The 115343-nt window shown below is 35.3% G+C and carries 109 protein-coding genes, 5 tRNA genes and 14 pseudogenes (1 of these 128 only partly in view); 79 read left to right on the top strand and 49 right to left on the bottom strand.

Features of this window, described 5'->3' with window-relative positions; genetic code table 11:
- Positions 1–862, top strand: partial view of a COX15/CtaA family protein gene (locus tag NBW39_RS06315; RefSeq protein WP_250294930.1) — the 3' portion only. It extends 380 nt beyond the left edge of the window; only the last 862 of its 1242 coding nucleotides appear in the window; its start codon lies beyond the left edge, outside the window; its stop codon occupies positions 860–862.
- Here the strand turns inward: NBW39_RS06315 and NBW39_RS06310 are convergent.
- Both NBW39_RS06310 and NBW39_RS06305 read right to left on the bottom strand, forming a co-directional pair.
- A complete protein-coding gene (locus NBW39_RS06310) occupies positions 811–2787 on the bottom strand; it encodes an acetyl-CoA carboxylase biotin carboxylase subunit (RefSeq protein WP_250295776.1) in 1977 nt (658 codons plus the stop codon). The two genes, NBW39_RS06315 and NBW39_RS06310, sit on opposite strands and share 52 nt — an antisense overlap.
- 64 nt (positions 2788–2851) lie before the next feature.
- On the bottom strand, positions 2852–3613 hold the full coding sequence (locus tag NBW39_RS06305) for an ankyrin repeat domain-containing protein (protein ID WP_250294929.1): 762 nt from the start codon (positions 3611–3613) through the stop codon (positions 2852–2854).
- A gap of 147 nt (positions 3614–3760) precedes the next feature.
- Here NBW39_RS06305 and gltX point away from each other — a divergent pair, with 147 nt between their 5' ends.
- The 3 genes and pseudogenes from gltX (at position 3761) to NBW39_RS06290 (ending at position 8283) form a co-directional block, all read left to right on the top strand.
- Positions 3761–5191 carry a glutamate--tRNA ligase gene (gene gltX, locus NBW39_RS06300; RefSeq protein ID WP_250294928.1) on the top strand — a complete coding sequence of 477 codons (1431 nt, stop codon included), beginning with the start codon at positions 3761–3763 and terminating at the stop codon, positions 5189–5191.
- 1004 nt (positions 5192–6195) lie between these two features.
- Positions 6196–7418 (top strand): annotated as a pseudogene (locus NBW39_RS06295) (IS4 family transposase).
- 75 nt (positions 7419–7493) lie between these two features.
- Positions 7494–8283 (top strand): IS5 family transposase gene (locus NBW39_RS06290; RefSeq protein ID WP_250294658.1). Its coding sequence is split into 2 segments (ribosomal slippage): positions 7494–7754 and positions 7756–8283, totalling 789 coding nucleotides; the frame shifts between segments, so codons are not numbered across the junction.
- A 43-nt stretch (positions 8284–8326) separates the two neighbouring features.
- Here the strand turns inward: NBW39_RS06290 and tnpC are convergent.
- From tnpC to NBW39_RS06255, 6 genes and pseudogenes are all read right to left on the bottom strand, one after another.
- Positions 8327–9150, bottom strand: a pseudogene (tnpC, locus tag NBW39_RS09030) (IS66 family transposase); the annotation flags it as partial.
- A 9-nt stretch (positions 9151–9159) separates the two neighbouring features.
- Positions 9160–9850, bottom strand: a pseudogene (locus NBW39_RS06275) (IS5 family transposase); the annotation flags it as partial.
- 13 nt (positions 9851–9863) lie between these two features.
- Positions 9864–10736, bottom strand: a complete 873-nt coding sequence (locus tag NBW39_RS06270; protein ID WP_250294632.1) for an IS982 family transposase — start codon at positions 10734–10736, stop codon at positions 9864–9866.
- A gap of 94 nt (positions 10737–10830) precedes the next feature.
- Positions 10831–10938, bottom strand: a pseudogene (locus NBW39_RS06265) (IS5/IS1182 family transposase); the annotation flags it as partial.
- A gap of 58 nt (positions 10939–10996) precedes the next feature.
- Positions 10997–11393: pseudogene (locus tag NBW39_RS06260) on the bottom strand (IS66 family transposase); the annotation flags it as partial.
- Between the two features lie 303 nt (positions 11394–11696).
- The gene (locus tag NBW39_RS06255) at positions 11697–12161 is read right to left on the bottom strand and encodes a transposase (RefSeq protein ID WP_250294926.1); all 465 of its coding nucleotides are present in this window, start codon (positions 12159–12161) and stop codon (positions 11697–11699) included.
- Positions 12162–12278: 117 nt separating this feature from the next.
- Between NBW39_RS06255 and NBW39_RS06250 the strand changes: the two are divergent.
- From NBW39_RS06250 to NBW39_RS06240, 3 genes and pseudogenes are all read left to right on the top strand, one after another.
- Positions 12279–13039: pseudogene (locus NBW39_RS06250) on the top strand (IS982 family transposase); the annotation flags it as partial.
- 216 nt (positions 13040–13255) lie between these two features.
- Positions 13256–13594: an IS110 family transposase gene (locus NBW39_RS06245; RefSeq protein ID WP_250294925.1), complete on the top strand. Its 339-nt coding sequence runs from the start codon at positions 13256–13258 to the stop codon at positions 13592–13594.
- Positions 13595–13766: 172 nt separating this feature from the next.
- Complete coding sequence (locus NBW39_RS06240) at positions 13767–14117, top strand: IS110 family transposase (protein WP_250294924.1); 351 nt, start codon at positions 13767–13769, stop codon at positions 14115–14117.
- 390 nt (positions 14118–14507) lie between these two features.
- Here the strand turns inward: NBW39_RS06240 and NBW39_RS06235 are convergent, their stop codons facing one another.
- The 4 genes from NBW39_RS06235 to NBW39_RS06225 form a co-directional block, all read right to left on the bottom strand.
- The gene (locus tag NBW39_RS06235; RefSeq protein ID WP_250294750.1) at positions 14508–16301 is read right to left on the bottom strand and encodes a reverse transcriptase/maturase family protein; all 1794 of its coding nucleotides are present in this window, start codon (positions 16299–16301) and stop codon (positions 14508–14510) included.
- Positions 16302–16858: 557 nt separating this feature from the next.
- The gene (ltrA, locus tag NBW39_RS06230) at positions 16859–18106 is read right to left on the bottom strand and encodes a group II intron reverse transcriptase/maturase (RefSeq protein WP_250294718.1); all 1248 of its coding nucleotides are present in this window, start codon (positions 18104–18106) and stop codon (positions 16859–16861) included.
- A 43-nt stretch (positions 18107–18149) separates the two neighbouring features.
- Positions 18150–18272: a hypothetical protein gene (locus NBW39_RS08740; RefSeq protein ID WP_256466289.1), complete on the bottom strand. Its 123-nt coding sequence runs from the start codon at positions 18270–18272 to the stop codon at positions 18150–18152.
- 335 nt (positions 18273–18607) lie between these two features.
- A complete protein-coding gene (locus tag NBW39_RS06225; protein ID WP_250294923.1) occupies positions 18608–18820 on the bottom strand; it encodes a hypothetical protein in 213 nt (70 codons plus the stop codon).
- Between the two features lie 48 nt (positions 18821–18868).
- Between NBW39_RS06225 and NBW39_RS06220 the strand changes: the two genes are divergently transcribed.
- A protein-coding gene (locus NBW39_RS06220; RefSeq protein WP_250294642.1) for an IS630 family transposase occupies positions 18869–19728 on the top strand; the annotation gives its coding sequence in 2 pieces (ribosomal slippage) (positions 18869–19193 and positions 19193–19728; 861 coding nt in all).
- Between the two features lie 28 nt (positions 19729–19756).
- On the opposite strand, the pseudogene NBW39_RS06215 reads toward NBW39_RS06220, so the two are convergent.
- From NBW39_RS06215 to purE, 4 genes and pseudogenes are all read right to left on the bottom strand, one after another.
- Positions 19757–19960 (bottom strand): annotated as a pseudogene (locus NBW39_RS06215) (IS110 family transposase); the annotation flags it as partial.
- 11 nt (positions 19961–19971) lie between these two features.
- Positions 19972–20951: pseudogene (locus NBW39_RS06210) on the bottom strand (IS630 family transposase).
- A 759-nt stretch (positions 20952–21710) separates the two neighbouring features.
- Positions 21711–23552 (bottom strand): DNA mismatch repair endonuclease MutL, encoded by a 1842-nt coding sequence (gene mutL / locus NBW39_RS06205; RefSeq protein WP_250294922.1) that lies wholly within the window; start codon positions 23550–23552, stop codon positions 21711–21713.
- Positions 23553–23559: 7 nt separating this feature from the next.
- Positions 23560–24051 (bottom strand): 5-(carboxyamino)imidazole ribonucleotide mutase, encoded by a 492-nt coding sequence (purE, locus tag NBW39_RS06200; RefSeq protein WP_250294921.1) that lies wholly within the window; start codon positions 24049–24051, stop codon positions 23560–23562.
- Positions 24052–24479: 428 nt separating this feature from the next.
- Between purE and NBW39_RS06195 the strand changes: the two genes are divergently transcribed.
- The 9 genes from NBW39_RS06195 to NBW39_RS06155 all read left to right on the top strand — a co-directional run bounded on the left by NBW39_RS06195 (position 24480) and on the right by NBW39_RS06155 (position 30311).
- Positions 24480–24776 carry a helix-turn-helix domain-containing protein gene (locus tag NBW39_RS06195; RefSeq protein ID WP_250295775.1) on the top strand — a complete coding sequence of 99 codons (297 nt, stop codon included), beginning with the start codon at positions 24480–24482 and terminating at the stop codon, positions 24774–24776.
- A 60-nt stretch (positions 24777–24836) separates the two neighbouring features.
- Positions 24837–25232, top strand: a complete 396-nt coding sequence (gene rpoZ, locus NBW39_RS06190; RefSeq protein WP_250294920.1) for a DNA-directed RNA polymerase subunit omega — start codon at positions 24837–24839, stop codon at positions 25230–25232.
- A gap of 28 nt (positions 25233–25260) precedes the next feature.
- A complete protein-coding gene (locus NBW39_RS06185; protein WP_320109922.1) occupies positions 25261–25506 on the top strand; it encodes a monovalent cation/H+ antiporter complex subunit F in 246 nt (81 codons plus the stop codon).
- Between the two features lie 6 nt (positions 25507–25512).
- Positions 25513–25800 (top strand): monovalent cation/H(+) antiporter subunit G, encoded by a 288-nt coding sequence (mnhG, locus tag NBW39_RS06180; protein WP_250294919.1) that lies wholly within the window; start codon positions 25513–25515, stop codon positions 25798–25800.
- A gap of 1 nt (position 25801) precedes the next feature.
- On the top strand, positions 25802–26329 hold the full coding sequence (locus NBW39_RS06175) for a DUF4040 domain-containing protein (RefSeq protein ID WP_250294918.1): 528 nt from the start codon (positions 25802–25804) through the stop codon (positions 26327–26329).
- Entirely contained in the window at positions 26322–26741 is a 420-nt protein-coding gene (locus NBW39_RS06170; RefSeq protein ID WP_250294917.1) for a Na(+)/H(+) antiporter subunit B, read from the top strand. The genes NBW39_RS06175 and NBW39_RS06170 overlap by 8 nt, the downstream gene beginning before the upstream one ends.
- Complete coding sequence (locus tag NBW39_RS06165) at positions 26738–27064, top strand: cation:proton antiporter subunit C (protein ID WP_250294916.1); 327 nt, start codon at positions 26738–26740, stop codon at positions 27062–27064. Before NBW39_RS06170 ends, NBW39_RS06165 begins: the two co-directional genes overlap by 4 nt.
- A gap of 123 nt (positions 27065–27187) precedes the next feature.
- Positions 27188–29119: an RNA polymerase sigma factor RpoD gene (rpoD, locus tag NBW39_RS06160; protein WP_250294915.1), complete on the top strand. Its 1932-nt coding sequence runs from the start codon at positions 27188–27190 to the stop codon at positions 29117–29119.
- A gap of 211 nt (positions 29120–29330) precedes the next feature.
- Positions 29331–30311, top strand: a complete 981-nt coding sequence (locus NBW39_RS06155; protein ID WP_250294914.1) for an SGNH/GDSL hydrolase family protein — start codon at positions 29331–29333, stop codon at positions 30309–30311.
- A gap of 342 nt (positions 30312–30653) precedes the next feature.
- On the opposite strand, the gene NBW39_RS06150 is transcribed toward NBW39_RS06155, so the two are convergent.
- The 4 genes from NBW39_RS06150 to mnmE all read right to left on the bottom strand — a co-directional run bounded on the left by NBW39_RS06150 (position 30654) and on the right by mnmE (position 35336).
- Positions 30654–31940: a hypothetical protein gene (locus NBW39_RS06150; RefSeq protein ID WP_250294913.1), complete on the bottom strand. Its 1287-nt coding sequence runs from the start codon at positions 31938–31940 to the stop codon at positions 30654–30656.
- 762 nt (positions 31941–32702) lie between these two features.
- Positions 32703–33719 carry an NAD(P)/FAD-dependent oxidoreductase gene (locus NBW39_RS06145; RefSeq protein WP_250294912.1) on the bottom strand — a complete coding sequence of 339 codons (1017 nt, stop codon included), beginning with the start codon at positions 33717–33719 and terminating at the stop codon, positions 32703–32705.
- A gap of 152 nt (positions 33720–33871) precedes the next feature.
- Positions 33872–33959 (bottom strand) — tRNA-Ser (locus tag NBW39_RS06140).
- A gap of 48 nt (positions 33960–34007) precedes the next feature.
- Positions 34008–35336, bottom strand: a complete 1329-nt coding sequence (gene mnmE / locus NBW39_RS06135) for a tRNA uridine-5-carboxymethylaminomethyl(34) synthesis GTPase MnmE (protein ID WP_250294911.1) — start codon at positions 35334–35336, stop codon at positions 34008–34010.
- Between the two features lie 191 nt (positions 35337–35527).
- Here mnmE and nuoI point away from each other — a divergent pair, with 191 nt between their 5' ends.
- The 3 genes from nuoI (at position 35528) to infC (ending at position 38694) form a co-directional block, all read left to right on the top strand.
- The gene (nuoI, locus tag NBW39_RS06130) at positions 35528–36010 is read left to right on the top strand and encodes an NADH-quinone oxidoreductase subunit NuoI (protein ID WP_047759474.1); all 483 of its coding nucleotides are present in this window, start codon (positions 35528–35530) and stop codon (positions 36008–36010) included.
- Positions 36011–36261: 251 nt separating this feature from the next.
- On the top strand, positions 36262–38163 hold the full coding sequence (gene thrS / locus NBW39_RS06125) for a threonine--tRNA ligase (protein WP_250294910.1): 1902 nt from the start codon (positions 36262–36264) through the stop codon (positions 38161–38163).
- A gap of 12 nt (positions 38164–38175) precedes the next feature.
- On the top strand, positions 38176–38694 hold the full coding sequence (gene infC / locus NBW39_RS06120; protein WP_250294909.1) for a translation initiation factor IF-3: 519 nt from the start codon (positions 38176–38178) through the stop codon (positions 38692–38694).
- A 28-nt stretch (positions 38695–38722) separates the two neighbouring features.
- Here the strand turns inward: infC and nuoF are convergent, their stop codons facing one another.
- Positions 38723–39985 carry an NADH-quinone oxidoreductase subunit NuoF gene (gene nuoF, locus NBW39_RS06115; protein WP_250294908.1) on the bottom strand — a complete coding sequence of 421 codons (1263 nt, stop codon included), beginning with the start codon at positions 39983–39985 and terminating at the stop codon, positions 38723–38725.
- A 19-nt stretch (positions 39986–40004) separates the two neighbouring features.
- Positions 40005–40077: transfer RNA gene (locus NBW39_RS06110), tRNA-Lys, on the bottom strand.
- A 330-nt stretch (positions 40078–40407) separates the two neighbouring features.
- Here NBW39_RS06110 and NBW39_RS06105 point away from each other — a divergent pair.
- The 3 genes from NBW39_RS06105 (at position 40408) to NBW39_RS06095 (ending at position 42663) form a co-directional block, all read left to right on the top strand.
- Positions 40408–40483 (top strand) — tRNA-Ala (locus NBW39_RS06105).
- Positions 40484–40667: 184 nt separating this feature from the next.
- Positions 40668–42164: a magnesium transporter MgtE N-terminal domain-containing protein gene (locus NBW39_RS06100; RefSeq protein WP_250294907.1), complete on the top strand. Its 1497-nt coding sequence runs from the start codon at positions 40668–40670 to the stop codon at positions 42162–42164.
- A gap of 46 nt (positions 42165–42210) precedes the next feature.
- Complete coding sequence (locus NBW39_RS06095; protein WP_250294906.1) at positions 42211–42663, top strand: hypothetical protein; 453 nt, start codon at positions 42211–42213, stop codon at positions 42661–42663.
- Between the two features lie 74 nt (positions 42664–42737).
- Here NBW39_RS06095 and ccmE read toward each other — a convergent pair whose 3' ends face one another.
- The 9 genes from ccmE to NBW39_RS06050 all read right to left on the bottom strand — a co-directional run bounded on the left by ccmE (position 42738) and on the right by NBW39_RS06050 (position 50385).
- Complete coding sequence (gene ccmE, locus NBW39_RS06090; RefSeq protein ID WP_250294905.1) at positions 42738–43130, bottom strand: cytochrome c maturation protein CcmE; 393 nt, start codon at positions 43128–43130, stop codon at positions 42738–42740.
- Positions 43114–43251: a CcmD-like small membrane protein gene (locus NBW39_RS06085; RefSeq protein WP_250294904.1), complete on the bottom strand. Its 138-nt coding sequence runs from the start codon at positions 43249–43251 to the stop codon at positions 43114–43116. The genes ccmE and NBW39_RS06085 overlap by 17 nt, the downstream gene beginning before the upstream one ends.
- On the bottom strand, positions 43248–44120 hold the full coding sequence (locus NBW39_RS06080) for a biotin--[acetyl-CoA-carboxylase] ligase (protein WP_250294903.1): 873 nt from the start codon (positions 44118–44120) through the stop codon (positions 43248–43250). Before NBW39_RS06080 ends, NBW39_RS06085 begins: the two co-directional genes overlap by 4 nt.
- 4 nt (positions 44121–44124) lie before the next feature.
- Positions 44125–45510 (bottom strand): NADH-quinone oxidoreductase subunit N, encoded by a 1386-nt coding sequence (locus NBW39_RS06075; protein WP_250294902.1) that lies wholly within the window; start codon positions 45508–45510, stop codon positions 44125–44127.
- Positions 45507–46949: a complex I subunit 4 family protein gene (locus NBW39_RS06070; protein WP_250294901.1), complete on the bottom strand. Its 1443-nt coding sequence runs from the start codon at positions 46947–46949 to the stop codon at positions 45507–45509. Before NBW39_RS06070 ends, NBW39_RS06075 begins: the two co-directional genes overlap by 4 nt.
- A 3-nt stretch (positions 46950–46952) precedes the next feature.
- Entirely contained in the window at positions 46953–48809 is a 1857-nt protein-coding gene (gene nuoL / locus NBW39_RS06065; protein WP_250294900.1) for an NADH-quinone oxidoreductase subunit L, read from the bottom strand.
- A gap of 4 nt (positions 48810–48813) precedes the next feature.
- Positions 48814–49122, bottom strand: a complete 309-nt coding sequence (gene nuoK, locus NBW39_RS06060; RefSeq protein ID WP_250294899.1) for an NADH-quinone oxidoreductase subunit NuoK — start codon at positions 49120–49122, stop codon at positions 48814–48816.
- Complete coding sequence (locus NBW39_RS06055) at positions 49113–49700, bottom strand: NADH-quinone oxidoreductase subunit J (RefSeq protein ID WP_250294898.1); 588 nt, start codon at positions 49698–49700, stop codon at positions 49113–49115. The genes nuoK and NBW39_RS06055 overlap by 10 nt, the downstream gene beginning before the upstream one ends.
- Before the next feature lie 73 nt (positions 49701–49773).
- Entirely contained in the window at positions 49774–50385 is a 612-nt protein-coding gene (locus tag NBW39_RS06050) for a hypothetical protein (protein ID WP_250294897.1), read from the bottom strand.
- 295 nt (positions 50386–50680) lie between these two features.
- Between NBW39_RS06050 and NBW39_RS06045 the strand changes: the two genes are divergently transcribed.
- Both NBW39_RS06045 and NBW39_RS06040 read left to right on the top strand, forming a co-directional pair.
- A complete protein-coding gene (locus NBW39_RS06045; protein WP_250294896.1) occupies positions 50681–51094 on the top strand; it encodes a WD_0964 family protein in 414 nt (137 codons plus the stop codon).
- A 100-nt stretch (positions 51095–51194) separates the two neighbouring features.
- Positions 51195–53111, top strand: coding sequence for an ATP-dependent helicase (locus tag NBW39_RS06040; RefSeq protein ID WP_250294895.1), 1917 nt, complete (start codon positions 51195–51197; stop codon positions 53109–53111).
- Between the two features lie 699 nt (positions 53112–53810).
- Here NBW39_RS06040 and NBW39_RS06035 read toward each other — a convergent pair.
- On the bottom strand, positions 53811–54683 hold the full coding sequence (locus NBW39_RS06035) for an IS982 family transposase (protein WP_250294632.1): 873 nt from the start codon (positions 54681–54683) through the stop codon (positions 53811–53813).
- Between the two features lie 100 nt (positions 54684–54783).
- Between NBW39_RS06035 and NBW39_RS06030 the strand changes: the two are divergent.
- Positions 54784–55595 (top strand): annotated as a pseudogene (locus tag NBW39_RS06030) (transposase family protein).
- 60 nt (positions 55596–55655) lie between these two features.
- Positions 55656–56587 (top strand): annotated as a pseudogene (locus NBW39_RS06025) (IS630 family transposase); the annotation flags it as partial.
- Positions 56588–56919: 332 nt separating this feature from the next.
- Here NBW39_RS06025 and NBW39_RS06020 read toward each other — a convergent pair.
- Positions 56920–57709 (bottom strand): IS5 family transposase gene (locus tag NBW39_RS06020; protein WP_250294658.1). Its coding sequence is split into 2 segments (ribosomal slippage): positions 56920–57447 and positions 57449–57709, totalling 789 coding nucleotides; the frame shifts between segments, so codons are not numbered across the junction.
- A gap of 75 nt (positions 57710–57784) precedes the next feature.
- Positions 57785–58999, bottom strand: a pseudogene (locus NBW39_RS06015) (IS4 family transposase).
- 266 nt (positions 59000–59265) lie between these two features.
- On the opposite strand from NBW39_RS06015, the gene NBW39_RS06010 reads away from it, so the two are divergent.
- From NBW39_RS06010 to NBW39_RS06000, 3 genes and pseudogenes are all read left to right on the top strand, one after another.
- Positions 59266–60144, top strand: a complete 879-nt coding sequence (locus tag NBW39_RS06010; RefSeq protein WP_370273618.1) for an ankyrin repeat domain-containing protein — start codon at positions 59266–59268, stop codon at positions 60142–60144.
- A gap of 637 nt (positions 60145–60781) precedes the next feature.
- Positions 60782–61833 (top strand): annotated as a pseudogene (locus tag NBW39_RS06005) (IS481 family transposase).
- Between the two features lie 223 nt (positions 61834–62056).
- Positions 62057–62494: pseudogene (locus NBW39_RS06000) on the top strand (Rpn family recombination-promoting nuclease/putative transposase); the annotation flags it as partial.
- A gap of 108 nt (positions 62495–62602) precedes the next feature.
- Here NBW39_RS06000 and NBW39_RS05995 read toward each other — a convergent pair.
- Genes NBW39_RS05995 through NBW39_RS05985 form a run of 3 tightly spaced genes read right to left on the bottom strand, consistent with a single transcriptional unit; the run spans position 62603 to position 63975 of the window.
- Entirely contained in the window at positions 62603–62920 is a 318-nt protein-coding gene (locus NBW39_RS05995; RefSeq protein ID WP_250294893.1) for an FtsB family cell division protein, read from the bottom strand.
- A 46-nt stretch (positions 62921–62966) separates the two neighbouring features.
- The gene (gene ykgO / locus NBW39_RS05990; protein ID WP_006279631.1) at positions 62967–63095 is read right to left on the bottom strand and encodes a type B 50S ribosomal protein L36; all 129 of its coding nucleotides are present in this window, start codon (positions 63093–63095) and stop codon (positions 62967–62969) included.
- A gap of 49 nt (positions 63096–63144) precedes the next feature.
- Positions 63145–63975 (bottom strand): pyruvate, water dikinase regulatory protein, encoded by an 831-nt coding sequence (locus tag NBW39_RS05985; protein WP_250294892.1) that lies wholly within the window; start codon positions 63973–63975, stop codon positions 63145–63147.
- Between the two features lie 143 nt (positions 63976–64118).
- Here NBW39_RS05985 and ccmC point away from each other — a divergent pair, with 143 nt between their 5' ends.
- The 7 genes from ccmC to NBW39_RS05950 all read left to right on the top strand — a co-directional run bounded on the left by ccmC (position 64119) and on the right by NBW39_RS05950 (position 70345).
- Positions 64119–64829 (top strand): heme ABC transporter permease CcmC, encoded by a 711-nt coding sequence (ccmC, locus tag NBW39_RS05980; protein WP_250295774.1) that lies wholly within the window; start codon positions 64119–64121, stop codon positions 64827–64829.
- A 137-nt stretch (positions 64830–64966) separates the two neighbouring features.
- Entirely contained in the window at positions 64967–66244 is a 1278-nt protein-coding gene (locus tag NBW39_RS05975; protein WP_250295773.1) for an adenylosuccinate synthase, read from the top strand.
- A gap of 246 nt (positions 66245–66490) precedes the next feature.
- Positions 66491–66790 (top strand): hypothetical protein, encoded by a 300-nt coding sequence (locus NBW39_RS05970; protein ID WP_250294891.1) that lies wholly within the window; start codon positions 66491–66493, stop codon positions 66788–66790.
- Between the two features lie 125 nt (positions 66791–66915).
- The gene (locus NBW39_RS05965; protein WP_250294890.1) at positions 66916–68403 is read left to right on the top strand and encodes a hypothetical protein; all 1488 of its coding nucleotides are present in this window, start codon (positions 66916–66918) and stop codon (positions 68401–68403) included.
- A 34-nt stretch (positions 68404–68437) separates the two neighbouring features.
- Positions 68438–69230, top strand: a protein-coding gene (locus tag NBW39_RS05960) for an IS5 family transposase (protein WP_250294889.1) whose coding sequence is annotated in 2 segments (ribosomal slippage) — positions 68438–68701 and positions 68703–69230 — 792 coding nt in all. Because the reading frame shifts where the segments join, the coding sequence is not laid out codon by codon here.
- Positions 69231–69498: 268 nt separating this feature from the next.
- Positions 69499–69762, top strand: coding sequence for a translation initiation factor IF-1 (gene infA / locus NBW39_RS05955; RefSeq protein ID WP_007550159.1), 264 nt, complete (start codon positions 69499–69501; stop codon positions 69760–69762).
- Complete coding sequence (locus tag NBW39_RS05950) at positions 69740–70345, top strand: Maf family nucleotide pyrophosphatase (RefSeq protein WP_250294888.1); 606 nt, start codon at positions 69740–69742, stop codon at positions 70343–70345. Before infA ends, NBW39_RS05950 begins: the two co-directional genes overlap by 23 nt.
- Here NBW39_RS05950 and NBW39_RS05945 read toward each other — a convergent pair.
- The 5 genes from NBW39_RS05945 to NBW39_RS05925 form a co-directional block, all read right to left on the bottom strand.
- Positions 70317–72689 (bottom strand): hypothetical protein, encoded by a 2373-nt coding sequence (locus tag NBW39_RS05945; RefSeq protein ID WP_250294887.1) that lies wholly within the window; start codon positions 72687–72689, stop codon positions 70317–70319. The two genes, NBW39_RS05950 and NBW39_RS05945, sit on opposite strands and share 29 nt — an antisense overlap.
- Positions 72690–72817: 128 nt before the next feature.
- Positions 72818–74152, bottom strand: a complete 1335-nt coding sequence (locus NBW39_RS05940; protein ID WP_250294885.1) for an alanine:cation symporter family protein — start codon at positions 74150–74152, stop codon at positions 72818–72820.
- Between the two features lie 303 nt (positions 74153–74455).
- Positions 74456–74959 carry a protein-disulfide reductase DsbD domain-containing protein gene (locus NBW39_RS05935; RefSeq protein WP_250294884.1) on the bottom strand — a complete coding sequence of 168 codons (504 nt, stop codon included), beginning with the start codon at positions 74957–74959 and terminating at the stop codon, positions 74456–74458.
- 307 nt (positions 74960–75266) lie between these two features.
- Complete coding sequence (gene groL / locus NBW39_RS05930; protein ID WP_250294883.1) at positions 75267–76916, bottom strand: chaperonin GroEL; 1650 nt, start codon at positions 76914–76916, stop codon at positions 75267–75269.
- A 100-nt stretch (positions 76917–77016) separates the two neighbouring features.
- The gene (locus tag NBW39_RS05925) at positions 77017–77307 is read right to left on the bottom strand and encodes a co-chaperone GroES (protein ID WP_250294880.1); all 291 of its coding nucleotides are present in this window, start codon (positions 77305–77307) and stop codon (positions 77017–77019) included.
- A gap of 173 nt (positions 77308–77480) precedes the next feature.
- On the opposite strand from NBW39_RS05925, the gene ygfZ reads away from it, so the two are divergent.
- From ygfZ to NBW39_RS05905, 4 genes are all read left to right on the top strand, one after another.
- Positions 77481–78269, top strand: coding sequence for a CAF17-like 4Fe-4S cluster assembly/insertion protein YgfZ (ygfZ, locus tag NBW39_RS05920; RefSeq protein WP_250294877.1), 789 nt, complete (start codon positions 77481–77483; stop codon positions 78267–78269).
- 899 nt (positions 78270–79168) lie between these two features.
- Positions 79169–80896: an ankyrin repeat domain-containing protein gene (locus NBW39_RS05915; RefSeq protein ID WP_250294874.1), complete on the top strand. Its 1728-nt coding sequence runs from the start codon at positions 79169–79171 to the stop codon at positions 80894–80896.
- Between the two features lie 69 nt (positions 80897–80965).
- Positions 80966–81838, top strand: coding sequence for an IS982 family transposase (locus NBW39_RS05910; protein ID WP_250294632.1), 873 nt, complete (start codon positions 80966–80968; stop codon positions 81836–81838).
- A gap of 30 nt (positions 81839–81868) precedes the next feature.
- Positions 81869–82180: a PRANC domain-containing protein gene (locus NBW39_RS05905; RefSeq protein WP_256466292.1), complete on the top strand. Its 312-nt coding sequence runs from the start codon at positions 81869–81871 to the stop codon at positions 82178–82180.
- Between the two features lie 29 nt (positions 82181–82209).
- On the opposite strand, the gene secA is transcribed toward NBW39_RS05905, so the two are convergent.
- From secA to NBW39_RS05880, 5 genes are all read right to left on the bottom strand, one after another.
- Positions 82210–84870: a preprotein translocase subunit SecA gene (gene secA, locus NBW39_RS05900; protein WP_250294871.1), complete on the bottom strand. Its 2661-nt coding sequence runs from the start codon at positions 84868–84870 to the stop codon at positions 82210–82212.
- Positions 84871–85104: 234 nt separating this feature from the next.
- The gene (locus tag NBW39_RS05895; RefSeq protein ID WP_250294869.1) at positions 85105–85992 is read right to left on the bottom strand and encodes an aminoglycoside phosphotransferase family protein; all 888 of its coding nucleotides are present in this window, start codon (positions 85990–85992) and stop codon (positions 85105–85107) included.
- Between the two features lie 103 nt (positions 85993–86095).
- Entirely contained in the window at positions 86096–87268 is a 1173-nt protein-coding gene (odhB, locus tag NBW39_RS05890; RefSeq protein WP_250294866.1) for a 2-oxoglutarate dehydrogenase complex dihydrolipoyllysine-residue succinyltransferase, read from the bottom strand.
- Positions 87269–87979: 711 nt separating this feature from the next.
- Positions 87980–88806, bottom strand: a protein-coding gene (locus NBW39_RS05885; protein WP_250294694.1) for an IS5 family transposase whose coding sequence is annotated in 2 segments (ribosomal slippage) — positions 87980–88419 and positions 88419–88806 — 828 coding nt in all. Because the reading frame shifts where the segments join, the coding sequence is not laid out codon by codon here.
- Between the two features lie 115 nt (positions 88807–88921).
- Positions 88922–90859 carry a heme lyase CcmF/NrfE family subunit gene (locus NBW39_RS05880; protein WP_250294865.1) on the bottom strand — a complete coding sequence of 646 codons (1938 nt, stop codon included), beginning with the start codon at positions 90857–90859 and terminating at the stop codon, positions 88922–88924.
- Between the two features lie 171 nt (positions 90860–91030).
- Between NBW39_RS05880 and NBW39_RS05875 the strand changes: the two genes are divergently transcribed.
- Together NBW39_RS05875 and NBW39_RS05870 are read left to right on the top strand one after the other, a co-directional pair.
- On the top strand, positions 91031–92281 hold the full coding sequence (locus NBW39_RS05875) for a hypothetical protein (protein WP_250294863.1): 1251 nt from the start codon (positions 91031–91033) through the stop codon (positions 92279–92281).
- A gap of 112 nt (positions 92282–92393) precedes the next feature.
- Positions 92394–93719, top strand: coding sequence for a dihydroorotase (locus NBW39_RS05870; RefSeq protein ID WP_250294861.1), 1326 nt, complete (start codon positions 92394–92396; stop codon positions 93717–93719).
- Between the two features lie 30 nt (positions 93720–93749).
- Here NBW39_RS05870 and NBW39_RS05865 read toward each other — a convergent pair whose 3' ends face one another.
- Together NBW39_RS05865 and NBW39_RS05860 are read right to left on the bottom strand one after the other, a co-directional pair.
- Positions 93750–94217 carry a hypothetical protein gene (locus NBW39_RS05865; RefSeq protein WP_250294859.1) on the bottom strand — a complete coding sequence of 156 codons (468 nt, stop codon included), beginning with the start codon at positions 94215–94217 and terminating at the stop codon, positions 93750–93752.
- A gap of 181 nt (positions 94218–94398) precedes the next feature.
- The gene (locus tag NBW39_RS05860) at positions 94399–95115 is read right to left on the bottom strand and encodes an SDR family NAD(P)-dependent oxidoreductase (protein ID WP_250294858.1); all 717 of its coding nucleotides are present in this window, start codon (positions 95113–95115) and stop codon (positions 94399–94401) included.
- A gap of 213 nt (positions 95116–95328) precedes the next feature.
- Between NBW39_RS05860 and carA the strand changes: the two genes are divergently transcribed.
- From carA to NBW39_RS05680, 36 genes and pseudogenes are all read left to right on the top strand, one after another.
- On the top strand, positions 95329–96528 hold the full coding sequence (gene carA, locus NBW39_RS05855; RefSeq protein ID WP_250294857.1) for a glutamine-hydrolyzing carbamoyl-phosphate synthase small subunit: 1200 nt from the start codon (positions 95329–95331) through the stop codon (positions 96526–96528).
- A 114-nt stretch (positions 96529–96642) separates the two neighbouring features.
- Positions 96643–96725 (top strand) — tRNA-Tyr (locus NBW39_RS05850).
- 4 nt (positions 96726–96729) lie between these two features.
- Positions 96730–96800: transfer RNA gene (locus NBW39_RS05845), tRNA-Gly, on the top strand.
- A 77-nt stretch (positions 96801–96877) separates the two neighbouring features.
- Positions 96878–98050: an elongation factor Tu gene (tuf, locus tag NBW39_RS05840; RefSeq protein WP_250294856.1), complete on the top strand. Its 1173-nt coding sequence runs from the start codon at positions 96878–96880 to the stop codon at positions 98048–98050.
- Between the two features lie 14 nt (positions 98051–98064).
- Entirely contained in the window at positions 98065–98385 is a 321-nt protein-coding gene (gene rpsJ / locus NBW39_RS05835; protein WP_012673184.1) for a 30S ribosomal protein S10, read from the top strand.
- A gap of 9 nt (positions 98386–98394) precedes the next feature.
- A complete protein-coding gene (gene rplC, locus NBW39_RS05830) occupies positions 98395–99117 on the top strand; it encodes a 50S ribosomal protein L3 (RefSeq protein WP_250294854.1) in 723 nt (240 codons plus the stop codon).
- A gap of 2 nt (positions 99118–99119) precedes the next feature.
- Positions 99120–99734 carry a 50S ribosomal protein L4 gene (gene rplD, locus NBW39_RS05825; protein ID WP_250294852.1) on the top strand — a complete coding sequence of 205 codons (615 nt, stop codon included), beginning with the start codon at positions 99120–99122 and terminating at the stop codon, positions 99732–99734.
- Entirely contained in the window at positions 99731–100018 is a 288-nt protein-coding gene (locus tag NBW39_RS05820; protein ID WP_250294849.1) for a 50S ribosomal protein L23, read from the top strand. Before rplD ends, NBW39_RS05820 begins: the two co-directional genes overlap by 4 nt.
- Position 100019: 1 nt before the next feature.
- Complete coding sequence (gene rplB, locus NBW39_RS05815; RefSeq protein WP_250294848.1) at positions 100020–100844, top strand: 50S ribosomal protein L2; 825 nt, start codon at positions 100020–100022, stop codon at positions 100842–100844.
- Positions 100845–100847: 3 nt separating this feature from the next.
- Positions 100848–101132, top strand: a complete 285-nt coding sequence (gene rpsS / locus NBW39_RS05810) for a 30S ribosomal protein S19 (protein WP_250294847.1) — start codon at positions 100848–100850, stop codon at positions 101130–101132.
- 5 nt (positions 101133–101137) lie between these two features.
- On the top strand, positions 101138–101485 hold the full coding sequence (gene rplV / locus NBW39_RS05805) for a 50S ribosomal protein L22 (RefSeq protein ID WP_007549821.1): 348 nt from the start codon (positions 101138–101140) through the stop codon (positions 101483–101485).
- A gap of 39 nt (positions 101486–101524) precedes the next feature.
- The gene (gene rpsC / locus NBW39_RS05800) at positions 101525–102139 is read left to right on the top strand and encodes a 30S ribosomal protein S3 (protein WP_250294846.1); all 615 of its coding nucleotides are present in this window, start codon (positions 101525–101527) and stop codon (positions 102137–102139) included.
- Between the two features lie 14 nt (positions 102140–102153).
- Positions 102154–102567: a 50S ribosomal protein L16 gene (gene rplP, locus NBW39_RS05795; RefSeq protein WP_250294844.1), complete on the top strand. Its 414-nt coding sequence runs from the start codon at positions 102154–102156 to the stop codon at positions 102565–102567.
- Positions 102568–102578: 11 nt separating this feature from the next.
- Positions 102579–102782 carry a 50S ribosomal protein L29 gene (rpmC, locus tag NBW39_RS05790; RefSeq protein WP_250294842.1) on the top strand — a complete coding sequence of 68 codons (204 nt, stop codon included), beginning with the start codon at positions 102579–102581 and terminating at the stop codon, positions 102780–102782.
- Complete coding sequence (gene rpsQ / locus NBW39_RS05785) at positions 102775–103011, top strand: 30S ribosomal protein S17 (RefSeq protein ID WP_250294841.1); 237 nt, start codon at positions 102775–102777, stop codon at positions 103009–103011. The genes rpmC and rpsQ overlap by 8 nt, the downstream gene beginning before the upstream one ends.
- Before the next feature lie 13 nt (positions 103012–103024).
- Positions 103025–103384 carry a 50S ribosomal protein L14 gene (gene rplN, locus NBW39_RS05780; protein WP_006279348.1) on the top strand — a complete coding sequence of 120 codons (360 nt, stop codon included), beginning with the start codon at positions 103025–103027 and terminating at the stop codon, positions 103382–103384.
- Entirely contained in the window at positions 103384–103701 is a 318-nt protein-coding gene (gene rplX, locus NBW39_RS05775) for a 50S ribosomal protein L24 (RefSeq protein WP_370273615.1), read from the top strand. Before rplN ends, rplX begins: the two co-directional genes overlap by 1 nt.
- Positions 103702–103707: 6 nt before the next feature.
- Positions 103708–104241 (top strand): 50S ribosomal protein L5, encoded by a 534-nt coding sequence (gene rplE / locus NBW39_RS05770; protein WP_250294840.1) that lies wholly within the window; start codon positions 103708–103710, stop codon positions 104239–104241.
- A 16-nt stretch (positions 104242–104257) separates the two neighbouring features.
- Entirely contained in the window at positions 104258–104566 is a 309-nt protein-coding gene (gene rpsN / locus NBW39_RS05765) for a 30S ribosomal protein S14 (protein ID WP_250294839.1), read from the top strand.
- A gap of 21 nt (positions 104567–104587) precedes the next feature.
- A complete protein-coding gene (gene rpsH, locus NBW39_RS05760; RefSeq protein ID WP_250294838.1) occupies positions 104588–104983 on the top strand; it encodes a 30S ribosomal protein S8 in 396 nt (131 codons plus the stop codon).
- A 16-nt stretch (positions 104984–104999) separates the two neighbouring features.
- Positions 105000–105545, top strand: coding sequence for a 50S ribosomal protein L6 (gene rplF / locus NBW39_RS05755; protein ID WP_250294836.1), 546 nt, complete (start codon positions 105000–105002; stop codon positions 105543–105545).
- 5 nt (positions 105546–105550) lie between these two features.
- The gene (rplR, locus tag NBW39_RS05750; protein WP_250294835.1) at positions 105551–105922 is read left to right on the top strand and encodes a 50S ribosomal protein L18; all 372 of its coding nucleotides are present in this window, start codon (positions 105551–105553) and stop codon (positions 105920–105922) included.
- Between the two features lie 12 nt (positions 105923–105934).
- Complete coding sequence (rpsE, locus tag NBW39_RS05745) at positions 105935–106447, top strand: 30S ribosomal protein S5 (RefSeq protein ID WP_250294833.1); 513 nt, start codon at positions 105935–105937, stop codon at positions 106445–106447.
- Positions 106448–106450: 3 nt separating this feature from the next.
- A complete protein-coding gene (gene rplO / locus NBW39_RS05740; RefSeq protein ID WP_250294831.1) occupies positions 106451–106921 on the top strand; it encodes a 50S ribosomal protein L15 in 471 nt (156 codons plus the stop codon).
- A gap of 3 nt (positions 106922–106924) precedes the next feature.
- Positions 106925–108253 (top strand): preprotein translocase subunit SecY, encoded by a 1329-nt coding sequence (gene secY, locus NBW39_RS05735; protein ID WP_250294830.1) that lies wholly within the window; start codon positions 106925–106927, stop codon positions 108251–108253.
- Complete coding sequence (locus tag NBW39_RS05730) at positions 108250–108891, top strand: adenylate kinase family protein (protein WP_250294829.1); 642 nt, start codon at positions 108250–108252, stop codon at positions 108889–108891. Before secY ends, NBW39_RS05730 begins: the two co-directional genes overlap by 4 nt.
- A 59-nt stretch (positions 108892–108950) precedes the next feature.
- On the top strand, positions 108951–109319 hold the full coding sequence (gene rpsM, locus NBW39_RS05725; protein WP_250294828.1) for a 30S ribosomal protein S13: 369 nt from the start codon (positions 108951–108953) through the stop codon (positions 109317–109319).
- 24 nt (positions 109320–109343) lie between these two features.
- The gene (gene rpsK / locus NBW39_RS05720; protein ID WP_250294827.1) at positions 109344–109730 is read left to right on the top strand and encodes a 30S ribosomal protein S11; all 387 of its coding nucleotides are present in this window, start codon (positions 109344–109346) and stop codon (positions 109728–109730) included.
- A gap of 21 nt (positions 109731–109751) precedes the next feature.
- Positions 109752–110819, top strand: coding sequence for a DNA-directed RNA polymerase subunit alpha (locus NBW39_RS05715; protein ID WP_250294826.1), 1068 nt, complete (start codon positions 109752–109754; stop codon positions 110817–110819).
- Positions 110820–110826: 7 nt separating this feature from the next.
- Entirely contained in the window at positions 110827–111255 is a 429-nt protein-coding gene (gene rplQ / locus NBW39_RS05710) for a 50S ribosomal protein L17 (RefSeq protein WP_250294825.1), read from the top strand.
- Positions 111256–111271: 16 nt separating this feature from the next.
- On the top strand, positions 111272–111622 hold the full coding sequence (locus tag NBW39_RS05705; RefSeq protein WP_012673177.1) for a YraN family protein: 351 nt from the start codon (positions 111272–111274) through the stop codon (positions 111620–111622).
- Between the two features lie 41 nt (positions 111623–111663).
- A complete protein-coding gene (gene atpH, locus NBW39_RS05700; protein ID WP_250294823.1) occupies positions 111664–112224 on the top strand; it encodes an ATP synthase F1 subunit delta in 561 nt (186 codons plus the stop codon).
- Positions 112221–113762, top strand: coding sequence for a F0F1 ATP synthase subunit alpha (gene atpA / locus NBW39_RS05695; protein WP_250294822.1), 1542 nt, complete (start codon positions 112221–112223; stop codon positions 113760–113762). Before atpH ends, atpA begins: the two co-directional genes overlap by 4 nt.
- 9 nt (positions 113763–113771) lie before the next feature.
- Positions 113772–114266 (top strand): transcription elongation factor GreA, encoded by a 495-nt coding sequence (gene greA / locus NBW39_RS05690; RefSeq protein ID WP_250294820.1) that lies wholly within the window; start codon positions 113772–113774, stop codon positions 114264–114266.
- A 6-nt stretch (positions 114267–114272) separates the two neighbouring features.
- Positions 114273–114914 carry a 3,4-dihydroxy-2-butanone-4-phosphate synthase gene (ribB, locus tag NBW39_RS05685; protein WP_250294819.1) on the top strand — a complete coding sequence of 214 codons (642 nt, stop codon included), beginning with the start codon at positions 114273–114275 and terminating at the stop codon, positions 114912–114914.
- An 84-nt stretch (positions 114915–114998) separates the two neighbouring features.
- A pseudogene (locus NBW39_RS05680) lies at positions 114999–115343 on the top strand (M48 family metalloprotease); the annotation flags it as partial.

Here is a 115343-nt window from a genome sequence, read left to right as displayed (position 1 = left end):
TGGAGCTTTACAAGCTTTTGCTGGTTGGTATATGGTTAAAAGTGGCTTGGTAACCAAGCCTCATGTTAGCCACTATAGGCTCGCACTTCACTTATTATTAGCATTAATTATCTTTGCATTATTGTCATATCAATTTTTTGATTATCAGCCAGCGTCACGCACGCAACTGCACGAACATTGCAATATAAGAGTAATTTTCACCAAGGAAGATGTCATCCCAGTGCCCAGACACTGGGATCCAGAAAACTTAACTTTAAATAAGTGGCTGCATAGTAAAAGCTGGATTCCAGTGTCAGCTACTTTCATGACACCATTTGCTGTGCAATTTACCTTCAAAAGTAAGCGTTCGTACAGTTGTGCGTCTGCTACTTGGATGACAGGATTTCAATCTACTAACAGTAGTATATATTACACAATACTTATTCTGATTCTAGTTACTATACAAATAATTTTCGGTGCATTTGTTGCAGGATTAAATGCTGGTCTAATTTACAATACCTTTCCACTAATGGACGGACAAATCGTTCCAGAAGATTTATTTTTCTTACACCCTATATGGCTGAATATCTTTGAGAACAGAGCGACAGTGCAATTTATACATCGAGCACTGGCATTGCTAATACTAGCTTTGGTAGTAATACTCACAGTAAAAAATGCTAGCGTAAAACCGGTATATATTATGCTGCTCTCCGTTATCATTCAGATCATTTTAGGTGTAATTACTCTATTATTGCACATACCAATAGCCATTGCCATAGCTCATCAAGTGTTTTCATTTATCTTGTTTGGGTCAAGTTTATACTTCTTGTGTTATTTAAGAAAGCAGACTACATCACCTATCTGCACATTTTTTCCTTCTTGAACAGGAATATTTTTTATCACCATTGCTGCTTCAGCACATATAATATTTTCCATTTTCATTGCCTCCACCACAAATAAAGGTTGTCCTATTTCTACCTGATCTCCTACATTTACGTGTAATTTAACTAATAAACCAGATATTGGAGATTTTATGGCATCTGCTGAAATCCCTTCTGTTTCATTGTTTAGCATTAACTTACTTAATTCAGCTACATGAGGCTTAAATATACAACACTCAGCTTTCATGCCTGCATGTCTTATGAAGTATTTGCTGCCTTGTTTTTCTACTTTAAGTGTTATATCGGTATCATCGTTAATCGTGATGTTTAGCAACCTATAACTTGATTTCCATTTGCCTACTACAGAGTATGTATTGTGGTTATATACTGTTGTTAATATATTATCTTGGTACTTTGCGTCTACAGAGTACTTATTGTCATTTATTACAACTACAAGCGTTTCATTCACTGCTTTATGATGGTACTTTTCTTCGTTTTCTAAATAAACATATAACGAAACAAAAATAAATACTTTTATATATTCTTCTGTAACAAAATCTCCATGAAACCCACTGGGATAATGGTCTGGAATGAATCTTGTGTGAAGCTTTGCTGCAACAAAATTTGGATGATGAAAGATGGATTCTAGAAATTCTATATTATTTGTTACTCCTTCTATATAGCATTCAGATAACGCTTTTTGCATTCTGCTGATTGCTTCTGTTCTATCTTTTCCATATGTTATAACTTTTGCAATCATTGAGTCATAGAACGTGCTAATTTCTGAACCTGCAGCAACTCCATCGTCTATTCTTACATAATCATTTCCACCTGGTTTATCGTAATATTTTATTCTTCCGCTGGAAGGGAAAAATTTCTTCGATGGGTCTTCAGCGCAAATTCTACTTTCTATTGCAGAACCAGTAAGTTTAATATCATCCTGATTGAATCTCAATTTCTCTCCACAGGAAGTTCTAATCATTTCTTCTACTATGTCTATTCCAGTTATAAATTCTGTTACTGGATGCTCAACTTGCAATCTCGTATTTACCTCAAGAAAATAGAAGTTTTGGTCTTTATCTACAACAAACTCAACAGTGCCTGCTGAAAAATAACCAACTTGTTTTGCTAGGGAAACGCATTGGGCATACATTTTTTGTCTTATTTTTTCACTAATAAATGGACTTGGCGTTTCTTCCATTATTTTCTGGTTATTCCTTTGTATCGAGCATTCTCTTTCTCCAAGACACACTATATTACCATATTTATCTGCTATGATTTGTATTTCAATATGTCTTGGTAACTCTATATATTTCTCTATAAAGATACTGCCATCTTTAAAACTTTTCTCTGCTTCATTTGTTGCTGATGTGAACGCTAGTTCAATTTCTTTTTTGGAATTTACAATTCGCATTCCTTTGCCACCACCGCCTGATGCAGCTTTAAGCATAACCGGAAAGCCAATTTCTTCAGCAACTTGAGCTGCGTGGGCAGCATCGCTGATCTTACCCATATATCCTGGCACTACATTCACTCCAGCTTTTTTTGCAGCTTCTTTTGCTGTGATTTTATTAGCTGTAGCTTCTATTGTTTCTGCACTGGGACCGATGAAGTCTATATTGTGTTTTTGCAGAGCGCGTGGAAAATCTGGATTTTCTGCTAAAAAACCATAGCCAGGATGAACTGCCTCAGCACCTGTTTCAACTGCTACTTCACATATTTTTTCAATGTTTAAATAACTGAGACAAGAAGGCGAAGGGCCGATATGTCTTGACTCATCTGCTTGTCTTACATGCACAGAATTTATATCCGCATCCGAATATACGCATACACAAGATATACCCATCCTACGAGCAGTTCTGATAATCCTGCAGGCAATTTCTCCTCTGTTTGCTATTAAAATCTTACTGTACTTTTTTTCCGTCATCTTATCAGTATACTTTCTTAAGTTAAGAAAGTAAATTATTGCTTGCAAGTAATTTCTAGCTTCGTTAAACAGCCAAACCTTCTTCAAATTGTATAACCTTAACATTAACTTCCGCTAAAGTGCTTTCGTTATACAAGGCATGTATCTCGCTACATGCTTTAACTGACAGGTATGTGACTCCACCAGAAGCTATTGCAACCATCGAGCTTAGTGCAAAAGTCTGAGAAGATAGATACAGAAAATATAAAGATAAACACAAGGCAGCAATACACGCTATAGCTCCTACTATATACAAACACAGGTGAAACTTCTGATTACATATAAAGCTGTCTTTCATGCCTGCAATTTGCTTAATTTCTTTCTGTTGTGCAGCATCTAAGTAATAAAGAGGAGTTTCCCTTTTCTTATTAAAAGCATGGTCTTTACTGCAGAGCGCATCTTTAATATGTTTTTTATTACATTTGAGTTCCTCTTTCAATCTGCTTACTTCTTTCCGATCTCCAGCTTCTTCTGCTTTTTCAATTTTTTTATTGGCCTCTTCCTCTAAGCACTGCATAACCTCTTTTACTGCAGGCAGCAAAATCCCACTCCTTGCTGCTTCATGAAATGGATTATTTCCATATTCATTATGCGCAGTTACAGAAGCAATGTTCTTCTTGCAAATGTCTACAAATTTATCTTTGTTTGGTATTCTTGCAGCTAGATGCAAGAGATTATCTGCCTGTACTATTTGTCTTGTTTTATCAAATGGGCCGGTGTAACGCCAACTGACATTAGCTTCATTAGCTGAGAGCAATTTTTTTATCTCATCTGTAGATCCGATCATAACATACCTAACTATTAACCAACACTAAATTATACAACACGATTTATTAAAAATAAATAAAATTTAATCTCTCAGAGTAAGAAAATTCCACATTGTTGCAAGCATAAATTTTAGCTATCATCATTTACATTACTGTAATAGACAAATATGCCAGACGTAGTCACTAGATTCGCTCCATCACCAACAGGGTTTTTGCACATTGGAGGGGCTCGTACTGCTTTATTTAATTGGCTCTATGCAAAGCATCATGGTGGCAGGTTTTTGCTAAGGATTGAGGACACCGACAGAAAACGTTCAACACAGGAAGCAATTGATGCGATAATAGAAGGGCTAAAATGGCTCGGTGTGAGCTATGATGGGGAAATAGTGTATCAGTCAAAAAGAATAGAGCGGCATAAAGAAGTAGCAAACCTTTTAGTTGAGAAGGGTAGGGCGTATCACTGTTATTGCCCTGAGGATGAAGTTGCAGAAAAGAAAATAAAAGCAAGAGAAGAGGGCAAGATATATAAGCATAAATGTACTACAAAACCTCCTTCTTGTCATCCCAGTACTCGACACTGGGATCCAGAAAAAAATATGTGGTCACGCGCTGGAATGACATCGGGTGTGAGGTCAGTTGTCCGCTTTAAAGTGCCAGATTCGCAAGAGATCGTTATTGATGATAAAATATACGGCCAAATCAAAGTAAATAGCAACCAGCTTGATGATATAGTGATCTTACGCTCTGACAACACTCCAACATATATTTTTGCCGTAGTAGTTGACGATCATGATGCTGGAATAACTGATATAATACGTGGTTCTGACCATCTCACTAATACTTTTAAGCAATTGCTAATATACCAGGCTCTTGATTTTGATGTTCCACGTTTTGCGCATGTGCCGCTTATTCACGGGGAAGATGGGAATAAGCTATCCAAAAGGCATGGTGCCACAAGCGTTTGCGATTATGAAAAGATGGGAATATTACCCGAAGCGATGCGTAATTACTTGCTGAGGCTTGGTTGGAGCCACGGCAACGATGAGATTATTAGCGATGAGCAAGCGATAGAGTGGTTCAATTTAGAAAGCATTGGTCGTTCACCTGCGCGGCTCGATTTTAAAAAATTGGAGCATTTGAATAACCATTATATTAACAACATGAGCAATGAAGATATTCTGGCTCTAATACTTGGAGAAAATACTCTAACTGACAAAAAAAAGAACTATTTATTACAGGGGCTAACGGAACTAAAAAAAAGAGCAAACTACCTTACCGAACTGCTGGATTTAGCAAAGTTTTATATTCAAGATCCGCCACTTGATTTAAGTGAAGAGGCTGAGCAAATTGTCAAATCTAACCTCGATATAATCAAGTTACTTGCATCATTTTTCTCAAATATCGGTGATGAAAATTGGAACAAGGGTTTTTTATCTTCTCAGATCAAGGAATTTTCAAAGTTACATGATATGAAAATAAGCGATGTATACCACTCATTACGCGCCCCTATAACTGGAATAATGGATGCACCTGGAATCATTGATATAATGGTGATTCTTGGTAAAGATGAGTGTATAAAAAGGTTGCAAGCAATTTAAATGAAATAAGAAAATTCCTTGACAAACCCCGCCAGCCCCCTTATCATGGTACTGAAGGTATTCATTTATCTTCAATCTGTGCAGATTAAACGACAACAGTATTACGTGATTGGCGTTTTATTTTTAATTTTTTGCACTATGTCCACCTTATGTCTTCACAACATTTCTGGCCATACAAGCTGAAACGCGCTGTTTAAGACAGTATAGAACGCCGATTTGCAGGATTAGAGAGTGACAACTAGCTAACACGGGATATCTTTTGCCTTTTTTTCATTTAGTGAATTTCTTAATATTTATGGCTAAAGTAACTTAGGTTCACCGACAATCGTCATACCGCAGCGGGATCTAGAGATACCGCGGCGGTATGACGGTTAAGTAGGGTGTCATTCCAGTGCCCCCTATGGTGTCATCCCAGTCTGGGATCTAGTCTTTATTATGCAGCCACTTATTTAAAGTTAAGTTTCCTGGATCCAAGTAGTCAAGGCACTGGGATGACAGGAGAAGGAAGCACTGCCGTCTTGCCAGTGTCGGCTACTTGGATGACACCTTGACGATTAGTCATCCCGCTACTTGTTAGCGGCTAAGAGATACCGCGGCGGTATGACGGTTCTCGGCGGTATGACGGTTAAGTAGGGTGTCATCCCAGTGCTTGACACTGGGATCTAATTTTTTATGCAAAATTATTATATTTATATAATTGCAAATAGATACAATTTGAAATAATTTATACTATGAAGTTACGAAATGAGATCCCAGTGTCACGCACTGGGATGACAGGGGAGGGGCTACTTGGATGACAGAAGAGGGCACTGCCGTCATAAAGGAACCAGTGTCGTATCTGTTCAGGCAATGGCGTCAACTTAAGGAAAAATATCGGTGATAGTGTATAAAAATTCTCTCTAAAATTTTTACCATTAAATTACCCAAAAGCTGCAATAAATAGCACTTTTGTTGCTGTTTTATTTCAACAAAGAAGTCTAAAATGTGTCCTTTTTAGGTAAAACATGCAAAAAGGAAAAAATTTTATTCTACAAATTAAAAATATAATATACTCGAAAGCTTTTCAGAGAATCCATTGTGTTGGAAAGAACAGTTTCACGCGAACAAGAAAACTCCCTTTTACGACAGTATTTTCTATGATTTTAAAGTTAGTTAAAAAAAGTTTGGGAATAGAATGTGAACTTATGGAGCCATTGACATGTACCCTCAAAGCAAGCTTTTTCTAAAGCAAGGTATAAATACAGGTTTTAAAGAGTTATTGGAGCTAAGCATCCAAACAGCTTATCAAGATGAATCTGAGCTGGAGAGGCTATAGACTTATTGCAGCAGATGGTTCTGGTATGAGATTACCCAGCTCTGAGGAAATTGTATCCGAGTTTGGCCGCTTTAAACCAAATGGAACAACAGGCACAATGCCACCATTGGCAAGAGTTTCTTTGTTTGTTGATTTATGTACTTCACTGATTTGCAGTGCTCGCCTTGCGGCTTGGGAACAAACGTTGGCGGAAGAGCAATTACCCGAAGTTATCACTCAAATGCGTTCATTAAATCAAAAGAAATTATTATTTATCTATGATCGTGGTTATCCTTCAGTAAAATTCATTCAGCAGCATGATGATTTGGAAGTAGATTTTATTTTTCGCTTGCAAAAAAGAAATTATAGCAAGCTATGGGAACGAATTGCATCTGGCGAATCAGATTTTGATTTTATATTAGAAAATGAAAAGCTAAAAAATAAAATGAAAGGACAGAAAGTAAGAGCTGACATTAGCTAACGGAGAAACAGAGGTATTAGTTACTTCACTTTTTGATCGAGAAAAATTTACTTTGGAAGATATCAGTAAAGCTTATGTATTAAGGTGGCACATAGAAGAGTGCTACAAACGACTCAAAGTAGGAGCAGAGTTAGAGAATTTTTCTGGGGTAAATTTAGAGGCTGTATTACAAGAATTTTGGGCAAACTTGGTCATGTGCAATATATTATCGCTTCATATGTGTGATGCACAAGGGCCTTGGAACCCAGATCAAATTGCCGAGTACCGTTTAAATTTTTCAGTTTTATTTGGTGTGATGAGACAGAAACTTTATCAAGTGCTCGTTGCGCCAAAAGATTTTCAAGCCCTTTTTAAGTATACGCGCCAAAGTTAAGATCCGACCGGGAAGATTGTATAGCCGCAATAAAGTAGATAAGCCCAAACGCCATCATGTCTTTAGGAGAGTTTGCTAATGTATGCTCTTAGAACCTGTTAAGGATCTCGAAAATATGAGGTAAAGTAGGCATAGTTAAGAAAGAGGTATATCTATGCAAAAAAGCTATCCAAGCGATATAAGTCAAGAACAATTTGAAAAAATCAGACCAATACTGGAGAGTAGCAGAAAGAAAACAAAACCAAGGAAACTTGATTTGTATGATGTATTTTGTGCAGTGCTATATATCCTAAAAAGCGCCTGCCAGTGGAGAATGCTGCCAAAAGATTTTCCAAGGTGGGAGAACGTGTATTACTATTTTCAAATGTGGAATAAAAAGAATGGAGCAGAACCAAGCTTGCTGGAAGTAGTCTTAAAAAAAATTAGTTGGAGAGGTTCGTATCAGCAATGGTCGGAAAGAGAAAACCAGTTTCTGTATAATTGATGCACAAAGTGTTAAAAACACAGATACTGCTGAAAAAAAGGGCTATGATGCAGGTAAAAAGATTTCAGGCATAAAGCGTCATATTGCAGTTGATACGCAAGGCTTGCCACATGCAATTCATATAACAACGGCAGAAGTAACTGATCGTAGCAGTGCTGTGGAAATGGTGGAAAAGGCTGAAGAAAACCTCTCTGAAGTTAAAAATATACTGGTTGATGCTGGCTATACAGGAGAAAATTTTGCAACTCAAATAAAAGCTACTATTGGTGCAACTGTTGAGGTAATAAAGCGAAGTGAATTACACTCTTTCGTTGTATTGCCAAAGAGATGGGTTGTTGAGCGTTCTTTTGCTTGGTTGGAAAAATGTAGGCGTTTGTGGAAAAATTGCGAGCGGAAACTCAACACTAGCTTACAGATGGTTGTTCTCTCCTTCATTTCTCTCTTATTACGAAGATTTTAAACAGGTTCTTAAGTTGACGCCATTGTCCGTTCAGGGGTGTGGTTTAAGAAACAATAGATAGGAGATTGTGAAAGGGATTAAGGTTCTTTTGTTTCCAAGTCAGGTATAACGAGATTATCCGCTCAAGAAACATGTTTCCTCGTATTGACTGTGTAAAATACGAATTCTTACGATAGACAACATAATGCCGTATCTGTCGTTCAGCATGGTTATTCGTTAATGGAATATTCCCTGGGTCATCCAAAAATGTCCACATCATTGGCTCGGATTTTATAATACCCTTTACCGTTCGTGAAGCTCCTTTTGCTTCAAGTATATAAGATATTTTTATCATGCAGTACTGCTTCGTAATTCTTTAGCTTGTTTAGTGAACTTTGAAACACTAATTTCATTTTCTGACAAAGCGTTTTTTAATGCAAACAATCCATTAGCTGCATCTTTTAAACAATGGCCAAGTCTCATTACTTCACTATTCCAACTATTAGATAACTTCTCGAAATTTCTCAATAAGTGAGCCCAACAAATTTGTCGTTTTTCATCACTGAAGTGGTTGTAAACTGCATATCTGTCGGTAATTACCAGGTTTTTGTAATCACAAAATGCACTATTCTTTAAAAATTTCATTCCTCTTGAACTTCATAAGACTTGCTTTATTGTTGGCAAACACCATCCCAATTTGCCTTTGTTGTAGTGACTGGTTTCATCAATATGTAAAATTTCGCTTGCTTTCATTTCTTCCTCTATTTGTTCATAGGCTTCTTTACATTTTGACGAAACCCTTGCTTCACTATTGGACACACTACCAACACTTATACTCATGTTAAAGATGTCTTTCATAATATTCGCTATTTCTCGCTTTGAATTCTTAGAACCTGTTCATAATCTTTTAAGGAGTAAAGAAGTGAAAGCAAGAACGACCATTTGTAAGCTAGTGTTGAGTTTCCGCTCGCAATTTTTCCACAAACGCCTACATTTTTCCAACCAAGCAAAAGAGCGCTCAACAACCCATCTCTTTGGCAGTACAACAAAGGTGTGTAATTCACTTCGCTTTATTACTTCGACCGTCGAACCAATAGTTGCTTTTATTTGTGTTGCAAAATTTTCTCCAGTGTAGCCTGCATCAACAAGTATATTTTTAACTTCAGAGAGTTTTTCTTTAGCATTTTCGACCATTTTCATGGCACTGCTGCGGTCGGTTGCTTCTGCCGTTGTTACATAAATCGCGTGTGGTAAACCTTGTGTATCTACTGCAATATGGCGCTTTATTCCTGAAATTTTTTTACCTGCATCGTAGCCCTTATTTTCAGCAGTATCTGCATTTTTTACGCTCTGAGCATCAATTATACAAAAACTAGTTCTTTCTTTCCGACCATTGCTGATACGTGTCTCTCCAACTAATTTTTTTTAATACACGCTCCAAAGTACTTTCTGTATCTTCGCTTGGTTTTTCACTCCATTTTTTAAAATATTCGTAACAACTTCGCCATTTTGGAAAATCTTTTGGCAGCATTCTCCACTGACAGGCACTTTTTAGGACGTACAGCACTGCACAAAATACATCATACAACCCCAGTTATGGATTAACCAACGAAGTAAAGCTGAGAAATACAGGGCTTTTTCGATTGCATTGAATAAGAAATGAGGGTAGAAAAAATATGTACCAAGAAATTTACTGTGGATCTATGCCGAGTGTGCTCAAGTTCAAATTTGTTTTTTAGGCAGCCAAAAACCGTTTCAACAATCGATCTTTTCCCTAGTAAAATCTTCTCTTTCAGCGAAATCAGTGCATTTTTCATACCTTTTTTCACTTTAGTGACGAGTTTTAGACCTCTATCGAATAGTTTCTCAAAGAGCTCTTTCTTTATATAGCCCTTATCTCCAAACAAAAGTCCAGTTAGTTTTTTGGTTAGAGTTGGTACAGGTTTTCTGTCATCGACGTTACCTCTGGTTAGCGTAACACCTTGAATTTCACCTATTTCATTGATTACTACATGTAATTTAAAACCAAAAAACCAGCCGTAAGTATTCTTTCCTAACTCTGCTAATCCTTTGAAAACCTTATTTCTTGAGATTCTTTTTCGATGGCATACTGCTATTGAAGTAGAATCTATGTAGGAAATCCCGGTCATTTTTGCTTGTTCACAAAACCATTGCAAAAGTAATGCTAAATACCACAAAACTCGCGGCTTTAAGGCAATAAATCTGTGATATGAAGGCAGCTTTGAAAACTCTGATCTATAGAATAACTGAAGATAACAAAGATAAAAAGCCTTGAAGTTTTTACATGGTGATTTATGGTATAATAGGATTATGGTTAGAATTTCTGAGTGCGCTATTTCTGGTACTCTGGTTGGTTTTTTGCCGTTTGATAAGAACCTATTTGCAAAATTATCATCTACCGCACGACAAAAATCCTCGACGCAACAGTACAGTTCTGTAATATCTTTCTTCATGTGTAACCTCTTATTATTACTAAAATACTCGAGTTTACCCTGTTTCCCTCTTCTTAGTTATACTTTTATCTATTTTCTAATCCATAACTGAGGTATACAAATCAAGTTTTCTTGGTTTTGTTTTCTTCCTACTACTCTCCAGAATTGATCTGATTTTTTCAAATTGTTCTCGACTTATGTCACTTGGGTATAAATTTCTCATATATCCTTATTCATATACATCATCTCATAGTTTATCACTTTTTTGAGATTATGAACAGGTTCTTATAAAACCCACTTAGTGCTGCAACTACTGACTTAACTCTAGGACCAAAGGTATCAGCCTTCTGGTAATTTGCTACTCCTTCTTTTTCCGCATTTACGACAGCGCCCATGCTCTAATTGATACTCAACTACGTAAGCTGGTAAATCAACTTTTTGATAGACATATGGTTTTTCTGATATTGTGATTTCTTCACCACACTCGCATCTATTTGGTAACTCTACCTTCACTACCTCATCTGCTTCCATTTTAGCTCGGCAATTTCCCTTATGTCCAACTTGACCACCTATCTTTCTATTACTTTCTGACTTATCTTCGAATGTATCTTTTTTTATTTTATATAGCTCTTTAGAAGTTGGTATTGATGAATTCCTTGAATTTAGACCAAGTTCTCTAATTGCACATAAGTCAACAATAATTTTTACACAAATCAAAATAGCATATTTCCTCCATAATCTTTAATAATTTTACATAGATTAAGTAGCATGCTTCCATGGTTCTCTCCGCGGTCTGATATGACAACAAATTTGTCAAGCCGCATTATACTTGTTAGGCGGAAGTGGACGGCAACATGTGTTTTCCGAAGTCTAAAAGCTTCACCCAACGGTCTTGCTTATCCCTTCCATCGGCATTGCTATCTTTACTCTACATAAAATTATATACTTTCTTGCATTTATTGATAACAAAACTCTGTTTTGCTAACCAACATCCGATGCATGATTACAGACAACTTCCGCGCTACAGCAATAATTGCTTTCTTCATACCCTTCTTTTTTGCAACCCCAGCTTTTCAATTTAAATGTCCTTTTACATCTTGTTAGTAAGGATTGTGCAGCTTCGTACAACATACTTCTACATTCCATGGGACCCATTTTTGATATACTACCATGTCGGTCAACTTCTCCAGAAGCATATTGCCTAGGTGTCAACCCCATATATGCTCCAACTGCATCAGATTTCTCAAACCTATGTGGATCATCTATTGTAGCTTTGAATGTCATTGCCACTATAATACCAACACCTGGAGCAGTAGTTAACAATTTGCAATCTTCATCTTTTTCGCCTTGTTCTGAAAGTATTTTGTCAAGCTTCCTTATTGATTCTTCCATTGTTTCCAAACTGCAAACTAATGCTTCTATTGAACTCCTACTGATTTCATCCAAATTATTTATTGCCTCTTGTATTCTTAAAACCCCAGTTGCGGATTAGAAGTCAGTGAAAAAGATAGGAAAATAGGGTAAACTCCGGAAACATATTATCAAAAAATAGAGAGGTTACCCATGAATAAAAATGTAACAGAATTATTTTGCTTTGTAGACGATTTTTGCAAGGCTATAAACAAAAATTTCGCAGAAAAACTCCTGCCAAACAGTAAAAAACCTACCAGAACGGCAGAGATTACGCATTCTGAAATTCTTACTATAATTTTACTTTATCAACAATCTAGATGTGAGGACTTTAAATCTTTCTATACATATTATTTGAAAGCACTATATGGATCTGAGTTTCAAAATTTGCCAACATATAGTAGATTTATTAGGCTAAAACCGAGGGTTTTATGGTATTTAGTGCTCTTGTTAAAGTGAGCAGTCAAAAGTGACCGGAATTTCGTACATAGATGCAACGTCTATCGCTGTTTGCCATCCAAAAAGAATCTCAAGAAACAAAGTTTTCAAAGGATTGGCGGAGCTTGGAAAGACTACATACGGCTGGTTTTTTGGTTTCAAATTGCATATGGTAATCAATGAAACTGGCGAAATTCAAGGAGTTACACTGACTAAAGGTAACGTTGACGACAGAAAACCAGTACCAAAATTAACTGAAAAACTGACCGGTCTTTTGTTTGGTGATAAGGGCTATATAAAGAAAGAGCTCTTTGCAAAACTCTTCGATAGAGCTCGTTACCAAAGTAAAAAAAGGTATGAAAAACACATTAATGCTGCTTGAAGAAAAGATTTTTTTAGGAAAAAGGTCGATTATTGAAACAGTTTTTGGCTACCTAAAAGACAGACTTGAGCTTGAGCATTCGAGGCATAGATCTTATATGTTGAAATTAAGTCTTTATAAGTATTAAGAAGTAGTAATATAAAGATGTATAGAGAAGAGGAACCGCCATAGATCTTGGTCATAAGGACCGTATTGGAGCAAGGTTCTCTTCTCTTAGGTTTTATACTGAAAGTTCCGAACAACTGATTGAGCTTTTAGGCTCGTATATAAGACTGGAAAATGCAGTATATGTTATTATTACGGAGGAATTATGAATTCATCAAACATTATTGCTGGCATTGATGTTAGCAAAAGTAAATTAGATATCCACATTCACCCATTTGGACATTATAAAACGTTTGAAAACAGTATACAAGCCATCGATAAAACACTAGACTTTTTACGTTTGCATAATGTAACCAAAGTTGGTCTTGAGGCAACCGGCGGATACGAAAAATTATGCGCATATACTTTACTAAGCAATGGTTTTGAGGTGTACGTCATTCAACCTAGATGGGTTAGAGACTATGCTAAAAGCCTTGGTATTACTACAAAAACTAGACTGCAGCACGTTATATTAATAACACAGATATGCGTGCTACTCCCTTAACAGTTGGTAATAGTAATATTGATTGCTTGAAACAAAAATTATCTCGTAGAAACCAGCTAGTAGAAATAGCAAAAATACAAAAAACCAACAGGTAACTGATACATCTATAATCAAGCAGATAGAAGATCTTCTTGCAATTTTACACAATCAAATAAAAACTTTAGAAGATGAAATGATTACATTTATCGATCAAAACCAAGACCTTGCAAAAAAATACATATCAATAACCAGTATACCAGGTATAAGTAAAATCACAGCCCTAACTTTGATCTGCTATTTACCTGAATTTGGAACTCTTCAAGAAAAACAAATATCTAGCCTTGTCGGACTTGCGCCTTTTAATCGAGATAGTGGTTTTAGTAGAGGAAAAAGGTGCATTCAGGGAGGTAGATCACAAATCAGGAAAGTTTTACACATGTGTATTCTCAGTGCACAAAAAGTTAATTCTTATATCAAACCTTTCTTTACTAGATTATATAATCAATATAAAAAGCCATATAAATTGCTTCCACTGCTGCTATGAGGAAATTGCTTATTCTTGCTAACTCTTTAGTCAGAGATGACAGGGTTTTTACTGAGGAATATAGTCCTAAGACTGCTTCTATATAGTAATAGCGTAGCTGTGAATAAGTACGCCCACACAAATCTTAAGTACTTATTCACAGCTACATCAATTTTCCTATTGACTTTTAACACAACTGCTCCAATAAATTTTTTGGTGCACATCTTTTCTACATTAGTTTCATATTCCATGAAGCCTGGAGAGTAGACCGGCGGAACTTCCCCACCAGTCTCTCGCAGAACTGTACGTAAAGTAGAGTAGGCAGCCAGCGAGTTACTATTAAGCACTTTTCCAACAGCCTCTCTCCGAACCACGCATGACCGTTTCCGTATCACGTGGCTCTCCAATAATCTAACGTTTTAAGGAATCACCATCATATTTCCCATATTGGATTTTCTTATGGCATTCATGACAAACAACAAGAGTTTTTCTCTGTCGTTCAATCATTCTTTTCTTCCATTCAGGTAGTTCAACATTACTCTTACTTCGTAGATCAGCAAGTTTACGTACATGGTGTACCTCAATCTGCTCTTGTGATTTACATAATTCACAAGTTTGTGCCAATAGTCTTTGCTCTATTTCACTACGCTTATTCCATATTGGTATAAGGTTATCACTTATGCTTACCCATTTATTCCATTTTAGCGACACAGCACCAAAGTGTGTAATTAATGGTATCTTTGATGGTAAACGATCTACTCTGATTTGGATGACTTTTCGTTTTTCACCTTCATCGTTTTCAATCATCGCACCAAATTTTCTATAAATTTTCCTGCAAGTTGTTTTGTATTTAGATGCTAAAGTCTTTACTAATGATACTTCCATCACATACTTCAGATAACTTAGTGTGTGAAGGTTGTAGGCCATTTTGTAGTATTGTACAATTCCTCGATATTCAGTTTGATACTGAGCAACAATACTGTAAGCTGTATCAATTGTACGTTGAGGTAAATGTATAGGCTTTCCACAACGCATATATTCAGAACACTTTTTCTGCTTTATATGGTGTGGTACACGTAAGCCAACACTACCGTTAATACACCGCTGTGTCCGATGATCATGTTTATCATCTGCATGCAAGACGTGTATTTCATAACCCAAAAAATTGGCTTTGCTATCACATGCGTGTGTAATAAGCGTTTTATCTTCATTAAGCATAAGTTTGAGCTCCTCATTGAGGAATCTAGCAATCTCATTTTTAATTTGTTCAGCTTCATTTTTTGGTCCTGCAAACCCTACCAGAACATCATCAGCATACCTAACATACCAAAGACGTCGATAATTTTGATCACAAGAGTCCTTAGATGGCATACTCTGCACTAATTGGCGCAGTTGCCTTACTTGCTCCCAATTCCCTTGTTTTCTCATCATCGATACTTGCTTGGTTAACCTTAAATATTTTGGGTTTGTCCTTCTTCGCTTACCTCGGTTATTTGCTGGTATTAATGTATGTTCCACATGTTTATCTAACCGATCGAGTAATATGTTACTCAGAATTGGACCAATAATAGAGCCCTGTGGTACTCCACTGTGACTCTTATTGTACTTCCAATTTTCCATATATCCTGCTTTTAGCAGTCGATTGATTAGTTGGATAAAACGGTTGTCTTGAAAGCTTTCACTCAGTATTTTTAACAATATGGTATGATCAATTGAGTCATAACATGCTCTGAGATCCCCTTCTATAAACCATTTTGTACCTCTGCCTTTTTGCGTTACTGCTTTTAATGCAGTATGGCATCCACGCTTTGGCCGGAATCCATGTGAACACTCACTAAATTTAGACTCATAATAGGCTTCCAATATTAATCGGATTACTTCTTGAAGTAACTTGTTTGACCATGTTGGCAATCCTAACGGCCTTCGTTTACCGCTCTTCTTTAAAATGTAGATACGTTTTACTGGTATCCATCGATATCGTTCATAGCGTAAATCCTCTATGATTTTATCAATTTTCTCCAAAGACATACCATTAACTGTTTCAGCAGTTACACCTTCTGTCATAGCACCTTTATTACGACAAAGTTTACCATACGCTTGAAGGTAAAGATCACGCTGATAAAGTAGGCGATATACGTTTTTAACCGGCAGATTTCTTTGTCCGCGTTCACGTATAATGTTAAGTATTGTTTCAGCTTTCCGCATCTTGCGTACCTCCCAATTTCAACATTCAATTATCTGTCACCCTTTGCCCTGTATGTGGCTCTCCCACATTCCCCGGTGGTTCGTTACTTCCACGACTACTACGATGACTCCGTAACCATAGAACTCGCGTTCCTTAGGTCATCCCATGTTCCGTCACTAAGAACTGTTCTAGATCAACTTAGGTTTTCCATTCATCCTCTTAAATAAGTTCACTACTTATCGTTCTACAGCCAGAATGTCGCACAAACGAAAGTTTAATCTGTGCTTACTGTAGACATGGGGTTTTAAATGTGATACCCATGGATGTGAAGTCCCACCCCTGAAGATTAGAATTCAAGCAGTTTAGCTTTAACCATATTGATCAGGTGTTGCAAGCCGTTATCTTACACATCTTCAGACAACTCTCGCTTTACATACATGCTCTTGTCCTCCTCCCCTTTCGGGTTAAAGTTAGTTGTTCACCTCGAGGCCATTTATTCTGAACCCCGCTTAGCTCTGCTAAGTATTTCTTAATGCGTGCCACGGCGCACCCTCTCGATTTATACAGCTCCCGTTATTCAGCCTTTTGATCCCAATCCTAGTGTCCAGTGATAGAAAATATTTGGAGACCTCTTTCTCACTTTTGCTAGAAATTGCTTTGCTAGTCTTCCATGATTTCGAAGTTTCTTATATTTGGCTCTGACCCATCCTACTAGGTGCCACTCTACATTTCTGAGAGATGGATACATCTCTGATTTATAAAACCTGCCATAGTACTGATACCAGCCTCGGACTATAGGATTTATTTTCTTTGATATTTTCTCTAGTGTTGTATATGTTTGCCTACGTATTTTCCATGACCTTATGGTTTGGTTGATCTTCTTCTTGGCTTTGTTGCTAATTGCAGGTAGAAATGAGACAAAATAGTTTCCTATTTTATTGTTCTTTGCCAGTCTAGGTCTGAACGTGTAACCCAGAAAGTCAAAGCTCTGTATTGGAAACTCATCTCTCCTATTGTCATCCTTACAGTACACTATTTGTGTCTTTTCAGGATGTAATTTTAGCTTAAACTCAGCCAATCTTTCTTCGATCTTGTCTTTTATGAATTTTGCCTGTCTCTGGGTTTTACAGTGCACCATTGCATCATCTACATATCTCTCAAATGGTATTGTTGGGTAGTTTTGCCTCATCCACATATCAAATGCATGATGCATAAATATGTTAGAAATGATTGGGCTTACAGAACCTCCTTGTGGAACTCCCTTATTCCTAACTACCTTACTGCCATCTGCTAGTTGAATCGGGGCTTTCATCCACCTTTCCACGTACAGTATGACCCACTTGCAATCTGTATGCTTCTTGATAGTTTGCAGTGCTAACACATGATCCAGATTGTCGAAAAATCCAGAAATATCAAGATCTATCGTCCAATCACTTCTCCAACATCTCTTACACGCTGTACTTACCGCATCCAGTGCAGACTTGTTTGGTCTATAACCATACGAATCTTCGTGAAATTCCTGCTCTACTAACGGTTCGAGATACATAGTAGCTGCTGTTTGCCCTATCCTGTCGAATACTGAAGGAACACATAAAGTTCTTTGTCCTCCTGTATCTTTTGGTATCGCAACAGCTTTTACTGGTTCTGGAAAATAACTTCCGGATGACATCCGATTCCACAGTTTGTATAGATTATCTTTTAGATTTTCTTCAAACTTTGTTATCGAGACCTCATCTACACCTGCCGCACCTCTGTTTTTGGATACTTGTTTATAAGCTTTCCAAATCAGTTGCTTTGGTATGTCAAAAGATTTTGTTTTATTCATTAACTCTTCCCTTTCGGTTGATAAATAATTAAAACTAAATAACTCAGCCCCTTCGCTCCATTTCCATTACAAAAACTTCTTCACTACTACGAGCTAATCCGCCCCTGTTTTTCGCATCAGTACTCTCTTCCTTAGAGTTCAGCTCCTTGGACTTCTCCCTTATCATCGAAACGACAGGTTCCCATAGTTCCACACAATAGCCTGAAATAGGTTCATGCCACCTATATGCCGGATGCCACCTACCCAGTAGACAAGTTCCCGATAGGCTTATCCCAAGTTACTTTTTCTCCCCTGGTTTTGACATCATCGCATTACCTTTCGACGTGTAATCAGTGGTTCACTTGCGTTCATCTCTCTATTTCACACATGACGCATAATTACGCCTTTTCCATAACGCTCACTACCTTGGCTCTTTACCAAAGCAGCTTATGGTTGTTTGAAGCCTGCTCTTGTAAACCGGCTCCGAGGGGCCCACCCTCATCTATTGTGCAGCTTTCGCACTTAGTTTGCTCTTTCCTGAACATTCCTTGTGTCTCTACGGCACACAAAAAGCCCTGTATTTCTAGATTTTACTATATTGATTAATCCGCAACTGGGGTTTAAAGCAAAAGTTTCAAATTTTGATCCTTTACCAAGCTTTATTCCATGTATCTTCAATAACCCTCTTATTGTTCCGACAATTTGCTGTTTGCTGCATATTATAGTACTTTTCATAATAGTCCAAATAAGGTAAAATAAGGATTTGTAGTAGTGAAGGTAGGTATGCCAGCAGCATATAGTTATGACTTAAGGAAAAAAGCAATGGAAGCTCTAGACGAGGGAGAAAGCAGAGAAACAGTGGCAGCAAGATTTAAAATTGGACGAACTACTTTGTGGGAGTGGCAGCAAAGAAGAAAAGAAACAGGTGACTTTCAATCAAAAAAACTTGGAAATGGAGGTTACAATCACAAAATTACCGACTGGGATGCCTTTGCTAAATTTGCCAGAGAAAACGGAGGAAAGACTCTATTGGAAATGGCTAAACTTTGGAGCAACGTTAGTATCCAAACTATCCACCGAGCCCTGAAAAAAATTGGATTTACACGCAAAAAAAGACCTATGGGTACAAGGAAAGAAGCGAAGAAAAACGTGCTAAATTCTTGAAAATTATAGCAACAAAAGAACCTAAAAACTTAGTGTATATAGATGAGTCTGGCATTGACAACACTGAAGACTACCCCTATGGATATTGTCAGAAGGGACAGCGGTTTTATGCCCTAAAATCTGGGAAGAAAACTCAACGAATCAGTATGATTGCAGCTTTAAGTGAAAGAAAAATAGTTGCTCCATTAACCTTTGAAGGCCACTGTAATATGGATATTTTTAATGGATGGTTTGAGCAATTTTTGATACCGACCTTGGAACCTGGACAAACTGTCATTCTTGACAATGCTACTTTTCATAAGTCTGATAAGATCATTAAGCTTGCTAAAGGGATTGGTGCAGAAATTTTGTATCTGCCACCGTATTCTCCAGATTTTAACAAAATTGAACATCATTGGTTTGCTATAAAAAACAGAGTCAGGAAAAACATTCCTCTATTCAAGTCTTTTCGTCATGCTGTTGATTCTGCCTTTCTATGATCTGTTCGGATTATTATGAGAAGTGCTATAACTGCCTTCTACTTCCAAGTACTACTTTCATTTGACAAGATTCATCTGATTTTACTAACACTTCTTTGTATAGCCCAACTCTCATCATTTGAGCTATACCTCTTGCGTCATTTTTATCATTCTTATTGATTCTTGCAGACAACGCTGCTGCCATATGCCTTGCATCCACACAAATTACTGGCAATCCAAAACTCCTTATACCAACTCCCCTTACTAAGTGAACAAATAAGAGACATTGCAAACTTGTTTAATTGTAGCAGGGGAAAGATCGACAATAAATTTGCACAAAACATCCTCAAGTAGGCCGATAGTATCGTAGATTTTATTGCGCAAAATATTGTGTTTTATGTATAACCAAAACCTCTCAACGGGATTGAGCTCTGGTGAGTATGGTGGCAAATAAATTATGGTGATATTTTGTGGTACTTTTAAGCTTTTTCCAACTAGCACAATCCATAATTAAAAAGGCCTCTTGAGACTCCAAATCTTTCGACATTTGCTCCAAAAATATGTTCATACAATCAGTGTTTACGTTTGGTGCAAATAGGCTGAAATCTTCTCCACTTCTGGGTTTACAGCACTATAAAGATAGAAATTTTCTCTACCTATTTTCACCTTTACCTGCGTTCTCATACCTTTTTTAAACCATCCATGTCCAACTTTTGAATGCGTTCCAAATCGAGATTCATCGAAGAAAAATACCTCTTTTTGAGGATATGAATTTACTTTCTCATTGAGATTTTTTTTTGAATTCTTCCTGTTTTTTTGGATCTTGTTTATGGTGCATTGGTCGTGGTGTTATGTAGATCTTTTGCATCTCGCTGTGAACTGTAGATTTGCTGATATTTAAGCCAAATTCTTCTAATATCTTCACTTTTACTTCTTTAATAGTAATGTTCGGATTTTCTTCTATCCACATCTCAATTTGCCCGCGTTGACTCTGATTTAGTATACTTTTTCTACGGCGCTCAGGCGGCGCAAACAGTTTTTCTATCCTTCCAAATTTTAGGTCATTCAGTCAATGCGGTTCTCGAGATTTTACACACTCTTGCTACCTCCGATATACTGTGCTTTTTGGCTGCTATTACGGCTTGTAATTTCTTTGAAACATATGCATTATTCCTTACTTTTTTCAACATTTCCTTTGCTAAATCCACAACTTTTTCGTCTAATAATTTTGATACCAATGCCATTCCAAAACTCCATCATTATACTGCCTTAGTATAACCTTCTCACTTCTATTGTCTATTTGTTTGTTATGTAATAGGAATTGGTATGACTTTCATTTTGACTGGCATATTTATCCTTAATCAGTTAAATCGTCATTTTATAATGAATTTAGTCAGTAGCCACCAGATTTTTTCAGTTGCTATGCAACAAAGCCCACTGGGATCCAGGATTTTGACTGTAAACAAGCATACTATACAACATTTTCAATGAAACTGCCAAAAACTGGATTCCAGCGTCACGCGCTGGAATGACACCTTCCGTATAAATATTTAAAAAATTTACCAAATAAAAAAAAGGCAAAAGAAACCCCATGGTTGGCTAATTATCTATATTAACTTTATAAATTGGCGTTTTTTACTCTCAACGCTCCAATTTAGCTACTTTTATAACAAAATTGTAAACATTAAGAAATTTACTAAGCAGAAAAAAGGCAAAAGAAACCCTGTTAGCCAGTTATTCACTATCTATTTTTTAAATTGGCGTTTTTTATTGTCTTAAATGCTTTAATAAGCGCATTTTAGCTTATGTGGGTAAAAACCCGAAAGTTTTATAAAGACATTGAGTTTTTTGTCGTTTTATCTGCACAGACTGAAGATAAATAAATAGCTTCAGTTTTATGATAAGAGGACTGGCAGAGTTTGTCAAGTAGTTTTGCATTTAATCCGTTTCTATGAGCTACTTGGATGACGAGGAAGGAGCACTTACATATTTGTGACAATCTCTTACCTCCTCTCAAACAGTTTTTCAATATCACTGAGTTTCATTTCTATATAAGTTGGTCTTCCATGGTTGCATTGCCCGGAATATGGTGTTTTTTCCATTTGCCTTAGCAGCTCATTCATTTCTTCTAACTTCATTTTCCTGCCTGCTCTAATTGATCCATGACAAGCAACAGTGGCCAATATTTTGTTCACTTTATCTTCTACTGGCAATGTATCTTCTATTTCGGTTAGTCTGTCAATTATGTTAATTAGCATCTCTTTTACATCTATTGCTCCCAAAATTGCAGGGATTTCTTTTACTATCACTTTATTCTCTGATTTGATTTCAATATCAAAACCCATTTCAAATAATTTATCTTGATAGATTTCAATCATCTCCATTCCGGCTTGATTTTTGATTTCAACCGTTTCAGGAAAAAGCAGTTTTTGTCTTTTTATACTTGATTTTTGTTTTAGGCATTCATATACTAGTCTTTCGTGGGCTGCATGCTGATCGACTATAATCAATTTGTCTCTTACCTCGGCAATAATGTAAGTATTATAGATCTGACAGCGTGCAAACCCGAGCGGGTGGCTCTCTATCAAATCAACTTGCTCTAACACCTTTTTTTCTAGAACCATAGTCTCCGCTTGTGATGGAAATTTCTGTATGCCGGTATAATTAAACGATTTTGACTGTTCTGATAAGCCTTTTGCTTTTTCATTTGGAGAGGCAAATTCTTTTATTAGTTGATTTTCAAAAGGACTTGGCCTTCTTTCATTTTGAACATTAGACTTATCAAAAGGATCTGATAATAAACCTTTCAAAAAACCCTCTATCGTATTAGTAGTTTTCTGGTCACTAGCTGGAAAGGTGCCTATCCTTCTTGACAATGCTTTGATTAATCCTCTTGTCACTATCTCATATATGAGCTTCTTATTCTGAAACCTTACTTCTGATTTATTTGGATGCACATTTACATCTACTTGATCATAAGGTATCTCTAAATGTAACGTCGCAAAAGGATACCTATCGCTTGGAATAAAATCATGGTATGCGTACCTAACTGCACCAATAAGTAGATTATCTTTGATTGGCCTTCCATTAACAAACGTATAGATCTGAGTTGACTTACCACGATTGACGGTCGGTTTACAGATGTGTCCTGTAAGTTTAATGCTGTCTTCTTCTTCATTGACCTCCAAAGAACTGCCCTGAAATTCTTCTTCTACTTCACACAATCTATGAAATAACGAAGTCTGCTTAGCGTATTTTAAGAGCTTTTTATTACCTGAAGTGAGAGTAAACCCTATATGATAGTTAATCATTGCTAGGTTATTTACAATATCAACAATGCTTTGAGTTTCTGCTCTTTCGGTTTTTAGAAATTTTAGTCTATTTGGGGTAGCGAAAAACAAATCTCGTACTTCAATATGTGTCCCTTGTGATAAAGGGTAAGGAGTTAGCTCCCCTATTTTCTCTCCACCCTCATAACTTATAGACCACGCCTCACTTGCTCCGTGTGCCTTAGACGATAGCTTTATTCTACTTACTGCAGCAATTGAAGGCAGAGCTTCTCCTCTAAAACCAAGATGCTTGATTTCTATCAACTCACTATCGCTCAATTTTGAAGTAGCATGGCGCATAAATGCGAGCTCTAAATCGTTTTTTTCTACTCCGTTACCATCATCTGTCACAATAATAAGGTTACGCCCACCACTTTCTATTTTGATCTCTATTTCTAAACTTCCAGCATCTATTGCATTTTCCACTAATTCCTTTACTACACTTGCAGGCCTCTCAATTACTTCTCCCGCTGCTATACGGTTTATGGTTTTTGTGTCTAAAAGAATTATTGCCATAGATTTATTATGAAACTGGTTTTTCTTTTACTTCTTTGGTCTGTTTCTCTCTCCACTTTTTTAACCTACCTGCAATTTCACTGTTGGAAATTGACAATATAGATGCGGCGGTAATGGCAGCATTATATGCTCCACTTTCTCCTATAGACATGGTTGCAACTGGAACACCCTTTGGCATTTGAACTATAGAGAGTAGACTGTCCAGCCCATTTAATTGTTTACTATGCACAGGAACACCTATAACAGGTAGACAAGTTAGTGATGCAACCATACCAGGTAAATGAGCTGCACCTCCTGCACCAGCTATAATAATCTTAAAACCTTCTTCTTGTGCAGATTTAGCAAAATTGAAGAGCCTTTCTGGTGTTCTATGTGCAGATATTATGAATATGTCATGTGAAACTTCTAATGCTTTTAACATATCGACGGTATGGACCATAGTGGTGTAATCTGACTCGCTTCCCATAATAACAGCAACATCTTTTTTTATTTTTGTCATATTCAACACGACTTTACTTACTAACTAAATAATATTCCAACTAAAAAGCAACAAATATTTAAATTATATTATAAATATAATATATAGCATTCTCGTTAAAATAGAAATTTTAAAAATTTAAATAAATGTCTATATTTAAGGTATAGGAATATAAATTTCTTATATAAAATGAATTTATAAAATAGTTGTTTTAAGCTTTATAATTTTAGCTTGTTTTTTCTGTAAATGATTTTTTCAGATAGGCTGATAGTAAAATGATAATTTAAAATTACTAGAAATTTGATTAAAATATTGATATATAATCAACTAAAGTTTTAAATATTGATATCATATAATTATTGACAAGTCATATGATATTAATATCTTGGTGTATTAAACATTATAACATAATATTTAATAAAGTTAATTGATATGTGAGTGTAAAAATTATGGAAATAATATCGTTAAATAACTTAGACAGTGTAGGAACAAAAACAAAGTTGCTTTATATAATAAATAAAATTATAGAAAAAAATGCTTGGACTCAGGCTTTTGCAGCTGAGAAACTTGGTATTGATCAGCCAAAAGTATCACAAATTAAAAATGGTAAAATAGATGGTTTTTCTTTAGAGCGATTGTTAGGATTTCTAAAAAAACTTGATCATGAAATAACAATCACGATGACAGAAAGCCAAGAAATAAAATCTGAGGCAGAAAAAGTAAAATATGAAGTTGAATCGCAATAGATACAAAGTTGACAACTTGTTTTTTGTGGTATAGTATAAAACTTATTAAGGTAGTATTTTATGGTTGAGTCTGTTGTAGAAAAATGTACAGAACAGGTAAGTAACCGCTTCAAATTGGTTCTGTTGGCAAGTCAAAGAACACATGATTTAAATACAGGGGCGAGTAATCCAGTTCAAACAGCTCAGTTTAAAGACCATAAAAATACCATAGTTTCCTTGCATGAAATAGCAGAAAAACAGGCAGATACTCATGAGCTGTTTAACCTTTTGGTAGGTAGATGCAAGGAGTACATGAAAGGAAATATGAATAATGTTTACAGCAGTAATACAAGTAAGCTAGCGAATTTATTAGATTTTTCTGATAACACAGGTCTTAATGTAAGTCAAGAAAGCCAAGATTACGAAGTGGATGATGAAATAAATGATCAAAATGGCGATGAAGAAATATCCGTTTAAAAATCTACTGAAGTTATATAGTTTTTAAATGATTCACATTGCTATCTATACACTGTTATTCTGTATGAGTGTAATGTTGTGCCGCATAGTGTCTAAGTCAAGTGATGTGTACAATAAGGTTTTAGCGTTCAATAATTTCTCAACGCAAGTAGTTGTACTCATAACAGCAATATCAATCATTCTGAATAATTTTTTTTTAATTGATATAGCATTGTTGTATGCTAGCGTTAGCTTTATATCAACTATAGCACTAATGAGATTAATGTTGTTTTAATAATTTATGATAGGATCCGTTCTTATATTTTTAGGCATTTGTTTAGTAATCATTTCAAGTGTGGGAGTAATTAGATTTCCTGATTTCTATACTAGGTTACATGCAGCAGGTATTACAGATTCTAGCGGTGCAACGTTATTGTTAATTGGTTTTGCTTTGCAGAATGGATTTTCAATCAATACTGTTAAAATAATATTATTAATTCTTATAATATGGGTAACTAGCTCAACTAATAGCTATATTTTAGCGCGCACTTATTATAAAATTAAAAGAAAAGCTGTTAAAGAAGGTTAAGGTGTTAGAAATATTAAATGTGGTGTTACTTTTGTTGTTACTAACAGTTACGGTTTTTATAGTTTTCTCGCGACATTTAGTCGTAAGTGCTGTTCTAATGTGTGTATTTAGTTCACTTATTGCGCTTATATACTTAATTATGAATGCACCTGATGTTGCAATTACTGAAGCTTCTGTTGGTGCGGGGCTCAGTACGGTTTTTACGTTTGCAGCACTCTCCTTGATAAAGAATCATAAAGTAAATCTATCTCATAACCCTATAACGCTTTTTTTTATGTTATTTCTGGCTGTATGTTTGTCATATTTTATGATTCAATTGCCAGATTTTGGCAGCCACAATGCTCCGATCCACTTGCATGTTGCTCCTTATTATGTGGAAAATACCGAAAAAGCTACCGGTATTCCTAATATAGTGACAGCTGTTTTGGCAAGCTTTCGTGGTTATGACACGTTTGGAGAAACTATAGTAGTTTTTACTGCTGCGCTTTGTATAACGTTGATATTAAAAGAAGAAAAAGAAAATGATTAAAGATCCGATATTAAATGCAGTAACATTTTTGATGATACCTTTTATCATTTTATTTGGTTTATACATACAATTTCACGGTGATTACACTCCGGGTGGAGGTTTTCAAGCAGGAATAATTATTGCCTCCGGAATAATATTATATTCAATGCTATTTGGTGTATCTACAACTCTAAAAGCAATACCTTATTCTGTGATTAGATTGACTAACGTGCTCGGTATTTTAATTTATGGAGGAACGGGCGTTGCAACAACTTTACTTGGCCAAAATTTTTTATCTTACGATATCTTGTCAGCCAATAATAGAACCGGTCAAAAATTAGGTATTTTTTTTGTGGAATTAGGTGTATCATTTACTGTTTGCTCCTCTATGTTAATTATATATATAAATTTTGCTCGTAGGAAAAAACAATGACTTTATATAATTATACAATTATTATTATATTAATGGTGCTAGGTTTATATATTATTATAAACGATAAAAATTTAATCAAGAAAATGATAGGGGTAAGCGTCTTCCAAGCATCTGTTTTGTTATTTTATATATCTCTAGGATATATAAAAAATTCCTTGCCTCCTATATTGGTTTCAAATTTTTATTCATATAGCAATCCTATACCCCATGTTTTAATGCTTACTGCTATAGTGGTTGGAATTGCAACATTTTCAGTTGGATTGTCCATAGCAGTAAAAATGGAAGAAAAGTATGGAACAATTGATCAAGACAAGTGTACATAAATTAACAGTATCTTAAACTATATGAAGTAACAAATAGCCACAAGTTAAAAGTAAAATTATAAACTTGCTTGTTGTAAGTTTGTTTGTTAACAAGGAATGAAATTATAAACTATAAAGGTAATGATGTCAATTATTAATGATGCAGAAGATAAGAAAAAAATTATCAGAGATCTTGTAACTAAAAGTATAAAAAAGGGTGGTTTTATCACCTTTGATGATATAAATGATAAATTATCAGATGAAAATTTTTCGTCTGACTTTGTAGATGATGCTATATCTTTATTGCAGGATTCCGGAATTAATGTGCTTGAAAGTAGCGAAGATGAAGAAGATATTCCTTCCAATAGTGATGATAGTAAACTTGATGATGATACATCGCCAAATGTTACTGCAACTTTAGTACAAAATGATGATCCAGTGAGGATTTATTTACAAGACATGAGCTCTGTAAAGCTTTTATCAAGGGCAGATGAAATCGAGATAGCAAAAAAAATTGAATCTGAAAAGCATAACATGTTACGTGCAATAATTGAAACATCAGTAACATTAAAGGTGATAAAAGTATGGCGTGATGATTTAAGTAGTGGAGCTCTCTTACTGAGAGAAATTATAGATCTGGATGCAATTTATAACTCTGATTTTAATGTGGTACCCAAAGAAGAGAGTGCTGAAAATGTTGAGGATTCTGAGGATGTTTCTGAAGATGCTGAGTACTGTAGTGATGATGAGAAAGATAGTAAAAAAAGTGATGATGAGAAAGACGGTGATAATGAAGATGTAAGTTCAGTCAATTTAAATGTTTCTATTCTTGAAATGGAAAGTGACTTATTGCCAAAGGTCATAGTTGCATTGGATGAGATGATTACTTTAACAAATGAAGCGTTGATATTAAGAAAAAATTCTAAAAATTTCTCTAATGAGCTAGAAAATTTGCATAATCAAATATGGTCTATAGCATTACAAATTAAGTTAAGTGATGCTGCTGTTACCAGAATTACACAAGAACTTTATAAGATAAATAGATCCATCACGCTTGAAGAGGCTAATCTTATTGCTGAGGCTAGAAAATACGATATCGATAGAGAAAGTTTCTATAAAGTTTATGATGACGTGCTTTTAAAGCACGAGTTGAAAGAGATAAGTCTTTTAAAGATCAATGAAAATCAGTCCTCTTTTACAGGTGAATTAAAAAACAAATTTTTAAGGTTTATAGACGATAACTCTGAACATATAGCTAGTACCTTAAGCGGTATTAAGCAGCATGTACAGGAAGATAACGTACAAGAATTTAAGGAGCTAATCAAGAGAATACAAAAACACGAACGAGAAGTCTCTGAAGCAAAGCAAGAAATGATTAAGGCTAACTTAAGGCTAGTAGTTTCCATTGCTAAGAAGTATTCAAAAAGAGGCCTTGATCTGCTTGATTTGATACAAGAAGGCAATATTGGTCTTATGAAGGCCGTGGATAAGTTTGATTACAAACGTGGATATAAATTTTCAACTTATGGCACTTGGTGGGTAAGACAATCAATTACTAGGGCAATACCTGAGCAGTCTAAAGTAGTTAGAATACCAGTTCATATGGTGGAAATTATCAGTAAAATCAACAGAGCATTAAGAAAGATGACTCATGAGATGGGAAGAGAGCCGACGTTAGAGGAATTGAGTGTAGAACTGACAATGCCACTGGAAAGAATACGCAAAGTTATGAAAATAGCAAGGGATCCAGTAAGTCTTGAAGCTCCAACAGGAAAAGATGATAGTAGTACCTTCGGTGATTGTATAGAAGATAAGCGAGTCTCCAGACCAGAGGATGCTGCAATACTTGCTGACTTGCGTGGCATTACAACCAATGTTCTTGCAACTTTAACACCAAAGGAAGAAAGAATTCTAAGAATGCGTTTTGGCCTTGGTAAAGATGGGAAGGAACATACCTTAGAAGAAGTAGGAAAAATTTTTAATGTAACACGTGAGAGAATTAGGCAAATAGAGGCAAAAGCACTGCGCAAGTTGAAACATCCAAGCCGCGCTAGAAAACTTAGAGGGTTCTTTTAAGTATACGTGTCAAGTTAAGAAGAAGCTGATTTTGCCCGGAAAAAGTGGAGAAAAAGTCAGAGCGTTTTTAAAATAAAACGTTTTTTCAAAAAGGTATGATATGAAGGAAATACACAATAAAGTTTAAAATGGGGGTTGTAAAAAAGTTGCACCGCTATTTTTCTTTTTTTATGAATTTAATGAAACAACATGCTAATCTACGGTAAATATTATGACAAACAAAAATGACAATTCTAATTCAAAGTATAGAAATTTTTATGTTCTGGGTGATAGTTTATCCGATAATGGTGCAATCATTGGAATTTTAAATAATTTATCCTTTGCAAAAAGCGTAAAGTTTGATGACCCTTTTTATCAAGGAGGATCTTTTAGCGATGGCCCTACTGCTGTTGAATATGTAGCAAAATATTTAGATTTAGACGAATTTAAACCTGGATGGAGTTATTCATTTTTTGGTAGATGCCACGAGCAGCAAGGTCAAAACTATGCAGTTTCATGTGCAACAGCATCTGAAATTTTTGACCCTATGTTTTCTTATTTCTTCAATAAATTTCGTTTAGCTAACCAGCTAGATGCGGTAATTAAACATCATCCAGATATAGGTAAAGAAGATTTATTTTGCATCATAATCGGCGGAAATGATGTTATGGTTGCCACTGCTTATGACAATACTAAAGCGGAAGAAGTGTTGGAACAAGCAGTGAGTGAAATATGTAATGCACTTAAGGTTCTAAATGAACATGGTGTTAAGCATGTAGTTGTTGCAAACGCACCTGAAGTTGGCTCAATACCAGCTTTTAATAGAGATGAAGAAGCAAGGGAACTAGCTACAAAACTCACAGAGAGTTTCAATGCAAAATTGGCTAATGGCTTAGATTATATGAAGAAAAGTACAAATCTTGAAATAAAAGCATTTGATCTTAACTCTAAAATGAAAAGTATGCTTAGCGAATACAAGAGCAAAGGTTTAAATTGTCAAGATGCATGCACATCGAACATTTCAGACCAAATTGGGAGATTTAAAGAAAATATCAAAACACTCTTAAAGTTGATATTTAAAGGGGAACTTGATGTTCACTATAACCCTGGGTGTAGCAAAGAAACACTAAAGGATTATTTCTTTTTTGATTATTTCCATCCAACTGCAGAACTTCATCATGAAGTTGGTAATGAAGTGTATGAGTTGATTTGACACAGTTTTTTGAACATTCCCTAGATCCCAGTGTCCCTATGATGTCATCCCAGTGCCCAGACACTGGGAACCAGAAAAGTTTGCTTGTTCACAAGCAAACTAGCACAGAAAGTGATTTTCGATGAGATTATATGGAAAACTGGATCCCAGTGTCTGGACACTGGGATGACATCGTTTACTATGTGCCATATTGCAATGTTCGTACAGCTGTGAGTCACGCACTTTGCTTCAATATTTGCACATTAGCCACTCCTCTGAACAGATACAGTCAGTTTAGCTATAATTTCCTAAGTTTGCTCACAATCTCTTGACTTGACACATATGTTTTTTTCCCAAATATTACTATCTTCCTCCTTTTCCTTTCTCAATTTGTGCAACCATTTCCTTAACACTTACTTGTGTGGAAGGAGGATTTTTGCTGACATGAGATTTTGGATCAGATTTTGCTGTTATGTGTTTCGTCGCAGATCTTTTATTCTCTGTTAGAAATGAATGAGATTGTTTTTTCTTCACACCGATATCCGCTTGTGCTGCTGGGGTGGTTTTGCTTTTAGCAAGCCGTACATTAGCATTTCCTTTTACTTGATTTTGCTCAAATTTTTCTTTTAATGCCTTTACTTTACTGCCCATCTCGCGATTAGCTCCTCCTTTCATAATAGCTGCTGCTACTTTTGGTATCGCCTTACCAGCAGCTTTTTGTGCTGATTTCCTATTGTCTTGATTTTTAGATTTTAGTGGTACTGTAGGTTTACTTTCAGCTGATTTTTTAAGAATTACTCCTACTACTTTTGGCTCTGTGCTTACTTTTTGATCAGCACGGCTTAGATTTTTAGGCTTTGGCGGTACTGCAGGTTTATCTTTGACTACCACTTTCGATTCTTGTCTAACTTCTTGACCAGTAGTAAACATTTTTTTTGGCACTTGTGGTGGTTTTGGTGGTACGAGGGATTGAGGTTGTTGTTTCTGCTTACGTTCTCTTTTTGCTTCTATATGTTCTTTAGAAACTGTTGCATAAATTGGCTCTTCTTTGGGCGATTTTGAACTCTGCAAATTTTCTATTAAAATTTTACTCTTCTTCTCTTGATAATTTGATATGTCTTCATATTCATGCTCTTTATCTAATGAACTTTCATAGCCTGAATCTCCTTCTTGTAGCTCATATAAAGGATTTTCTTCTTGCTTTGACGCTGTTCTATCCTCTAAGTTCACTCCATACAATCTATGTTCCTCCTGATTTTTTTTACTTTGCTCTAAATCTGAAATTTTCTTTAAAACATTTAGGTATTCGAATGTTATTTTTTCAGCAAGACTGGGCAATTTATCATTAGCAAAATTTCTTATATCGTTATCCTGAATTGAAGCATCTTTTCCCAAGATTTTATTAAATGTTTCCTTGAATATTCCAAAAAAACCTGATGGCTTTTTGTTCACCGGTTCTATATAATTATTCAAGTCACTACATATGACAAACTTAGCTACATCTTCTGCCTTATCTGTAAAACTCTCTAATGCCTGGGATAAATCCCTCACTGTTTTATTATATTGTTCACCAATGTTTTTCAGCTTTATAGCTTTGATCAGAGAATCGAGATTTTTTTTATAGTTCTCACTTTTAAATGGATCATTCATACTAATTACAGCTCATTATTTATTAAAATATAGATCTAAAATATTAAGATCTAGTAAATATTACTTTTGTAATTCATGTAGAACTATAGCTATATAAGTAAGATTTCCCTACATCATACCGCCACGGAATAATTAATCGTCATACCGCGATTCATTCCATAGCTGTACGAACATTGTGATTTTGAATCCACAAGGGAGGATGTCATCCCAGTGCCCTGACTACTTGGATCCAGGAAACTTAACTTTACACCAGGTGAATGTACAATAAGAACTGGATCCAGCGTCACGCGCTGGAATGACGCCCTTTATGGTCTCTTAAATTGCAACCAATCTAAATATTTAAGAAATTTACCAAATGAAAAAAAAGGCAAAAGAAGCCCCGGTCATTGTCTATTTTCTGTATTGGCGTTTTTTTAAGTCTTAAACACTGCAATTTAGCTGCTTTTAAATGCAACTCACCTTAGTTTAAATGTTTAAGAAATTTACTAAGCAGAAAAAAAGGCAAAAGAAGCCCTGAGTAGCGAGTTTTGACTCTCTAATACTTTAAATTAGTGCTGTAATAATGTGCTAACGCTTAAAATAAGCGCGATTTGGCTGAATGTAGAAAAAATTTAAAAGACATGCAGCCGCTATAATTTTATGTAATTCGCCAAAAAATACCCTGAGTTTTTTACTGAATTTTGTCATTGAGCCTGCAGGTTAAAAACAAGTTTTGAGTCATAAATACCCTTAATGTCGTGATAAGGGGGCTGGCGAAACTTGTCAAGGAAGTTTTTCTTTCCCGTGAATTCCCTTTGAAGTTGAATATTGAAAATTGACTGGAGAATTGTGGATTACTTTGTATATGTCATAACAAGCCATGGCGCCCTCAGCAAAACCATTTAGTATCAACTTGAGTTTGCCTGAATAAGTAGCTATATCTCCGATTGCATATATCCTATCTCTACTGGTTTTAAGTGTAGCTGGGTCGACAACTATGCGGCTATGTTCTAACTGTATACCCCAATTGTTTATTGGACCAAGATTCATTGACAATCCAAAAAATGGCAGCAAAAAATCAGCGGATATTTCTTTTTCTTCCTTAGAGGCAATGTTTTTTACTATCACTGCGATCAACTGCCCGTCATTTCCGGCTAGTTCATGTAATTGATATGGCACTACCAGTTCTATTTTTCCATCAATTTCAAGTGATTCTAATTTATTTCTAGTTTCAGGAGTGCAGCGAAATTCCTTTCTTCTATGTATCACATAAATTTTCTTCGCAACTTTAGAAAGTTCTACGGTCCAATCAGCCGCAGAATCACCCCCTCCTGCAATGACTATAGTTTTATCCTGAAAATCAGAAATTTTATTTACACTGTAAAATACAGATTTATTTTCATATTCTAATATACTACCAAGGGGTGGACGGTTAGGTTCAAACATTCCGTTACCTGCAGCAATGATAACAGCCTTACATTTTACCTCTGTACCTATGCTCGTTATGACAGTAAAGTTTTCACCTTCGTTATTTGAAATCTTTTCCACTTTTTGACTTAAATGGTAAGCGGGCTCAAATGGTGAAGCTTGCTCCATTAGTTGCTCAATTAATTTTTGGGCAGTAATTACAGGATAACCAGGTATATCATATATTGGCTTTTCTGGGTAAAGAGCTGTGCATTGTCCTCCTGCTTGATCCAAAACATCTATTATATGACATCTCATATCAAGCATTCCCGCTTGAAAAGCAGTGAATATTCCAACAGGCCCTGCACCTATTATTACTATATCGGTTTCCATATTCAGATGGTAATCTATTTATAGATATTAGCTTTCTTCGCTAATAAGGTCAATTTACAAAGGGATGTATTTTAAAAAATGTAGCTAGATTAGATAAGATTTCCAGCATCACATAAAGCTCTAAAAATCAGCTAACATCGCGGGATGCTGTGCGGACGGAATGGGATTCGAACCCATGGTACGCTCATCACGTACGTCAGTTTTCAAGACTGGTGCCTTAAACCGCTCGGCCATCCGTCCACCTCTTTTTTTACCACAACATTTAATTTTAAGCAATCTATAAAAATCTTACTTACCTACACAAAAACTGCTAAACACACTATCTAATATTTCCTCAACATTAATAATTCCAATTACTGCACCAAGTTCAAATGCAGCAAGCCTCAAATCTTCAGATATTAACTCAATTGGATTATCGATATTAAAGCGTTGTAAATGTTCCAGTGCTTTCTGCATGTGACTCCTATGTCTTTGCCGAGTAATCACAGGAGTGTCTCTATCATGCCCAAATTTTTCCTCTACCTTCTCTTTTATGAGAGAGATCAACTTGTTTGTACCTATTCCCTTTAAAATAGAAATAGGTAGAAAATCTATACCGTCAACCAGTACATTTTTTTCACTAACTGCATCGTCAGCTTTGCTCAATATATAAATAGTATCGCTATTTACAACGTTGCAATTGATATTATAACGTTGTTCAAAAGGAAATAGTTCTATTCTTAAATCAGCTTCACAAGACCTCTTTTTCGCTCGACTTATACCTTCTGATTCTATTGGATCTGAACTCTCACGAATTCCAGCAGTATCAGAGAGAATGATTGGGTATCCGCCAATGTCAATATGAGCTTCAAGCACATCTCTTGTTGTGCCCGCATATTCAGAAACAATAGCAATATCACGTTTGGCCAAGAAATTAAACAGCGTTGATTTACCAACATTTGGTTCACCAGTTATTACAACGTGTAAACCCTCACGCAACCTTTCGCCCCGTCTATTATCATTTAAATGCTCTCGTATCAACCGCACAAGAGCTTGCACTTCATTACTAATTTTTTCCAATTCATTTTTTTCTGCCCAAATATCTTCTGGAAAGTCTATATACGCTTCGATTTTGGATTGTATCGTTATTAATCTTTGCCTCCAATTGCTGTATAGTCTCTCCAATTCTCCTGATATCTGCTTAACCGCTTGTTTAGCTTGCATTTTTGTCTCAGCATCAATTAAGTCTGCAATTCCTTCTATTTGCGTTAAGTCAAATTTACCATTTAGAAAAGCCCTAAGTGAGAATTCTCCAGGCCTGGCCATAACGAAAATTTTTGATAATTCCTCCAAGATGATTTTTATGACGGCCTTGCTTCCATGTACTTGTAACTCTATAACATCCTCGCCAGTAAAACTGTTTGGAGCAGGGAAATAGATGATTATTCCATTATCTATCAATTGATTGGAATCATCATATAGATCAACTAAAGTAGCAAATCTTGGTTTAATTTCTTTCTTAATATGAAAATGATTTAAAGCTTTAAGCGCGTAGTTGCCTGAAATTCTGATTACTGCAACTCCTGACTTACCAAATACGGTCGATAAAGCGAAAATAGTTTCATTTGTGCTTGTCATTATTTATATAAACTACTTAGCAATTTAAAATACCTAATCTAAAAAATTTTTACTTATATTGCTTATTCATATTAATGCAGTATTAGTAAATATATTGTATAAAAAAACTACAAAAGTCATCCAGATGAAAATATTTATTTTGAAAACTGACAATATACATTATAGTTATAAATGTAGGTTTTAGACATTTTATGCTAAAGAAATTAGCTTGGTATTGGTCTTTTGTAGAGTTAATTAAAGGGTTTGCTATTACATTAAAATATATGTTTAAGCCAAAGGTTACTTTGAGGTATCCTATGGAGAAGGGCCCTTTAAGTCCAAGGTTTCGTGGTGAGCATGCGTTGCGTAGGTATCCAAACGGTGAAGAACGATGCATAGCTTGTAAGTTATGCGAAGTTATCTGCCCTGCTCAAGCAATAGTTATTGAAGCAGAGGAAAGAGAAGACGGTAGTCGCCGCACCACACGCTATGATATTGACATGACAAAATGCATATACTGCGGACTTTGCCAAGAGGCATGTCCAGTTGATGCAATTGTTGAAGGTCCTAACTTTGAATTTGCTACTGAAACAAGAGAGGAGCTAATGTACAATAAAGAAAAGTTATTGCGTAATGGTGAAATTTGGGAAGACGCAATTGCACTCAGGTTAAAAAAGAATAGACCGTACTACTGATGTTAAAAATTTATAGCTTTCAAGTCATTCCTCTGTTACCCAGGTGCTTTTTTTCTGTCATTTCAGTGTTCCTTTTTTTGTCATCCCAGTGCGTGACACTGGGATCCAGGTATAAAAATATTTGCAAATTGTGCAATGGACAACAAATTTTAGGAGCATACGTTAAACTAATTTCCATTATAAAAAATAAGATGGATCCCAGTGTCAAGCACTGGGATGACAAAGAGAGGGTTAGACAAAAGGGTCGATAAATGATTAAAATTACTTTTCCATCTGAAAAAAGAATAGAAGAATATGACGATAAAGTCACTGGCTTTGATATATTGCAACCAAATGCTTTGAAAGAAGTAGTTGCATTGAAAGTAAATGGTGAGTTATATGATCTCTCACGTGAAATTGAATCTGATACAGAGATAGAGGTGATACAACTGAGTGACGAAGCGGGTTTAGATATAATAAGGCATGATGCTGCTCATATAATGGCGCAGGCAGTGAAAGAACTCTTTCCTAATACTCAGATTACTATCGGGCCAACAATTCAAGATGGTTTTTACTATGACTTTGCTACAAGTCGTACCTTCACTACGGATGATCTTGCTGCAATAGAAAAAAAAATGAAGGAAATTATAAAAAGTAACCACAGATTCGTCCGAGAGGTTTGGACTCGCAAGCAGGCAATTGATTTCTTTAGTGGTATAGGCGAAAAATACAAGGTTGAGATTATATCCTCTATACCAGAAGATCAAGACTTGACCGTCTATAAGCAAGGTGATTTTGTAGACCTATGTCGTGGTCCGCACTCACCATCAACTGGCAGAGTTAAAGCGTTTAAACTTATGAAAGTAGCGGGTGCATACTGGCATGGTGATTCTAAGGGTCCAATGTTGCAAAGAATATATGGCACCGCGTGGAGAAATAAGGATGAATTAAACGCTTATCTTGAGTGTCTAAAAGAAGCAGAGAAACGTGATCACCGCAAAATTGCCAAGGATATGGATTTATTTCACATTCAAGAGGAAGCTGTTGGACAAATTTTTTGGCATGAGCAAGGATATACTCTATATAATGTTCTTGAGTCTTATATAAGAAAGAAATTGATAAGTAATGGCTATTTTGAAGTAAAAACTCCTATTTTAGTAAGTAAAGAGCTGTGGGAGAAGTCAGGACATTGGGACAAATTTCGTGAAAATATGTTTGTTGTTGACGAATCTGAGAATAAAAAGTTAGCAATAAAACCTATGAATTGCCCTTGTCATGTGCAGATTTTTAACTCTCACACGAGGAGTTATCGCGATTTACCAATACGTATGGCAGAGTTTGGCACATGTCATAGGAATGAAAGCTCAGGCTCATTGCACGGACTGATGCGAGTGCGTGGTTTTACGCAAGACGATGCACATATTTTTTGCACAGAGGAGCAAATCAATTCTGAGACTATAAAGTTTTGTGACCTTTTAAAAGAAGTATATTCAGAGCTTGGATTCAATGAAATTTCTGTGAAATTTTCAGACCGTCCAGATATTAGAGCAGGTAATGATGAAGTGTGGAATAGAGCTGAAAAAGCGCTGCTTGAAGCCGTTAAAGAAGCGGGCTTGAGTTATGAACTGAGCCCTGGTGAAGGTGCATTTTATGGTCCAAAGTTAGAGTTTGTTTTAAAAGATGCAATAGGCAGAAGCTGGCAATGTGGAACATTACAAGTTGATTTCATTTTACCAGAACGTCTGGGAGCTTTTTATATAGGGGCAGATGGGTACAAGCATCACCCTGTCATGTTACATAGGGCAATTCTTGGGACTTTTGAGCGTTTTATTGGAATTTTGATAGAAAATTATGCAGGAAAATTTCCAGTTTGGCTTGCTCCAACGCAACTTGCTATTCTGACCATTACAAATGAAGCTGACAGTTACGCCACAGAAATTAGCAATATTTTAAAAGAACAAGGTGTGAGAGTCAAGACTGATTTGACCAATGAAAAAATTAGTTATAAGATACGTTTGCATAGTTCAAACAAGGTTCCTATATTGTGGATTATAGGCAAAAATGAAGTTACAAGTAAAACTGTGTCCGTGAGAAATTTAGGATCGGAAAGACAGGAGTCTTTTTCTTTGGAAAAGGCTACTGAATCGCTGTTAAAAAGTATTAATTTGAATTAAGGGAGTTAAAGTTTGCAAGTTAAAAAGAACAATAAAAACAGAATTAATGAACTCATCACAGCTAAGGAAGTACGCTTAGTTGATCATAATGGTGAAATGATCGGAATCGTTCCAATAGAACGAGCTTTGGCATCTGCTCAGAATGTCGGTTTAGATTTGGTAGAAATTGCACCTGATTCAACCCCTCCAGTATGTAAAATTCTGGACTATAGTAAACAAAAGTATGATATAAAAAAGAAGGCAAGTGAAGCAAAAAAGAAACAAAAAGCATTAACTATAAAAGAAATTAAACTGGGCCCTAATATTGGTGACCACGACTACGGAACAAAATTGCGTCAAACAAGGGATTTTCTTGTGCATGGACATAAAATTAAAGTCACAATGAGATTTAGAGGGAGAGAGCTTATAAATACTGATGTTGGACTGGAAAAATTAGAACGGCTAATTAGAGACACTGAAGATATTGCAAAGGTAGAATTGGCACCTAAAAGAGAAGGGAATCAATATTTTTTAGCTCTGGTTGCTAAGTAGCAAAACGGCTTAAGAAGTATAAGTAGAGTTAAATTATCGCTCTTTCTCTGATAACATGGCGAAAATGTCTTATTAATCCTTGAATTGGCCAAGCTGCAGCATCGCCAAGCGCGCAAATTGTATGTCCTTCTATTTGAGTCGTAAGGTCAAGCAGTTTATCTATTTCATCAGGCTTAATATTTCCTGCTACCATCCTCCTCATAATCCTCCACATCCATCCAGTACCTTCACGGCATGGTGTGCATTGCCCACAGGACTCGTGCATATAAAAGTGCGATAACCTCTCTATTGCAGCTATTATATCAGTTGATTTATCCATCACTATTACAGCAGCAGTACCAAGCCCTGATTGTGCAGCTTTTAATGAATCAAAATCCATTTCAATACTATCACATATAGATTTTGGAATTAATGGCACTGAAGACCCACCAGGTATCACAGCAAGTAAATTATCCCAACCTCCTCGCACTCCACCTGCATACTTTTCAATTAATTCACGTAGTGGAATGCCGAGCTCTTCTTCAACATTACACGAGTTGTTTACATGCCCTGAAATGCAAAAGATCTTAGTGCCAGTATTATTTGGTTTACCAAGAGATGCAAACCATTCTCCTCCGCGATTTAGAATATCTGGAACCATGGCTATAGTTTCAACGTTGTTTATTGTGGTTGGGCAGCCAAAAAGTCCAACACCTGCAGGAAATGGAGGTTTCATGCGAGGAAAGCCCTTTTTTCCTTCAATTGATTCAAGTTGAGCTGTTTCTTCTCCACATATGTAAGCTCCTGCACCCCTATGGATAAACACATCAAGATCATAACCTGATTTGCAGGCATTTTTTCCAATTAAGTTTTCTTTATAGGCTTCCTCAAGTGCCTTTTTTAGAACTAAATATTCATTATAAAACTCACCCCTGATATAAATATACGCAACTGATGCGCTGATCGCTCTGCCGGCCAGGAGAATTCCCTCAAGTAACTTATGTGGCTCATATCGTAATATATCTCTATCTTTAGATGTACCAGGTTCTGACTCATCTGCATTGACTACTAAATATGTTGGTTGTTTTTTTGGAAGATTTTTGGGCATAAAGCTCCACTTAAGGCCGGTGGAAAATCCTGCACCCCCTCGACCTCTCAAACCAGATTTCTTTACTTCATCAATGATTTTTTCTGATCCTAAATCCAGTAACTCCTTTGTTTTTTGCCAGCTACCACGTTTTTTTGCACCCTCAAGTAGTGGATTTTCTTTACCATTTAGGTTGGTGAATATTTTGTCTTGTTCTTTTAGCATGTTTTTCAAAATTTGTGAGTGATCCCGACGCGATTCGAACGCGTGACCCACTGATTAAAAGTCAGTTGCTCTACCGGCTGAGCTACGGGATCATTTCATTTTTCAGCTATACTAAACAGTAATACAGTTTTTATCCGTTTTAATCAAACTAAAATTTTCATGTGTGAATTATATAATACACTGCGTTAGTAGTTAAAAAATCTATGGATAATTTAAAAAAATTTTTAAAGGAAAACTTCTTGTTAATTTTCAATTCACATTGATTCACTTGGCAAAGCTTATAGTGTGATGTACAAATCTGAAAAGACAAAAAGATAGAGAATTGTATATAACTGCAGAATTTGTGCACTATTTAACAATAGCCTAACAGATAAATATTTCTTGCATTTCAGCCTGAGTGATTTATGCTTTAAGCAAGAATTGGGGGTATAGCTCAGCTGGTAGAGCATCTGTTTTGCACGCAGAAGGTCAGCGGTTCGATCCCGCTTGCCTCCACCAAGACGCCAAAAAACCTGTCAAAACAGCTTATTTTAATCTACCTTCCTAAAAATCCCTATTTCTTTTCGTAACTTCTCTCTACACAAGTAATGTTTGTTATTATAATTCTAATATATATCAACTTAACAATAAATTAATCAATAAATGTTAGAATAACTATAATTAAATTTATTAGGTAATACTCATGAGTGGAAAAAAACATGTTTTTAAGATGGTACCTGGGAAAACATTTAATAAATATGGAACTAATATGATAGAGGGTCCATATAACCAAAGAATTCATGAATCAAATAAAATTGCCAAGGTTGAGTTTGAACCATTAAATACTAAAAGCAGCGTAAAACCAGAATTAATAGTAGAATTTTGTTCAATTTATCAGAATGACCATGGCAAGATGACTTCTTCTTGTATCAAGCAAAATCAGTCAGGAGATGCACTTGGTTTCAAAAAAGAAATGTATGCTATTGGGAAAAGCAGGCACTCTTTTATGTATTTAAATGATAAATTAATGACAGCACACCTTCGAATGAAAAATGTCGGTGATCCTGAACATCCCCCAATAACAATTCCTTTTATTTACTTAAAACCAATACAATATAAGTATATAACATGGGAAGAATTAGGTAATGATGCTCGCAAGTGCTATTTTTCAGATGATCAAGGAAATGATCTCAACTCACAAAGCAATGATATACTACAAAGTCATGTGTTTTCCAAGGAACAAATAATAGTAAACGATATAATATCATCTAACAAGGAGATAATACTATCAGATGCATTTGCCAAAACTTTTTTTAAGGGCTTAACAGAAAACCAATTAAAGACCCTTGCCAATACTCTTAGTAACGAGCAACTGCAAAAAATAATTCCTGAGCTGAGCTCAAACCAGTTGCAGGTCTTAGCAAAGAACTTAACAGATGAACAACTCCAAGCTTTAGTAGATCATCTAACCAACCACCAATTACAAACTCTCGCTCAGGAACTAAATCCAGAAAAGTTACAAATAATTGTTCCTATTTTAAATGACGCTCAGCTTAAAGCTCTAGTTAGAGATTTAAATCCAGAGCAAGTAAAAGAAATTTTACCTCACTTAAAAGTGGATCAGTTCAAAGCACTTATTAAAACTTTAAATGACGAACAATTTACAGTGCTTGCAAAAGACTTGGCTGAGCACCACTTGACAATACTCTCCAAAGAATTAGAAGGTGATCAGTTGAAAGCTTTAGTAAATAGTCTGCAAGAAGACCAGCTGAAAGACTTAGTTAATAAGCTTGATCCTGAGAAACTCGAAGCAATTGCTCAGGATTTAACTGATTCTAATAGAATCCAGATTATCATTAAGTCTTTAGTTGATAATCCAGACAAACTTCAAGCTTTTGCTCGCAATATTTCTAATGAGCAGTTTAAGGAACTTTTGGATAATGTGGGTGCAGAAGAGCTTAAAGACATCATTCACAAACTGCCTTATGAGAAAGTGACAGCTGTGATTGGTGATCTCAGCAATCAAGATCAGTCTAAAGCTATTATTGATGCATTAAAAGGGGAACTTGAAGAGCAGAGTAAACAGAACAAGGAAATGATTGAGATGCTCAAGCAAATCAAGGACGATATGCCAGAAATCGGACAGGCTCCAGACTTCACAATAGTAGACATTAATAATGACTCACTGTTATTTGTATAGTAGTGATTTATAAAGATAGGTAGTTTTTTTATAGGAGGTAACTATTATGAATAAAAATATAAAATTATATTCTAGTGAAGAAGTTGAATCAAATAATGCATTGCAACTTCAGAAACCGGCGTTTGATAAACCAAATTTTGCAATACCAGAAATAAAGAAGATTACTACTAAAAGCGTACCGGATGGAATTGATATAACTAAGGTTATGGAAGAAGAAGAGATTAATGCTATACCGGTAATCACGGTAAGCGTTAAGAATCTTAAAAATTTTTATGATGGTCTGATGAAAAGTATTAATAAATATAACGGCGATATAAGTGAGGCGATTACAAATGGCGTAGTAACACCACTGTCATTAACTATAGAAAACATAGGCGCAAAGACAAGCGAGATAGACGATAAACTCAAAGATCTTCAGGCTAGACTTGATGATATACCAGAGATTGGAGAAGCTCCTCCATTACTCCATATTACTGGTGAAGAGAACGGATTGCTTTAATAAAAAAGGTAATAGCCTGAAATCAGGCTGTTACTCTCTCTACATATCGTTTCAATACAGCTGAATTAGGGAATCTATTTTAAAACTTTCGGCATATAGTTCTCATCATGTTTTGCAAACACCGTATCTGCAAGAAAGGTACTATTATCAAACATTTTACCTTGCACAACAATACCACTTTTTTCTGAAAACATCGGTGGAAGTATCCCTTGATATTTCACTATAACGCTCTTATTAAAATCTGTTATTTGAAAAACTACTTCGCTTTCGCTCCGTATCACGCTATTTTCAACAACCATTCCACCAACACGGATTGGCTTTTGACTATTTGGCAAGACTATGGCCTCACTTACTGTATAGAAAAATGAGATATTTTCTTTGAGCGTTGTTAAAATAAAAAAAACTGCACAACTTAAAAAGCAGAAAATTCCTGAAGTTATAAGTAATCGCTTATGTTTCTTCTTCATGATTATCTTTCAGGCTTTCTAGAATTTTTTTACTTTTAGTATAGCAAGAAATGGTAAAAATCAGTTCTCCGGTAATCAACGTAAAACTAATAAGGTAAGCAAAAATTACATATGTATTCATAATGCATTATCAATAAATAACTCACCTGCATCAAAATAAATTAAGCTTCCATCCTTTTGCTGCAACACCAATTTACCACTTTTATCTATATCAGCAAAAATTCCCTCATACAATTTGTCAGCTAACTTTACACTGATTTGCTCATTCATTTTGAATGCTTTTTTTAACCACATTTCTCTTATAGCATAAAACCCATCAAATAGCCATTGCTTTCTTAGTTTATTAAAATTTATTATTAATTTCTTTAATAGATCTATGTTAGATACAGACTCACCGTAATTGCTAATGCACGTTGTTCCTGGAAGTGGTGCATGACTGACATTAATTCCAATTCCTATAATGAGCCAATTCGAATTGGATCTTTTTTCAAGCAATATTCCACTTATTTTCTTGCCATCAATAAGGGCATCATTTGGCCACTTATACTGGAGATTTAGACCATTTATAAATGACAGTATAGTATTTCCAACAGCAAGAGCAGTAACAAAAGTCAATTCTGTTAATTTGCTAACATCCGCAATTTTATTCACCAAACCCTTCTCTGTCATCCCAATGCCCTCTGATGTCATCCCAGTGCTTGACACTGGGATCCATTCTTCTTTTTTTCTAGATTCCAGCGTCACGCGCTGGAATGACACCGAAAGCTGGCTTTCATTCAGATAATCGTTAAAGAGGTTTATTACCAAACTTGCATAAAAATTACCCTCTGGAGAAATCCAACTTTTTCCGGTACGCCCTCTACCCTCTGTTTGTTTGTCGGCAATAATAACGGTTTCATTTGATATTCCTTTATCAATTAAATCCAACGCTTCTCTATTAGTGCTTGAAACTTCTTTGTAATGATGAATATGAAAACCCTCAGGGATCATCTTGTCAGCTCTTTAGTTCAATGAGTGAGTAAAGATCTTCTACATACAAGAAAAGAACGAGGTTGATCAGTGAAGCCACTGAAGTGATAATGAATAGACCCTTAGAATAAGCAACCTTATTACCACTAGCTTTATCAAAATACATAACTTTCATGATATTTAAATAATAGTAGCATGATATCACACTCGCTATTACAAGGATCAAAGACAGGCTGATAAAGCCAGAATTTATTAAACTTTTGAATATAAAAAATTTAGCGATAAAACCTGCAAGTGGAGGTATTCCCGACATCGAGAGTAACAGCACAGAAAGATGAAATGCTACAATTGGGCGTTTCTTCCCTATACCAGATAAATTTGCAATATCACAATCGTCATCGTCAATTTGTACGAGATATGAGAATAGCCCTATGCTTGTGATGATATATATCACCAGATACATTAAGGCACTATCTGTTCCTGCTTGTGTAAAAATAGAAAGTGAAGCAAATATAAAACCAATGTGACCAATTGAACTGTAAGCAAGCAGCCTTTTTAAGTTTTGCTGACGCAAGGCCCCAAAAGCTGAGATAAGCACAGACAATGCTGAAACGTATAAGAAAATAGGCTGAACATAACTTTTTACATTTACTAACTCTTCATTCATCAATCGAATTAAAAATGTTACAAGTGCAGCTTTTGGGGCCGTAGAAAAAAACGCAGTTACTATGGTAGGTGCACCTTGATAGACATCTGGAGCCCACATATGAAAAGGAGCAATAGCAAGCTTGAAACACAAACCAATAAGGATAAAAACTAACCCAAAAACTATTCCATAAGTTATCTGATGGTTTTGCAAGAATGAACCGAGCTCAGAGAAATTGACTTGTCCTGTATATCCATAAAGCAGCGACATTCCATATAGCATAATGCAGGAAGATAGTGCACTAAGTGTAAAATATTTCACTCCTGCTTCACATGAATAAGCTGAATCTTTATTAAAGCTAGCAAGAACATACAAAGATATACTCATCAACTCAAAAGCTAAATAAAAAGAAATCAGACTATTTGCTGAAACCAAAGTTATCATGCCAAATAGCGCAAAAAGAATCAGTATTGAAAATTCATATTTATAGTCATATTTTGATAAATTCAGCATCAAAAGTATTAAAATTCCTGTGCTGAGAATTAACCCTTGGGCTGACCTGATGTATAAATTGAGTTTTAACAACGAATTAAAGAGAAAAATTTCATTGTTTTCTGCCGAAATAATTAAAATAATCAAAGTTACCACTGTGCAGCCAAGTGCTAATAAGTTGATAGTTCGGCGGTTAAATATAATTCCAAGCAGTAGCAACACTAACGAGGAGATAATAGAGAACGTTTCCGGCAATATCTGTATATAATTCATAGCGCATTATATTTGACTAACAAATTTGCCATACATGGCTTCAAATAATTCAGTGCAAGGGTTGGGTAGAATCCAAGCAAAATAACAAACACTGCAAGCAGAATTAAGACAGAAAATTCTATGCTATCCAAGCGATTATTTAATAATTTAGAATAGCTAACCCCCCATATTATTTGCTTACATAAATTCAGCATATAAACTGCGCTTAAAATAGTGCCAAGTGCGATAAATCCTGTAAAAAACCCTATGCTCTTAAACATTCCAACCATAGCCAAAAACTCACCTATGAATCCAGATGTTCCAGGTAGCCCTATTGAAGCCATTGAAAATAAAATGAACATAAAACCAAATTTTGGCATTGTGTTTACTATGCCAAAATACTTTGCAATCTCCAAAGTTCCAGTTCGAGTATATAGCATTCCAACACATAAAAATAAAGCAGCAGAAATAAGGCCATGACTAATCATTTGAAATATGCTACCCAGTACTCCTTCCTCACAAAATGAAAAGAGGCCAGCAGTAACGATCCCCATATGTGCTATTGAAGAATAAGCTATTAACTTCTTTATATCATCTTGAGCAAACGCAACTAGAGAAGCATATATCACCGCAATAATGCTCAGCACAACAACGAAATTTGAAAAATACAAACTTGCCTGAGGAAGCATTGGAATAGAAAACCTTAAAAATCCATATCCCCCCATTTTAATAAGCAAGCCAGCTAAAATCACAGATCCAGAAGTTGGTGATTGCACATGCGCATCAGGAAGCCAAGTGTGAAATGGAAACATCGGTACTTTTATTGCAAAAGAAATAAAAAATGCAATCCACAGCAATGACTGCACTTCAAGATCAAGGCTTGGCACTAATGTAGCTAATTTTTGTATATTAAACGTCCCAAAAGTGCTATAGATGTACACCAATCCAAGTAGAAATAATAATGAGCCAGTTAATGTATAAAGAAACAACTTAAACGTTGCATATATCCTTTGCTTCCCTCCCCAAATGCCAATAATAAAGAACATTGGTATTAAGACAGCTTCAAAAAACACATAAAAGCTTATGGCATTCAGTGAAACGAAAAAACCGACTACAAAACTCTCAAGCAGTAGAAATAATGCCATATAGGCTTTTAGGGTCGTATAACTCATTTTGCAGTTGTAGAGTATACAAATTACAAACAAGAAAGTTGTAAGCAGAAGGAAAAGCAACGATATACCATCCACCCCTATTCCTACATTCTTGATTGGATAGCTGACAAACTGAAAGTCCGCATTGTTATAATCAAATTCTATACAAGCTACAATGCTAAGCAAAAATGGAAGTACAGCAAAAAATAGGGCAAGGAATCTTAAGTGTATAGATTGATGATTAATCCTGATTAAGGGTAAAATCAACGCTCCTATCAGTGGAAGCAAGAATATACTAAGTAACAACACCTTCTATTTAATTCCAATAATATATAAAGCACCGATTATTAGAGTAACAAACATAATAAATGCATAATCAAATATATAACCAGTTTGCAACTTTACAGAACTTTTTGAACATTCATTAACCAATCTTACAACACCATTTGGCCCAAATGAATCAATAGCCTTAACATCAAACTTCCATAGAAGCCTAGACATAAACCTTATTGGTACAATTATAACAAACTCATACACCTCATCAAAGTACCATTTATTCTGCAAAAACTTAAGTAAAAATTTACTCTTAATTTGCCTAATTACTTGATATTGGTAAATTAGGTACGCAAGTGCTATTCCACTTAGGCTCGCCAAGGTTGGTAGCAATTTTATAAATAAATTACGCACTCCATGCTCATCAATAACTACTAAACTTGATTTCCAAAACGCATTACTAGTTATGTTCAAAATATTTGCTCCCCACACTCCAGAAAATACTGATCCAAAAGCAAGTATCAGTAATGGTATAAGCATAATCTTCGGTGCTTCATGTATATTAATTTTACTTTGTTTTTGGCTATGGAACACAAGAAGCAATAACCTCCAAGAGTAAAACGCTGTGAAGAATGCAACAACTAAGCTTATTACAAAAGCAAAGCTATCCGTGCTATAAGCATGTTCAATTATCAAATCCTTTGAGTAAAAACCTGCAAATGGAAATATTCCAGAAAGCGCAAGAGACCCAATCCACATGAGAGTGTAAGTGCAAGGGATTTTCTTCCAGCAATTTCCCATTTTCTGAATGTTTTGCTCATGATGCATTGCATGAATCACATTGCCAGCACCAAGGAATAGTAGAGCTTTAAAAAAAGCGTGGGTCATTAAATGAAAAATAGCAACATTGTAAGCAGAAAGCCCACATGCCATGAACATATAACCAAGTTGACTGCAGGTTGAATAAGCAATTATTTTCTTTATATCATTCTGAGTAATCGCAACGGTGGCTGCAAAAAAAGCAGTAAGTGCCCCAACGATAACTATTAATTCTCGTGCCACATTTGATAACTCAAACAATGGAGAACATTTTGCTATTAAAAATATACCTGCTGTTACCATCGTTGCTGCGTGAATGAGTGCAGAAACAGGGGTTGGCCCTTCCATTGCATCTGGCAACCAAACATGTAAACCAAGCTGTGCAGATTTACCCATACAGCCAATAAAAAGTAATATGCATATTATATGAATTATTTTAAATTCACAGCAGAATGCCCTAATGTTCTGTGCGCCAAGAAGATCAGCTGTGTCAAAAACTTCAGTAAATTTCAAAGAGTGAAATGTATAATAAATAAGAAAGATTCCAATTAATAGTGCAAAGTCTCCTACCCTATTTACAACAAATGCTTTAATTGCTGCATTATTTGCAGAATATTTTTGGAACCAAAATCCTATGAGTAAATAAGAACACAGGCCAACTCCTTCCCAGCCAAAGAAAAGCTGCACGAAATTATCGCTTACAACCAGCACAATCATGCAAAATGTGAACAGCGATAGGTAAGAAAAAAACCTCGACTTCCCTTTATCATGCTCCATATAACCGATAGAATAGAGGTGGACTACTAGTGAAACGGTGGTAATAACAATAAGCATTAAGGATGAGAGAGCATCCACACTAATTGCCCAATTTACTTTTAATACACTTAATGAAAATAAAGGAAATAAACTCAAGTGATAATTTTCAGAGAAGGTGAGAAAAATATACCAAGATAAAACTGCAGATATTCCAATCCCTGCCGTTGTAACTAACTGACTAAAAACATCTCTTCTAAAAAGTGCTGCAAATAGCGAACCAAATAGTGGCAAAAATACTATTAATTTCAGTATATCCATCATACTTTCATTCTTTCATTAAGTTCGCTTGTTCAACATCTATATTGCCACGGCTTCTATAATATACAACCAATATTGCAAGCCCAACTCCTGACTCTGCTGCCGCAACAGTCAACACAAACATCACAAAAATTTGCCCAACTATATCATTCATAAAGGCAGAAAAAGCGACTAGATTGATATTAATTGCCAAGAGTAATATTTCTATTGATAACAGTATGTTGATTATGCTCTTACGGTTGATGAAAATACCGCATATTCCAACAGTGAACAAAATAGCAGCAACTATCAGAAAATGATTTAATCCTATTTCCATTCTACTCCTTTTCCAAATTTAGCCTTAACCAATTTTACAGATGAAGATTGTGTCAATTGCTTTAATACATTCTGTTTTTTAACTCCTTTTTTCTTGTCCTGCAAAGTAAGAGCAATTGCACCGACAATTGCAACAAGTAGCAAAATTCCAGAAAGATGAAAAGCGTACATGTAGTCGGTATACAGCAAATTACCAATAGCTTTCACATTATTGGCATTATAGTTTATAACATTACTTATATTCAGTGCTGAGCTGCGAATAACAAAACTGATAATCAAAAAAAACACAACACACAACATAGCACCAAGAGTGAAATGCTTTGCAAAACCCTGGCGCAACCTTATGTAATCAATATCAAGCATCATAACTACAAAGAGGAATAACACTGCAACTGCACCGATGTATACTATCAGTACCATCATAGCGATGAATTCAGCTCCAAGAAGAATAAAAAGCACTGCAGAGTTAACGAAGGTGAAAATTAAAAATAATACTGCATGCACAGGATTTCTTGCGCTAATTACGCATACAGCAGATAAAATGCTAAGAATTGCAAAAAAATAAAAGAAAAAAGGCATTGATACTTTAACTGCAACAATAGTTACTAATTTAAAGTGACTATTGTTGTAAAGTCAATACTAAATGCCTGCCTTATGGATAAACTTGCGATTGTGATTCTAAACATTCAGGAGTAAGTACATTCTTAATTGCAGTACCTATGCTCATATGACGGTCCTTTTGCCTTTCTTCACTTACTTTCTCGCAAAACTTTCCAATACCATAACCCACCAGTGCACCAATAACAGTGGCTGCAATAAATACCGCAACAGCAGCAATAGCTGGGGTAAAAGTAGCAGCTCCTGCAAGATATGCTATAGCTGCTCCTATCACTGCACCACTACCTAAAGCACAATAAGCTCTACGAGCATTTTGTTTGCTTTTAGATTTTTGTGAAATCTCTTCTATTATTTTAAGTTTTTCTGCTACTAAATCACTATCTTGTTGTTTTTCTTCATCATTTAATTCACCAAATTTGTACAAAATTTTTGCAGTACATTCTAAGCACTCTCCAATAGACTGCACATATTTTTTTACATCTATTTTTCTATAACAGCGTTCTCTCAAGGTATCACAATTGAAATAATCAAGATTCATCATACATACATCACGTATTTCGTGAATTTGTTTAATAAATTCCCTAGTGGGCTCTTTTAAAACAGATTCAACATACTTATCTAGTTTGTCAATCTTTTCTTTAACCAATCCAGCACTACAGGCATTTGACTCTATAGACCATAAAGATTTAATGATGTCCATTTCTTCAAGTGAAAGTTTTCTTTGCTCATCAGAATTAGTAGGCATATTTTCTCCTATTTACTATACTTAACATACAATAATTTTAACTAATATTTTCACAATTCTCAAATTTAGGCGTCCATTTTTCTTAAAGTTCAAAGTATACAACAAAAACTTTACAGAGTGCAAGTAGTAAAATTCTTGACAACTTTAATTTATTAATGCATAATATATGTATATTAATAGTCAGCGGTAGCTCAAAATGTACAACATATTTGGTTATTTCAAAACTTGTGACAAGCAAAGTGGAAAACTAGATAGAGAGAATGATCAATACACCACAAGAGATTACATGACAATTTACTTTAATAACACACTAGCCAGTTTAGATAGATCATGGAGAGAATTTAAAGAAAAAGTGTATGGATTTATGTATGATATCGGAACTTGGTTGAAAGAAACATATGAAAATCTCACTGAACGACCTGCAACGCATAATCACTATACCCCAAAAGAAAAACCCCTTGTTGAAGAAATAGAAATGAAGGAACTAAACCGTACATATAAGCCATTCCAAACTCCACCTATCCACCCAACAAGCAGCAGCCTAGATCAGATCAATTTATCGTTACCCACCACATCCAAGCTGCCTAACAAAGATATATACAAAACGTAACACTTGAGTGAAGCATCCTTTAACTGTTCTATTCAATAAAACCTTTACAATATTTCGATCATAGGTTTAACTTTACGAAGTTATAATCTATAGGGCTACGATGAACGATTATCTCTCACTGCTAAATCCAGAACAACAATCAGCTGTAACTAACATAGATGGACCAGTTTTGATACTGGCAGGAGCCGGAACGGGAAAAACAAGAACGATCACTTCAAGAATAGCACATATAATTCGAAATGGTCACGCTTACTCTGATGAAATATTAGCAGTTACATTTACAAATAAAGCAGCAAATGAGATGGTATCAAGGGTACTTGAGCTAACGGGCACAAATATACCATGGCTTGGCACTTTCCATGCAATTGCAGCGAAAATTTTGCGCCAGCATGCAGAAATTGTGGGCTTAAACTCCAATTTTACAATCATTGGTGTGGATGACCAATTACAGGTAATAAAAAATATTATTAATGAAATAAGCCCTGATTACCTATCAGAAAAATGTAAGACCATTATGAATATTATTCAGCAATGGAAAGAAAAGTGTTTGTTGCCATCTGAAGTGGAAGATATTCAATCATTTAGGCCAGTGTACGTAACTGCACTCAAAGTCTATCACCAGTATCAGGAAAGGTTAAAATTCCTTAACTCTGTCGATTTTGGTGACTTATTGCTATATAACATACAACTCTTTAATCAAAAGACCGAAGTTCTGTCCTACTACCAAAACAAGTTTAAATATGTCATGGTAGATGAATATCAAGATACAAATGCGATACAATATCTTTGGCTAAAATACCTTGCAAAAGAGCACTCAAATATTTGCTGTGTAGGAGATGACGATCAATCAATATACAGTTGGCGTGGTGCAGAAGTTGAAAACATTTTAAAATTTTCTGATGATTTTAAAAATGCAAAAACCTTCAAACTGGAATGTAATTATAGATCAACGTCTCACATACTTGCAACTGCGTCATATGTTATCAATCACAATAAGACTCGCTTAGAAAAAAAATTGTGGACAACAAACATTGAAGGGGAAAAGGTAAATCTAATAAAATTATGGGACGGAAAAGCTGAAGCAAGGTTCATAAGCGAACAGATATTAAAGCTTAATCAATACAGATTTAGTGACATTGCAGTGCTGGTAAGGGCTACTTTTCAAACTAGAGTTCTCGAAGAGTATTTTATAAAATATTCAATTCCCTACAAGATTATAAGTGGCGTAAAATTCTACGAACGTCAGGAAATCAGGGATGTAATTGCATATTTAAGACTTGTTACAAACAATAACGATGACTTAGCTTTTGAAAGGATCGTAAACCGGCCAAAAAGAAGCATAGGAGCTACAACTCTAAAGAAAATATACACGACTGCTCAGGATAACAAAATTTCTTTTTTTGAGGCAGCAAAAATATTAGTTAATAGTAATCAAGTAACCGAAAGAATTAAACTCTCACTAAATGATTTTTTAAATAAAATTAAAGCTTGGGAAGAAATAGTAAGCGTAAAACCACTGCATGAATTCGTTAAAATCGTAGCAAACCAATCAGGTTATATTGAAATGCTTGAAAATGAGGAGGTAACAGGCTTAGCACGAATAGAAAATGTCAAAGAGCTCATCTCATCTTTAAAAAATTTCGATAATGCCACAACTTTCTTGGAGCATATAAGTCTGGTGATGGAAGTGGATAATATGAATAACGATGACACCGTATATGTTATGACTCTTCATGCAGCAAAAGGACTTGAATTCCCGTGCGTGTTTCTACCTGGTTGGGAAGAGGGATTATTTCCTCATCAGAGATCTTTTGATGACAAAAGTGCTAAAGCTTTAGAAGAAGAAAGGAGACTCGCATATGTTGGCATAACCAGAGCCAAAGAAAGGTTAATCATTTCATGTGCAGATAGGAGGGAAATTAACAACCAGTGGCAACCGATGCGCACTTCTCGGTTCATTAAAGAATTGCCAAGAGAAAATGTTGAGGTAATTAAAAGCAACATTGCCTACTGCTAAAATGTAACCGTTCAGGCAATGGCGTCAACTTAAGAGCATACATTAGACCTCTTGCATAACCATGTAACATTGGGAATAGAAACGAAAAAACTTACTTGACACCATTTGCCAGTCCTCTTATCATGATACTGAAGCTATTTATTTATCTCCGCAGTGGATTAATGACAAAAAAACTTAATGTATTTGGCGTAAATCATGCTTAATTTTTGCACTATGTGCACCTCATGTCTTTATAAAACTTCTAGGTTTTTACCTATATAAGCTGAAACGCGCTGTTTAAGACAGTAAAAGACGTCAAATAGACAAGGGAGAATTTGAATACTAGCTACCCTAGGGTTTCTTTGCCTTTTTTTCCGCTCAGTAAATTTCTTAACGTTTATAATTTGGGTTAGTCGCATTTAAAAGCGGCTGAATCGTAGCGTTTAGAATAAAAAACGCCAATATTTTGAAGTACATATAAATAACTAGTTAACCATGGGGCTTCTTTTGCCTTTTTTTTCATTTGGTAAATTTCTTAAATATTTATGGCTAAAGTAACTTAGGTTCACCGACAATCGTCATCCCGCTACGTGTTAGCGGGATCTATAGACCTGCTGCAAAAGATGATTGAAAAAATGATGTGAGAGAGGTAAAAGAAGAATAAGCAGATTGAGTAAGGTAAAAAAATGAGCTTTAGTTACTATAAACCCCAGTTATGGATTAACCAACGAAGTAAAGCTGAGAAATACAGGGCTTTTTCGATTGCATTGAATAAGAAATGAGGGTAGAAAAAATATGTACCAAGAAATTTACTGTGGATCTATGCCGAGTGTGCTCAAGTTCAAATTTGTTTTTTAGGCAGCCAAAAACCGTTTCAACAATCGATCTTTTCCCTAGTAAAATCTTCTCTTTCAGCGAAATCAGTGCATTTTTCATACCTTTTTTCACTTTAGTGACGAGTTTTAGACCTCTATCGAATAGTTTCTCAAAGAGCTCTTTCTTTATATAGCCCTTATCTCCAAACAAAAGTCCAGTTAGTTTTTTGGTTAGAGTTGGTACAGGTTTTCTGTCATCGACGTTACCTCTGGTTAGCGTAACACCTTGAATTTCACCTATTTCATTGATTACTACATGTAATTTAAAACCAAAAAACCAGCCGTAAGTATTCTTTCCTAACTCTGCTAATCCTTTGAAAACCTTATTTCTTGAGATTCTTTTTCGATGGCATACTGCTATTGAAGTAGAATCTATGTAGGAAATCCCGGTCATTTTTGCTTGTTCACAAAACCATTGCAAAAGTAATGCTAAATACCACAAAACTCGCGGCTTTAAGGCAATAAATCTGTGATATGAAGGCAGCTTTGAAAACTCTGATCTATAGAATAACTGAAGATAACAAAGATAAAAAGCCTTGAAGTTTTTACATGGTGATTTATGGTATAATAGGATTATGGTTAGAATTTCTGAGTGCGCTATTTCTGGTACTCTGGTTGGTTTTTTGCCGTTTGATAAGAACCTATTTGCAAAATTATCATCTACCGCACGACAAAAATCCTCGACGCAACAGTACAGTTCTGTAATATCTTTCTTCATGTGTAACCTCTTATTATTACTAAAATACTCGAGTTTACCCTGTTTCCCTCTTCTTAGTTATACTTTTATCTATTTTCTAATCCATAACTGAGGTTATAACATGAAGAAACACCCAAGAAACTTTCGTAATATAACAGGTTTAACTATAGAGGAGTTCGAAAAGGTGGTAGAAAAAGTGAAGTCTGAGTGGGAAAAACTTGAAAAACAGAAAAAGTGCCATGGTAGAAGATCACAACTACCAACTCTGGAAGACAAGTTATTTTGCGTAATTTTGTACTATCGCACTTACATAACACATAGATTTTTAGGGTGCCTGTTCAATGTGCACAACGCAAATGTATGTAGGTTACTGAAGAAAATAGAGCCATTACTTGCCAAAAAAGTTACTATAACAAAAGATAGAAGTATGACACCAGAAAAAATACTAAAGATTCTGGCTGATGTTACAGAACAGCAAACACAGAGGCCAGAAGATAGTAAAAAACGGAAGAAATCATATTCAGGAAAAAAAAGAACCAACACTATGAAAACTGAAATTGTTGTTGAGGAGAATGGAAAAATTTTGTCAGTGTCAAGGTCACATCGCGGCAAAATTCATGACTTTCGGATAAGAAAACAGGAAAATTTTTGCCAAGAAATAGTATAAAATACGCTGATTCTGGGTATCAAGGCTGGCAAAAATTGCAGAGCAATGTTGTAATTCCGTATAAAAAGTACCGTAAAAAGTCATTGACTCCAGAGCAGAAGGAACATAACAGAAGGTTAGCATCATTTAGAATGAGAGTAGAAAATAAGATTCGCGAAATAAAAATATTTAAGATTATGTCACATGTTTACCGTAATTTTCAGAAGAAATACAACTTGAGATTTAATATTATTGCTGGCATTATAAATCTTAAGCATGCCTTTTAGTTAACCTTGATTTTAGCCTTCCTACTCCCCTTTTTCTTACTTCTTGATTCGCAGCAGGTCTTAAGAAATAATGCATATGTTGCAAAAAAACTAAATGCTGTAATTGCAGCAAAAAAGCATAGTATAACAGCCGTAGCAAAAATATGTTGCATTTCAAGGAAGGCACTTACTGCATGGATAAAGCACATAAAATTTGGAAGAGAAGAAAAATTATTTGCTCCACCTCAACGCCGTAGAAAAACTATATTGAACCAAAGTCAACTTGAACAAGTTGAGGTGTGGATAGAGGAAAACCCCAATATTACTATTAAAGAAATGAGAATAAGAATCCAAGAAAGATTTGGTTTGAATATCAGCAAGTCCACAGTACACCGTAACATGCAAAGAATGAAATTCTCATATATCACACCAAGACCAGTGCATAACGGACAAGATAAAAGTAAACAAGAGGAGTGTAAAAAAAATCTCAATGAAACTATTGTCATGCATCCCGAAAAAGAGCTATTTTTCTTCGATGAATCGCGGTTTGGCACACATTCAAAGATTGGACACGGGTGGTTTAAAAAAGGCATTAGGACACAGGTTAAGGTAAAACTAGGTAGGCAAAATTTTTATCTCTATAGTGCAGTTAATCCCAGAAATGGAGAGAGTTCTAGCTTATTTGCACCGAATGTCAACACTGATTGTATGAATATATTTCTTGAGCAGATGTTGCAATATTTAGGAACACGAGAGTTGTGATGGATTGCGCTAGTTGGCATAAGTCAAAAAATTTAAAGGTACCTAAAAATATCGACATTATATACCTACCACCATACTCACCTGACCTCAATCCTGTTGAGAGGTTTTGGTTATATATAAAACAGAACATTTTACGCAATAAAATCTACGATATAATTGCTCTGCTTGAGAGCGCTTTGTGCAAATTTATTGCCTCCCTTTCCCATTCCATAATTAAACAACTCTGCAATGCTTCTTATTTGGTTCACTAATAATGAGAAGTGGTATAAGTATTGCTATGCAGACCTTTTTTGACAGTATGCATATTGCTTACCAAAAAAATATTGATGACATTAAAATAGATTCTGATATCGGTTTTGACTTCGTCGATTCTTCTGTCAGATAAGTCATGCCTGTCAGATCAAGTCTAAACTATTACATATGATGAAATCGTATCTGGATTCCAGACTGGAATGACACCATTTGTTGTGCAAATTACCTTTGCAAACAAATGTTCGTACAGCTGTGTGTCACGCACTTTGCTTCAATATTTGCACATTAGCCACTCCCCTGAACAGACAATGGCGTCAACTTAAGAACCTGTTTAAAATCTTCGTAATAAGAGAGAAATGAAGGAGAGAACAACCATCTGTAAGCTAGTGTTGAGTTTCCGCTCGCAATTTTTCCACAAACGCCTACATTTTTCCAACCAAGCAAAAGAACGCTCAACAACCCATCTCTTTGGCAATACAACGAAAGAGTGTAATTCACTTCGCTTTATTACCTCAACAGTTGCACCAATAGTAGCTTTTATTTGAGTTGCAAAATTTTCTCCTGTATAGCCAGCATCAACCAGTATATTTTTAACTTCAGAGAGGTTTTCTTCAGCCTTTTCCACCATTTCCACAGCACTGCTACGATCAGTTACTTCTGCCGTTGTTATATGAATTGCATGTGGCAAGCCTTGCGTATCAACTGCAATATGACGCTTTATGCCTGAAATCTTTTTACCTGCATCATAGCCCTTTTTTTCAGCAGTATCTGTGTTTTTAACACTTTGTGCATCAATTATACAGAAACTGGTTTTCTCTTTCCGACCATTGCTGATACGAACCTCTCCAACTAATTTTTTTTAAGACTACTTCCAGCAAGCTTGGTTCTGCTCCATTCTTTTTATTCCACATTTGAAAATAGTAATACACGTTCTCCCACCTTGGAAAATCTTTTGGCAGCATTCTCCACTGGCAGGCGCTTTTTAGGATATATAGCACTGCACAAAATACATCATACAAATCAAGTTTCCTTGGTTTTGTTTTCTTTCTGCTACTCTCCAGTATTGGTCTGATTTTTTCAAATTGTTCTTGACTTATATCGCTTGGATAGCTTTTTTGCATAGATATACCTCTTTCTTAACTATGCCTACTTTACCTCATATTTTCGAGATCCTTAACAGGTTCTAAGAGCATACATTAGCAAACTCTCCTAAAGACATGATGGCGTTTGGGCTTATCTACTTTATTGCGGCTATACAATCTTCCCGGTCGGATCTTAACTTTGGCGCGTATACTTAAAAAGGGCTTGAAAATCTTTTGGCGCAACGAGCACTTGATAAAGTTTCTGTCTCATCACACCAAATAAAACTGAAAAATTTAAACGGTACTCGGCAATTTGATCTGGGTTCCAAGGCCCTTGTGCATCACACATATGAAGCGATAATATATTGCACATGACCAAGTTTGCCCAAAATTCTTGTAATACAGCCTCTAAATTTACCCCAGAAAAATTCTCTAACTCTGCTCCTACTTTGAGTCGTTTGTAGCACTCTTCTATGTGCCACCTTAATACATAAGCTTTACTGATATCTTCCAAAGTAAATTTTTCTCGATCAAAAAGTGAAGTAACTAATACCTCTGTTTCTCCGTTAGCTAATGTCAGCTCTTACTTTCTGTCCTTTCATTTTATTTTTTAGCTTTTCATTTTCTAATATAAAATCAAAATCTGATTCGCCAGATGCAATTCGTTCCCATAGCTTGCTATAATTTCTTTTTTGCAAGCGAAAAATAAAATCTACTTCCAAATCATCATGCTGCTGAATGAATTTTACTGAAGGATAACCACGATCATAGATAAATAATAATTTCTTTTGATTTAATGAACGCATTTGAGTGATAACTTCGGGTAATTGCTCTTCCGCCAACGTTTGTTCCCAAGCCGCAAGGCGAGCACTGCAAATCAGTGAAGTACATAAATCAACAAACAAAGAAACTCTTGCCAATGGTGGCATTGTGCCTGTTGTTCCATTTGGTTTAAAGCGGCCAAACTCGGATACAATTTCCTCAGAGCTGGGTAATCTCATACCAGAACCATCTGCTGCAATAAGTCTATAGCCTCTCCAGCTCAGATTCATCTTGATAGGCTGTTTGGATGCTTAAATTCTTTAAAACCTGTATTTATACCTTGCTTTAGAAAAAGCTTGCTTTGAGGGTACATGTCAATGGCTCCATAAGTTCACATTCTATTCCCAAACTTTTTTTAACTAACTTTAAAATCATAGAAAATACTGTCGTAAAAGGGAGTTTTCTTGTTCGCGTGAAACTGTTCTTTCCAACACAATGGATTCTCTGAAAAGCTTTCGAGTATATTATATTTTTAATTTGTAGAATAAAATTTTTTCCTTTTTGCATGTTTTACCTAAAAAGGACACATTTTAGACTTCTTTGTTGAAATAAAACAGCAACAAAAGTGCTATTTATTGCAGCTTTTGGGTAATTTAATGGTAAAAATTTTAGAGAGAATTTTTATACACTATCACCGATATTTTTCCTTAAGTTGACGCCATTGCCTGAACGGATACTAAATTTCTCTAATTGTGATTAAAATCTTAATTATTATTAATATTATATTAATAAAAACTTAATAATAGTTCTTAATAATATATGAACTAATATGTTTGCAATTTCGTATGACAAAGGAAACAAAAGATGGATATGCTTCCTTATATGTTGCAATTCAGGAAGGTAATATCGAAGCTGCAGAGCTACTAATAAAGTATGGCGTAAACGTCAATAATAATGGTGAGCGCAATCGTACACCACTGCATATTGCCATTGGACGTAAACAATTAGAAATAGCGAAATTGCTGATAAAAAATGGAGCAAACGTTAATGCAAAAACAAAAATCAATAGTAAAGATGGTTTAACACCAATGCATTTTGCAGTGTTTGCAGATACGCCAGAATTTATAGAATTACTAGCTAGCCATGGTGCATTGATTAATGAAAGAGAAAGCACCGAAGGATACACTCCTCTTCACTTTGCTGCTTTGTATGGTAATAAAAATATAATACAAGCCTTAATTGATAAAGGGCAAGATATTGAAGATATAGATAACAATGGGCGAACAGCTCTATTTTTAGCTATCCGGCAATGCACTGAAGCAGAAAATGATAGCAGAGTAGAAGTTATCAGGTATTTAATAAACGAGCTCAAAGCAGACATAACAAAAAAAGACAATAATAACAATACAGTACTCTTTCCTGCCGCTAATAATTGCCCTGGAAAAGTGGTAGAATTCATCATTGAGCAATATATAAAAATCTTTGAGTTAAAGAATTTTATCAACCACAAAAATAATGATGGAATGGATGCTTTAGATATTGCGCTGAATAGTGAAAACAAAAAAGCTATTGAAGTATTAAGATCATATAGAGCAGATATTGAGAATAAGGTAGATGGTAGTACTCAAAAAATTACTGCAGAAAAACCAAGTAGTACCCTAGATGGAGCAAAAAGTGTAGAGATAGCATCTCCAATTAAGCAAAAAGTATAAGCTTTGTATCTGTTCAGGCAATGACGTCAACTTAAGAGCCTTCATTATCAAACTCTCCTAAAGACATGATGGCGTTTAGCACTTTATCGCTGTTATTTGCATGTTTCACCTAAAAAGGACGCATTTTAGACTTCTTTGTTGAAATAAAATAGAAACAAAAGTGCTGTTTATTGCAGCTTTTGGGTAATTTAATGGTAAAAGTTTTATAGAGAAACTTTACACACAATTACTGATATTTTTCCTTAAGTTGATGCCATTGTCTGTTCAGATGCATGGCTAATGCTGAAACAAAAATTCCAGTGCTCCCTTTCTTGTCATCCCAGTCTGGGATCCAGATTGGGCACTAAGTTGGTAAACACGAAAGCGCTTTACAACGTTTTCGATGGAACTGCGCGAAAGAACTGGATGCCAGTGTCACGCACTGGCATGACACCCATTTGTTCCTATAGTTGTCTTTTCTCGTCTACCTTATTTTGCCACTCTGCTGAACAGATACCGCTAACCAAACTAGAACTTACTATTTATAGCTGCAGCCTTAAGCAACGTATCTTATTTGTTTATGAAAATTGGTGTAATAATGTGTAATAGTTTAGACTTGATCTGACAGGCAAACAAAGTAAGATAAAAATATGAACAAATTTTAAAGGAGTGTCAGGCAACACAAGAAAAAATACTAAAACCAAAGTTGGGATTGCTAGAACTTGCAAAGCAATTAGGAAATGTATCACAGGCGTGTAAGGTAATGGGATATTCAAGGGATACATTTTACCGCTTCAAAGAACTGTATGAAACAGGAGGAGAAGAGCGAAAAGCAAGCCATTATATGCAAATAGAGTATCGGAGGATATAGAAAAAGCAGTAATTGAAATAGCAATAGAATTTCCAGCATATGGACAAGAAAGAGCAGCAAACGAAGAGAGGAATTCTCATCTCTGCAAGTGGAATAAGATCAGTGTGGCAAAGAAACAATCTTGAAAATTTCAAAAAGAGGTTAAAGGCATTAGAAGCAAAAGTAGCTCAGCATTTTAACAGAAGAGCAGATAACAGCTCTAGAGAAGGCTAAGGAAGAAAAAGAGGCCCATGGAGAAATTGAAACAGAGCATCCAGGATACTTGGGTAGCCAAGACAGTTATTATGTGGGTAATATCAAAGGTATTGGAAGAATTTACCAGCAAACCTTTGTTGATACCTATTCTAGAGTTGCTTTTGCTAAGCTTTACACAGAAAGGACTGCTATCACAGGTGCAGATCTTCTTAATGATAGGGTAATACCGTTTTTTGATGAACAGAAAGTATCATTACTACGCGTTTTGACGGATCGTGGTACAGAGTATTGTGGCAGACCGGAAAATCACGCTTACCAGCTGTATTTGGGGGTAGAAAATATTGATCATTCTCGAACCAAAGCTCGTTCTCCACAGACTAATGGCATATGTGAAAGGTTCCACAGAACTATGCAAGATCAATATTATCTTTAGAAAGAAAATTTACACCTCTTTGGCAGAACTTCAGTTAGATGTAGACCATTGGGTGCATTCTTACAATAGATCTAGACCGCATTCAGGTAAATATTGCTATCCTATGCAAACCTTTTTTGATAGTATGCATATTGCTTATCAGAAAAATATTGATAGCATTAAACAGGATGCTGATTTTGGTTTTGACTTTGTCAATTCTTCTGTCAGTTAATTCACGCCTGTCAGATCAAGTCTAAACTATTACAGTTAAAAACATGTTGCCGTCCACTTCCGCCTAACAAGTATAATGCGGCTTGACAAATTTGTTGTCATATCAGACCGCGGAGAGAACCATGGAAGCATGCTACTTAATCTATGTAAAATTATTAAAGATTATGGAGGAAATATGCTATTTTGATTTGTGTAAAAATTATTGTTGACTTATGTGCAATTAGAGAACCAACGGCCATTACTTAAAAGATTTTCAATTTGTCTTTATTGAGTTACCTAAATTTACAAAAAGCAAAGTAGAACAGCTAGAAAGCATAGTAGATCGTTGGCTATTTTTCTTTAAATATGCTGAAGAAACAACAGATGAAGATCTAAAAAAAATTGCAGAAAAGGCACCAATAATAAAGTTAGCCTACGATGAATTAGACAGATTTAGCTGGAATGAAAAGGATTTAGTAGCTTATGAAGAAAGAATAATGGATCTACGCAAAGAAGAAGCCATTCTTGAATACAGACTTGATCTTGCTAAAGAGGAAGGTAGAAAAGAAAGGGAAATTGAAGTTGCAAAAGCAATGCTGGCTAATAATGTTGATGTCAACACTATTGTCAAGTGTACTGGCCTTTCTATTAGTGAGATTGAAGAATTAAGTGGAAATCTGTGAACGGTTACCTTAGATTTACCTACAATTTGGTAACCCGTCATTCCGCTGCTTGTTAGCGGAATCTACAACGAGATACCGCGGCGGTATGACGTAGGGAGATCTCTACTGCTATTCCATGTCAAGAACAACCATAAGTTCATTAGGGTTCACATAACCTAAAGCATTTTTTGCTTGCTCATCAAGCAGATCTAAATCTAAGCTTTTTTCATACAAGCCAAATACTTTGTTGTCCAACTTTTCCTTTTCAGAAGAGACATCCTTTAGCAAAAGTTTATTGTACTCGATTTCTTTTTTTAAATCGATTAACGTCAATAAGCCACGTTTACCTGTAATTGTGCTAATGCTGAAATATAATGTAAGAAAAGAAATGAGTAAGGCTGCGCTTAAACACAGTAACTTTTGCTTCTTTTTAGATATAAGCACCATACTTTCACATACAAGAAATACATAACATGAAAAGGTGAACAAAAAGCTAAGAACCTTGACGCGCTTTACACCTTGGCTTTACCTTATTTATAATGTAAATCTTACCACCCCTTTTCACAACTTTACAATTTTTATCTCTATTACGATGAGATTTTAGCGACCCTTTGACTTTCATATCTATAGTAAGAATTAAATTACTTTACATTATAATCACTTATCAAGAGTTAGTCAATTGATAACATTTTATTAAAATATTGTATAATTGTTGCTGATACTTCTTCGATCGACTTTTGCGTGACATCAATGATTGGCCAGTTATTCTGCTTAAATAGTTCCTCTGCTTCTTTAATTTCCTCTTCTACTTTTTCAGGATCAGCATATATATTATTATCTTCGTTGTTAATTGAAGTAAGTCTATTTTTGCGTATTTCTATTAGTCTACTTACGTCTATTGTTACCCCTATCGTCAGTTTATTTTCTAATTTTGCTAAGTCGACATAAAAGGGTACCCCACTAACAAAAGGAATATTTGCAACCTTATAGCCTCGGTAAGCTAAATACGTACTGGTGGGAGATTTTGATGTACGTGAAACTCCAACCAAAATTATATCTGCTTTATCAATATCTTGAATATTTTGCCCATCATCATGATTAATAGTGTAGTTTATTGCCTCAATGCGCTGAAAATATCCGTTGTTTATCTCAGTATGCAAGTCAAGCTTTTCGTCTTTTTCAATTTCAAGATAGGACGAAATTTCTCTAATAATATGTGATAATATTGCTCTATAGGGAATTTTCAACTTTATACAGTTATCTTTTAGATATTTTCTTAGCTCATCATCAGTAATAGTGCATATAACAAAGTTATGCTCATCACTTTTCCTATTAATTTCCTCCAGAATTTTGTCAATCTGCTCCTCTTTTTTCACAAAAGACCAAACATATTCGATCGTTTCTATAGAGCGAAAGTGTTTCAGAGCTGATTTTGCAACTGATATAACAGTTTCACCACTTGAATCTGATACTAAGTGTAAATTAAGCTTTTTAAGGGTCATGTTTTATATAGTGTTATACTAAAAATAATAGCAAGCTACTCAAATTATGCTAATTTGTTGACCTACGTAAATATAGAAAAACTATCCTGTTGATAAAACTCAAACTAATTGGTAAATTCTTAACACAATTATTCTCAAAACGAATGTTTTTATTAAAGCCTACAAATTTCTCTTCTTTTTCTAAGAAAGCTCTACCTTGGCTTGGGGTTATTTGTTTCGCATGTTTTTTAATTGGAATGTTTTTGGCGTTATTCTTTTCCCCAGAAGATTATAAACAAGGAGAAATTGTACGAATTATGTACATTCATGTGCCTTCTGCATGGCTTGCTCTTGGAATATATGGACTTATTGCATCACTCAGTTTCATTTCATTGGTGTGGAACAATAGCATTGCTAGTATCTTGGCACATGCTGCTGCTCCTGCAGGGACAGTCTTTTCTGCAATATGCTTAATCACAGGTAGCATCTGGGGAAAAGGAACCTGGGGCACTTGGTGGGTATGGGATGCAAGGCTTACTTCAATGCTGATTTTATTTTTCCTATATGTTGGATACCTTTCATTGTGGAGCGCTTTTGATAATGAAGCGAGAGCAGAAAAATCAGCAGCAGTATTTGCCATTTTTAGTGCTATAAATATTCCCGTAGTAAAATTTTCTGTGAATTTATGGTCTACTCTCCACCAGCCTGCAAGTATTCTAAGAAGAGGTGGAGTAGCAATAGAGAGTTCCCTGCTGTTGCCACTCATTGTAATGTTTATGTTTTGTGCCACATTTTTTTTAGTAGTGTGGATACTGTATTCGCTTTACTTAATTAATTTATATAAGATAAAGAGAGAAATTAGTGTGCGATATTAGGTGGTCTTGCAATTCTATAGTAAAAATGTTTAATCTGACTTGAACACTCTTTACTTTAAGAGATGTAGGATTTTAAATTTCTCTTTCCATTTGTAGCGTATTGCATTAATATTTATGTATTAATTTAGAAAATAATGATGAATAACATTGTAATTGTTGGTCTGCAATGGGGTGACGAAGGCAAGGGTAAAATAGTAGATTATCTTTCTGAGAATGCAGATGCAGTTGTGAGATTTCAGGGAGGAAATAATGCAGGGCACACTATAGTAATAGATGATGAGGTTTATAAATTAAATTTACTGCCCTCTGCTGTTTTGAGGCCAGGCAAAATATCTATCATAGGAAATGGCGTTGCTCTTGATCCACACGCTCTAATCTCAGAAATAGAGTCATTGAAAATTAAAGGAGTAGACGTAAACCATAACAATTTGATGGTATCTGAAAGCTGTCCATTAATACTTAGCGTACATAAGGATAAGGAAAAGCTATTTGAAGACTTAAACGGAAATCGCAAAATTGGTACAACAAACAAAGGGATAGGACCATGTTATGAAGATAAAGTTGGAAGGAGAGCTATACGCCTTTGTGACTTAGAAAACGCAGATGAGCTCAATAAAAGGGTAGATACTCTTTTGAATTACCATAATGCTATCAGGAAAGGCCTTAACTACCAGGTGGTTAAAAAAGAAGAAATATTAAAGGAAATTCAAGAAATTTCAGAAAAAATTCTTTCATATAAAAAACCTGTGTGGAAGATATTAAATGACTTTATGAAAGAAGGTAAGAAAGTAATATTTGAAGGCGCCCAAGGCACATTTTTAGATATTGACCACGGAACTTACCCTTTTGTTACTTCAAGTAATACTGTAGCGTCGCAAGCAATAACAGGCTCAGGATTAGCCTCCAATGCTTACATTATTGGTGTGGCAAAAGCTTATACAACCAGAGTGGGCAATGGTCCATTCCCTACTGAGCAAAAGAACGAAGTGGGGGATAGCTTATTTACTATAGGCAAGGAATTTGGAACAGTGAGCAATAGAAGAAGGCGCTGCGGATGGTTTGACGCAGTTTTAGTGCGCCAGGCTGCACAACTTTCTGGAGTTTCAAGCATTGTATTAACCAAATTAGATGTGCTTGATTCTTTTGATACAATTAAAATATGCACTGGTTACAAGTATAGCGGAAAAATGTATGATTATTTACCCGCATTGCATTCAATGCAAGAGGAATTAGAGCCAATATATGAAGAGTTTCCTGGCTGGAAAGAAAACACTCAAGGGAAAAGGTCGATTGAAGCATTACCTATCAATTTAATAAAATATATAGACAGGTTAGAAAAATTAATAGGTGTACCAATTCATCTAATTTCAACTAGTCCAAAGAGAGAGGATATTACTGAGCTTAAAGATTTCTGAAAACGTCTTTTAACTTTTATCCAATAAAAAAAATACTTGCATAACTCAAAATACTAAGTCTATTATATAAGATATTATTATAAACTTATAGTGAGTAGTGTACAATGAAAGACAAAAGCTTAAGGTTAACACTTGCAGTTATTTTCAACACAATTAAGTTAATAACAAAAGTTAGTGTAGAACGAGGTTTGATTTTTTAATATATGTTAATTAGTATAATATAAATATAGTCAAAGGAGGTATGTTATGATTGGAGGTTTGACTAAGGGAGACAAAGCAGCAGAGGCAGGAAAAATAGGTGATCAATTTGAAAAGCATTTTTGTATTGGACCAACTTCACTGAATAGGGAAGTTTATTGCTCTACGCTTATCTACCATACATTCAAAGAGTTATATTCACAATTAGGTAATATCTCTTATGCTAATAAAACGAGATCAGAAAAAGAAATAATCGATTTTTATGTTCTACCTCAATTTGCACGTTTTAAAGAAATTTTTGATGAAGGTATAAAAAAGATCCTTCGTTTGAAAATTCTGCTATTGTAAAGTTTTGCCACTCAATTATAAAAGATAATAAATTACTTAAAGAACTAGAAGAAGTTAGTATTCCTGCCAAAAACTCTAGTGTAAAGGCAAGGATAAGCTTTCAACTGAAAAATCTGAAAGAAAAGGTGTGGTTCTTAAGAAAACTAAAGGAAAAAAAGAATTTCACTTACGTGCAGGGGGCTTTTGGGGAGGAGTGGAGTTTTTATGACCTAATAAACGATAGAGATTTTAAACAAACGTACATAGATAAAGCAGTAACAGAGTCTGCTAATAAGAGCTTTAAGGAAGATCTAAATAAATACATAGAGTTGGCAGAGCAGGGAAAAAAAGCTGCAAGTAAATATTTTGAGAGGGAAGGTGTAGAGCTTCGAGCTTATTACACAGAAACTGACAACACTCATAGAGTTTTGAATGTTAACCTTATTCATTACGATAAGAGTGAGCCAACAAGGATTAGTGACATTTTACAGCAAGAGAAAGAATTGAATATCTATTGCAATAAAAAACATGAAATACACGCTCATCAAGAAGATAAGAAAAGATATTATGAATTTAAAGAAGGCGCATGTTATGAAATGACAAGCACTTGGCCTGTAAAGGATGAGTTCGGGAATGTTTCAATTTGTACCATGATTATGAATGTGAGTAGCGATGGCATAACTGAAATACTAAAATTTGATAGTAAAGATTCTGTGTCATCGAAGGGGATCCTAGAATTAATAAAGCAAAACGATGAATTATATATTCAAGGTCTCTCTTTATATGATGCTGTAATGAAATCACTAGAAAAGGGTAAGGCTGCTGATGTTGTACCTACTGCTAATAATAATTTTCAAAATGAGTCTATAACGGCCTATCAAGATAAGGAACCAGAGGGGAAATTAGACCCTAAAGTTGATGATGACAATAGCCTTCCTCCTTCTATTAATAGCAATGCATTAATTCAAACAGAAGTCAATTTACAGCACACTGAAACTCAACCAGAAGTTGCTTCACAACAAATGGATGAATTGATTTTAAATAATCAGATGCTGTCCGAAGAAAACGTTGAATTGAAGCAAGAAGAAGCAGAGTTGCAAGTGATAAATCATGAATTAACACAAGAAAATCAGCAACTACAGGAGAAACTAGAAACAACCCAAGCAGAAGATAATCAAACAATTGTAAAAGAGAGGCAGAATAGCGATTTACAAGATAAACTTGGAGAAGAGGGACTAAAATTCGATATTGAAGAGCCAGAAAATGAGTACGAGGAATTCACAGAAGATATGATGCTTACACTTGAACTCACTGAAGATAATGTTGATGAATTAGAAGAGAGCCGTGATGCATTGAGCGACATCATTGCAGATAAAATTCAGACAATTGAAGAAATGAAAGAAGAAATAGAAAACTTAAACAATCAAGTGAAATACTTAGAAGGTCAAGTTACTCATGAACAAAGAATGAATGAGATCCCCAATGATTACGTACAAAAACTTTATACTATAACAGGAAACATTCCTAGTGAGTCTGATAATGCTCCACTAAAACAGGGAAGGTTATCCAGATCTTTAAGCATTGATGACGGATATGATAGCTGTAAGAACCTGTTCATAATCTCAAAAAAGTGATAAACTATGAGATGATGTATATGAATAAGGATATATGAGAAATTTATACCCAAGTGACATAAGTCGAGAACAATTTGAAAAAATCAGATCAATTCTGGAGAGTAGTAGGAAGAAAACAAAACCAAGAAAACTTGATTTGTATGATGTATTTTGTGCAGTGCTGTACGTCCTAAAAAGTGCCTGTCAGTGGAGAATGCTGCCAAAAGATTTTCCAAAATGGCGAAGTTGTTACGAATATTTTAAAAAATGGAGTGAAAAACCAAGCGAAGATACAGAAAGTACTTTGGAGCGTGTATTAAAAAAAATTAGTTGGAGAGACACGTATCAGCAATGGTCGGAAAGAAAGAACTAGTTTTTGTATAATTGATGCTCAGAGCGTAAAAAATGCAGATACTGCTGAAAATAAGGGCTACGATGCAGGTAAAAAAATTTCAGGAATAAAGCTCCATATTGCAGTAGATACACAAGGTTTACCACACGCGATTTATGTAACAACGGCAGAAGCAACCGACCGCAGCAGTGCCATGAAAATGGTCGAAAATGCTAAAGAAAAACTCTCTGAAGTTAAAAATATACTTGTTGATGCAGGCTACACTGGAGAAAATTTTGCAACACAAATAAAAGCAACTATTGGTTCGACGGTCGAAGTAATAAAGCGAAGTGAATTACACACCTTTGTTGTACTGCCAAAGAGATGGGTTGTTGAGCGCTCTTTTGCTTGGTTGGAAAAATGTAGGCGTTTGTGGAAAAATTGCGAGCGGAAACTCAACACTAGCTTACAAATGGTCGTTCTTGCTTTCACTTCTTTACTCCTTAAAAGATTATGAACAGGTTCTAAGGAAAATTGTGATGATGATTTATCTTCCAACATAAATCCTATAAGTTCTGTTAAGGGGAAGGCAAAGAGTAGAAACCGTAGCTCGTCTTCTCTTGGTGAGGTTGAATGAAAGTGAAAAATGCAGGTTCGAAAGCATTATTGTGAAGATGGTTGGTAGCAAGAGAAATACTTAAATGAGGTGCAAAAAGTCTTTTGTGTTGATAATAATTTAAAATCTATAGTAGACTGAAAAAGATTATTAAATTATAATATAACATATGATAAAAGATGAGAAATCGAAAACAATTTTTGAGGTGGAAGGGGCAGTAACTGCTTTACTACCTGCAGCAGAATTTAGAGTGAAACTGGACAATGAACATGAGATTATCTGTCATGTATCAGGGAAAGTGAGAAGAAGTAAAATACGCATCATTATAGGGGATAGGGTGTTAGTTGAGATGAGCATTTACGATAGGAATGCGAGAAAGGGTAGGATAATTAGAAGGCTTAAAGGTACAAGTGACAGAACGATCTCTAAATAATCTTATTCTTGCTTCATCATCGGAAAGGCGTATAGCTTTACTAAAACAAATAAATATTGAGCCAGGTTTAATTTTGCCAGCAGACATAGATGAAGCCCCTTTAAAAAAGGAACTTCCGAAGGATTACTCAATCCGTATGGCAAAAAGTAAAGCTGAGAAAATACAAAGTTCAAATCCAAATTACTTTGTGCTTGGTGTTGATACAGTTGTTGCTTGTGGTAGAAGAATATTGCTTAAAGCTGAAAACGTTGGACAAGCAGAAAAATGCATCCGCTTGTTATCAGGAAGAAGGCATAGAGTATACACCAGTGTGTGTCTATTAACTCCCGATCAATCCAAACAACATATTAGGACTGTGGTTACAATAGTGAAATTTAAACGTCTCAGTGAACAAGAAATTAAGTATTATTTAGCATCAGAAGAGTGGAAAAATAGGGCAGGGGGGTGCAATATACAAGGCCTAGCTGGAATGTTCGTATTATTCTTACGCGGCTCCTACTCTTCCGTTATAGGGTTACCGTTGCATGAAACCTATTGTTTGCTAAGTAATTATTTCAATCTCTTGTCTTTTGCTCGTCTTTAGCAGCAAATCTTTTCTCTTCCTCTCGCTTAGCAAAACCTTTTTGAGCTTCTGTACATAGCTCAGAAAGTACAGTACCTAGCTCGGTTGCTGCAGTTATAATATTGTCTTGGCTACCAATCTTGTTCTTTAGCAACTCACGTATAGGGTCATATTGTTTACCTTCTTTTATTTTCTCCAAAACGCTTTCTGAGAATGAACCTTTAGGAATATTTTCTTTAGTAGCCTGTTGTGCCGGCTCTCTTAACCCTTTATCCAGTTTTTCCAATGCTTCTTTTAACTCACTCGTATCTCCGATTTCTTTTGGTTTAATGTTTTCTAAGCACTTCTTTAACTGTTCAGGATCTACTTGAGATTGTTCATTATTGTCATGAGTTGGAGATATATAGCCTGAATCACTTATACTATTTGGTCTTGAAGCAGAGACACTAACAGTTGGACCTTCTACTGTTTTTACATCTGCTAAATTGTCTTTTTGCAATTCAGACTGAATTTTCTCTGGTGTATTAAAACTAGTCTCTTTAACATCTTCGTTAATTTCGTATTTCTTTGGCCATTTTTCCTTCCAACTTTCTAATGCTTCACGTGCGTTTTGGTAATTTAACCTTTCTTCTTCAGGCTCTTGTCCACTCCTGCGAGAGCTTTTCTGTGATCGAGTGTCACTACCTTGTTCAACATCTATCAAACTCTCCTTATTTCCCTCAGTGCTAACTGTAGATAGAGGTTTGCCGTCATCGTTCTCTCTTTTTTCTACAATATTACCTTGACCATATTTTTTGGATAGTTTTCCCTCTAGTGCATCCAGATTTTGATTATCTTCTTTACCTTCAATTTTATCCTTTAACCATTTGTATATTGGTTTGTCTTCTTTTATTTTTTCTAAAACGTCCTCTAAGAATCTTTTTTGTGCTACATCAGCTGTGTTAGAGCTTAATTCACTTTTTCTGTTAGCTTCAGGTTCACTAGACGATTCACCTTCTTTGTAATTTAACTTCCCTCCTTTAGGCTCCTGTTTACTCTTTCCTTCTTGTTGCGGGATTTCAGGTTGTTGCTGATTATTAGGTGTTTGCTCACTTCTATCTGGTTTTTGGCTTTCAGGTACAGCATGTCCAAATGTAGGATTGTCATACCGTTCATCTTCTTGCCTATTATCTTGATTGTGGCTTACAGATTTGGTGAAAGTAGAACTATCTGAAGGATCAGAAGTTGCACCTTTTTGCTGATTATTAGGTGTTTGTTCACTTCTATCTGGTTTTTGGCTTTCAAGTTTGCTTCCCCCTTGCTCATTGAAAACATCTTTTTCAGGTGGAAGTGAACTAGTTCTGAGAGGTGGTGGCGGAGGAGTTCTTTTGTTCTGGGAATTTTCCTCAAAAAGCGATTGGAGGTTATAAACTTGACCTCCCGAATTTGCTTTTCGTGCTGCTTGTCTAAGCTCACGCTTTTCTTCAGCCTCCTGAGAATTAATTTTATCGTCAAAATCTTTTCCAATTCCGCTATCGTAAGACTGCCTTCTGCTGTTAGATTGTAGTCCAAAATGTGAATGGTGGTCTTCTTTTTTTTGAGTTATATCAGTAGCTTGAACGCTAACACCTCTATTAACATCAATTCTTGTTGTAGTTTCAGATGATAGCTCGTTACTGTCTTTATTATGTTGCACCTCATTCACTTTTCCTTTTTCCCTGAATTCTATTTCATGCAAGAATAAACCACCTATTTTTACATCTTGATTCGCTTCTAACCGTTCTAGAGAAAAATCATCACCTTTAACAAGTTCTACACCGTTAGCATCAATCTTAATTTTGATCTTGCATTCTTCCCCTTTCGCATACCATTTCAGAGTCATTTCATATGAACCATCGGTTACGACATAGTGTCTTATTTTTTTCCCTTCTTCCTCGGCAACAAAACCGTGCATTCCGCTCTTTCCATCACTATGCAACGTTGAAAATCCCGAAATTCCATTCTTCTCACAAAAATCACTATTTAAAAATTCACTGATTTTAAACTCTTTCTTGTTATCTTCCAGCGTAATACTTGCGTGATTACCGTATATTGACACTGCTGTAACACCATCATCAATATAATCTTTCAACCTTTTTTTAACTTCACTTTCAAGCTTTTGTTCGGCTTTCTTTATCTTGTCGAATTCCTGAAGAATAACTCCACATGCTTTGTTTTTGTCTTTATCTTCGTTCCAATCCCAATCGGCGCGTTCTGTTAAAAACTTTACTGTGTTAAAATCAACTCTAGCATTATAAATTGGGTCGTCCTTTTTATCAAATAAAGGAAAAAATTCTAGAAGGCGCTCATTATAGATGTGTTCTTGTTGTGTATCGTTAGTATTCATATACCCCTCACTAATAACCCTCTGCCTTTAGTTCTAGCTAATACTAGCTAATATAATTATCACGGGCATTGGTTGAATTTTTATTAAGGAGGTTGTGTTACTGCTCAGATGGCAACTTAGCTAGTATTTTAGTTGGCGCCTAATTTTAAATATCTGCTACTCATAGTAAACACTTCTGGATCTTGAGAAGTTAGCTTGAGTATAGCGAGTATGTTGATAAACAACAAAGCAGCAATCGAGATATCAGCGACATCCCATAGCAACCGGACTTTACCTATCGCACCAAGCGGAATAATCATGGTAAAAATTACAATCCAGATTTTAGTGTATTTATTATCCATAGACACATAGCGTATTGTCTGTTTTGAGCAAAAAAACCAAGTAAAAATAGTAGTGAAAGCAAAACAAAACATTATGACCATAATTAAATAGTCAATATAGGGCCAATTCATAGCTTTTCTAAAAGCAAATATGCACATGTTAGTACTCTCTAAATCAGTGACCCAAGAATCTGTGACCAGCAGTACCATTGTTGTAATAAACACTATGAATGCAACTATAAAAGGCGATATTATTGTGATTAGGCTCTGTTCAATAATAAATTTATTGTTATTTTTCTTAGGAACAATTGAAGAGTGCACGATTCCTTCGAGACCAAGCCCTATATCTGTTGCAAAAATACCTCGCAAAGTTCCGACTTGAATAATAGTCAACATTTCTAAAATCAAACCTAGAGATAAACCAGAGTTAAAGCTACTAGTTGTAAAAAAACTGCTTGTTATTAATTTTAGAGAAGGAAGGATATTTTCACTAAACTTAAATAATATGATACCGCAAAGTATGAGGTAACTTACCGTCATTATTGGTATCATAGCCGATATAAAAATTTTAATTTTTTTTAAGCTGAGAACTGCAACAACAAAAAATATTATGGCCATTACAATGCCACCAATGACTACAGGCACATCTATCATGTTAAGTGGTATTGATAGAGAATTTACCTGAACAAGGTTACCAACTGTTATTGAAACCATCATCATAACAACCAGAAACACAATTGTAGCTTTTCTAGAGTTAAATGCATCAGCCATGTAGGCTACAGGGCCACCTATAAACCGTCCGTTCTTTTCCTTTCTGGTTTTTATACTTAGATAACAAGTGACATATTTTATCACAGAAGTGATAACAATAATTATTGCCATCCATAAAATAGAGCCCGGTCCTCCGGTTTTTAGAGCAACAGCAGTTCCTGAAATATTTCCTACTCCTAAATTTCCCCCTAAGATTGTAAATAGAGCGGCTATAGAAGAAAATTTATTTTCTCCTCTTTTAACTCCAATGAGTGAAAGGGCGTACGGCAATCTAAATATCTGTAGCCATTTTAGTTTAACCGATAGGTAAACACCAGCAACTAGCATGAGTAATATTGTTGGCAGTAATAAAACAAACTTTACTATATCCATTTACATACTAAAAGTGAGTGTTTTGACTTAAGTATACATACAAAAGTTGAAAATACCTAACCTATTTTCTATGTATGACTTCGTTTCTGTCATCCTAGCACCCCTTTCTGTCATCCTAGCACCCCTTTCTGTCATCCTAGCACCCCTTTCTTGTCATCCCAGTGCGTGACACTGGGATCTAAATTTTTTATGCGAAACCATTATGTTTATATACTTGTAGGCCCAAGTTCCTCACATAGTGAACAAAAAAGTAAATGAGATTCCAGTGTCGCGCACTGGAATGACACCTACCCCATGAGAACTCTATTTTTCATACCACTCATTTATAAGTTTATCGACGTCAGAATCTATAAAATCCTTTAGTGGCTGTTTGATTTTTATCTCAACATTTTTAGGGATGCATCTATCTTTACATATCGCATATTGTATATGAAAATCAAGGTCAATGTACTCTTGATTTAAAAATATATTCATCTTAAAGGGAAATAATACCATATCCTCATATACGTTACTTACAAACGTCTCTCTCCCTACTTTATCTTCATGTTCCTTGGGAGTAGGCCAATGGATATCTATATTTGATGTGTTACCCTGACAATCAAAGGAAGTGGGAAGGCCGAAATCTCCAGGATCTTTGTAATATATATGCCAACCTGGTTTTATTGTAACCTTTATTGCACCTTTAAGAGTAAGGCTTGTTTCATTTATCTCGCCAATAAGTAAATCAAATTTTGCAATTTCCTCGTCAGCATATAGTTGAGTGCAAGAAAAAAATAAAAACAATATTAAATATATATGTATTTTCATTAAGGTAAATTTCTCCTTTTATAGAGAAAGTGATTTAGATTTTAATTATTATATTTAATAGCATTATATAGATTGTTTATTAATATAGCATTATGCTAGTATAAATATACCAGGGGTTATAGCTTTCTTATACTGCCTTTTTGTTATTAGACAATTGCAGTATAAAGAAGCAAAAAGGATACAAACAGTAGTGTCTTTCTATACAAAGCCACTACACGTATCACCTTTAACACACAGTAAAATATGATTTTTAAGAATTAAAGAGACATAGGTGCCGTGGAGCAATTGCTCCACGGTTTCACTCTACTTAGAATCCACCCATGCCACCCATTTCTCCTGCACCCATAGGAGATGAAGCATTTTCTTTGCTTGGTACATCAACTATCATAGATTCAGTAGTGATCAACACACTTGCAACAGATATTGCTGTTTCAAAAGCAATGCGTACCACTTTCGCTGGATCAATCACACCAGCTGTAAATGCATTAGCGTAATTCATAGCCTCAACGTTGTATATAAGCTCTTTATCATTCTGCTTAATCAAATAGTCAATTATAACAGCAGATTCAAGACCAGCATTTTTAACTAACCTTCTAATTGGAGCACTGAGAATTTTCTTGATAATGTTTATGCCTATTTGCTCTTCGTCACTTGCACCTTTTAATTTGTCGAGAACAGATGAAGCATAAAGAAGCGCAACTCCACCACCTGGAACTATGCCTTCTTCAATTGCAGCTCTTGTTGCATGTAGCGCATCTTCAACTCTATCTCTACGTTCTTTAACTTCCACTTCAGTTGCTCCACCAACTTTTAGCACAGCAACACCACCTGATAATTTCGCTAAACGTTCTCTTAGCTTTTCTTTATCATAATCAGAAGTTGAAGTTTCAATTTGAGATTTGATCTGCTCGATTCTAGCTTTCACACTGTCAGAATCGCTATTTTCGCTGACAACTGTGGTATTATCTTTAGTAATTTTAACATTTTTAGCAGTACCAAGATCATCAAGTGTCAGATCTTCCATCTTGATTCCAAGTTCATCTTTTATGACGTACTTAGCACCAGTCAAAGTTGCTATGTCTTCGAGCATCTCCTTTCTTCTGTCACCAAAACCTGGAGCTTTTACTGCAGCAACTTTTAAACCACCACGCAATTTATTGATAACTAAAGTGCTTAATGCTTCACCTTCGATATCCTCTGCAATAATAACTAAAGGTTTACCAGATTTAACAACAGCTTCAAGAATAGGAAGTAAAGGTTGAATAATATTCAATTTTTTCTCTGTAATTAATAAATAAGGATTATCAAGCTCCACGATCATTTTTTCATTATTTGTAATAAAATACGGAGAGAGATAACCGCGATCAAATTGCATGCCAGTAGTCAGCTCAACTTCTAACTCTTTTGAACCTTTACTCTCTTCAACAGTTATTACACCCTCTTTTCCAACTTTTTTCACGGAATCAGCGATACTGTTACCTATATCCTTATCACCATTTGCAGAGATTATCGCAACTTGCGCTACTTCATCCATTTTCTCCAGAGAAATTGTACGAGACATTGATGTAATTTCCTTTAATATTACATCTTTTGCCTTCTGTATTCCGTTTTTAATACCAACACGATCGTTTCCAGCAGCAATTGATTTTGAAGCTTCCATTATCATGTTGCTAGTTAATATTGAGCACGTTGTTGTACCATCACCAACTTTGTCGTTACATTGAGAACAACTTTGGGCAAAGATGCTTGCTATTGCAGCATTTAGTGGTTTTTCAGGCTTGATACCCTTCATCACCTTATAACCATCTTTTGTAATTTCTGGTGCTCCATAGGGCTTATTAATCCCTACTGTTTTTCCTCTAGGTCCCGCAGTTATTGCTACCGTTGAATCCACTATTGCTGCGACTTCACGAAAGGCTTCTTGCAACTGCTCACCTGATACTACTACATTAGTCATTTTTATCACCTCTTGTTAATAAAAAATTTAGAAAACTATAATAAAACCATTTACAATGCACTGTATCGTGCTTTGTTTCAGTTTAGTAAAATAAAGACTGCTATTTAATGACAGCAAGTATATCGGACTCTTTCATCACGATAAGCTTTTCATCATTATGTTCTATTTCTGTACCAGCCCATTGACGATAGAACACTTTATCACCAGCCTTCACAGTTAAAGCTACGCGTTCGCCATTTGAGTTGCGTGAACCTTCACCAGTTGCTACAATTTCACCTTTAGTAGGTTTCTTTTCAGCACTTGATGGAAGCATAATTCCACCTTGCTTTTCCTCGCTAACAGGCTTGATCAGCACGCTATCATCCAATACATTTAAATTTACATTTGACATTTGCTTTTCCTCTCAACAAATTAACCTATAACTTTATATATATACTCGTAAGCTAGATTTCAAGGGCTGGAGCTTGTAAAATATGCACACCATATAAAACATGCACGCCAAAAGCAGTTTCTAAAAGAGCCTAATGTTATATAATAAAATTTAGATTTATTTATGGAGATTTCATGAGTTATATACCATTCCTAAGTCGTGGTGTAATAGTGCTATATGGGCCTGACACTAGAGATTTTCTGCAGGGCATTATAACCAATGATATTAATAAGTTGGATAGCCAAAAAGCCATTTACTCTTTATTGCTTAGCCCTCAAGGGAAATATCTATATGATTTTTTTCTTATTGAGTATGGTAAATACACTTTCTTGGAGTGCGAAAACATGCACTTACAGCAAATGATCGAGAAACTAGATTTACTTAAAACTTACCTGAGAGTGAAGATTAAAGACGTTAGTGCACTATATAAGGTTGGAGTTTTGTTTAACACTAAGTTGGCGGAGTGTAGTAGTAAGTCACAAGTTATTTTTCAAGATCCAAGGCACAAGCTGCTAGGAATGAGGGTAATACATAAAGGTGAAATAAAGGAGCCAGTTGGGGATTTTACTCAGTATGAAAAAGTTAGAATTCAAAATCTCGTTCCAGATGGAGCGAAAGATATGGTACAAAATTCATCATTTCCGCTGCAATTTTTAATCAACGGTATAAGCTTTAATAAGGGGTGTTATATAGGTCAGGAAGTCGTAAATCGAATGAGCAGACAAGAAATATTCAGAAGGAAACTTTACCTTGTTGAGGGGGATAACGCACTTCCAGATATTGGCACTAAAGTGACAAATGAAAATAATGAGGAAATAGGGGAACTGCGCTCTAGTGTAGACAATATCGGACTTGCATTGCTTAATACTCAAAAAAGTCACACAAATTTATATGCCAGTGGGGCTAGGGTATTTGTGCGTTGAGGTCTATAGCTTAAGGTAGCACATATAGAAACGAAAAAACCTACTTGACAAACTCCGCCAGCCCCCTTATCATGAGACTGAAGATATTCAGTTATCTTCAATCTGTGCAGATTAAACGACAACAGTATTACGTGATTGGCGTCTTATTTTTAATTTTTTGCACTATGTGCACCTTATGTCTTCACAACATTTCTGGGTTTTCAAGCTGAAACGCGCTGTTTAAGACAGTATAGTACGCTGTTTAAGACAGTATAGTACGCTGTTTAAGACAGTATAGTACGCTGTTTAAGACAGTATAGTACGCTGTTTAAGACAGTATAGTACGCTGTTTAAGACAGTATAGTACGCTGTTTAAGACAGTATAGTACGCTGTTTAAGACAGTATAGTACGCTGTTTAAGACAGTATAGTACGCTGATTTGCAGGATTAGAGAGTGAACACTAATTACCACGGGATTTCTTTGTCTTTTTTTTCTGCCTGGTAAATTTCTTAACGTTTACAATTTAGGTTAACTGCACTTAAAAGCAGCTAAATTGCAGTGTTTAAGACTTAAAAAAACGCCAATACTGAAAATAGACGATGACCAGGGCTTCTTTTGCCTTTTTTTTCATTTGGTAAATTTCTTAAATATTTATGGCTAAAGCAATTTAAGAGACCGGAAATGGTGTCATTCCAGCGCGTGACGCTGAAATCCAGTTTTTGGCAGTTTCATTGAAAATGTTGTATAGTATGCTTGTTTACAGTCAAAATTCTGGATCCCAGTGTCTGGGCACTGGGATGAAACCTACAGACACTCCACCTCAGCGTGTGACCAGAAAAAGAAGAACCAGTTTCTTAGGTTTTCATTGACATAATCCGCTTCATATGCCATAATAAAATTTTATATCTTGGAGGAAGAAATGCAGGGATTGAAGGAAATATTACAAGAAATTAACAGTAGCTCGGACCTAAGTGTAGAAAATGTAATTGAGAAAATTAGGGATACACTGCAGCAAGAGGATCCAGATATATATAACGAGTGGAAAAATAACCAGTTTGATATAAACCATATGCTTAGACGTGGCAGTTTTTTGCGTGCAGCAGCTAAACATAACTGCGGGAAAGTAGTAGAGCTTCTAACAGAAAGAGGAGCAAATATAGATCTTAAAGGTGAGAAAGGGGAAACGCCGTTATTTTCAGCCGTTAAGGAGGGTCATATAAATATGGCAAGGTTCTTAATAGAAAAAGGCGCTGATATCAACGTACAATGTAGCTACAATGGATACACTGCATTACACATAGCAGTTGATAAGAGTAACCCAAGTATGATGAAACAATTTAATAAAGTTAATACAACAGGTTATATAGAAATAATAAAGCTGCTAATAAAAAATGGAGCCGACATTAACGGACAAGATAATTATGGCGGTACTCCTCTGCATTTAGCAGTTACGTTTGGTAACTTAAAAGCAACAACGCTACTACTTGAGCAGGAAGGAATAGATATTAGTAAGCGGACTACAGAAGCAGGGTTTGATGTCTTACACCTTTCTGTTCGGGCTGGCATGCGCTTTGGGCAAAAGTGCAGTGAAGCTCTGATAAGATACGCCTTAGCAAAAAATCCAACGGCAGAAAAACCTGGCTATTTAAATGAGGAGCCATATGAGGAAATATCAAGATACTGGAATGAGTGTCACACTGAGATTAAGAAACTGAAAGAACAAAGAATTGATAGGAATAGTGAGGTATCATTTCACGATATTCTTGCAACTAGACGCAACAAATTGGCATCTATAGTTACTGAAAGGATGGCAGCAATATTAGAGAGAGGTGATTATAAAAAGGAGTTTCCTATATATGCTAATGAGATAGAAAGCCAGTTTGGAAGAAAAATGGTAGGAATGAAAAAAATATTGCAGGAAGTCAATAGCTATCACAGTATAAATGAAGAGAACATAATTGAGGAAATTGCAAAAAAACTGCAGAAAACAAATTTAAATGCATACTATAAGTGGAAAAAAGATCATTTTAATATAAACTGCACATCTGCAGCACTAAATTGCAATTTAGTGCTTGTAGCAACTGGACACAATTATGAAAGGATAGTAAGGTGCTTAGCAAGAAAAGGGGCTGACGTAAATGTTGAAGATAGTAAATATGAAGCTACTCCTTTGCATTGGGCTGTTAAAAATGGCAATATAGGGATAGCAAAATCCTTAATAGAGAGTGGTGCTGATGTTAATTTCCAAGATAAAGAAGGAACCACCCCTTTACATAGGGCTGCGGTCAACTGTCATGTAGAAATAGTGAGATTTCTTCTGCGGAATGGAGCAAACCCTTGTGCAGTAGATGAAAACAGGAGTACTCCTTTATACAAAGTTATTGACGTGGTTATTATGGGCATGCCTTGGCGTCTACATCGTTTGAGCGTCATAGAATGGTCCAATATGATGTGCAGTGCAGGAGAAGTTGGTAGGCTCCTCATCAAGTATATGTTGAAACAAAATTCCAATTTAGAGATTCCCAGCACGCTTGAAAGCCTGCCAGGCATTGCATATATATTAGATGATTGGGATAAGTGTCAAGCTGAGATTAGGAAAATGAAAGAGCAGAAGGTTAATAGACCTCAGTTATGGATTAGAAAATAGATAAAAGTATAACTAAGAAGAGGGAAACAGGGTAAACTCGAGTATTTTAGTAATAATAAGAGGTTACACATGAAGAAAGATATTACAGAACTGTACTGTTGCGTCGAGGATTTTTGTCGTGCGGTAGATGATAATTTTGCAAATAGGTTCTTATCAAACGGCAAAAAACCAACCAGAGTACCAGAAATAGCGCACTCAGAAATTCTAACCATAATCCTATTATACCATAAATCACCATGTAAAAACTTCAAGGCTTTTTATCTTTGTTATCTTCAGTTATTCTATAGATCAGAGTTTTCAAAGCTGCCTTCATATCACAGATTTATTGCCTTAAAGCCGCGAGTTTTGTGGTATTTAGCATTACTTTTGCAATGGTTTTGTGAACAAGCAAAAATGACCGGGATTTCCTACATAGATTCTACTTCAATAGCAGTATGCCATCGAAAAAGAATCTCAAGAAATAAGGTTTTCAAAGGATTAGCAGAGTTAGGAAAGAATACTTACGGCTGGTTTTTTGGTTTTAAATTACATGTAGTAATCAATGAAATAGGTGAAATTCAAGGTGTTACGCTAACCAGAGGTAACGTCGATGACAGAAAACCTGTACCAACTCTAACCAAAAAACTAACTGGACTTTTGTTTGGAGATAAGGGCTATATAAAGAAAGAGCTCTTTGAGAAACTATTCGATAGAGGTCTAAAACTCGTCACTAAAGTGAAAAAAGGTATGAAAAATGCACTGATTTCGCTGAAAGAGAAGATTTTACTAGGGAAAAGATCGATTGTTGAAACGGTTTTTGGCTGCCTAAAAAACAAATTTGAACTTGAGCACACTCGGCATAGATCCACAGTAAATTTCTTGGTACATATTTTTTCTACCCTCATTTCTTATTCAATGCAATCGAAAAAGCCCTGTATTTCTCAGCTTTACTTCGTTGGTTAATCCATAACTGGGGTTAATAGGAATAGTGGAGTGTCATTTTACGATATTCTGATAGCCAGGGATAACAAATTGGCAGATTATGTGAGTAATGAAAATATAGCAGAGGCATTAAAAACAGGTAACTATAAAAATGAATTTCCTATGTATGCTGATGAAATAGAAAGTCAATATCAAGAAGGAATGAAAAGAAAAAATTTAGTGAATGCAGGCAAAATATGTATTCAACATTCTGATATTGGTGCTGAATTGCCTGAAGAAATTTGTGAAAAAATAGCTGAGCATCTAGACAATATAACCATACACAAACTAGTTTATAGTGCTTTTCAAAATACACAAATATAGATTTGCTACCTGTTGTGGAAAGTTGATTACTAGTTCACCACAGTAACTGCGCCGTGGCAGTGTTTGTACTTCTTTCCGGAGTTGCAAGGGCATTTGTCGTTTCTTGAGACTTTGGGAAGTATGCTATTTCTCGCAGAATGTAGCCTATTGCCTATTTCTTGGTTATCTACCAACTTAAAGTGTGCTAAGCGGTGAATGGTAAGTTCTTTCCACTTTTCAAGCATCGACTCAAACATTAAGAAAGCTTCGCGTTTAAATTCATTCAGTGGGTCTTTCTGCCCCATGGCACGTAAGCTTATGCTTTGTCTTAGGCTCTCTAGAACTGAAAGGTGTTCTCTCCATAAATGATCAAGTGTCATTATCATCATTTGCTTCACGATCGTATTCCACAAATCTGTAGTGTGCTGACTGTTGAAATATTTTTCTTTCTCAGTAAAAAATTCTTGTATCTTATCATTTATATAATCCAAAGCTTCTTGTTTGTTTAAAAACTTTGCTAAATCTTCTTTATCAAGCGTTATTCCATACCTTGTATGGAATTCTTTGGCAATATCTTCAATATAATCCTCATAATAGCCACTTTGGATTATACCTTCTACTATGCTCTCATTTACTTCGCTATATACTTCAAACAAATCATTGATTTCATTGCCTAAGATATTGTTTCTCTGTTTAAAAATCACTTTACGTTGGTTATTGATTACGTCATCAAACTTAAGCAAAGACTTCCGCATATCATAATTTCTAGCTTCAACTTTCTTTTGTGCCTTCTCAAGTGCCTTATTGATCCATGGATGATGAATAGCTTCGTTATTCTTTAACCCTACTTTTTGTAAAAAGCTTCTCATTCTATCAGAACCAAATATTCTCATTAGGTCATCTTCAAGTGATAAAAAGAACTTAGAAAGTCCAGGATCCCCCTGACGACCAGAACGGCCGCGTAATTGATCATCTATTCTCCTGCTTTCATGTCTTTCGGTTCCAACCACGCATAAACCACCAGCTTTTATAGCAATTTCCTTATCTTTTTTTACTCTTTCGACTATTTCTTGGTATTTTTTTTCTCTTTCATCAGCATTTTTTATCTTCTTCAGTTCTACCTTTGCAATCATTTCAGCGTTTCCACCGAGTTGAATATCAGTTCCACGTCCTGCCATGTTAGTTGCTATAGTGATACTACCTGGCACTCCAGCTTGTGCTATTATGTACGCCTCTTGTTCATGATAACGAGCATTTAGTACTGAATGCTTAAGAGAATGGCTTTGCAAAAGCGCAGAAAGCTTCTCAGAGTTTTCGATGCTTACCGTGCCAACTAGGACTGGTTGAAGGCGTTTGTGGCATTCTTCTATAAACTTCAACACAGCATTAAATTTTTCTTTTCCTGTGCCATAAATTTCATCATCAATATCAACTCTTTTTACAGGTACATTGGTTGGAATTTTTACTACATTTAGTCTGTATATATCACGAAACTCTTCTGCCTCTGTTGCTGCTGTTCCAGTCATTCCGGAAAGTTTATTGTACATACGAAAGTAATTCTGAAATGTGACAGATGCTAAAGTTTGGTTTTCATGCTGAATTTCAAGATTCTCCTTCGCTTCAAGTGCCTGATGAAGACCATCGGAATATCTCCTGCCCTCCATCATACGCCCAGTAAATTCATCAATAATCACTACCTTGCCATCCTTTGCTATATAATCTTTGTCAGCAGTGAACAGCTTATGTGCACGCAATGCTTGGTCTATGTAGTGAGTCATTATCATATTGTTGGTATCATAAAGCGAAGAATTTTCAGGAATGAGATTATATGACTTCAGTAGTTCTTCCACTCGTGAAATACCATCTTCAGTCAAGAATACCGTTCTACCTTTTTCATCTACTTCATAATCAGAGTCAACTAATTTGGTCACTATTTTATTGATATGCTTATATATCTGATTGTTTTCCTCAACTGGGCCAGAAATAATAAGCGGAGTGCGAGCTTCATCAATGAGTATTGAGTCCACTTCATCAACTATTCCGTAGTGAAAGCCTCTCTGAACCATGTCTTCTTGAGAGAATTTCATATTGTCCCGCAAGTAATCAAAGGCAAGCTCGTTATTTGTGGAATACACGATATCTGCACTGTAAGCCTCTTTTCTCTCTTCATCTGTCAAGTTATTCGTAATAAACGCAACAGAAACCCCAAGAGAATTATATAATTTGCTCATCCATTCTGTGTCTCGTTTTACAAGGTAGTCGTTAACAGTTACGACGTGGACGCCTTTCCCTTCTAAGGAATTTAGATATGCTGCTAAAGTTGCAACGAGTGTCTTTCCCTCTCCTGTTTTCATTTCTGATATCATGCCGTTATGGAGCACCATTCCACCAATCAGTTGAACATCAAAATGTCTCATGCTAAGAAACCTTCGAGAGGCTTCGCGCACAACCGCAAATGCGGGTACGAGAAGGTCATTTAGTGTTTTGCCATTTTTCAATTCTCGTTTGAATTCTTCAGTTTTACCAGCAAGCTCCTCATCAGATAAGCTCTGCATTTCTGTTTCTAATGCATTTATTTGCTGAACAATTTTCCTAAAGGATTTTATTATCTTCTTATTTGTTGACCCAAATATCTTTCTTATAAAAAAGAATGACAACGTAAAAATGAAAAATATAAGAATGGCTGTCAAAATTAGCGGAGAATCTAGCATAAACTTAAGTAACGTCCATTTAATATGAGATTATATTACTAAATGCAGCCTACAGCAATGACATATTAGATTCGGGAAATCTTTTCAAATTAAGAACCTATCACAGGCATTGTTTAGTTTGCTGAAAATAGTTGTTCGTTTAAGTTGTTAGTTATGCTAGATTAAGAGTAATTCACTTGAGAATAGCAAAGAAAGGTAGGTATGCAAAAATAGGACTGAAAATCTTTGGTTAAACTAAGCTTCTTCATTTAGAATTTCATTAATAATTTTCTGTTGTTTCATAACTTCTGTTGTCTTCCAGTCGCGCATTGTAATTAGTGCCTTCCATAAAGCCCAGCCGCTTGCTCTGGCCCACGTGTCTGGATCTAAACATAGATGTGACTTGAAGATTCTCCGACTTTCGCTGTCTAAAAGTGTCCAGGCAATTACCAAGTCACAAGCTGGATCACCGACAGCCATACATCCAAAATCAATTATAGCAGCTACACACGCATCTTTTACCAAGATATTTCCACTTGCAAAGTCACCATGAATCCATACTGGGTTCTTGCTCCATCTTGAGCTTATAGCTTTTTCCCAAAAGGACATTATAGTTCTAGCATCAATAAAACCTTGCAATTCCTTAATGGACGATCTTACCTCTGTGTCATAGACTGATACGTGATCGCCGCGCCAGAAGTTATGGAGTCCAGGACTAGGGCCTCCTTTAACATCAATTTTATGTAACTCATTCAAAAATTGTGCAAGCTGAGAAGCAATAATCTGTAAATCCAGATCATCTATAGACAATGCATTTATGCTTTCCCCTTCGATCCACTTATATATTGACCAATTCCAGGGATAATGCTTTGATGGTTGTCCCATTGCAAGTGGCTTAGGAATAGAAAATGACAAATGTGGTGCAAGTACCTCAAGCCATTTTTGCTCCTTCAGAACTTGTAGCGCATAATCTTCTGCGCTTGGTAGCCTGATCAACATCTCTTCACCCAAGCGAAAAGTTCTATTGTCTATACCACTGAGTTCAACAGGTTTGATCTCTAAGTGAGCCCACTTTGGAAATTGCTGTGCAACAAGTTCGGTAACAAGTAATAACCAAGAGCGACTATCAATTTTTGATGCCATTTGCCGGTTTCTCCTATTTTACCATCCGCCTTAGAAACCTTCTGATTCCAGAAAAACTTGCTTGTCATTTTTAATTGCTGATATTGTTTAAGTTAATACCAATTTACACTTCTAAAACCAACCTGTTTGGATCTTCTATATAATTTTTTATTTTAACAAGGAAAGTCACTGCTCCTTTGCCATCCACTATTCTGTGGTCGTAGGAGAGGGCAATGTACATCATAGGTCTGATTTCAATTGAGTTGCCCACAGCAACTGGCCTATTTTGTATTGAATGCATTCCAAGTATTCCAGATTGCGGAGGGTTTATTATCGGAGTGGAAAGAAGTGAACCGTATACTCCACCGTTTGAGATGGTAAATGTTGCACCTTCCATTTCTGATACTTGTAATTTACCTTCGCGAGCTTTTTTGCCAAGAGCAACTAAAGTCAACTCAATGTCTGCAAATGACATCTGATCGGCACTCCGAATAACTGGTACAACAAGACCTTTATCAGTGCCAACAGCAACACCTATATCATAGTAATGTTTATATATGATTTCGTCACCTGAGATCTCAGCGTTAATTTCAGGAATTTCTTTCAGTGCTTGCACCGCTGCCTTTATAAAAAACGACATAAAACCAAGTTTTATTCCATATTTTTTTTCAAAGGCGTCCTTATATTTTGCTCTTAGATCCATGACATTTTTCATGTCAATTTCATTGAATGTGGTCAGTATCGCAGCAGTATTTTGTGATGCCTTCAAACGAGCGGCAATTACTTGCCTTATTTTACTCATTTTTACTCGTTCTTCTCTTCGCTCCCCACTTACTACACTTTTTGGCAATTCGTATTGTTTTATTGCAGGCTGTTCTGCTTTGTTCATGTGGCCTATCACATCTGCCTTTGTTACTCTGCCTCCCATGCCAGTTCCTTTGACACTTTCTGCATTAATTGCATTTTCTTCCATAATTTTACGAGCTGATGGAGCATCTTTTTTAGCAGAACTTTCGCTTTTATCTTCTTTTTTCACTTCCTCTTTTACTTCTCCCACAGAAAGCTTCGCTAACAATTGATCAGGGCTAATTACATCATCTTCCTTTACGAGAAACTCAGTTATTTGCCCTGAAGCTTCTGCAGTTAATTCGAGTGCTGTTTTATCAGTCTCAATTTCAAAGATCAAGTCATCTACTTTTACTGCTTCTCCAATATTTTTCTTTATTTTTACTATACCTTCCGTAACTGACTCACCACCAAGAGTTTTTGGTGCTCTAATTTCTATAATTTTGCTCATAAAACAACTTCCGTATAAAACTTTCTATAGATTTATACATGAAAAGAGACATGTAATAAACTAATAAATTTATTTAGGTATTAGATCTTTTATCATTTGTAGAGAATAGAAACGAAAAACTTCCTTGACAAACTCCGCCAGTCCTCTTATCATGATACTGAAGGTATTCAGTTATCTTCATCTGTGCAGATTAAACAGCAAGAAAACAACGTAGTTGGCGTCTTATTTTTAATTTTTTGCACTATGTGCACCTTATGTCTTCACAACATTTCTGGGTTTTTACCCAAATAAGCTAAAATGCGCTTATTAAAGCATTTAAGACAATAAAAAACGCCAATTTAAAAAATAGATAGTGAATAACTGGCTAACGGGGTTTCTTTTGCCTTTTTTCTGCTTAGTAAATTTCTTAATGTTTATGGCTAAAAGAGCCCAAGAGAGGTGTCATTCCAGCGCGTGACGCTGGAATCCAGTTTTTGGCAGTTTCATTGAAAATGTTGTATAGTATGCTTGTTTACAGTCAAAATCCTGGATCCCAGTGTCTGGGCACTGGGATGACAGAAGAGGGGCTACTTGGATGACAAGAAAAGGGGCACTGCTATTATAGAGTGAAATGAGATCCCAGTGTCAAGCACTGGGATGACAGGGGAAAGTATTAGGATGACACCATCATAAGGTGAAATGAGATCCCAGATACTAGACCTCTTTCAAAATTCACATCATCAACTCTAGATTGTAAATTCCAGCTATCAAATTGAATCTCAATCCAAAACGTTTTCGCCGATTGCGATATTTATCTGCAATAATTTTAAATCTTTTAAGCAAACCGATTACATTCTCAACCACAACTCTTTTGCTTGCAAGCTCTTGATTTTCTTGCTTTTGTTTCTTAGTCAATGGGTGCTTTTTCGTTTTTCTATGTGGCAATTCAACATTTGCGTGAATTTTTTGTAGACCTCTGTAACCGCTATCTGCTAGGACTTTGATACTTGGTAGTATGTGCACTTTTGACTCCTTAAAAAGCCGAAAATCATGTTTCCTACCATTTGAAAAAGACGTGCAAATGATCTTTTTGCTTTCTTTTTCCGAAATAATCTGTGTTTTTATACTGTGCTTTTTCTTTTTTCCTGAATAAAATCTTTTTTGCTTTTTTTGGGTCTTTCCACAGGAGTTTCTGTTGCATCTATCACTAAAACCTCATATTCTATATCACTTTTTAGAACCTCTTTTCGCCCTGGCAATGCAAAATCCGGATGTTTTACCAATGTATTTTCAATCCACTTTATGATTTTATAGGTCGTACTTTCGCTCATACCATAACTTCGACCAATGTGGAAATATGTCCGATATTCACGAAGATATTCCAATGCCATAAGTAGCCTGTCTTCTATACAGAGCTTGCTTTTACGCCCACTTTTTGCTTTTTTCCTTCTATCTTCTTCATCTAAAATTTCTACCATCCTGTTGAAAGTTGCCTTCTTTACTCCTGTCAGACGACGAAACTTCTCTTCATCTAACTCCTTAGTTTCTTCATATCTCATACTTTTAAATGTATGATTTTATACTAATTTTTTGCTCTTTTCCAATTTTGAAAGAAGTCTACTGTCTTTCATGTCAACGGTAATATTGCGAAAGAACGCGAATTTTATGTAATAATTATCTGGGTACCTTTATTTTTTTGCTGGAAGGAAAAGCAGCAAGGAACGAACCAAAAGCGATAAGAAATGATCCAAGCCAGATTATAGATATTCCAGGTTTATAGTGCACTTTAGTTGCAATTTTGCTCTTACTCTTATCAATCTCTCCAATTACAACATAAATATCAGAAAGCAAATTGTGGTAGATACTGCTTTCAACATTTTTCTGACCTTCCGCAAGATAAAATCTATATTCAGGAGTTATCTCACCCAATATCTTGTTATTCAACAAATTCCTAATATCCATTGTTCCTCTTACTGCATGGAAATTTTTTTCTTTTATTAGCTCAATATTTTGCAAAGTAACTTTAAATTTACTAACTGTTATGCTATCCCCTATTTTTAAGTAATTTTCTTTTTTCTCCTGCCAACCAACCGAATATGCTATACCAAGCACTAGAATTGCCACTCCAGCATGAGCTGCCATCATTGCATAGTAGGATTTAGAAACTTTTCTTGCTAATAAAATTGATTCGTTCTTAAATAAACAAATTCTTTTACTATATGCTTCTAAAACAAAGATTAATAATGCTATGGAGATAGTAATTGATAGCACAATTATTAGCTCCATGTGAAAGATAAAAGGTAAAATAGCTGCAGCACTACAAAATGAGAATCTGTATTCATGGAATATTGGCAATAGACTCTTTCCCTGCCAACTACAGTATTGCCCGATCATGGTGAGCACTAGAATAGTGAGTGCAATAGGATTAAATAAGGAATTGTAATATGGTGCTCCAACTGAAATTAATTCACCGGTTAAATATTCGAGCACTGTAGGGTATAAAGTGCCAACGAACACAATAAAAAAGGCAGTGATGAATAATAAGTTGTTCATCAGCATCATCGTAAGGCGTGAAAAGAATCTTCTACCATCTGTTACTTGAGTAGCAGGTTTCTTTTCAGATTCCAGTGTCAAGTACTGGGCAGGTGTGTTCGTAAACACTACGAATATTACTAAGCTACTGACTGTAATTACACCAAGCAGAGCTAATATATATAGTCCATACCTTGGGTCATCTGCAAACGTGTGTACTGAGGTGAGTATTCCTGAGCGGACTAGAAATGTTCCAGTCACACTCAATATAAAAGTTGTAAGTGTAAGTAAAATAGCAAAATTCCTTAAAGTATTGAAATTTCGTACAACGAGCAACAAGTGTGTCAGCGCTACTGCAATTAGCCATGGCATCAAAGAAACGTTTTCTACTGGATCCCAAAACCAAAATCCACCCCACCCAAGTTCGCGATATGCCCACCAGCTACCCAAGCTGATGCCCAAAGTGAGCAGCGACCAAGAAATAAGTACCCAAGGCCTGACAATTTTAGCCCAAACATTTCCTTCAGTATTCGTGATTAATCCAGCTATAGAGAGCGAAAAAGGAACGCTAAATCCAAGGTACCCCAAATATAATATTGGTGGGTGGATAGCAAGACCTATATCTTGCAATATCGGATTAAAACCCAATCCATCTGTTTCAATGCCTGGCATTTTAGTGAAGGGGCTGGATTCAAGTAAAGTGAACAGTAAAAAACAAAAGCAAATCAAGCCTTGGGTGATAAGAGATATTTTTTTTAATTTACTGTCGTTATCAGTAAAAATACCCATCAGAAATAGGTAAAAGGTAAGCACTAATGCCCAAAGCAACATAGACCCTTCTTTATTTCCCCAAACTCCACAAATCTTATAGATCAAAGGTTTTGTTGTGTGTGAGTGGTAATATACGTTTTCGAGTGAGAAATCATTTGTAATGTGGCAGTAGATCAAAATAGCCATTGACGCTGATACACAGAAAAATATGGCAGTGGTGATAAATCGATAAGAATTGAGCGGTAAAAATAAATATGTTAAAGACAATAGGCAGGCTAGCAATAGCAGTATATTCCCAAGTTCAGGCATAAAAAATTATAGTTTTTATATAAACAATATTACTGATGACAAGTTAGAAGTTAAAGTGTTAATTGACGCTTGCTATTGATGCTAGCCCGTAGTTAGCTGTCTGGCATTAATTAAAAATTAAATATTAAGTCTTTATACTTTTATAGATAGCGTTAATATTGAGGTAACATTGTGGGTACAACTAAGATTAGTATATTTCCATTTAATATAAAAGGTAAAGTGGCAAAACAACATGCCGAACCAATAATCGAAAAAAATCTCTATACTATTTTAGGATTCAAAGATATAGAAGATTTTGAAAATAGGACAAGTAAGTTTGTTAACAAAGAAATTTGGCAATTATTTGTTGGTTGTTTTGCAAAGGAAATAGATTGTGCAGCAACCGAAAAAGTTGTAAAAAACATCGTTTGTAACATTGCAAAGAGTGATCGCAGTGATGCTTTTACCAAAACTGAACATCTCATATTAAATGAAAAGCAAGATAATAAAGAGAGAGAAAAAGCGATTAGAAAAACTATTAATATTTTGAGAAAAATCAATCCAGAAAAAGCCTTTAGTGAACTTTCAGTAATAAAAAAACAAGCTGAAGATTTTTTACAAACCGATTTTTATAAAGCTCAGAGTAAACCACTTCAAGGATTTGCTCCCTCTGGTGGACAGCTCTTTGCGGAAGTTCTGAAATATATAGAAACACTAGAAAAATTATCCGAAGTAAAAAAAGAAGGGCTAGTTAAAGATTTCTTGTTAAATCATGTTAGTTTATTGAATAAAAAGTATCCTAAATCACAAGGTAAAAGGGAAGATGCTATAACAATACTATCAAGTAATGAGTTGAAAAATTTTTACAATAAAGGTGTAGAAGAAGGAATATTACAACCAATGGTATCTTATAAAGAATGCAAAAACCTGTATAACCAAATGAAAAATGAATCCAAAAGTATAATTAAAAGAGAAGAACGGGAAGAAAATTTGAAGAAAATAGGCAAGTCGATAATCAACACAATTAATGACATAAAAAAACATAGAGAAGCAATCCTTAACTGTGAAAATTTTCAAAATTCTTGCATAAAAGAAAAAGAAGAACATCCATTTAGGGGCAAATCATGCCAGAAAATGATTGATATATATCAAGCAAGAATCGCGGAACATCAGGAAAAAAGTTATAAAATCTTAAACTCAGTGAACAAGCTATTCAAAAGTATGTCGCAAAAAATGAGAGATTTACCTGAGGTAAAAGAGTTCCAGGAAATAATAAATAGTGTACATAAAAAACACAGCACAAAGCAGGCTGGTGATCATTTTGACTCAGCTTTGATTTGTCTGGTGAACGTGTGGAATAAATTAGATATTCATCTGGAAAATCCTCCAACAGAGCTAAGAGTTTTTCATATTAACGTTAAAACTGAAGTAACTCGGTTATAAAAGCCAAATTTTTAGGGCAATTTTAATTCACGCAACTTTAGTCTGCGTTTTAATTTGGTTGTGTTTTATTAAAAAAACTTTAGATTTATTTTATAATCGATACTCAGATATAATGACTCAAACTTGGGATTTGTTGCAAACAGGGCAAAAGAAAGGCTATAAAATTGCATATACTAATGCTCGTATTATCGACCCGGAAACTAAGCTTGATATAAAAGGTTCATTATTGACTGAAGGGGATAAAATTGTTGACTTTGGTGAATCATTATTTTCAACAAGTGGAGTCGACGAAACAATAGACTGTAAAGGGCTTGTTCTAATGCCAGGCCTTATTGACATTCACGTACATTTTCGTGAACCAGGCCAGGAACATAAAGAAACTATATATACAGGCAGCAAATCTGCAGCTGCGGGAGGTGTTACAACTGTAGTTTGCCAGCCGAACACTTCTCCAGCAATTGATAGCGTTATTTTGGCTAAATATTTGAAATATAGAGCACTTGAAACTTCACATGTAAACGTTGAATTTTACGCTAAAATCACCACTTCGGAAGAAAAGTTGACTGAAATGGCACTTTTAAAGGAAGCAGGTGCGGTTGGGTTCACTGATGATGGCATGCCAGTTATGAACCCAATGATTATGAGACAGGCGCTGCTTTATTCAAGTATGCTGGGTGTCCCTATTGCTCAACATGCAGAAGATTTAAATTTATCAGCAGGTGGTGCAATCAACGAAGGTAAAATTTCTGAAGAATTGGGAGTCAAGGGAATCTTGAGTGCGTCAGAATCGGTCATGGTAAGTCGCGATATACTGCTCATGAAAGATATGGAAAATGTGCACTACCATATTTTACATGTCTCTTCAAAAGATTCACTTGATGCTATTAAACGTGCAAAAGATTTGGGATTAAATGTTACGTGCGAAGTAACCCCTCATCACTTCACTTTGACTGAAAATATAGTAAAACAACATGGAGCAATTGCAAAAATGAACCCGCCACTTCGCACTGAAGAAGATCGTTTAGCTATGATTGAAGGTTTAAAGACAGGTGTGATTGATTGCATTGCAACCGATCACGCTCCGCATGATCGTAATTCTAAAGATCTGCCACTTGAAAATGCTGCATTTGGTATTGTTGGTCTTGAAACAATGCTTCCCCTTTCACTTGAATTATATCACAGTGGGCAAATGGGTTTGCTTGATGTGCTCGCAAAATTGACATATAAGCCTGCAGATATAATACACGTACCACGTGGTCGTATACAGAAAAACCTTGCCGCGGACTTAATTTTAGTTGACCTCAATCATGAATGGGAAATTAAAATTGACAACTTTGCTAGTAAATCAAAGAACTCCCCTTTCGATGGGCGCAAAGTAAAAGGACACGTAATACGTACTGTTGTGTCTGGCAAAACTGTATACTCACAGGAGAGTTAGATTTTTTGGCTTCTTCTAAAAGATCCTTGTCTACCTATCTGTATAAATACGAATAAGTTTTTCAATACTGCTAACAGTAAAATCAGTTACATCGTCAGCTACCTTATCAAGCTTATTGTCTATATATTTTCCTATTTCTTCATTTTTGTATAGAACTAAAGCAGTTATAGCTGCACATGCTGGAATTAAGCCAGTTTGTGCTATAGTAAGTAGTGATAGCCCACCTACAAATATGGACACTAATCCAATAGCTAGATTTATAATTTTACTTTGTGTTGTTTGTTGTGCTGTCTGATTTGTATCTGCTTTCTTTTCTTCAAGAGCATTTGATATTGCTTTTGAGGAAATTTTTACTGCGATTGTTGCAATTGCGATCATAGCTAATCCTATGGCTATTTTTGCTAAGAGAAAAAATGATGGGAACGCCATCGCAAATAATAGTAAGCCAGCTCCTGCAATTAGTAACTTGTGTTTAGGATGAGTTTCACTTGTAAACATAATAACCTCTCTATTTTCTAATACTGAATTGTATCTAATATAAAATACGAAGATAGTCAACATATTTTATGGAAGGGCGCGTTAAAAATTTTTTTCATGTTTTTCTTCGCCGCCTCGTGGTTAAATTTGGAATTTTAGAGAGAGGGTTTAGCTTTACAAGATGTTTTTGAATATCTAGTGATTATCGTAAGATTCTTACAACCATTTTAGTGGGAAGAATTCGTAAAATATGAAAAAATAACTGCCAAAAAATTGGAAACGCTATAACTTTCTTTCCTTTAAATACACTTTTTAAAATATATGCTGCAGCCTTTTGTGGTTCCCATGTAAAGGGAAGCAGTTTATTAGATTTAAGCATATCGGTTTTTACTGGTCCTGGCATTACGGTAATAAATTTTGTAGCGCTATTAGCATATTGAATTTTTAGTGATTCAAAGCAACTTCTTAGTGCTGCTTTGCTTGCACAATATGCAGAAGCATGTGGCGTTGCATGCACAGCAACAAGAGAGGATATTGTCACAAAAGTTGCTGAATGGTTGTAACTAAGCCATTCTTCAATCCAGTTAATAACCCCAAAATAATTAGTTTCAAATGTTTTTCTATGAGTGTCGGTATGAAATTCATTTTCTATCTCACCACATCCTGCATTAAGGAAAAAGAGATTTGGTGTAATATTTTGCCTTTTTAAAAAATCAGACGAATTTCTAATATTTTCGCAATTACCTACATCACACATTACAGGTAAAAAATTACTACCTAATTCTTCTTTTAATTTTTCCAGTTTTTCAGTGTGCCTTGCAATGCCAACCACAAACCATCCATCTTTAATGAGTAATTGTGCTAAACTTTTTCCAATGCCAGACGATGTTCCTGTAATGAGACAAACCTTTCTATCCATGTAGATTTACCTAACATGAGACATGAACTATAACAGCTATTGCCTATTTACACAAGTTAAACTTGCTATAATGTTGGCTAAATAATAAAAAAGGAAAGCTATTTATAATTTTGAATTTTTTTAATTATATAAATTAAAGAAAACTTTAGTATTTGCTTACTTGTGATTTAAAATTCTTATATAATACTTTAAATGAGTTAAAGAGAGAGTTAAGTGCAGAATGCGGTTTTAGTTTTAAAAGATGGCAAGTGCTTTTGGGGAAAATCAGTAGGTAAAAAAGGCAAGTGTATAGGTGAGGTCTGTTTTACCACTGGTATGACCGGTTATCAGCATACTATAACTGATCCTTCTTTTGCTGATCAAATTATAACGTTCACTTTTCCTCATATTGGTAACGTTGGAATAAACCATAAGGATAATGAAGGAAAGAAAATTTTTGCAAGTGGTATGGTTGTACGGGAGCTTTCGCCTGAGTCACACCCTTCTTCATATACTAGTTTAAATGATTGGTTAGAGAAAAATAACGTGGTTGGGATATCAGGAGTTGATACTAGAGCTTTGACGAGACATTTGAGAAAACATGGGTCTCAAAATGGAATGATATGCTCATCGAGTAAGGCGCATGCGTTGGACAAATTGAAGGAATACAAATCTGTAAATGGGATAGAAATAACCAGTAAAGTTAGCTTAAATAACAGTTTTGAAAATAATAGACTAGCGGAGCACTTTGTCATCCAAGTAGCTGACTACTCGGATCCAGCAAAAAATATGTGGATTCCAGTGTCAAGCACTGGAATGATACCAGATAGAGCTATTGACCTTAATGCAAAATATAGGGTTGTAATCGTTGATTTTGGCGTAAAAATCAGTATAGTTTCACGCTTAATAGAACTTGGTTGTACAGTTGAATTAATCAAACCAAGCACAGGTTTTGCTCAAAAAGTGTTGAGTATGAATCCAGATGGTATAGTGCTTTCAAATGGTCCTGGTGATCCGCAAGAAATAGGAGAAAGTGTAGTTTCAGAAATAGACATTATTATAAAATCTAAAATACCAATTTTTGGCATATGCATGGGTCATCAATTACTTGCGATTACTTTGGGAGCAAAGACCATCAAGATGGATATTGGTCACCGAGGGAGTAATCATCCAGTTTATGATGTAATTAGTGGAAAAGTTGAGATCACTAGCCAAAATCATGGTTTCGTTGTTGATTCAGCTTCTCTCCCAAGTAATGTTGAAATTACTCACATTTCTCTATTTGATAATAGTGTGGAGGGAATAATGATGAAGGATTACTCAGTCTTTTCTGTGCAATATCATCCAGAAGAAGCGCCAGGTACGCATGATTCGCATTATTTATTTAGACGTTTTATTGACAATATTGTGTTGTATAAAATGAAATCTGCATGATTTTAATCAGGGTAGGTTTTATTGCTTGATTTTTTAATTTTAGGCGTTTAGTATTAAATACAATAAAAGCTTGAGTTAAGGTACTAAAATAGCGTTCTCTTAACAAATTTTTGTGGAGGAGTGACCGAGTGGTTAAAGGTAACAGACTGTAAATCTGTCCGCGTGAGCGTACGTAGGTTCGAATCCTACCTCCTCCATTGTGCGGGTATAGCTCAATGGTAGAGCTCTAGCCTTCCAAGCTAGTGACGTGGGTTCGATTCCCACTATCCGCTCTTTTTTTGTTGTATTTTTATAAAATCAACATATTATTTATTGATGTATTTGTATTTTAGGTAGAAAAGTTTAAATTATGACAGCAGTAGTGGAAGCATTTGGAAAGCCGCATGTAAATGTGGGAACAATAGGACATGTGGATCATGGGAAGACAACGTTAACAGCGGCGATAACGAAGCATTATGGGAATTTTGTAGCGTATGATCAGATAGATAAGGCACCAGAAGAAAGGAAGAGGGGGATAACGATAGCAACAGCGCATGTTGAGTATCAGACGGAAAAAAGGCATTATGCACACGTTGATTGTCCTGGACACGCTGACTATGTAAAGAACATGATAGTAGGTGCAGCACAGATGGATGCAGCGATATTGGTAGTGTCAGGGGTTGATGGGCCAATGCCACAAACGAGAGAGCATATATTGCTGGCGAAGCAGGTGGGTGTTGGATATATCGTGGTGTATATAAATAAAGCTGATGTTGCTGATGCTGATATGATAGATTTGGTAGAAATGGAAGTGAGGGAATTGCTAAATAAATACGGATTTCCAGGGGATGAAGTGCCTGTGATAGTTGGTTCAGCACTCAAGGCGCTGGAGGATGACAGCAGTGAATATGGAAAGAAATCAATAGACAAATTGATGGAAAAGTTAGATGAATATGTGGCGGTTCCACCAAGGCCTGTGGATTTACCATTTTTATTGCCAATCGAGGATGTATTTTCGATATCGGGGCGAGGAACGGTGGTAACAGGAAGAATAGAAAAGGGGGAGATAAAGACGGGAGAAGAGATAGAAATAATAGGTCTGAAAGCGACGCAAAAGACGATATGCACAGGTGTAGAAATGTTTAAGAAGTTGCTGGATAAGGGGAGTGCAGGACTAAATGTAGGAATATTGCTGAGAGGAACAAAAAGAGAAGAAGTGGAGAGAGGGCAAGTATTAGCAAAACCTGGGACGATAACGCCACATAGAAAGTTTAAGGCGGAGGTTTATATATTAAAGAAAGAAGAAGGAGGAAGGCATACACCATTTTTTGCGAATTACCAGCCACAGTTTTATTTAAGGACGACGGATGTAACTGGGAGCATAAAATTGCTAGATGGGAAGGAGATGGTAATGCCAGGAGATAATGTGAGTGTAGAAGTAGAATTGCAAGTACCGATAGCAATGGATAAGGGATTGCGTTTTGCGATAAGAGAAGGCGGTAGAACTGTTGGTTCTGGTGTTGTTTCTGAAATTTTGGAGTGAGTGTAGTAACTAAGATGAAGCAAGATATATATATTAACATTAAGGCTTTCGATTGTTCTTTATTGGAGGAGTGTGTTCGAAAATTTGTTGATGAATTAAAGCGGTCCAGTGCAAAATTATCTGGTCCGATTGCGTTGCCAAGAAAAGATTCTAAATTTATTGTTAATAGATCTCCTCACGTTGATAAAAAATCTCGTGAACAGTTTGAAATGAGAACTTCTAGGCGTTTGATTGTTTTACATGATCTTACTCCTACTATGATGCAGATGCTTACGGGTTTATCCTTTTCTGCTGGCGTAGAAGTGGATTTAAAAGTCAAGGAAGTTAAGGTTTAGGAGAAGGAAATGAAGAGAATAAATTCGCTGAGGAGAATTGGTTTATTAATGACAAATATTGGTCATACTGCTATATACTCTAATAATGGTCGCGTGGCTGTAACTTTATTACATCTCAGCGAAACTTATATTGTTGATATAAAAGGACAAGATAAATGTGGCTATAATTCAGTCATTTTAGGCACAGGAGATTTTAAAAATATAGCAAAACCTCAGTTGGAATATTTAAAGAAAAAAGGTATAAATAATAAATGTAAGTTATATGAAAGTAGATTAAATGACTTGTCGGGAATAGAATGTGGTAAAAAAGTGGGAATCAATCATTTTGTGGTTGGTCAATATCTTGATATTACAGGTTATTCTATAGGCAAAGGATTTGCTGGTGTGATGAAGCGGCATAACTTCAGTGGGCTTAGGGCATCTCATGGTGTTTCTATTGCTCACAGATCACAAGGTTCTACTGGTCAATGTCAGGATCCTGGTAGAGTATTCAAAGGAAAGAAAATGGCTGGTCATTTAGGTAACAGCAGGATAACTGCGCAAAATATGAAGATATTATCCATTGATCATGAAAATAGTATAATTGCTGTGAAGGGTAACAATGTTCCTGGATTTAAAAATTCTTGTGTTTTTGTAAGAGATGCAGTTAAAAAATCTTTACATAAAGATGTTCCTTTTCCGGTGGGTCTGCTGTTAGATGCAAATGATGATGCTAGTAATTTGGTGAGTTAGTTATGGAATGTAATTTAGTTAATCTATCTAATAATAATGTAGGTACTGCTCAGCTCAATCCTTTGATATTTTCTGCTAAGCAAAAATTGAGTATTTTGCATGATATAGTGAGATGGCAATTAGCGAAGAGAAGAGCTGGTACTCATAAAACAAAAGGTATCAGTGATGTTTCTGGTACAACAGCTAAACCTTATGGTCAAAAACGTACCGGTAGGGCAAGACAAGGGAGCTTGCGATCTCCTCAATTTAGAGGTGGTGGGATTATTTTTGGCCCTGTTGTGAGGAGTCATACTTATTCTCTTAATAAGAAGGTACGCAAATTTGGTTTAAAAATTGCTTTATCTCTAAAGTATTTAAACAATCAAGTAATTATTCTGGATAATTTAAATATTGATGTGAAGAAAACATCTGAAATGTGTGAATGTATTAAAAATTTTAAATTTTCTTCCTTTTTGATAGTTGGTGATTATGAAGATAATTTGTTGCGTGCTGTTAGAAATTTGCATTATGTAGATTTAATCAAACCTATTGGGTTAAATGTCTTCGATATATTGAATCACGAATGTGTGATGTTAACAAAAGATACTTTAAAGCATCTTGAAGGTAGATTGTTATGATTAAATATAATAGTATAATAAAATCTCCTATAATTACAGAAAAGGCCTCTTTTTTGAGGGAGAAGTTTAATAAATATTCTTTGTATGTTTTTGTAAATGTAAATAAGCGTCAAATAAAGTTGGCAATAGAGTCTCTATTTGATGTTAAAATTTCTTCTATAAATGTTGTTAGTATTAAGCCTAAATATAGGCGTTTCAGAGGTGTGATTGGTTGTGAAAAACAGAGAAAGAAAGTTTATTTTTCTTTGATAGATGGTCAAAAATTAGATATAATGAGTGTTTAATATGGGTATGAAGTTTTTTAATCCTGTTACTCCGTCTTCTCGTGGGACTGTGTTAGTAAGTAAAGTTGGTTTATCAAAAGATAAGCCAGAAAAATCTCTTACATGTGGTAAGAAGTCCAGTGGTGGAAGAAATAATTATGGTAGAATTACAACTTATCATAGGGGTGGTGGTCACAAAAAGAAATATAGAGTGATAGATTTTAAGCGTAATAGAAGTGGTCAGGGTATAGTTGAAAAAATAGAGTATGATCCAAATAGAAGTGGGTTTTTAGCGTTAATATCATATAAGGAAGATGATATTAAGTCTTATATATTAGCTCCTCAAGGTATGAAGCCTGGCGATGTTGTTACAGCTGGAAATGATGCTGATATTTTGCCAGGTAATTGTTTGCTACTTAAGTATATACCTGTTGGTTCTTTCGTTCATAATGTTGAGCTGAAGCCAGGTAATGGTGCTGCGATTGCTAGAGCTGCTGGTTGTTATGCACAAATCGTTGGTCGTGATGGCCAATATGTTTTATTGCGACTTAGGTCTGGTCAAATTAGGTTGATTTTATCTTCTTGCAAGGCTACTATTGGTGTAGTATCTAATCCTGATCATAAGAATAGAAAGCTGGGTAAAGCTGGGAGAAGTAGGTGGCTTGGAATTAGACCTACTGTGCGTGGGGTTGCGATGAATCCAGTTGACCATCCTCATGGAGGCGGGGAAGGAAAAACCTCTGGTGGTCGTCATCCTGTTACTCCTTGGGGTGTTGCAACAAAAGGAAAGAAAACTAGAAAGAAAAATAAAGCTAGTAACAAATATATAAAACAATTAAAAGGATAATTTATGAGTAGATCTGCGTGGAAGCCTCCTTTTTGTCATCCTTCTATATTAAAGTCGGTGAATAATGCTTTAAACAAGGGGTTTGTTAACATGCCTATAAAATTTCATTCCAGGGCTTCTGTAATTCTTCCTAATTGTTTGGGTTTAAAGTTTGCTGTTTATAATGGTAAGGATTACATTCCCGTTAATGTTAATGATCAGAATATGATAGGTCATAAGTTTGGTGAATTTTCGCCCACTCGTAAATTTACTGGGCATAGTGGTGATAAAAAGGCGACAAGAAGGTAATTGATATGAAAAACAGAGATGTAATAGTTAAAGCTGGTTCTAGGGTTTTAAAATCAACTCCTCGTAAGTTGAATTTGGTTGCTGGTTTAGTACGTAATAAAAAAGTTTCTTTTGCCACCGTGCAATTAAGATTTTGTGAAAAGAAAGCTGCGGGTCTTATAAGGAAGGTATTAAATTCTGCGATTGCTAATGCTCAAAATTATGGATTGGATATCGATAATTTATATATAAAAGAAATTTTAATAGGTAAGTCTCTTACTTTGCGTAGGGTATGTCCAAAAGCTATGGGTAGAGCTAATAGAGTTAGTAAACGTTATAGTAATATAACTGTAAAATTGGGGGAAATTATATGATTCATAAAAATAGAAAATTAATAAGGAAAGTGCAAAAGTATGGGAAACGTTAATCCTAAAGGATTTAGGTTAAAAATAATTAATACTTGGTCATCTGTTTGGTATGCTGAGAAGGGTTATAAACAAGGGTTGCATCAAGATTTATCTATTCGCAGTTATATAAATGAATCTTTTAAGCATGCTGGTGTTTCTAAAGTAATTATAGAGCGTACGATCGATTTGGTGTCTGTAATAATACATTCTTCTAGACCTGGAGTGATAATAGGTAAGAAAGGCTCAGATATTGAGAAGATGAAGCAAAAAATAGCTGAAAAAGTAAAAAATAATGTGGAAGTGAATGTAGTAGGGGTTAAAAGGTCTGAAATAGATGCAGTTTTAATATCAAGCAGCATTGCACAACAGTTAGAAAAAAGGGTTTCATTTAGAAGAGCGATGAAAAAAGCTATTCAAAGTTGTTTGAGGATGGGTGCTAGAGGTATTAAAGTAAGTTGTTCTGGGCGCCTTGGCGGAGCTGAGATAGCTCGTACTGAATGGTATAAAGAAGGTCGTTTGCCTTTACACACTTTACGTGCTAATATAGATTATGCTTTTTGTGAAGCAAAAACTATATATGGCATCATAGGAGTTAAGGTCTGGGTTTATATTGGTAACTAATTAGGTATATTGAAATGTTTGTTCCCAAAAAAAGTAAATATAAAAAAGTATTTAAAGGACGAATTAAGGGTAATACGAAGGGTGGTAGCACATTATCTTTTGGGGATTATGGCTTAAAAGCTGTAGAAGCAGGTAGGATTCAATCCAAACATATTGAAACCGCAAGGCGTGTAATATCTAGAACATTAAAACGCTCTGGTAAAGTGTGGATAAGAATTTTTCCTGATACCCCTGTTAGTAAAAAGCCGGCAGATGTACGTATGGGTAAGGGAAAAGGTAGTGTTGAATTTTGGGTGTTTAAAGCTAAGCCCGGTAGAATGTTGTTTGAAATTAGCAGTGATGTTCCCATGCATTTAGCAAGATTGGCGCTTGAAAAGGCAACCGCTAAGCTTCCTATGAAGTGTAAATTTGTATCTAATCATAATTAAATGGAGTTGCAATGGATATAGCTGATATTAGGTCAAGATCTTCGCAGGAATTACATGAGATTCTCGTCAATTTGAGAAAGGAGTTTGTTAATTTGGTTTTTCAAAAAAAATTAGGGCAGTGCAACAATATTTCGCGTTTTGGTTTGATAAAAAAGAGCATAGCTCGTATTCTAACTGCATTAAATGAAAGAAAAGGAGAGGAAAAGAATGCCTAAAAAGGTTTTTTGTGGTACTGTAACTAAGGCTAAGAGTGATAAGACTGTAAAGGTTTCGGTATTACAAGTGTATAAGGATGAGCTGTATAAAAAGGTTATAAAAAAATACAAGAAGTATACAGCACATGATGAGAATAATAGTTGTAAAGAAGGGGACAAGGTTTTAATACAAGAACACAAGCCTATTTCTACTACTAAAAAATGGGTTGTTGTTAATAGCTCACATTGAATAGGATATTTATATGATTCAAAAAAATACATTGTTGGAAGTAGCTGATAATTCTGGTGCGCGTGCAGTGCTTTGTATTGGTTTATTGGGTGGTAGAAAATCTGCATCTATAGGTGACACAGTTATTGTATCTACTAAATCTATTACTCCAAGAGGGAAGGTTGAGAAGGGAAAAGTATATAGAGCAGTTGTGGTGAGGGTGAAAAGCCCTATTAGAAAATCTGATGGTTCTGTTATTCGTTTTTCTAGCAATGCTGTGGTTTTGATTAACGATCAAGGTGAACCACTTGGCACTCGGGTGTTTGGTCCGGTAAAAAAGTTATCATCTGGTTCTTTTATGAAGATAATGTCATTAGCTGTTGAGGTTTTATAATGAGTGCTAAAATAAAAAGTGGTGATGACGTTGTAGTTTTAACTGGTAAAGATAAGGGAAAAATTGGTAAGGTAATCAAAGTTATAGCACGTGATGCTAAAAAGAAAATAATTGTTTCTGGAGTGAATGTGCATAAGAGACATACTAAACCAAAAGCTGGTAGTAGTGGTGGTATATTAAATAAAGAGTTGGCTATTGATATATCCAACGTTGCGACATTGGACCCTAAATATAAAACTCCAACTAGAGTGGGGTTTAAGGTTATAGACGGTAGAAAAGTGCGTTTTGCAAAAGTTTCTGGAGAAGTGATAGATTAGGTTGATATGTTTAAAGAATTGTATAAAGATAGCATAGTAAAGTCCTTAAAGGATAAGTTTAATTACGGCAATATAATGCAAGTGCCTAAACTTGTCAAGGTGTGTATCAATATGGGCGTTGGAGATGCTGCTGCAGATAATAAAGCAATAAATGAACCACTTGATAGCCTATATTTGATTGCTGGACAGAAGCCTTTATCAACTTTTGCAAAAAAATCTATTTCTGGCTTCAAGATCAGAAAAGGTGCTACAGTAGGTTGCAAAGTAACTTTGCGTAGAGATAAAATGTATGAGTTTTTAGAAAGATTGATATATATTGCTTTGCCAAGGGAAAAAGATTTTAGAGGATTTAGTGTGAAGCAATTTGACGGTAATGGTAATTTTTCCTTTGGTATAAAGGAACATATCTCGTTTTTAGAAATAGATTATGATAAAATAAGTAAAATTAGAGGTATGGATATTAATATTATAACAAGTGCAGTTAGTGATAAGGAAGCAAAGGAATTATTACTGGCTCTTAAATTTCCTTTTTTTGATTAATTGAGAGAAGAAATATATGGCAAAAAAATCTATGATAGAAAGAAATCTTCGCAGAATAAAGCTGTGCGGTCAATATAAAGAAAAAAGAGAAAAATTGAAATCTATAATAAATAATAAGGATTTATCTATTGGTGAAAGGTTTGCAGCTCAAAATAAGTTAATTAAAAAGTTGCCTAGAAATTCCTCTAAGGTTAGGATTAGAAATAGGTGTGCTTTAACTGGGAGACCAAGAGGAGTGTATAGAAAGTTTGGTTTATGTAGAATTGTTTTGCGTGATTTATGTTCTTTTGGGCAAGTTCCAGGAGTTACAAAGTCTAGTTGGTGAATATAATATAAGGAGTATATTGTGGCGTTATCTGATAGTATTGGTGATTTTTTAACAAGGATACGTAATGCTCAATTAGCAATGCATAGAACAACAAGAGTGTTGTTTTCTAAAGTGAATTCTTCTATACTGGAGATTTTAAAAGATGAAGGGTATATCCTTGATTATGAAAAGCAAGTTGTAGATAATTTACCTTCTTTCATTGTAAAATTGAAGTATTATGAGAAGTCACCTGTAATTAGTGACATAGTTAGGGTGTCAAAGCCTGGTTGTCGTCGTTATTCTAAGTGTAAGGACATTTCTAAAGCATATAACGGTCTTGGTATTTTTATTATATCGACACCCAAAGGAGTGATGACTGATTATAATGCACATAAGTTAAAGGTTGGTGGAGAAGTTTTGTGTCGTGTGTTTTAAGTAATAGGAGAAATTTATGTCTCGTATAGGTGCTGCGCCCATCAATATTCCTGCTGGTGTTTCAGTTGAATATAATAATGGTAGTATGTTAATAAAGAGTGCTAAGGCTGAAAAAGAAGTTAGCTTGATCAGGGATGTTGTGTGTCAGATTATTGATAATCAGCTATTGCTTTCTGTTGATCAAGATAAAGATAATTATGATAAAATAAAGCCTATGTGGGGCACTTATAGGAGTAATATTAATAATATCATTAACGGCATGGTTGATGATTTTTCTGTTGATCTTGAGATAAGCGGTGTTGGGTATAAAGCAGAGTGTGATGGGAAGTATTTGACTTTGTATCTTGGTTATAGCCATAATGTTAAATATAAAGTGCCTAAAGATGTTGAGATTAAGTGCATAAAACCAACTCACTTAGTAGTTAGTGGTATGGATAAGCAGAAGGTCTATATGGTGGCGTCTGATATATGCAAAATTAGAAAATATGATCCTTATAAAGGTAAGGGTGTTGTAATAAAGGGTAAATTTATGTTGCGTAAAGTTGTAAGTAAAAAGAAGTAATTAAGATGAGAAGGTTATATAATTTTTTAAGTAACTATGAAAAAAGGAAGTTGCGTAATAGAGCGAAGCTTGACAAGAGCGCTGAACGTTTGCGTATATCCATATTTAAATCTAATAGGCATTTTTATGTCCAGTTAATTAATGATGTAAAAGGAGTAACTCTCACTTCAGCTTCTACTTTGGATGCTAAAATTAAGGATGTATGTAAAGGGAAAGTCAACGCTGAAACTATAAAACAGGTTTCTTCTTTAATGATTGAGCGCTTATCTGGTTTGAAATTAGAACAAAAGCTAGTATTTGATCGTGGAGCGTATAAATATACAGGATTAGTTTCTCAATTTGCTGAGGCTTTAAGAAGTTCTGGATTTGAATTTTAGAAGGTTTTGAATATGGCTATAAAGAATTTACAAAATAATAATGATTTATCAGAGCTTTTAGTTTCGGTACGAAGAGTAACAACGGTTACCAAAGGTGGCAGAAGATTTTCATTTTCAATTTTGGTTGTTGTTGGCGATGGGAAGGGTAGGGTAGGATGTGGAATAGGTAAGCACGCAGAAGTTGCTGAAGCAAGAGTCAAAGCTGTAAATGCTGCAAAGAAATCGATGATTAGAGTGTACTTGCGTGAAGGTAGAACTTTGCATCATGATATTAAAGCTAAATTTTGTTCTGGTGAAATAGTTTTAAGAACCGCAAAAGCCGGAACAGGTATTATTGCTGGTGGAGCGATTAGGTCAGTTTTTGAGGTGTTAGGTATAAAGGATGTAGTAGCTAAATCTACTAGATCAAATAATCCTCATAACGTTATATGTGCGGTGTTTAAGGCTTTTGATAGTATGTTATCTCCTCGTCAGGTAGCAAGCAAAAGAGGCAAAAAGATTAGCGAGATAGTTGGAAACAGGTAAAGTATGAATAATGCTGTAAAATTAAACTCTATATTTACTAAATTATCTAAGAAAAAGAAGCCTAAGTTGTTGGGTAGAGGTATCGGTTGTGGTAAAGGTAAAACATCCGGTAGAGGGCATAAAGGGCAGAAGGCTAGAAGTGGAGTTTCCATAAATGGTTTTGAGGGTGGACAACAGTCTATATATACTCGTTTGCCTAAAAGAGGTTTTAAGCCTATACGTAGGAACATATACTCTATAATTAATGTTGGCGATATACAGCGCTTAATGGAAGCTAAAAAAATAGTGAAAGACTCTGTTATAGATAAGGAGAGGCTGTATAAATTAGGTTTTATAAAGTCTATTAAGGATAAAATCAAACTTCTTAATAAAGGTAAGTTGAGCGAAAAATTTGTGTTTCATGTTGATTTTGCGTCAGAAGCTGCAAAAAAATCTGTAGCTTCAGTTGGTGGTAGTGTGGAAATACTATCGTAAATCATGAGCAGTAAATCAGCATTTAATAGCTTGGATCCTACGTTGTTATATAAAGGCGATTTATTAAAGCGTATATTTTTTACGCTAATAGCTTTAATTTGCTATCGCTTGGGTACTTATGTGCCTATTCCTGGAATTAATCTTGATGTAATTAATGATATATTTCCCAAAGATGGCTCAGGCGTTTTTGGAGTATTTAATTTATTTTCTGGTGGTGCATTGGCTAGAATGACAATTCTAGCATTGAACGTTATGCCATATATAATGGCTTCTATCATTATTCAGTTACTTTCTTCTGCGATTAAAGGAATGAAGGAAATTAAGAATGATGGAGAGTCAGGCCGTAGAAAGATGAATTCTTATATACGCTATCTGACCATAGTAATTTGTGCATTTCAATCAATTCCAATTTTGATTGGATTGGAAGGGATGAATAGGGAAGGGGTATTGGTTGTAATCGAACCTGGTGTTATGTTTCGTACAATAGGTGTTTTCAGCCTTTTAGGTGGAACTATGCTTTTAATATGGCTTGGTGAAAGAATCAGCGCTAGCGGTATAGGCAATGGTATCTCATTAATCATTTTCACGGGCATAATATCAGAGTTACACAGCGCTTTGTCATCTCTGTTAACGTTAAATAAAAACGGTAGCGTATCGTTATTTATTATCCTTTTTGTTTTGATATTGTTTTTTTTACTGCTACTCTTAATCATTTTTGTAGAGTCTTCTTATAGAAAAGTTATTGTTCAATATCCTAAAAAGCAATTTAAAAGATTACATAATGACGATTTTACTTATATTCCATTGAAGATTAATTTATCTGGTGTAGTACCAACTATTTTTGCTAATGCAATTTTATTGACACCTATTTCAATTGCAAATTTCTATAAGGGGCACGCTTTTTCTGATTTTATTTTGAATTACTTTATGGCAAATAAAGTAGTATATATTGTAGCCTATTTGGCGCTTATAGTATTTTTTAATTTTTTCTATACCAGTTTTATATTTAATCCAGAGGAAAATGCCGATTTTCTTAAAAAAAATGGTGGTTTTATACCTGGTAGAAGGCCTGGGAAACATACTTCTGATTACCTTCAAGATATAGTTTTTAGGTTGACATTCATTGGTTCTGCGTATTTGGTAGTCATATGTACTGTACCTGAAGTTATGAGATATTATTATGATATACCATTTATTTTTGGTGGAACGAGCTTGCTGATTATAGTTAATGTTATTACTGATACTATTATGCAAATACAATCCTATATTTTTTCGAATAGGTACGATAGCTGGATAAAGAAATATGAGTCTAAAACGAGGAAAGTAAGGTGATCATTACGATTTTTGGTCCTCCAGGTTCTGGTAAAGGTACTCAGTCAAGCTTGTTAATAGCAAAATATAATTTAAAATTAATTTCAGTGGGGGATTTATTAAGGAATATTATATCTAGCAGTAGTGAGTTAGGTAAAAAAATAAAGGGTACTGTGGAATCTGGTAATTTAATTCAAGATGAAATTATATGTGAATTATTACGTGACCAGCTTGCATTAGTGGATGATAATTGCTTATTAGATGGTTTTCCGAGAAATTTAAACCAGGCTCATTTTTTAACTCAAGTTTTGCAAGAAAAATATAATAGGGATGTTGATATTGTGATTGAGCTGCAGCTTGACGATAATATTGCAATCGATAGATTAAAAAATCGTCTTGCGTGTTTGGACTGTAAAAGTATATATAGTGTATCTTCTTTTAAGAGTACTACTTGTGCTAAGTGTAAAAGTACGAAGTTAGAGAAAAGAATTGATGATGCTGATATGTCTGCAATTAATAAGAGAATAAGTGAATATCACCTTCAAATGAAAGATTTACGCGAGTATTATAAAGGCAAATTATTAACAATTGACGCTAATTTGAGTGTTGATGAGGTAACGCAAGAGATTGAAAGTAAAATTTCTTGTAATTTGATTTGACTTTGAGTTGTTTTATGGTATAAATTAAGAATTGTTATTAATAAAGTATCGAGGTACCAGTGGCACGTATTGCAGGCATAAATGTTCCAGTGAAGAAATGTATTCCTTTTGCATTAACTTATATATATGGTATAGGTATTACTACTGCGAATATAGTTTGTTCTGCTTGTGAAATTGATAAGCGCAAACGTGTTGCAGAATTACGAGATGAAGATATAGAAAAGATCAGCAATTTCATTAGGCAAAATTATGCTATAGAAGGTGAGCTCAGAAAAGAAGTAGCTATGAACATAAAATCTTTAGTGGAAATGGGGTGCTATAGAGGAGTGAGACATAGAAAAGGTTTACCTGTGAGAGGGCAAAGGACTCATACTAATGCTAAGACTCGTAAAGGTAGATCTCGGTTGCCTATTGCTGGGAAAAAATAAAATTTATTATTATTGTGAGTTTTAATGAAAAAAGTCAAAACGGTTGGTAAGAGTACAAAAGAGTTTATTACTGGTGTTGTTCATATTTGTGCAACTTTTAATAATACTTTTGTAAATGTAACTGATGTTCATGGTAATACGCTATGTCAAACTTCTGTGGGTGCATGTGGTTTTTCAGGTTCGAGAAAATCCACACCTTATGCTGCAGGTAAGGCTGCGGAGGCTGCTGCGAAGAAGGCAATGGAGAGATTTGGTATGAAGGTTGTCTCTGTAATAATTCGTGGTCCTGGCTTTGGTACCGAAGCTGCGGTTAAAGCACTTCAGGGCTGTGGGTTGACTGTGACTTCAATTGCAGATAAAACCGCAATTCCTCATAATGGGTGCAGGTTAAGAAAAAAAAGAAGAGTATAGGATATTTGAAAAGGTTATTTTATGTATTATAATAATGATGTTTCTCTCTGTAGCAATTTAGATAAATTGATTAAACCTAGTTCAGTTAAGGTAATATCAGATGATTCAAGTGAAAAAAGTGATATAGTGCTAGAACCGTTGGAAAGTGGTTTTGCTTTAACATTAGGTAATGCGTTAAGACGTGTAATGTTATCTTCTCTTAAAGGTAGTGCTGTTTATGGAATAAAAATTGAAGGTGTAACTCATGAGTTTACTTCAATTCAAGGGGTGAGAGAAGACGTAACTGATATAGTATTAAATATGGGCATGTTGAGGTGTAAATTAAATGGTGCTTCTAATAAATGCTTAAATTTAAACGCTAAAGGGCCTTGCAAGGTACTGGCTGGGATGATAGAAACTGATGATCAATGCTCTATTGTTAATAAAGATTTATTAATATGTACGCTGGGTCAAAATGTAGAACTTAACATGACCATATATGTGGCTAGCGGAAAAGGTTATCTTCCTATAACTAAGTATAAAGAAAATGAACTTTTGAAGCTTATGAGTGAACAGGATTTAATTGGTTTTATTCCAGTTAATGCTTTGTATAGCCCTGTCAATAGGGTTTCGTACAGGATAGAGAACAGTCGTGTTGGCCAAGTGACTGATAAGGATAAGCTGATATTGTCAATTGAAACTGATGGTACAATCTCTCCGAGTCAAGCTGTTGACTCTGCTGCAAGAATATTACAGGAGCAACTTCAGCCCTTTATTAGTTCTGATGTGAGTTATAAAAAATCGCAGGTTGCTTCGTCTAGTAGTGCTAAAGATTTGGGTTATGACCCTGTCTTATTGCGTAAGGTAGATGAAATGGAATTATCTGTCAGGTCTCATAACTGTCTGAAAAATGAAAACATTACTTATATAGGTGATCTTGTGCAAAAGACAGAAGGTGAAATGTTAAGAACTGCTAATTTTGGCAGAAAGTCTTTGAATGAGATTAAGGCAGTTTTAACTAATTTTGGCTTGTCTTTGGGTATGAATGTGCTAAACTGGCCGCCTAAGGATATAGATGAGTTGGCTAAACAACATACTGATGAAGATTAGGTGATATATGAAACATGGAATAAAAAAACGTAAACTATCTCGTTGCACTGAACATAGATTATCGATGTTAAAGAATCTATCTATCTCGTTAATTAACCATGAGCAGATTGTAACTACTTTACCAAAAGCTAAGGAACTTCGTCCATATGTCGAAAAGTTTATTACAATTGCTAAGAATAAGAATACTTTACATGGTAGAAGACTTTTGCTTTCACGCCTTCATAATAGTAAGTTAGCAGTTGATAAGTTATTAAACGTCTTAGCCAGCCGTTATCAAGATCGTAAAGGTGGGTATTCTAGAATAATAAAATTTAGCACTCGAGAGGGTGATTGCGCTTCAATGGCAGTGATAGAACTGGTTGATAGGGATATTGCGGCAAGAGGCAAAGTTTATAGTAAAAATAGAGAAGGAGGCAAAGTAGTTACACAAAGTTAATATAATTGTTCTTCTTGTGGTAAGTAGGTTACGCTACTTTGTAGGTTACTTTGGCGAGTTATTAGTTTTAGTATATTTAAAACTGAAATGGTATAATGTTATAAAACGCCGTTACCGTTGTAAGTTCGGTGAAATTGACTTAATTGTATCTAAAAAAAAGGAGCTGATTTTTATAGAAGTTAAAACAAGTTTACTTGGAAAAGAAATACCGATATCTCATCTTCAATGTCAGTCTATTATAAATTCTTCTAAGTATTTCTTAAGTAAAAACCTTAGTTTTTTAGATTATTCAGTCAGATATGATTTATATTTTCTTTCCTTAAAGAGAAGACCTGTTTATATAAAAAATGCTTGGATTGAAGAATGAAAGATTTGTAGCTGAATTAATTTAGATTTACTGGATTTAATATGAAAAAGACCCAATACAATAATTTAGTTTCATCTTACGCTAGAGTGCTGTTTTATGTCTCAGGAAGCAGGTTAGGTGTTGTAAGGAAAGAAGTAGAATTTTTGTTGGCTTTTTTTAAGGATCAACGTGATGTTTTTGTGTACCTATCTCATCCTATGATTTCTTTTGCACACAAAAAAGAAGTGATGCTTTCTATAAATGAGCACTTGAGTGAGAATTTAGTAAAATTTATTATGGTTATATTTGCAAATAAACGCTCTAGTTTATTGATCCTTATATTAGAAAAATTCTTAAGTCTTGCAAAAGAAAATGAAAATGAGTTCGAAATTACTATAAAGTCAGCAGAAACTTTAAAGGAATCTGATATAAAAATAATTACTGAATCTTTGAGCTTTCTTGGTAAAATAATAAAAGTAAGTGATGTGGTTGACCCTTCTATACTAGGTGGCTTCGTAGTTAGGTATGGTTTTAATTTGATCGATGCTTCGCTAAAAAGTTACTTAGATAGGTTAGTTGACTTAAGTAAAATGGAAATATTAAAAGTAAGGAATTTTGTATGAAGAACAGTATGAATGTTTCTGAGATAGCAAGTATAATAAGAGAAAAGGTTGAGACGTTTGATAATCCTATAAAGCGGGAAAATATAGGTGAAGTAATTTCAGTAACAGATGGTATCGCATTGGTTTATGGGCTGGAAAAAGCAAAATTCGGTGAAAAGGTATTTTTTGCAAGCGGTGTAGAAGGAATAGTTCTTGATTTAGATCATGATATAGCTGGAATAGTGCTGCTTGGTAATGATCGCGATGTGAAAGAAGGCGATATCGTAAAATGTAGTGGTGATGTTGTGCAAGTGCCTGTAGGGTATGAATTATTAGGGAGAGTTGTAAATGCATTAGGTCAACCTATAGATGGTTGCGGAGAAATTAGAACCAAAAATAGGATGGATATAGAGTCTAAAGCTCCGGGCATTATTGAGCGTAAATCTGTGCATGAACCGCTGCAAACAGGAATTAAAATTATAGACTTGCTAATTCCAATAGGTAGAGGGCAACGTGAATTAATTATTGGCGATAGACAAATTGGTAAAACTACTATTGCGCTTGATACTATTATCAATCAGAAGAAGATTAACGATGAGGTAAACGAAAATCACAAAGTTTACTGTGTTTATGTTGCTATTGGACAAAAAATTTCAACAGTAGCAAAAGTGGTAAATAAGCTGAAAGAAAGCGGAGCATTAGAGTATACAACTGTAGTTGTGGCTAGTGCATCTGACTGCGCGCCTATGCAATTTTTAGCACCCTATGCTGGTTGCACTATTGGGGAATTTTTCCGTGACAATGGAATGCATTGTTTGGTTGTGTATGATGATTTATCTAAGCATGCTGTGGCATATAGGCAGATGTCTTTATTATTGAGACGTCCTCCTGGTCGTGAGGCTTACCCTGGAGATATATTCTACGTACATTCTCGCTTGCTTGAAAGAGCTGCTAAAATGTCTGATGAAAAAGGGCAGGGGTCTTTAACTGCTTTGCCAATCATCGAAACTCAAGCTGGTGATGTATCTGCATATGTGCCAACAAACGTTATTTCAATTACCGATGGACAAATCTTTCTCGAGTCTGAATTATTTTATAAAGGATTTCGCCCTGCAGTGAATATAGGTTTATCAGTTTCGCGAGTTGGTTCTGCTGCACAATTGAAATCTGTAAAAAAAGTTGCTGGTTCTATAAAGCTAAGTTTAGCTCAATATAGAGAATTAGAAGATTTCGCAAAATTTGGCTCTGATCTTGATGCTAGTGTTCAATTATCCTTGAATAAGGGTAAATATCTTGTCGAGTTATTAAAGCAAAAGCAACATTTACCTATGTCAATAGAAGAGCAAGTAGTGCTGATGTATATTTTTTCTAACCTATATAATCAGTTAAGTAAAATACAAATAAGTTACATTAATAAATTTGAACATGATCTTATTAATTATTTTCGTACTGTACACCCTGAGGTTTTAAAAAAGTTGTCAAATGACATGAGTGATGATATAAAAGGTGATATTTTTAACATTGTGAGTAATTTCGTTACTCAATTTAATTGCGTTTAGGTGGTGATTATGGCTTCATCCATTATTAATAAATTTCCTATGACGAGGGAAGGTTTTGAGAATATGCAAGCCGAACTTGAAAAATTAAAGGAAGAAAAACCTTCTGTGATACAGGCTATTTCTGATGCTCGTGATCAAGGTGATTTGTCTGAAAATGCAGAGTATCATGCAGCACGGGAAAAGTTAGGTTTTATTGAAGGCCGTATAATGGAGATAGAAAGTAAGCTCTCACATGCGGAAGTAATAGAAGTAAAAAATTTGTCTGGTGATTCAGTAATGTTTGGTGCAACTGTGACATTAAGCATGTTAAGTGATAATAACGGTGAAGTGGAATATGTTTATAAGGTTGTAGGCGAATATGAAGCTGATGTTTCAAAGCAGTTAATATCTACTAGTTCACCACTCGGGAGTGCCTTAATCGGCAAAAAAGTCGGTGAGTATGTGGAAGTGACAGTGCCAAATGGAGAGAAATTGTATAAAATAGTTAAGATTGAATTTAAGTAAATTATTATGGTACAGGCCACTTATGCTTCAATGAGTCTACCCGGTATTTCTTCTGTGGAAGATGTATTAGAGGATGCTCGTTCCGGTAAGTTATTTATTTTAGTTGATGATGAAAATAGAGAAAATGAAGGTGATTTAATTGTCTTAGCTGAGAAAATAAAGCCAGAGCATATGGCTTTTATGGTTAGGTACGGTACTGGTATTGTATTTTTAGCTATGACAAAGCTTCATATGAATAAACTAAATCTTGAGTTTATGAGGAAGAGCAATGTAGATGAAAAGCTTACTCCTCATACTGCATTTACTACGTCAATTGATGCGCGTTATGGCATTACAACAGGTGTTTCTGCTCATGATAGAACGCATACGATACTTACTGCCATTGATGAAAAGAGTACTAAGGACGATATTATCACTCCAGGACATGTTTTTCCTATTATTGCAAATGATGGTGGGGTTTTAGCACGCAATGGTCATACTGAAGCAAGTGTTGAAATAGCAAAGTTAGTTGGCTTTAGTCATGCAGCTGTAGGGTGTGAATTGGTGAATGATGATGGCTCTATGATGCGCTTACCTCAGTTACTTAAATTTGCTGAACAACATAAAATTAAGTTAACTACCATCGACAAACTTATCAGTTACGTTTAAAAAATTAAACTAGCGTTTATAAATTTGTATAATTTAAGTGTTAAAATATAGAATTCCTATAAATTATACAAGCACAGAATTTTCATGTTTAGAATTGCTAAGTTTTTGACCTTATTGTTCTTTTTTGCATATTATAATAATGCTTACTCTATTAACATTATTAGAGATAGTGAAGTGGAAGCAATAGTGAAAGAGCTAGCGCAACCTTTATTTTCTGCTGCAGGTATTGTGATCATGACCAAATAAAAGTTTTTATAATTAATGACAATTCGATTAATGCTTTTGTAATTAACAATAACAGTATCTTCATTCATTTAGGACTTTACAATATTCGGCTAAACCTTATGTCCTGCTTGGTATATTAGCACATGAGATTGCTCACATATCTGCTGGTCATATATTGCAAATGAGTAGTGCTATGGGTTATTT

Source organism: Wolbachia endosymbiont of Oedothorax gibbosus, assembly GCF_936270435.1.
In the GTDB taxonomy this organism is placed as follows: Bacteria; Pseudomonadota; Alphaproteobacteria; order Rickettsiales; family Anaplasmataceae; genus Wolbachia.
Note: the sequence above shows the minus strand (reverse complement) of the source record. Positions and strands in the feature narration are given on the sequence as shown.

Bases quoted from the DNA above. Each gene is read 5' to 3' on its own strand.
- NBW39_RS06310 (WP_250295776.1), bottom strand. From the start codon at position 2,787: ATGACGGAAAAAAAGTACAGTAAGATTTTAATAGCAAACAGAGGAGAA.
- NBW39_RS06305 (WP_250294929.1), bottom strand. From the start codon at position 3,613: ATGATCGGATCTACAGATGAGATAAAAAAATTGCTCTCAGCTAATGAA.
- gltX (WP_250294928.1), top strand. From the start codon at position 3,761: ATGCCAGACGTAGTCACTAGATTCGCTCCATCACCAACAGGGTTTTTG.
- NBW39_RS06270 (WP_250294632.1), bottom strand. From the start codon at position 10,736: ATGAAGAAAGATATTACAGAACTGTACTGTTGCGTCGAGGATTTTTGT.
- NBW39_RS06245 (WP_250294925.1), top strand. From the start codon at position 13,256: ATGAATTCATCAAACATTATTGCTGGCATTGATGTTAGCAAAAGTAAA.
- NBW39_RS06240 (WP_250294924.1), top strand. From the start codon at position 13,767: ATGATTACATTTATCGATCAAAACCAAGACCTTGCAAAAAAATACATA.
- NBW39_RS06235 (WP_250294750.1), bottom strand. From the start codon at position 16,301: ATGCGGAAAGCTGAAACAATACTTAACATTATACGTGAACGCGGACAA.
- ltrA (WP_250294718.1), bottom strand. From the start codon at position 18,106: ATGAATAAAACAAAATCTTTTGACATACCAAAGCAACTGATTTGGAAA.
- NBW39_RS08740 (WP_256466289.1), bottom strand. From the start codon at position 18,272: ATGATAAGGGAGAAGTCCAAGGAGCTGAACTCTAAGGAAGAGAGTACT.
- NBW39_RS06225 (WP_250294923.1), bottom strand. From the start codon at position 18,820: ATGAAAAGTACTATAATATGCAGCAAACAGCAAATTGTCGGAACAATA.
- mutL (WP_250294922.1), bottom strand. From the start codon at position 23,552: ATGGCAATAATTCTTTTAGACACAAAAACCATAAACCGTATAGCAGCG.
- purE (WP_250294921.1), bottom strand. From the start codon at position 24,051: ATGACAAAAATAAAAAAAGATGTTGCTGTTATTATGGGAAGCGAGTCA.
- NBW39_RS06195 (WP_250295775.1), top strand. From the start codon at position 24,480: ATGGAAATAATATCGTTAAATAACTTAGACAGTGTAGGAACAAAAACA.
- rpoZ (WP_250294920.1), top strand. From the start codon at position 24,837: ATGGTTGAGTCTGTTGTAGAAAAATGTACAGAACAGGTAAGTAACCGC.
- NBW39_RS06185 (WP_320109922.1), top strand. From the start codon at position 25,261: ATGATTCACATTGCTATCTATACACTGTTATTCTGTATGAGTGTAATG.
- mnhG (WP_250294919.1), top strand. From the start codon at position 25,513: ATGATAGGATCCGTTCTTATATTTTTAGGCATTTGTTTAGTAATCATT.
- NBW39_RS06170 (WP_250294917.1), top strand. From the start codon at position 26,322: ATGATTAAAGATCCGATATTAAATGCAGTAACATTTTTGATGATACCT.
- NBW39_RS06165 (WP_250294916.1), top strand. From the start codon at position 26,738: ATGACTTTATATAATTATACAATTATTATTATATTAATGGTGCTAGGT.
- rpoD (WP_250294915.1), top strand. From the start codon at position 27,188: ATGTCAATTATTAATGATGCAGAAGATAAGAAAAAAATTATCAGAGAT.
- NBW39_RS06155 (WP_250294914.1), top strand. From the start codon at position 29,331: ATGACAAACAAAAATGACAATTCTAATTCAAAGTATAGAAATTTTTAT.
- NBW39_RS06150 (WP_250294913.1), bottom strand. From the start codon at position 31,940: ATGAATGATCCATTTAAAAGTGAGAACTATAAAAAAAATCTCGATTCT.
- NBW39_RS06145 (WP_250294912.1), bottom strand. From the start codon at position 33,719: ATGGAAACCGATATAGTAATAATAGGTGCAGGGCCTGTTGGAATATTC.
- mnmE (WP_250294911.1), bottom strand. From the start codon at position 35,336: ATGACAAGCACAAATGAAACTATTTTCGCTTTATCGACCGTATTTGGT.
- nuoI (WP_047759474.1), top strand. From the start codon at position 35,528: ATGCTAAAGAAATTAGCTTGGTATTGGTCTTTTGTAGAGTTAATTAAA.
- thrS (WP_250294910.1), top strand. From the start codon at position 36,262: ATGATTAAAATTACTTTTCCATCTGAAAAAAGAATAGAAGAATATGAC.
- nuoF (WP_250294908.1), bottom strand. From the start codon at position 39,985: ATGCTAAAAGAACAAGACAAAATATTCACCAACCTAAATGGTAAAGAA.
- NBW39_RS06100 (WP_250294907.1), top strand. From the start codon at position 40,668: ATGAGTGGAAAAAAACATGTTTTTAAGATGGTACCTGGGAAAACATTT.
- NBW39_RS06095 (WP_250294906.1), top strand. From the start codon at position 42,211: ATGAATAAAAATATAAAATTATATTCTAGTGAAGAAGTTGAATCAAAT.
- ccmE (WP_250294905.1), bottom strand. From the start codon at position 43,130: ATGAAGAAGAAACATAAGCGATTACTTATAACTTCAGGAATTTTCTGC.
- NBW39_RS06085 (WP_250294904.1), bottom strand. From the start codon at position 43,251: ATGAATACATATGTAATTTTTGCTTACCTTATTAGTTTTACGTTGATT.
- NBW39_RS06080 (WP_250294903.1), bottom strand. From the start codon at position 44,120: ATGATCCCTGAGGGTTTTCATATTCATCATTACAAAGAAGTTTCAAGC.
- NBW39_RS06075 (WP_250294902.1), bottom strand. From the start codon at position 45,510: ATGAATTATATACAGATATTGCCGGAAACGTTCTCTATTATCTCCTCG.
- nuoL (WP_250294900.1), bottom strand. From the start codon at position 48,809: ATGATGGATATACTGAAATTAATAGTATTTTTGCCACTATTTGGTTCG.
- nuoK (WP_250294899.1), bottom strand. From the start codon at position 49,122: ATGGAAATAGGATTAAATCATTTTCTGATAGTTGCTGCTATTTTGTTC.
- NBW39_RS06055 (WP_250294898.1), bottom strand. From the start codon at position 49,700: ATGCCTTTTTTCTTTTATTTTTTTGCAATTCTTAGCATTTTATCTGCT.
- NBW39_RS06045 (WP_250294896.1), top strand. From the start codon at position 50,681: ATGTACAACATATTTGGTTATTTCAAAACTTGTGACAAGCAAAGTGGA.
- NBW39_RS06040 (WP_250294895.1), top strand. From the start codon at position 51,195: ATGAACGATTATCTCTCACTGCTAAATCCAGAACAACAATCAGCTGTA.
- NBW39_RS06035 (WP_250294632.1), bottom strand. From the start codon at position 54,683: ATGAAGAAAGATATTACAGAACTGTACTGTTGCGTCGAGGATTTTTGT.
- NBW39_RS05995 (WP_250294893.1), bottom strand. From the start codon at position 62,920: ATGGTGCTTATATCTAAAAAGAAGCAAAAGTTACTGTGTTTAAGCGCA.
- ykgO (WP_006279631.1), bottom strand. From the start codon at position 63,095: ATGAAAGTCAAAGGGTCGCTAAAATCTCATCGTAATAGAGATAAAAAT.
- NBW39_RS05985 (WP_250294892.1), bottom strand. From the start codon at position 63,975: ATGACCCTTAAAAAGCTTAATTTACACTTAGTATCAGATTCAAGTGGT.
- ccmC (WP_250295774.1), top strand. From the start codon at position 64,119: ATGTTTTTATTAAAGCCTACAAATTTCTCTTCTTTTTCTAAGAAAGCT.
- NBW39_RS05975 (WP_250295773.1), top strand. From the start codon at position 64,967: ATGAATAACATTGTAATTGTTGGTCTGCAATGGGGTGACGAAGGCAAG.
- NBW39_RS05970 (WP_250294891.1), top strand. From the start codon at position 66,491: ATGATTGGAGGTTTGACTAAGGGAGACAAAGCAGCAGAGGCAGGAAAA.
- infA (WP_007550159.1), top strand. From the start codon at position 69,499: ATGATAAAAGATGAGAAATCGAAAACAATTTTTGAGGTGGAAGGGGCA.
- NBW39_RS05945 (WP_250294887.1), bottom strand. From the start codon at position 72,689: ATGAATACTAACGATACACAACAAGAACACATCTATAATGAGCGCCTT.
- NBW39_RS05940 (WP_250294885.1), bottom strand. From the start codon at position 74,152: ATGGATATAGTAAAGTTTGTTTTATTACTGCCAACAATATTACTCATG.
- NBW39_RS05935 (WP_250294884.1), bottom strand. From the start codon at position 74,959: ATGAAAATACATATATATTTAATATTGTTTTTATTTTTTTCTTGCACT.
- groL (WP_250294883.1), bottom strand. From the start codon at position 76,916: ATGACTAATGTAGTAGTATCAGGTGAGCAGTTGCAAGAAGCCTTTCGT.
- NBW39_RS05925 (WP_250294880.1), bottom strand. From the start codon at position 77,307: ATGTCAAATGTAAATTTAAATGTATTGGATGATAGCGTGCTGATCAAG.
- ygfZ (WP_250294877.1), top strand. From the start codon at position 77,481: ATGAGTTATATACCATTCCTAAGTCGTGGTGTAATAGTGCTATATGGG.
- NBW39_RS05915 (WP_250294874.1), top strand. From the start codon at position 79,169: ATGCAGGGATTGAAGGAAATATTACAAGAAATTAACAGTAGCTCGGAC.
- NBW39_RS05910 (WP_250294632.1), top strand. From the start codon at position 80,966: ATGAAGAAAGATATTACAGAACTGTACTGTTGCGTCGAGGATTTTTGT.
- secA (WP_250294871.1), bottom strand. From the start codon at position 84,870: ATGCTAGATTCTCCGCTAATTTTGACAGCCATTCTTATATTTTTCATT.
- NBW39_RS05895 (WP_250294869.1), bottom strand. From the start codon at position 85,992: ATGGCATCAAAAATTGATAGTCGCTCTTGGTTATTACTTGTTACCGAA.
- odhB (WP_250294866.1), bottom strand. From the start codon at position 87,268: ATGAGCAAAATTATAGAAATTAGAGCACCAAAAACTCTTGGTGGTGAG.
- NBW39_RS05880 (WP_250294865.1), bottom strand. From the start codon at position 90,859: ATGCCTGAACTTGGGAATATACTGCTATTGCTAGCCTGCCTATTGTCT.
- NBW39_RS05870 (WP_250294861.1), top strand. From the start codon at position 92,394: ATGACTCAAACTTGGGATTTGTTGCAAACAGGGCAAAAGAAAGGCTAT.
- NBW39_RS05865 (WP_250294859.1), bottom strand. From the start codon at position 94,217: ATGTTTACAAGTGAAACTCATCCTAAACACAAGTTACTAATTGCAGGA.
- NBW39_RS05860 (WP_250294858.1), bottom strand. From the start codon at position 95,115: ATGGATAGAAAGGTTTGTCTCATTACAGGAACATCGTCTGGCATTGGA.
- tuf (WP_250294856.1), top strand. From the start codon at position 96,878: ATGACAGCAGTAGTGGAAGCATTTGGAAAGCCGCATGTAAATGTGGGA.
- rpsJ (WP_012673184.1), top strand. From the start codon at position 98,065: ATGAAGCAAGATATATATATTAACATTAAGGCTTTCGATTGTTCTTTA.
- rplC (WP_250294854.1), top strand. From the start codon at position 98,395: ATGAAGAGAATAAATTCGCTGAGGAGAATTGGTTTATTAATGACAAAT.
- rplD (WP_250294852.1), top strand. From the start codon at position 99,120: ATGGAATGTAATTTAGTTAATCTATCTAATAATAATGTAGGTACTGCT.
- NBW39_RS05820 (WP_250294849.1), top strand. From the start codon at position 99,731: ATGATTAAATATAATAGTATAATAAAATCTCCTATAATTACAGAAAAG.
- rplB (WP_250294848.1), top strand. From the start codon at position 100,020: ATGGGTATGAAGTTTTTTAATCCTGTTACTCCGTCTTCTCGTGGGACT.
- rpsS (WP_250294847.1), top strand. From the start codon at position 100,848: ATGAGTAGATCTGCGTGGAAGCCTCCTTTTTGTCATCCTTCTATATTA.
- rplV (WP_007549821.1), top strand. From the start codon at position 101,138: ATGAAAAACAGAGATGTAATAGTTAAAGCTGGTTCTAGGGTTTTAAAA.
- rpsC (WP_250294846.1), top strand. From the start codon at position 101,525: ATGGGAAACGTTAATCCTAAAGGATTTAGGTTAAAAATAATTAATACT.
- rplP (WP_250294844.1), top strand. From the start codon at position 102,154: ATGTTTGTTCCCAAAAAAAGTAAATATAAAAAAGTATTTAAAGGACGA.
- rpmC (WP_250294842.1), top strand. From the start codon at position 102,579: ATGGATATAGCTGATATTAGGTCAAGATCTTCGCAGGAATTACATGAG.
- rpsQ (WP_250294841.1), top strand. From the start codon at position 102,775: ATGCCTAAAAAGGTTTTTTGTGGTACTGTAACTAAGGCTAAGAGTGAT.
- rplN (WP_006279348.1), top strand. From the start codon at position 103,025: ATGATTCAAAAAAATACATTGTTGGAAGTAGCTGATAATTCTGGTGCG.
- rplX (WP_370273615.1), top strand. From the start codon at position 103,384: ATGAGTGCTAAAATAAAAAGTGGTGATGACGTTGTAGTTTTAACTGGT.
- rplE (WP_250294840.1), top strand. From the start codon at position 103,708: ATGTTTAAAGAATTGTATAAAGATAGCATAGTAAAGTCCTTAAAGGAT.
- rpsN (WP_250294839.1), top strand. From the start codon at position 104,258: ATGGCAAAAAAATCTATGATAGAAAGAAATCTTCGCAGAATAAAGCTG.
- rplF (WP_250294836.1), top strand. From the start codon at position 105,000: ATGTCTCGTATAGGTGCTGCGCCCATCAATATTCCTGCTGGTGTTTCA.
- rplR (WP_250294835.1), top strand. From the start codon at position 105,551: ATGAGAAGGTTATATAATTTTTTAAGTAACTATGAAAAAAGGAAGTTG.
- rpsE (WP_250294833.1), top strand. From the start codon at position 105,935: ATGGCTATAAAGAATTTACAAAATAATAATGATTTATCAGAGCTTTTA.
- rplO (WP_250294831.1), top strand. From the start codon at position 106,451: ATGAATAATGCTGTAAAATTAAACTCTATATTTACTAAATTATCTAAG.
- secY (WP_250294830.1), top strand. From the start codon at position 106,925: ATGAGCAGTAAATCAGCATTTAATAGCTTGGATCCTACGTTGTTATAT.
- rpsK (WP_250294827.1), top strand. From the start codon at position 109,344: ATGAAAAAAGTCAAAACGGTTGGTAAGAGTACAAAAGAGTTTATTACT.
- NBW39_RS05715 (WP_250294826.1), top strand. From the start codon at position 109,752: ATGTATTATAATAATGATGTTTCTCTCTGTAGCAATTTAGATAAATTG.
- rplQ (WP_250294825.1), top strand. From the start codon at position 110,827: ATGAAACATGGAATAAAAAAACGTAAACTATCTCGTTGCACTGAACAT.
- atpH (WP_250294823.1), top strand. From the start codon at position 111,664: ATGAAAAAGACCCAATACAATAATTTAGTTTCATCTTACGCTAGAGTG.
- atpA (WP_250294822.1), top strand. From the start codon at position 112,221: ATGAAGAACAGTATGAATGTTTCTGAGATAGCAAGTATAATAAGAGAA.
- greA (WP_250294820.1), top strand. From the start codon at position 113,772: ATGGCTTCATCCATTATTAATAAATTTCCTATGACGAGGGAAGGTTTT.
- ribB (WP_250294819.1), top strand. From the start codon at position 114,273: ATGGTACAGGCCACTTATGCTTCAATGAGTCTACCCGGTATTTCTTCT.